The organism is Vibrio sp. CJQ_6 (assembly GCF_043106745.1).
GTDB lineage: Bacteria > Pseudomonadota > Gammaproteobacteria > Enterobacterales > Vibrionaceae > Vibrio > Vibrio furnissii.
The window spans coordinates 57,672-173,014 of sequence record NZ_JBICMV010000021.1 but is presented as its reverse complement, the minus strand read 5'-3'; the positions used below and the strand labels follow the sequence as shown (position 1 = coordinate 173,014).

Below are 115,343 nucleotides of genomic sequence, written 5' to 3'. Positions count from 1 at the left end.
TTGTGACTCGTAATCAAAGTCATGATCCGGCGCTGAGAGACTGCGTGCGCATCACCATTGGGTGCCGAACGAGCATGCAAGAAGTGGTTGATGTGCTCCGTCGTTACCCGTCGCAATCATAGCTGTCTAGAAAAGGAATTTGATCATGAAAAAACTTGCTGTTGGCCTGGCGTGTGTCGCCACCTTGTTCTGCACCGCGGTTTCTGCAAAAGAAGTTCGTCTGGCGTCCGACTTTACCTACCCCCCATTCAACTACAAAAACAGCGCCGGTGAACCGGTGGGGTTTGACATCGAAATCGCCGATGCGTTATGTAAAGAAGCCAAACTGGATTGTACTTGGGTTGCACAAAGCTGGGATGCCTTGATCCCCAGCCTGCTGGCGCGAAAATCCGACGTGATCATGGCGTCGATGCGCATCACCGATGATCGCAAAAAGAAAGTGCTGTTCACCCACAAGTACTACCAAACGCCAGCGCGTTTCGTCACACGCAAGAGCGCCGATTTCACGTTGGATAAAGCGGGCCTGACCGGCAAAGTGATTGGCGTGCAACAAGGCACTATTCATGACCGCTACGTGACCGACAAATTTGGCGCTGTGGCCGACATTAAACGCTACACCGGCCAAGATGAAGTGTACATCGACCTGCAAAACGGCCGCTTGGACGCCACGTTTGGCAACGCCGATCAACTCTCACTCGCTTTCCTCGATAAAGCCGATGGCCAAGACTTCGAATTCAAAGGCGACGCCGTGACCGACAAAGCCTACATTGGTGAAGGCACCGCACTGGCGCTGCGTAAGCAAGATCAAGCGCTGGCGGAGAAACTCAACCAAGCGATTGAAACCATTCGTGCCAACGGCACTTACGACAAAATCGCCGCCAAATACTTCAGCTTTGATATTTACGGCGAGAACCTGTAAATCACACACTTGTTGCGGCCACGGCCGATGGTAGCGAGCTTCGCGCCAACGAAAACCACACTCCAAGCCTTAGCCACGCGCTCCTGCGTGGCTTTTTTTTGTGCGCTTATCAGCGGCTTTCTCATCAAATTAGAAATTTTACTGTGATTTGTATCACATTGCATTTACTTAGCGTGCTAACTAATCTATATTACTTAGCACGCTAAGTATTTAGGACGCATTATGATTCAAGACATCAACAGCCTTTACGAGTTAACGCTGGCCGAAAAACTCGCCCGTGTATCGCGTTTGTGGAAGATGGTGGCTGATCGCGAGCTGGCGCCTTTGGGCCTCACGCACCCTCGCTGGACAGCCCTATGGAAGCTACAACGCCTCGGCGACAATATCAGTCAGAAGCACCTTGCTGAAGCGCTGGAGATCGAATTGGCCTCATTAATGCGCACGCTCAACCAACTCGAAGAGCAATCCCTGATCACACGACACTGCTGCAGCAGCGATAAACGCGCACGCATTGTCAGTTTGACCGAGCAAGGCCGTTCCATGATCAAGCTCATGGAGACGCGTATTCTTCAGGTTCGTCGCCAATTGCTGAGCCACATCAACGATGAAGAGCTGCTCAAGCTGGGTCAAGTCCTTGAACAGATTGCCAACAACGCCCTCGAATCACTTAGTGATAAGTCAGATAACCTTTAATCGAAGAGAAATAATCCCCCATGACACCCGATCAGAAATTCGCACGCTGGATCAAATATTCCAGCTTCGTGTTTGTCTTCGTCTTTGCTTATTTTCTCGTGGCCGACCTTGCGATGCCGCTCACGCCGCAAGCCATGGCGACCCGCGTGGTCACCAAAGTCTCACCACGCGTTAGCGGACAGATTTCAGAAATTTACGTCAACAACAACCAAGCGGTTCATAAAGGTGACGTGCTGTTTCAAATCGATCCTGCGCCTTACCAGCTCGCGGTCGAACAAGCACAACTCAATTTAGAACGCACCATGCAGAGCAACGATCAACTCGATGCATCGATTGTGGCTGCGCAAGCAGACGTGACCGCTGCGGTGATTGTGTCGGACCAGAAAACACGCGAATACAACCGTTTAAATACCCTATTTCATCGCAACGGCACCTCGCAACAGCTGCGCGATGATGCGCAAAGTGCGGCAACGGCAGCGAAAGCCAATTTGGCGGCGGCGCGCGCCCGTTTGAAAGAGCTGCAAGTCAGCCGCGGCAATACCGACAGTTCAAACGTCAGCATTCGCGTAGCACAAAACCAGTTGGACCAAGCCACGCTCAACCTCTCTTACACCAAAGTGATGGCTGAAAATGATGGCGTGGTGACCAACCTGCAACTAGAAGCAGGCACCTATGCGGCGGCAGGCAGCCCGCTAATCGCGTTGGTGGATAACCAAGTCGACGTGATTGCCGATTTCCGTGAGAAAAGTTTGCGCCACCTCAACACCGAAAGTGACGCGCTGATTGCGTTTGACAGCAAACCGGGCCAAGTGTTTGAAGCTCGCGTGAGCAGCGTGGATGCAGGGGTCAGTTCGGGTCAGTTCGATGCCAACGGCTTGCTGGCCTCACCCACCTCTTCTACACGTTGGGTGCGCGACGCACAGCGCATGCGTCTGCATTTGGCGTTGAGCGATGAGCAGCTGCAAAAACTGCCTGCGGGCGCACGTGCTACCGTGCAACTGCTGCCAGAAAACAGCGTGTTTAAACTGCTGGCGAAACTTCAGATTCGCTTTCTGAGTGCGCTGCACTACATCTACTAAGCAGGGGGTGGCATGAAATTATGGGACCATCCTATGTCGGACAACGATCTCCGACAATGTCTGCGGATTGCCACCGGCGCCACACTGGGGTTCACCTTCAATAAATTGATGGGGTGGAACTACGGTGTGTTTTATACCGTGACACCGATGCTGCTGTTGGGCATGGTGCCCGTCATGAGCGCCCACGCCGCGCGTCAACTGCTGGCTGCGGCGGTCGTGTGTGGCTTGGAAGTGGGGATTCTAGGTGGGCTTTTTGGCTCGCATCCCGGCATGATGACGCTCATCGCCTTCTTTCTGTTTCTGTATAAATTTGCCTGCATGTCAAAGGGCAGCCTGTTTCTGTTTGGCGCCAACAGCGTCATCAGTCTCAGTATCATGCTGCACTTTGCCAGTTATCCGACCACGGATCTCAACGAGCTGATTTTTGGTAATTTTTACGCCAACATTCTTTCGGTGATGATCGCGTATCTGATGACGTTTTTGATTCCTGATACTGAACCGCGCCAACCGCCGCCACGTCCGGCGACGCCAAAACAGTCGCATCGCATGCGCCATGAAGCCCTGATGGGCGCGAGCATCACCACGCTGTCGTTTGTGGTGTTTCAGGTGTTCGATTTGAGCGATTCGCTGTCGGCGCAAGCCACCACTATTTTGCTGTTGTTCCCGATGCATTGGAACGGCGCGATGGGGTACGCACGCAAGCGCGGCATGGGCACCATTCTTGGTGTGACCTTTGGATTGGCAGGGCAATTGCTGCTCTACGATTGGTCGGACTTACTGCTGTTTGTGGTGCCGTTGTTGTGGTTGGGATCGATGTTGTTCAGCTACATGCACGTCAAAGAATCGAGCGGTTCAGGTGCCGGTTTTGGTGGCTTAACCACGTTGGGAATATTGTTTGGTCAGTACCTCAGCCCCGGCGGCGACTTGGTATACAGCGCTTTGTATCGCGTCAGTAGCATCTTCTTTGCCATCGTGGTCACGCTGATGATCACCTATTTGATCCACCGCATTCTCAACAGCTTTGAATCAACTCGTTTCGGGCCGATTGAAGGCTAAGCAACACCCCCATGATGCTCTGCGGCAATAATTGCAGAGCGTCATATCTCCCTCCTTCGCCTTGTGCTATCGTCTGCCTCACTCACACAATGACTCACAAGGAAATCAGTCAGTCATGATGCATTCCCAGCAAAGCTTCGTTGAAGCGGGCGTTCGTTACACGCCGTACACCTTCTCTGTGCCGTTGAATTATCAGCAACCGAATGGCGACACTCTCACCGTCTTTGCCCGCGCCATCACGGCCGCTGATGGCCACGATGAGCACAAGCCTTGGTTGGTTTATTTTCAAGGCGGACCCGGCTTTCCGGCGCCACGAGCCAGCGCCAGTAGCGGCTGGATGAAACGCGCGCTGCAACAGTTTCGCGTTCTGCTGCTAGACCAACGCGGCACCGGCCAAAGCAGTGTGATCACCCACCACACACTGGCGGATAAAACACCGCAACAACAAGCCGAGTACCTGAGTCATTTTCGCGCCGATAACATCGTGCGTGATGCCGAATTCATTCGTCAGCAATGGGGGATTGATCGCTGGGCAATCCTCGGGCAAAGCTTTGGCGGCTTCTGTTCACTCACCTATTTATCTCTGTTTCCAAACAGCTTGCTGCGTAGTTACATCACCGGCGGCGTGCCATCGCTGTCGCGTCATCCCGACGATGTCTACCGCGCCACCTTCCAGCGCACGCTGGACAAAAACGCTGCGTTCTTTCGCCAATTTCCCCACGCGCAAGCGATGTGTCAGCGCATTGCCGATCACTTACTGGCAAACGATGTTCGCCTACCAAACGGTCAGCGTTTTACCGTCGAGCAGTTCCAGCAAATCGGTATTCATTTCGGCATGAGCGATGCGTTTTTGCCAACCTACTTTACGCTGGAAAACGCCTTGATTGAGGTCGAGGGCAAAGAAACGCTGCGCTACGAATTTTTGCAACACATGATGATGGACCAAGGGTTTCAAACCAATCCGATTTACGCCATTTTGCACGAAGCGATCTACTGTCAGGGCTTTGCGTCGCAATGGTCGGCCCATCGCATGCGGGATGCGTTTCCGGAGTTTCACTACCAACCGGGGCAAACGTTCCTGTTTACAGGCGAGATGGTGTTCCCGTGGATGTTCGATCAATATACGCAGTTGCGGCCGTTAAACGATGCGGCGCATTTACTGGCCGAAAAAGACGATTGGCACGCGCTGTACGATGCCAAGGTACTGGCACAAAACAGCGTGCCGGTGAGCTGCGCGGTCTATGCCGACGACATGTTTGTTGAGATGGACATCAGCCGTGAAACCCTCCGACACATCCCCAACAGCCAAGCATGGATCACCAACCAATATGAACACAACGGCCTACGCGTCGACGGGGAACACATTCTGGATACGTTGATCGCCATGGGCGAACAGACAGCGGCGAACTTAGGCCAGCCGTTGCTATAACGCGTTCTGTTCGTCTTTGCCTCTCACCGCAGGCTTCGGCCTGCGGTGAGAGGCAACATCGGCTCAAACTAGCCATTTCCGGCACTGTTATCTTTTTAGCCATTGACCTACATTGGCCCCTGCTTCACAGTAGCGTTTCCAGACACAACAAGGATTCGTCATGCCTGTCGCCAGCTTTTTACAACTGCTTGGATTGGCCGCCATTTGGGGTGGCTCATTTCTCTTTTTACGCCTCGCTGCGCACAGCTTTGGCCCAGCATATTTAATTGAAGCGCGCGTCGGATTTGCCGCGCTGAGTCTGCTGCTGATTGGCATCTATTTAAAAAAATCGCTGCCGTTTCGTCAGCACTGGCGCCACTTTATGATACTTGGCCTGTTTAACAGCGCGCTCCCCTTTCTGCTCTTTGCTTATGCAGCGCAGGTGCTCAACGTTTCAACCTTATCGATTTTGAACTCCACCGCGCCGATTTGGGGCGCAGTGATTGGCTATGTGTGGCACAAAACGCCGCTCAGCCCAAAGGCCATCATCGGCTTGTTGGTTGGCGTACTTGGCGTGTCGGTGATTGTCGGGCTGGATCGTTCGCTCATGGGCGCAGAAACCGCCTTACCAATGGTCGCTGCCACGCTGGCTGCCTTTAGCTATGGCATTGCGACCAACTACACCAAAAACGCGCCGTCGATCTCATCATTTGACAACGCACACGGCAGCATGTGGGCGGCGGCGTTGTGGGTGCTTCCCCTACTTCCCTTGATGCCCATGCGCGCGGTGCCGAGCGGGGTCGAAATGCTCTCCGTGGTGGCACTCGGCATCTTGTGTACGGGGTTGGCTTATCTGCTCTATTTCCGTTTGGTCAAAGACATCGGCCCATCGCCCACGCTATCCGTCACTTTTTTAATTCCGGGATTTGGCATTTTGTGGGGGTACTTAGTGTTGGGTGAAACCATCGGACTCAATACGCTGTTGGGCACCGCACTAGTCTTGCTTGGCACCATGATGGTCACAGGCTTTTCCCCGTTGGCCCTGCTGCGCGCACGCCAGCCCGCCGCGTCATAACCAACGACGCCAGTCCTATCCATAAAACCGTCAGTCCTTTCCATAAAGCAGTCCGCTCTATCCGAAAAGCAGTCCGCTCTATCCAAAAAAATAATGCGAGACAAAAAAGACAACGGGGCCTAACGGTCCCGTTTGATGAGGTTGAGCTGTTTGAACCGCTGACGAAACTGACGCGGCGTCATCTGCTTATATTTGAGAAACAAGCGGTTAAAGTTGGCCTGATTGGTAAACCCCGCCTGCTCAGCCACCAGCGACACCGGAAAGTCGGTACGAATCAATAACGAGCACGCTTTACCAATGCGTACTTGCGTGATGTAGCGGTTGACACTTTGCCCCATCAACCGCTTAAAAAAGCGAATCAAGGTGCTTTCGCTCATCGCCACATCTTGCGCCAATTCAGGCAGAAATAGTGGCTCGGTGTAGTGGGCGTGAATGCGCTCCAACAGCTGAGACAACACACGCTGATCGCGTCCGTGCGTTTCCGCCAAGCGCATCCCGCCTTCCACACCCAACGTTTGTGGCGTGTCACATTCTGTAAGCGAAGCCAGCACACTGAGTAAAAGCGTGGAGCGTCGTGTGGGCGACGCGTTGTCCAATTGCTCAAACATCGGCAGCAGCGACAAAGCGAACGACGTGGGAAAGGCAACGCCATGGCGCGCCTGCTGAAACAAAGCATCGAGCGGGGCAAATTCAGGGAACGACCGCAGCAGGTTATCCACCCACGCTTGGTCGAACCACAACACGTAGACCTTTTGCGGCAGCGTGGGATCCAAGTGCCATTGCGATTGCCAAGTATGGGGAATGTTGGGGCCGACTAAGGTTAAATCGCCATGCTCATATTTGCTGATATTGTCGCCAATGTAGCGTTCACCGGCACTGTTGAGGGTCAGCGTCAGTTCATACTCAGGATGGAAGTGCCACCCAAACGGAATGGTATCGAGTTCGCGAATCAGCAATCGCCACGAACTGTCATCCCGATATTCCACTTTTTCAAACTGGGCACGCATCATTTTTCCACCAACGCCAATCGACCACGACCGTCGTGCTCTGCAATACAATCGTTTCCTGTCATACAATCGTGTCCTGCAATACAATCGTGTCCTGCAATAGAGCAGTCGTGTTCGACAATATCACCGTTTTCTACAATTCTGACGTCATCAAGACTTCATATTGACGGAATAGTATTATTTTTTGCCAAAATTGCATCACCCATTTGGCGGCAAATTGCCAAACTGTGATCAGGCGAAATCGTGTATGCTCCTGATATTTCACCCCCACCCCCGAAATTCCATGCACGATTTCGCTTTCATCGTATCCCTTTCCTCGCATGCCTCTCATCCACGTCGCGATCGGTCGTTCTGATGTACGTGAAGGCATATCCAAACCATTCACCCCATCAATACCAGAAAATACGCAAGTGCAATCTTATGCACAAAAAGGCAGAAACTCGACTAAATATGCGCCTAATTTTTGGGAAGTAAAGGGGAAAAAACCTCGAATTATCAATGCATGAGAATCGTGAACATTGTTGCATCGCTAACGCTATATGTTACAAATTCACGAACAACTGAATTAAATCACTATTAATTTGTTATTTTTTGGTTAAAAACACCCAACAAATAGTGAGCAAGATCACACCAATGAATAGGTATTGTGAATTTACTTTTTTATTTTGGATGACGCCTGCTAACCTGCCGCTCGCTTTGAAATGATGTCGAAGTGCATAAATATAAGGAGTGTTCAAGATGAATACCAAGAAACCGATGTCGCTCACCAGCCGCGTAATTTTAGGCATGGTAGCCGGTATCTTGACAGGGTTTGCACTGCGCACCCTGTTTGCGGACAACGGATTTGTGGACGCATATATCGTTAATGGATTATTCGAAGTCGGCGGCAAGATCTTCATTGCCAGCCTGAAAATGCTTGTTGTCCCACTGGTGTTTGTATCTCTGGTGTGCGGTACAAGTTCACTGAAAGACCTTTCTACACTGGGCCGCATGGGCGGTAAAACACTTGCGTTTTACATCACCACCACCGCGATTGCGATCACGCTGGCACTGACCATGGGCACCATTTTCCAACCGGGTGCCGGAGCCGATCTCACAGCAGCCACCGGGTTTACATCTGCAGAAGCCCCTTCGCTGGGTAAAGTGCTGATCGACATGTTCCCGACCAACCCAATCAATGCCATGGCAGAAGGTAAAACCCTGCAGGTGATTGTATTTGCGGTACTGTTTGGGATTGCAATCAGCGCAGCCGGGAAACCGGGCGAGCGCATCGCGGCCGTGTTCAATGATCTCAACGACGTGATCATGAAGCTGGTTGCCATGCTGATGCATGTGGCGCCATACGGCGTATTCTTCCTGATGGCGAAACTGTTCACCGGCCTGGGTCTGAGCGCAATTTTGAATCTGGCAGAGTACTTTGTGGTGCTGGCGGCAACGCTGCTGATCCACGGATTGGTTACGTACAGCGTGATGCTGAAGAGCTTTGCGGGCCTGAGCCCAATCACCTTCTTCCGTAAAATGGAAGATGCGATCATGTTTGCGTTCTCAACCGCCTCATCCAACGCCACCATTCCGGTGACCATGGAAACGGCGAAAAACCGTTTTGGTGTCGACAACAAAGTGGCGTCATTCACCATCCCGCTGGGCGCGACCGTCAACATGGACGGCACCGCAATCATGCAAGGTGTGGCGACCGCGTTTATCGCCCAAGCATTTAACATCGACCTGTCGATGGGGGACTACCTGACCGTGATCCTGACCGCGACACTGGCGTCAATTGGGACGGCAGGTGTTCCGGGTGTTGGCTTGGTGATGCTGGCGATGGTACTGAACCAAGTGGGTCTGCCACTGGAAGGGATCGCGCTCATCATGGGGGTTGACCGTCTGCTGGATATGATTCGTACTGCGGTCAACATCACGGGTGACAGTTGTGTGACGTGTATTGTGGCCAAGTCGGAAAATGCGCTGGATGAAGCCCGTTTTAACGACCCAATGGCTGGCGCGAAAGAAGAAGAAGTACATCTGAAACGTGCCTAACACGACCGTGTTGACAAACCCCGGCTTGCCGGGGTTTTTTATTATCTGGCATTCCGTCAGATTCGATACACCTCACACCTAACGGGCGAAATTGGTTCTAAAATTTGTGTAATTTCCGTCAGTTGGAGCGCAGATTATGAAGCGAGTTTGGCTAGGCCTGATCCTTTGTTTGTCCCTGTTTTCCTCGTTCTGTTTTGCCTCGACTGCGCCGCAATCGCCCTTACCCCTCACGCAATCGGTCATCGGCTACCTCGCGTTGCTGCTGTTTGGCCTCGCCTACACCTTGGTGATGCTCGAAGAGTACCTCCAACTGAGAAAATCCAAACCCGTGCTACTGGCGGCGGGGCTGATCTGGGCCATGATTGGCTACGTGTACCAACAACACGGTATGGCCGACATCGCCCGCGAGGCGCTGGAATACAACCTGTTGGAATATGCCGAACTGCTGCTATTTTTGCTGGTCGCGATGACCTACATCAGCGCGCTGGAAGAACGGCGCTTGTTTGATGCCCTGCAAGCGTGGATGATTGGCAAAGGCTTCAATTTTCGCTCGCTGTTTTGGATCACTGGCCTGCTGGCGTTTTTCATCTCCCCCATCGCCGATAACTTGACCACCGCGCTGTTGATGTGTGCGGTGGTGATGAAAGTCGGCGGCAAACACAGCCGCTTTGTGAATTTAGCGTGTATCAACATCGTGATTGCCGCCAACGCCGGGGGCGCATTCAGCCCGTTTGGCGACATCACCACGTTGATGGTCTGGCAGGCCGGTCACGTCTCGTTTATGCAGTTTATGGACTTGTTCCTCCCCGCCGTCGCCAATTACCTCGTACCGGCGCTGGTGATGTCGCTGTTTCTGCCCACCGAACAACCGGATGTCATGCATGAACATGTCGAGCTCAAACGCGGCGCGCGGCGCATTGTGTTGCTGTTTGTACTCACTATTCTCACGGCGGTCAGTTTCCACGCCTTGTTCCACTTTCCCCCGGTCATGGGCATGATGATGGGCCTCGCTTACCTGCAATTTTTTGGCTATTTCCTGCGTAAAACATTGGCCCGTTCTTTGGCGAAGAAAACCGCACTGGCCATCGCCAACCATGATGAAGCGGCGTTGCGGCGCATCGGCTCCGTCGTGCCTTTCGACGTCTTTCGCCGCATATCCCATGCAGAATGGGACACGTTGCTCTTCTTTTACGGGGTGGTGATGTGTGTGGGCGGCTTGAGTTTACTCGGTTATTTGGGGCTGATTTCGCAGGTGATGTACGCGCAGTGGGATCCGATGTGGGCCAACATCATGGTCGGCATTCTCTCTTCCATTGTCGATAATATTCCGGTGATGTTTGCTGTCTTAACCATGGAACCATCGATGTCGATTGGGAACTGGTTATTGGTGACACTCACCGCGGGGGTTGGTGGCAGCTTGTTGTCGATTGGTTCGGCGGCAGGTGTGGCGTTGATGGGCGCCTCTCATGGCAAATACACCTTCTTTGGTCATTTGAAATGGACGCCCGTGATCCTACTGGGGTATGTGGTGAGTATCGCCATTCATCTGTCCCTGAATCAGGCATTGTTTGCCTCGTAAACCGGGGATTAAGGCGACGCCATGGCCGCATTTTGTGGCGTGGCATTTTGGCGCACCCACACATTGCTGAGATGAAGACGGGCGCAGGCGCTGCACGTGAGCACCTCGCCCCCGCCATGAATGCGCATCACCAAATCATCACGTTTCTCGCGTGAGCTTTGACGCACACGAATATTTAATAAGCTCTCTTCGACCTGAAAGGTGTGCTGCCACTGCGGCTCATCCCCCTGTTGATGAATCGAGACGCGTCCTTCCTTAAATACCAACAGCTGTTGGTCGTACTGATTATCGTACGTTCCTTCAAAGGCTAAGGTTTCTCTGTTAGCCAAACGCTCCAAATCTTCCTGACTGCAACCGGACACCGTCGCGGCGACCGCCAGACAAAGGAGGGGAGCGTGCAAACATTGGATCGACATATTCTGAATTATCTTTCTCGTTCAAGTGCCAGTAAGCGGGCTTTGCGTTCAACGCCCCCCGCATACCCGGTGAGTTTGCCGTTTTTACCGATCACGCGATGACACGGCACGATGATCGACAGCGGATTTTTGCCATTGGCCAACCCCACCGCCCGTACCGCTTTAGGATTGCCAATCGCTTCGGCAAGTTGCAGGTAGCTCCAGGTTTCACCGTAAGGAATGGTGCGCAGCGCTTGCCATACTGAGCACTGAAACGCCGTTCCCGTCGCGGCCAGCGGCAGATCAAATGTGTGGCGCTGCCCGGCGAAATATTCGGCTAACTGATTGATCGCCATGACAAGTATAGGACAATTTTCATTGTATTGACCCAACTCATTTGGCAAGGTGGTTTCCGTTTCAAACCACGCGCCCAACAGGCCCTTCGCATTGGCTTGTAACGTCATTTGGCCCAGCGGGCTGTCGAAGTAGGTAAACTGATTCATGTTATTGGTCCCAACAATGGAATGTGGCGTAACTGCCCCAAGGCGATACGCGTTCAGGCGTGAGCTGTGGAAAGGTCGCCAGCGCCTTCTTCACCACCAAATCGGTGTGTAAAAAACAGTTGCTGTCGGACACCCCGCGCAAGCGGGCATAGTTGACCGTCCAAGGCCCGACGCCTTTGAGCGCCAGCCACTCCTCCAGCGGCGCATCGGGGTGTTGCGTCAAAAACACCGCAAAGCGATGCAGGGTTTCTTTGCGGCTTTGCGGCATGCGCAGAAAGCTTAAATCGGCCGCTGCCACCTGTTGCGGTGTCGGAAAATACCACGGCTGCGCAACGCCTTCGTTGAGGGTGGCCACCAGCAAGTTCAATTGACCGATGGCAGCTTTGATCGACACTTGTTGGCCTAAAATTGCGCGCACGCCCGCTTCCCATGCATTCCACACGCCGGGAATCCGAATGCCAGAATGCGTGACCAGCCCCGGCGCCGCTTGTTCTAACTGCGCTTCAATGCCCACGATGTCGGCATCCAGATCAAACACACGGCGCAGTTGGCTCACCAAATGGCGCAGCGCTGTGAGTTCGGCCAATTCAAATTCAACTTCCAGCTGTGAGTCCGACGCCAGCGTAGCTTTAAACCAGCCGGCACAGCCATTCATCATCACATGGCGTTGATAACTGGTGTCGTCCACCTGTTCAATGCCAGCCACCGCCCGCAGGCGATAAAATGCCAACATGTGCGCCCAATCAAACGGGCCACGATAGGCCAGCAATAAGCGGTTTTGCGCCGTCACCGATGCCGCTTGGCGACGCACTTGGCTTGGCGTGAGCTGCAGCACTTTTTGAAATGCATCATTGAAACGTCGCGTACTGTTAAAGCCACACGCAAACCCAATGTCGGTGATCGTCATATGACTGGTGTGTAGCAATTGTTTGGCAAACATTAATTGATGGTATTGCGCGTACTGCTTTGGCGACATGCCCAAATGCGTTTGAAATAGCTGGCGCAAATACCGATCGCTGATGCCCAATCGTTCTGCCAGCTCACTCAAACGTTGGCCTTGCAGCTCACCGTTATCAATCAACTTCACGGCGCGCAAAAAAGTGGTTTCCACGCCTTTCCAAGCCCACGAGCTTGGCGCGCTATCGGGGCGGCAACGCAAGCACGGGCGATAGCCCGCTTGCAACGCCTGCGCTTGATTAATGAAGTATTCGACATTCTCTTCTTTCGGAAGATTGGCCGGGCAAATCGGGCGACAGAAAATCCCCGTGGTTTTGACCGCCACGTAAAAACGACCATCAAATCGGGGGTCGCGGCTCATTCTTGCGCGCTGGCATTCCTGCGAAGTGAGTGCAAATTCAGTGTCCATCACGGTCTTCCTTTCAACGGTTACGCACAGTGTACGACGTCACCAACAGAACACTAGCCATTTTCGGAACTCAATGATGGAACGCCGATGGACACCCTGCGCAATCGCGAACCGAAAGACGCAATAAAGTTCACAGAAACTCATTCAAAATTTTTGAACAAGAATGTCGAGCAGCAGGCGTTATCTAATTTATCAAACTCACCTACACTTTCTCCATCGGCACAAAACAATGCACGACACTTATTTCAGAATATCGAACGTTGAGGAACCCTATATGAACGCACTATTGAAAAAACTCATGAGCACTGACGCAGGCTACGCACCACTGGCACTCCGTATTCCAATCGGCATCACTTTCATGGCGCATGGCGCACAAAAACTTTTTGGTTGGTTTGGCGGCTACGGTCTGGAAAGTACAGGTCAATGGATGGCTTCCATCGGTATTGAACCGGGCGTCCTGATGGCATTCCTTGCCGGTAGCGGTGAGTTCTTCGGCGGTCTGTTCCTTCTGATCGGCCTACTGACTCGCCCAGCAGCGGTGGTGACTGCGTTTACCATGATTGTTGCCATTCTGAGCGTCCACATCGGTAACGGTCTGTTCATGGCAAACAACGGCTACGAATTTGGCCTTGCGCTACTGGCAGCCAGCGTTTCCCTAGCAATTTCAGGCGCAGGCAAAGCGAGCATCGACTCAGCAATCAGCGGCAAATAACTGTCGAAGACAGGAAAAAGGGCGAGATCATCTCGCCCTTTTTTTGTGCTTACGCCATATCGTACGCGGCCTGTTTTCGTATCATCATCCCATCATTGAGCATTCTCGCCATCGCGCGGGAGTGATCATCCTTTCGATTTTCGGTTCGTGTTGATGTATCAGCACGACCTATTCAGCGATTTAAACGTCATCTTCCCGACCGACCAAACTGTTGTTCATTTAAAAAACGATTCACTATGTGAATATGATTCCCACCATCAAATATCACTGACGACATCGAAAGCAACCGACATAATCATTAATGAGAGCAATCGTTTGCCATCGTTTATTTACTTGAATTAATGAACCGTATTTAAATCGTGAATCATGTTGACGAATCATTTGACTCATCGGGGATTGTGTACCTATGATGCGCCGTTTTGCCTAAATTTGGTGAAATAGAATTCAACCCATGAATAAGGAGGATATTCAAACTATGGCGACAGATCATGATTTCGGATTGGGGCCTGTCCCCCAAACGGCCAGAAAAGGCGTGATATCGTTAACGATGGTGATGCTGGGGTTAACCTTTTTTTCCGCCAGCATGTGGACCGGCGGGGCGCTTGGCACCGGACTGACATTCAATGACTTTTTTCTTGCAGTACTCATCGGCAATCTTATCCTCGGTATTTACACCTCCTTTCTTGGTTACATCGGCGCTTCCACTGGCCTCTCCACCCACCTCCTCGCGCGATTCTCTTTTGGCTTAAAAGGTTCTTGGTTTCCTTCCGCATTATTGGGAGGCACGCAAGTCGGCTGGTTTGGTGTCGGCGTCGCGATGTTTACGCTACCGGTGCAAAAAGCCACCGGCATTGACACCAACGTATTGATCATTGCCTCCGGCCTACTGATGACGATTACCGTTTACTTTGGTATTTCAGCGCTGATGATCCTGTCAGCACTGGCCGTACCAGCCATCGCCATTTTAGGGGGCTATTCGGTCTTTGATGCCGTGAGTAGTGTGGGTGGCATTGCCCAACTACAAGCGCAACAACCGGCTCAACCGATGGATTTCCACATCGCACTGACCATGGTTGTGGGCTCGTTCATTAGCGCAGGGACGCTCACCGCTGACTTTGTTCGCTTTGGCAAAAAGCCATCCGCCGCCGTATTGGTCACCATGATCGCCTTTTTCGTCGGCAACTCTTTGATGTTTATCTTTGGTGCCGCAGGTTCATCGGTGACCGGTCAGTCGGACATTTCAGAGGTCATGATGGCGCAAGGATTGTTGATTCCAGCAATTATCGTGTTGGGTCTAAACATCTGGACAACCAACGATAACGCGTTGTACGCCTCCGGTTTAGGGTTTTCCAACATCACCGGGTTGCCTAGCAAATACATCTCGATGGTGAATGGGGTCATCGGTACTTTATGTGCGCTGTGGCTGTATAATAATTTCGTCGGTTGGTTAACCTTTCTTTCGTTGGCGATTCCACCGATTGGTGGTGTGCTGATTACCGATTTTCTGGTCAACCGGAAACGCTATCGCGATTTTCACCATGCAGAGTTTCAAACCATCAACTGGGCGGCCATTATTGCAGTCGCAATCGGGATTGCAGCTGGTCACTTTATGCCAGGGATTGTGTCCGTTAATGCCGTTCTCGGCGGCGCGCTCAGTTACTTCATTATCAATCCCCTTGTGAACAAGAACATACGACAAACTCAAGCGGTGTAAGGACATCACATGACAACTCTACTCGTTAAAAACGCCCGTCTTGAGGGCGAATCACAGCTTAAACAGATTTTGATTGAATCCGGTCGTTTTGCCCGTATCGATGATGCAAGCGCCTCGATTGAACATCACGGCACAACGATAGACGCCCAAGGTGGTTTGGTCGTGCCCCCCTTTTGTGAACCGCACATTCACCTCGACACCACGCAAACGGCGGGTGAACCAGCGTGGAACTTGTCAGGCACTCTGTTTGAAGGCATCGAACGCTGGGCTGAACGTAAAGCCCTACTGTCGGTAGAAGATGTCAAAGCACGCGCGATTCAAACCCTGAAATGGCAGATTGCCAATGGCGTGCAGCATGTGCGCACTCATGTAGACGTCTCCGACCCAACCCTGACCGCACTTAAAGCGATGCTGGAGGTGCGCGACACCATGAAGCCTTGGGTCGACATTCAAATCGTCGCATTTCCGCAAGAAGGTATTCTCTCGTACCCCAATGGCAAAGCGCTGCTTGAAGAAGCGGTCAAATTGGGCGCGGATGTGATTGGTGCCATTCCGCACTTTGAATTCACCCGCGAGTATGGCGTGGAATCGCTGCACTATATTTTTGAACTGGCTCAAAAATACGACCGCCTGATTGACGTGCACTGCGACGAAATCGACGATGAGCAGTCCCGCTTTGTCGAAACTGTAGCGGCACTGGCGCTGAAATATGACATGGGCGAAAAAGTAACCGCCAGCCACACCACAGCGATGGGTTCTTACAACGGCGCGTATGCATCACGCCTATTTCGTTTGCTGCGCATGTCGGGGATTAACTTTGTCGCCAACCCGCTGGTCAACATTCATCTTCAAGGTCGGTTTGATGATTACCCGAAACGCCGTGGCGTGACCCGCGTGAAAGAGATGCTGAATGCGGGCATTAACGTCTGTTTTGGCCACGATGACGTGTTTGATCCGTGGTACCCACTCGGCACAGCCAACATGTTGCAAGTGCTGCACATGGGGCTGCACGTGTGTCAGGTGATGGGCTATGAGCAAATCAATGACTCATTAAAGCTGATTGGCCGCCATTCCGCGCGCACGCTGCATCGTCAAGACCAATATGGCATTGAGGTCGGCAAACCGGGCAACTTGTTGGTACTGCCCGCTGAGAACGGATTTGACGCCGTGCGTCGCCAAGTCGCTGTGCGCTATTCTGTACGTGGCGGCAAGGTGATTGCCGAAACACAACCGGCAACCACCGAGATCCATCTCGACCGCAGCGAACTGGTCGATTTTCGACGCTGATTGGCGTCACCGTTGAATGGTCGATGACGCAATGCGTCCGACGGTTAAGCACAAAAAAGGCGAGCTTCAGCTCGCCTTTTTCTGCAATTGAGCCCTTAAGAGCCCAGTTCTCCGGCGCGTTGCAAACTGTAAGCCGTCAGTGGATCAATGCTTTTCACCAACTTCTCCACCTGCATGATCGCGTCGATCGACGAGCTGTTCTTACGGTAGCTAAGGTAGATCGGGCGATACCAATCTTCGATGTCGTCCACGCGATGCAACTGACCAGAATTGAGGAACGGTTCCACCACCGATGCCGGCAAGTACGCACTGCCGCCTTTTTCCAGAATGAAATCCAGCGCAATACGCGCGGTAGACGTACGTAGGAATGGCGCCGGTGCTTTCGGGTGACGGTCGGCATGCTCTGACGCAAAACGCGCGCCCCAGTCAACGTAGACATATTGGTGTTCAAAGGCCGTCTCAGCGGTATCAGGACGGGTCGATACCAGCACCAAAACCAAGTCTGCGACTTTCTTACACTGCAACTCTTCTGCTTTGATTTGGTCTAGCGCAAACGCCATATCCAGCGTGCGCTCCAGCAGGCAACGGCTGAGCTGCTCGCGCCCCATCACTTCGGCCATAAACCCATAACCGCTGAACGCGTCGGTCACGACACTCAAACAGTTCTGCAAATAGGCATCCCAAATGTTCGGTGTGCCACCTAAAGTCAATTGCAGTGCTTTACCACTTTCCAGCGACAATTCAAATTTGGCCTGTTGCAACGTCGCCACCATGACTTCGGCATAGCTCACCAAACGCTCGCCAGCGGAGGTCAATTTGATGTTATTTCGATCACGCGTGAACAACTGAGCATCGAAATAGCTTTCGAGCTGTTTAATGCGTGCGCTGACGGCGGCCTGAGTGAGGTACAGATTCTCTGCTGCCCGCCCAAAATGGCGAACTTTTGCCAGTTCAAGAAAAGTGCGAAAGACTTTGACGTCCATATTGAATCCTCTGATATTCCTCGTGAAGATTAACAAGGAAGTACAATAATGACGATAAAAAATTTTTGTTTTTCTTTTCGAGATTTTACGCCTAACTTTCGCCGTGAACCACGGCTGCGTAGTGGTAGCATATATTCACACGAGGTAGACATGTCTGAGACAGTATTTCGTCAAGGAAAAAAACGATTTTTCGACACTAAAAAATTCCCACGAGGCTTTGCGAAGTCTGGTGATTTCACACTTGCAGAAGAAGATACTCTATCGCTGTACGGTGAGACTCTGGTTGGCCTTGAGACCGGAGCGTTACAGCCTGAGAACGCGGAAGAACAACACTTTATGGACGTGTTGGTCAACCCAGATCTCGCTCAAAGCAAGATCGAGCGCGTTTGGATGAAGTATGTTCGTCTGTCGCGCGGTCGCAAGCGCTTCCATACATTGAACGGTCGTAACAAGCCCGACGCGGCAGACGACTATACCGATGACGAGCCAAGCCTGACCGAAGAAGACTAATTGTACCCGGCGTTGCCCGTTCAGCGCCGCCTACTTCAACGACGAGAATAGCCGTCTTCTTATAGGGTCCCGCATGCCCAACCCAGTATCCAAAGTTTATTCTCTAGAAGAGATGCTCTCGCTGATTCAGCGAGGGCAACCTTTCTCTGGTGAACTCGAGTCCGCGGGCTGCTTCATCAAAATTGAACAATACCTTCCTGTGGTCTGCACCGCCATTCAAGCGGGAAGCCGCCTGCGCGACGACTTGCAGAAACAGTGTCAGCTGTCCAAAGCCGAGCGCCGCCTCGAAGAAGCCCCGTTCACCGATCAACTGATTGCCTCCCAGCCCATTACGTTATGGGGACTGGATTCACGCTTTGAGTACGATCTCAATCGTGCCCGCACGTTGAGTACCCGCTATAAATCCGCGTGGAAAAAACCGCTCAATGACAAGCAGCGCGCCGCCAGCCACCTCAAACATGGCCTGTTTTATCAGCTGTATGAAGCACTGATCCGCAAACTTGAATCCAAGTTTGGCATGGTGATTGTGTTTGACCTCTACGCTTACAACTACCAGTCATTGCCCCAGCCGACGCCCGTGTTTAACGTGGGTACGGCGCAAATCGACATGCAACGTTGGGGCACGGTGGTGAAGCGTTTTTGCACCGAGTTGGGCAAAATTCAACTGCCCCATCTGGAAAACCACACCGCCATGAACGCGGTGTTTGAAGGGCGAGGTTATTTGATTGCGCACACCAACGCGCATTTTGACCGCACGCTCGTGCTGCCCACCGAAGTGAAAAAAGTCTTCATGGAGGAGAGCGATGGCACGGTGTATCCGTTGGTGATGGACGCACTCAAAAGCGGCTTGAAAGAGGCCTTTAGCCAAACCAGCGCCTATTTTCAGCGACGCCACAACCGCCGCCGCACCACCAAAGCCAACATGCTCAGTTCATCCATTGAGCCGAACGTGCTGGCCATTGATAAAGCGCTGGCCAAGCTGACGCAAAAAGTGGAAACGCTCAAGTACGTCAACCCCACCAATATCAACGCTGAGCGAAAGCGGTTTGATGCAGCGCCGAGCCGCTACAAGCCAGATTTTCGTTACAAACAATTACCGATTCACGCCAACGAGTTCAAACACAAGCTGTTTCAGTTGCCGATCGAGTCGATTTCCGATCCCGACCTCAAGCAGCTTTACAGCGCGATGGTCAACAAGCTGAGCGAGAAAATTGACTTGCTCACCAGCGTTGGCCACGAGGCGTTTCTGTATAACTCGTTGCGGTTTTACGGCCGTCCGAATGCCACCGCCATTGAGAATGCGCGCTTTCTGCTGTATGCCAAAACGCTGCCCGAAGAAAAAGGCCCGCTCTACAGCGCAGATGAAGCAGCCGTGCTCATGGCCAACAAAGCCAAAGCTTGGGGCATGGCCTGCAACGTGACACCAACATCGTCATTGGCCGCGCGAGCCATGGTGAGCGGGAAAAAACCGCCCACACTGTATCTCAACAGCAAAGCGACCTACTCGCACGCGGAAGTGCAGCGCTTGATTCAACATGAGTTGGGCGTGCACATGGCGACCACCTTTAATGCGCGCCTGCAGCCGCTCAAGGTGTTTTCGATTGGCCTGCCGGGCTCAACTGAATCGCAGGAAGGTTTGGCGATTTTGGCCGAATATAAAGCGGGCTACATGTCACATGATCGATTGCAGACACTTGCAACCCGCGTGCTTGCTGTGGATTCTATGCTCAAAGAGCAGAATTTTTATCAAACGTTCGATTTTCTGGTTGATGAGTTTGGTTTGGATCGAGACAGTGCCTTTGTCACCACCACACGCGTGTATCGCGGCGGCGGTTTCACCAAAGATCATCTCTATCTGGAAGGCTTCCTGCACACGCTGCAACAAGCGCAGAAACGCAGCATCGACAACCTGTTGGTGGGCAAGTGCAGTCACACCTATTTGGATTTGATTGACGAATTGGTGGAACGAGGCTGGTTGGTCAAACCGCAACATCGATTTGACGATAAAAACATCGAGCCAGAACCCGTGTTGAAATACCTCATCGATTCGCTACGTTACTGAATCGGCTCTGACAGAATCTTTCTCCCAAAGCCCTAGAGCGCCTCTCGCCTAGGGCTTTGTTTTTCTTGCGTGGCCCACACGCGCCCTATTTCGACAACATCGCCACTTTTTTCAAAAAGCTGTCACGCAAGTGTTCTTGGTCGTACTCCAGGTGATACGTGTTATGGAAGCCGACTTTGAGCTCAACGCCATTCCCACGCATATAGACGTTGTAGCCGTCATAGTCGGCAAACGCTTCAATACCTTCATAAATTTTGCCATGTTCGGTCGGTGTACCATGTTCCATCACCACTTCGTACGCGTGCAAAATTTTGGCAGGATCCAGTTCATTTTTCATCGGCACCGCTCCTTGTTAGTCGTCGTTTCAAGTATGGATAACGAACCGCACCTTCGCCAATGCACAACACGAAGCACATCAAAAAAATACTTAATTTTATAAATAAATTTTTTCACACTTTTTGACTACGCTTTGGGGAGAGAACGTGTTAATGATCGGTGAATTATGTGGCAGAACGCCATTTTTTGCGACGATTGCAACGAAAAAGAAAACTATTTTAAAAAATGCGATCCAAAGCAATAGCCGTTATCACCAACTTATTTTATAATGCGAATTAATGATTATCCGAATCACGAATTACCACATTAGAGGCTATCCATGAGACTGATTCCACTGAACAACGCGGCACAAGTAGGTAAATGGGCTGCAGCATTTATTGCAAAACGCATTAACGACTTCAAGCCAACTGCGGAGCGTCCTTTTGTATTAGGCCTTCCAACAGGTGGTACACCTCTGGCAACTTACAACGCACTGATCGAGCTTTACAACGAAGGTAAAGTGAGCTTCAAACACGTTGTGACCTTTAATATGGATGAATACGTTGGCCTGCCTGCCGACCACCCAGAATCTTACCGTTCATTCATGTTCAACAACTTCTTCAACCACGTTGATATTCAAGAAGAGAACATCAACTTGCTGAACGGCAACACCGACGATCACGATGAAGAGTGCCGTCTGTACGAAGAGAAAATCAAATCGTACGGCAAAATCAACCTGTTCATGGGCGGCGTGGGCAACGATGGTCACATCGCATTCAACGAGCCAGCGTCTTCTTTGTCATCACGCACGCGTATCAAAACCCTGACTCACGACACCCGCATCGCAAACTCTCGCTTCTTTGATGGCGACATCAACCAAGTACCCAAATACGCACTGACCATCGGTGTGGGTACCCTGTTAGATGCGCAAGAAGTGATGATCCTCGTGACCGGTCACAACAAAGCACAAGCACTGGAAGCTGCGGTCGAAGGTTGCGTGAACCACCTGTGGACTGTATCGGCGCTGCAACTGCATCCAAAAGCAGTCATCGTGTGTGACGAGCCAGCCACACAAGAATTGAAAGTGAAGACTGTAAAATACTTCACTGAACTTGAAGCGGAAAACATCAAAGGCTTCTAAGCCCCGCTCTGCATCGGTTCGAGCCCCGCTGATCGCGGGGCTTTTTTGTGCCCGCCTTTCCCGCCATCGCCCACCTTATCATTATTAATATTTCTATAATTAACAATGCGTTACTGATTCTGTGTATTTAGTGACAACCACTCATTGATGCAATGAATTCACCTCATGTTGCATTCACAGAGTTTGATATTCAGCCATAATAAGCATCACGATGCTTAAATTAACATTTCATTAACCAAATCGCTGGCGAACAATGGCTTGGATCACTCAACAAGGAGTTACCGATGCAAGCACACATGACCACTCGAAGAACCCTGATCGCGGCGGCCGTCAGCGCCACGCTGCTCAGCGGTTGTTATTTTGATGACCCACGTTGGGTCGCAGAGCACGTCAGTCAGGCCATTGAACAGGATGAGGTCGTCGATCATTTGCAAACGCTGGAAGGCCTTGCCTCGCCAACCAGCGACAACAGCGGCATCACGCGTGCGGCGGGCAGCCAAGGCTATCAAGAGTCGGTGGATTACATCATCGCCACCATGAAAGCGCACGGCTACAAAGTCACCACGCAAGAGTTTGATTTCCGCGCGTGGGAAGAGCTCGCCAACACCCATTTGACCGTGAATGGCAGTGAACTGGTCGGTACGCGCAATGCGCCCGACGGCACAGAACCTGACTTCGCGGCAATGTCTTATTCCGGCGGCTCGAATGGCGAGCTGAGCGGCGAACTGGTGTTTGTGACGCCCGATTTCGATTTTGAGTCCGACAGCTACGACAGCAGCGATGGCTGTGAAGCTTCCGATTTCGAAGGCAAAGCCATTGCTGGCAAAATCGCGGTCATTCAACGCGGCGCGTGTAGCTTTAGCGACAAAGTGATGAACGCCCAGAACGCGGGCGCCATCGCAGCCATCGTGTTTAACCAAGGCAATGATGAGGGCCGAAAAGGTGTGGTGAATGGCACGCTCGGCAGTGACACCACCGTCACCATTCCAGCCTTTGGCGTGCGTTATGAACTGGGCGAAAGCTGGTATCAAGCGGCTCAATCAGCCTCGGTTCCAGCCACACTGAACATTGATGTCAAAGATGACATGGTGGTGACGCAAAACGTCATCGCCGAAACGCGCGGCGGTAACCCGAACAATATCGTCATGCTGGGCGCGCACTTGGATTCGGTGCCCGAAGGGCCGGGGATCAACGACAACGGCTCCGGCACCGCTGGCTTACTCGAATATGCAGTGACACTGGCAAACCTCAAAGTGCCGGTGAAAAACCGCGTTCGCTTTGCGTGGTGGGCGGCAGAAGAAGCGGGCTTAGTGGGCTCGGAATACTACACCAATGCACTGTTTGCCCCGCTATACGATAAAGCGCAGCAGCAGATCATGGACGAACTGGGCATCAGCGATCCCGCGCAATTGACACAAGCGCAGCTGGAATTGGTCGATGCGCGATACAACAAGCTCAACAAAGTGAAGCTGTATCTCAACTTCGACATGATTGGTTCTCCCAACTACATCTACGGCGTCATGGATGGCGACTTGTCCGATACCAAAGACAGCCCAGACAACGCCTACACGGGTGATTTTGAACCGCCTTACGGCACTTCAGACATCGAATCCATCTTCAACGAATTCTTCACCTCGAAAGACAGCGCGACCGTTCCTCAGGCCCTATCGAAACGCTCGGATTACGCAGGCTTTGCCGATTGGGGCGTGGCGTTTGGTGGCCTGTTCACCGGCGCAGAACAAACCAAAACCGCACAAGAAGTGGAACAATTTGGCGGTGAGATTGATGTGGCCTACGACGTTTGTTACCACCAGGCGTGTGATGATCTCAACAACATCAGCCAACAAGCCCTGTGGGTGAACACGCAGGCGCTGGCCTATGTCACCACCTATTATGCGATGAGCCGTCCGCTGTTCCCAGCAGAGGCCGAGAGCGAGCAACCCATGCTGCGCAGTATGAGTGCGACACAAAGCACACAAAAATTGCGCATTGGCGAAAAACTCAAAGCGGCGAAGAGTCACTCGGATCACGCCCACTTCCACGGCGACTTTGATCAAGACAAACAGTAATCCGCAGACTGGCTCATCCATCGCATCGGCCTAGCCGGTGCTTGGGGAGAGAAAACGACAAAGCCCCGCATTGCGGGGCTTTTTGTGTTCACGTGAGCGTTAAATTAACCTTCAGCGGCCATTTTCACTTCACTGATTTCCACCAGCTCAGCCACTTTCGACTGCTCTGCTGGGTAGGTCACACCGTTAAAACGGCCACCTTGTTCAATACTCAGGTCATCGCTGTAGATACTGCCATTGACGCGGCCTTTGCTTAAGATCTCAATCTTGTCGGCGTGGCAGATGCCTTCAAATTCACCGTTCACAATGACATGTTCCGCGTAAATTTCGCCGCTAACACAGCCGCTTTCGCTGATCACCAACGATTTTTCCACATGGATCTGGCCATCAATCTGGCCATCAACCTGCATATTGCTCTCTAACCGGAGTTGTCCGCTGATAGAACACCCCTTTGCGATGAGAGTTGTAGCTGAGCGCTGACTCTTAGCTCGACTTTGTTTACTAAAGATTCCCATCGAATACCTCTTACCTTGCTGAATATCGAATCGAAGTCATTCACACCCCAGTCAACAAATGGTCTGGGATCTAACGGTCGTCCGACAAATCGAATTTCATAGTGCAAATGCGGGCCCGATGACAGGCCGCTATTGCCCGAGTAACCTATCAGGTCACCTTTTTGAATAAAGTCTCCGCTTTTCACCGCAAATTTTTGCAAATGTGAATAAGAGCTTGAGAACCCGTATGCGTGTTGCAACCGCAAAAAGTTACCCGAACCTTTGTTGCTTGCGCGTGTCACTTCCACCACCCCATCGGCGGGGGCATACACCGGCGTACCGATGTTGACGGCAAAATCTTGGCCGCGATGGAATTTCACTTCCCCGGTCACAGGATGAACACGTTTACCGTATCCTGACGAAATTCTCGCCTTTTGGACAGGTGCACCACTTGGGATTTGGGTTAACATCACCATCCTGACCGACGAGGTGATCGCCGCGGTATCTAAACGGGATTCCAATTCCGCGCCGGAATCTTCCACGCCCAACACTTTTTCTAAATCGCCGAGGCGATCCGACACGATCTGCATCTTTTCTTCACGTTCAAGCAGATCGTTTTCCAGGTTCTCTTTTAGCTCTTTCAGCGAGGCAACTTCTTCATGCAGCGACGTTGACTGGCTTTCCAGCTCTTGCTGTTTCAATTTGGCAAAGTCCACTTCACCGACGAGGTAGTAAATAACACCACCAGCCGCAACTGCGCCTGCAAGCAGGACATAGCCGAAGCCTTTAAGACAGTGACGATACCATTTGCCAATATGAAAATGCCGTGTTCCGTGAATAGACGAAACCGAAACAATGACGTTTTCTTTCATGTACAAATTCTAATTGTCATTATTGAAAGTGGCAGAATTCTAGCAGGGAACGTTTATTGACTAAACTGTTTGCTGCTCATCTCTTCCGCAACTTGCGTCCTTATTGTCTAGTTTGTGAATCAAAGCATAAACATGCAATGCGATGACTCAATCCATTTAATTTAAAATCAATAAGTTATTAACAGCGCCCAAAAACAGGGGCTGCGCGTGCATGCGCAAATTTCAGAAAAGTCCTACCGCGTCGCCATGGCGGACGCTTTACATCACCGATTGCCCGCTCTCACAGCCCGCACCACCGAACCTGTTCAGCCCTTCTCTGGTGCTTCTCTCTAAATAGGCGACCCATTGGCGCTGTATCTTTAATCGCGATTCGTGCCAAAAGTCACGTAAGCGCCGCCCGTCAGATCGCGCGTTGTTGGCAGCATGATTCACAGCATCGATTCATGCACGAAAAACGCGTCGAGGACGCCGATAAATTTCGTATATAAGTTACAAAACACTCATTACAGGTTTGGATTATTTATTTCGACTTTTGAAATAAATAACAATGAGTGACATAGATCACTTCGCTATTTTTTCCAGTCCAAAAATCAACTCAATACGTGACTTAAATCACCTTTTATTTAATTTTGAATTTTCTATTTTTGTGAGATTAAACATTACAAAGTGATTGCAAAATAAAAACATTGGCTTTTGTAGCAAAATTACATGGTCAAGAGAGGAGGTAGATCACAGAAAAATAGTTTGATGAGCGAGGATTACGTTGCGCGGATCACAAAAAACCCGTTGTCAGTTCCAATGAGAAAATGTGTGGTAAATTGATTGGGTACTAAGCAATCAAATCACGGTTTTGACGAACCGTTTACGACAACAATATTCATCAGAACATCGAACGGGGAATTGTTATGATATCACCAGATGCCAAGATCAAGATACAAAATTTTGGTCGCTTTCTGTCAAACATGGTAATGCCAAACATTGGCGCGTTTATCGCGTGGGGCTTTATCACAGCACTGTTTATTCCAACTGGATGGCTACCGAATGAAACGCTAGCGTCAATGGTTGGTCCTATGATCACTTACTTGTTGCCACTACTCATCGGTTACACCGGGGGTAAATTAGTCGGCGGCGACCGCGGCGCGGTCGTGGGTGCAATTACCACCATGGGCGTGATTGTCGGTACCGACATTCCAATGTTCATGGGCGCCATGATGGTCGGCCCGTTGGGTGGTTGGGCGATCAAGAAATTCGATCACTACATCGATGGCAAAGTCAAAAGCGGGTTTGAGATGTTGGTCAACAACTTCTCGGCGGGCATCATTGGTATGCTGCTGGCGATTCTGTCGTTCTACCTCATCGGCCCGTTTGTGAAAGTCCTGTCTGGCACCTTAGCGGCTGGCGTTAACTTCCTTGTGTCAGCACACCTTCTGCCACTCACTTCTATCTTTGTTGAACCTGCGAAAATCCTGTTCCTGAATAATGCGATCAACCACGGCATTTTCTCGCCACTGGGCATTCAACAAGCCTCAGAAACCGGTCAGTCTATTTTCTTCTTGATTGAAGCGAACCCAGGTCCGGGTTTGGGTATTCTGCTGGCCTATATGGTCTTTGGCAAAGGCACAGCGCGCCAAACCGCGGGGGGTGCATCCATCATCCACTTCTTCGGCGGTATCCATGAGATTTACTTCCCATACATCCTGATGAACCCACGTCTGATTCTGGCAGCGATTGCCGGCGGGATGACAGGCGTCTTCGTACTCACCATGTTCAATGCAGGCATTGTGTCACCCGCGTCTCCGGGTTCAATCTTCGCCGTGTTGCTGATGACACAAAAAGCATCCATTGTCGGCGTACTGGCGTCCATCGCCTCTGCGGCAGGCGTGTCGTTTGCTGTGGCATCACTGCTGATGAAAACGCAAACGTCGACCGAAGAAGAAGGCGATGAAGCCGCGCTCGACAAAGCCACTTCACAAATGAAAGAGATGAAATCTGCCTCGAAACAATCGACCTCGAACCATGGCGCAGCCGTGAACAGCGAGAACAAAGGTGACATCGACCTTGCGACTGTACAAAGCATCATTGTTGCCTGTGATGCAGGCATGGGCTCGAGCGCCATGGGTGCCAGCATGCTGCGCAAGAAAGTACAGGACGCCGGTCTCAAGATTCATGTGACCAACCTCGCCATCAACAGCTTAACCGAGAGTGCAGATATCGTGATTACTCATAAAGATTTGACGGATCGTGCACGTAAGCACGCACCAAACGCACACCACATCTCACTGACTAACTTCCTTGACAGCCAGATGTACAACCAACTGGTCACCCAACTGCTGGCCGCGCAAAAACCGGCGGCAGCCAACGACGAGCAGATGGTTAAAGTGTCTGTCCTCGCCGCGAACGACGACAGTTTTGAACCACAGCAACCTTCGGTTTTCCAAATCCAACGAGAAAACATTCACTTGGGCTTGAAAGCCGCCAACAAAGAAGAAGCAATTCGCTTTGCTGGGAACAAGTTGGTTGAACTGGGTTACGCCGAACCTGAATACGTCGACGCCATGTTTGAACGTGAAGCGCTGGTGTCCACCTACCTTGGCGAGTCCATCGCTGTGCCCCACGGCACCGTGGAAGCGAAAGACCGCGTGAAGAAAACCGGCATTGTGATCTGCCAATACCCATCTGGCATCCAATTTACCGATGACCACGATGACGTCGCCAAACTGGTGATCGGCATTGCCGCCAAGAACGATGAGCATATTCAAGTCATCACTACCATCACGAACGCGCTCGATGAGCCGGACGCGATTGAAACGCTAACCAGCACCACGGATATCGAGGAAATCCTCACTATCCTGGGTCGCGAGCAAGCCGCTTAATCACGCCCAAGTCATTTGCTCCTGAGCAAACATGAGGTCAGCTGTCACCCCCTATGCGGTTGGCCTCACCCTCAATTCGTTCGTCACATTTTAGACATTGGTAGGTAAGTATTATGAAAAACGCAGTACATTTTGGCGCAGGCAACATCGGTCGTGGCTTCATTGGTAAACTTCTTGCAGACGCCGACGTGGCCGTCACGTTCGCCGACGTGAACGCCCCGCTCGTCGACCAGCTCAGCCACAAACAAGAGTACAAAGTGAAAGTGGTCGGCACTGAATGCCAAATCGACACCGTCACGCACGTAACCGCCGTGAACTCCGCCAGCGAAGACGTCATCGACCGCATCGTCAACACCGATTTGGTCACCACCGCCGTGGGTCCGAACGTGCTCGACATCATCGCCAAAACCATCGCCCAAGGCATCGCCAAACGCTTTGAGGTCGGCAATGAAGCGCCCCTCAATATCATCGCGTGCGAGAACATGGTTCGCGGCACCACACACCTGAAAGGTGAAGTCTACAAACACCTCGATGCAGCCTTGCACGCCAAAGCTGACGCGCTGATTGGTTTTGTCGACTCAGCCGTCGACCGCATTGTGCCACCGGCAGAAGCGGCCAACGACGACCCACTGGAAGTGACCGTGGAAAGCTTTAGCGAATGGATTGTCGATGAGCAGCAGTTCAAAGGCGAGATTCCAACCATCGCCGGCATGGAAAAAACCGATAACCTGATGGCGTTTGTCGAGCGTAAACTGTTCACCCTCAACACCGGTCACTGCATCACCGCATATTTGGGTTGTTTGAGTGGCCATCGCACCATTCGCGAAGCGATTGAAGATCCAGCCATTCGCACGCAAGTGAAACAGGCCATGCAGGAGAGTGGTGAGGTGCTGATCCGCCGTTACGGGTTCGATCGCGACATGCACAACGCGTACATCGACAAGATTCTCGGCCGCTTTGCCAACCCGTACTTGGTGGATGAAGTGGATCGCGTCGGCCGTCAGCCAATTCGTAAATTGGGTCCAAATGATAGATTAGTGAAGCCATTACTGGGTACAATCGAGTATGGCACTGAAAATAAAACACTTTTGAAAGGCATCGCCGCCGCATTGAAATACACCAATGACAGCGATCCACAAGCTGTCGAACTGCAAACGTCGCTCAGCCAGCACGGCGTCACTCAAACAGTGGCCCACTACACCGGTCTGGATGAACACAGCGCAGAAGTGCAGACCATTGCGTCGCTTTACAACCAACTCTAACGGTGCCGAACGATTGGAGGGCAACTCGCCCTCCATCCCAAGAAAACACTTAGATCAGTATATGGCAGAAAAAATTAACGAAACCGATATTCTAGAACGACTGAACGATGCACCATCGGTCCGTGGTTTCTTCATTGCAACCGTCGAAGTCTTCAATGACGCCATTGATGCGCTGATGCAACGCATTTTCCGTAAAGACAACTTTGCGGTTCAATCGGTGGTCGGTCCGTTGCTGCAAGACACCGGTCCGCTGGGCAATTTGTCCGTGCGTCTCAAACTGTTGTACGGTTTAGGGGTGCTGCCCGATGCCGTCTACCACGACATCGAAAGCATCATCAAACTGCGCAATCAACTCAACAGCGATGGGGCGGAATATTCGTTCACGGATCCCAAAATCATCGCCCCGATTCAAACCCTCAACCTCGTCCAAAAAATGGGCATGGTTCAATTCAGCCCGCTGGATGAACCCGATGACGATATCGATCTTGAGTTCTACCATTTGCAACTGCAACGCCAGCAGCAAATCATCAAATCGGGTCTTTCTCTTGCCATCATTGAAATCTGCAATGAACTCAACCGAGAAAGCCCCTTCTAACGCATTGGATCACAGGGCAAGGATCGCCTTCCCATTTTCTCGTATTTCTTCGACCAAATTCTTCGCCGCGTGTTAGCCTTTGGGCATGTTCCTCCATTGAGATTGTTTCATGAAAATCGGCATCATCGGCCTAGGCGACATCGCGCAAAAGGCTTACCTTCCGGTCATCACACAGCGCCCCGGCGTCGAGCTTATCTTCTGTACCCGCAGCGCCAGTGCATTGGCTTCACTGGCCAGCCAATATCGGATTGACGCCACCTGCAGCGACTATCGCGACCTACTCGGTTTTCAACCCGATGCGGTGATGATTCACGCCGCAACAGCCGTGCATCCTGAGATCGCACGCTTCTTTCTCAGCCGCGGGATTCCGACCTTTGTGGACAAGCCACTCGCCGACAGCGCTGCCGCCTGCGAACAGCTGTATGAGCTGGCTGAACAGCATCAGCAACCGCTGTATGTCGGCTTTAACCGCCGCCACATTCCCCTATTCAACACGCACCTTCAGGGCATGCAACGCGGGGAACGTGCGGATCTGCGCGGCCTGCGTTGGGAAAAGCACCGTTACGATTTAACCGGCGAGATTCGCACCTTTCTGTTTGACGACTTCATTCACCCGCTCGATAGCGTCAACCTGTTTGCCAAAGCCGATTTGAATGACGTGTATGTCACGCACCAGATGGCAGGCAACCAACTGGCGCGCATCGACGTGCAATGGCAGCACGGCGACACGGTGCTGCACGCGTCGATGAATCGCCAATTTGGCAAAACCGGTGAGCGCATCAGCGCGCAGTTCATCAATGACGCCTATGAGTTTGACTCATTTGTCGAAGGCAAACGCTGGCACGCCAATCAAACCACCACGCTGGCCCTCAAAGACTGGACACCGATGCTGACCAGCAAAGGCTTTGCCGACATGATCGACGATTGGTTGAGCGTGGTGCAACGCGGCCAACTGAGCCAAGAGGTCATCGCCCGCAACCTCGCCAGCCACCAACTGGCAGAAGCGGTGTGCGCCAAAGTAAGCGCGCAAGTGAGCGCCAATCTGCGCTAATCTTCATCAGGCGATGCAGCACGCATCGCCTGTGGGACATTCCCCCAAAGATCGCGTGAACACGGTCACAGTCTCCCCGCTCAAAGCCCTTTAGTATGAACCCCATTTCCTGTTGGCCACGCGTTTGCAGCTTGCCAATCGCCGTATGCCATACCTTGCACCGATTGCCGTGGTATTCAATGCTTTCTATCGAAGACAACAAAACCAAATGGGATTTCTTTCAGAAACATCATTGGGTTTCGCCGGAATTTGCCCGCTCACACGTTCTCGAATCTTGGGAGCGCTGCATCAAGCAGTGCAGCCCCTACACTTGGTCTAAACCGCACTTGGCCTCGGGCTACACTTTTGCTTCTCTGATGCGGCGCAACGAACGCCTGATCCAATGCGCCACCACGGTGTTGGAAGATACCTACGACATGCTCGACGACGACACCCTGTTGTTGATGGTCACCGATGACAACGGCTGCATTCTCTCGTTGGTGGGCCATTCGCAGCTCAAAGAAGAGATGGACGCCCTCGGCATCAAGCAAGGCTGCTTTTTGTCGGAAGGGAAAATCGGCACCAACGCCACCAATTTGTGCGTCCACACCCACGTTGCGTGCGATGTGTTTGCCGCCGAGCACTTCAACCGCCATCTGCACGCTTACGCGTCCGCCGCCGCGCCGATTTTCGATCAATTCGGCAAGCTGCGCGGCACCGCGTGTCTGTTCAAAAAAGCCGATGCCTATCGCAAAGAAAACTTGGTTATCATCGCCTCGTGCGCCAAAGAAGTGAGTTTGCAAATCCACATTCAATCGGAACAAGAGAACACCAACCGGTTGACCTGCGCGCACAACGCGACGCTCGAGAGCATGGACGATGGCCTCATCGCTTGGGATGAAGAACAACACATCACCATGGCCAACAATCAGGCCGAGCGGCTGCTCAATCTCGACATGGCCAAAGTGCTGGATAAAGAGCTGTTTTCCGTGCTGCGTTTTGCGCCCAATATCGTCAGCAGCATTGAAGCAGGCGCGCAGATCAACCGCAAACTCACCACGCTGGAAGTGCACGGCGAGTTTGTCGAAGCAATCATCACCCTGCGCCCACTCAACGACGGATCCAGCCTGCTGTTTTTGCACCCAATCGACAAAATCCGCGAACTGGCGCAGCAACAAATTGGCGGTCAGGCGCGCTACACATTCAGCTCTTTGCCGGTGGTGTCGCGTAAAATGAAGCACCTGATCACCGTGGCCAAACGCGCCACCAAATCCAAATCGCCCATCCTCATCACCGGCGAAGAGGGCGTAGGTAAAGCCACACTGGCGATGGCGATTCACAACGAGAGCGACTACAAAGAGGGGCCGTTCATCACCCTCAACTGCCGCTCGCTCACCAGTGAGCAGCAAATTCGAGAAACCTTGGGCTACGACGAAGGCCAAGGCATGCCGTCCAAATTCGAGTTGGCCCACGGTGGCACGCTGTTTTTGGAGAAGGTGGAATACTTGTCGCCGGATCTGCAATCGGTGCTGCTGAAACTGCTGAAAACCGGCTTAGTCAGCCGCAGCGATAGCCTGCGCTTGATTCCAGTCGACTTTCAGCTCATCACCAGCACCGCCTCGGAGATCAGCGAATACGTCACACAGCGCTCATTTGGCCGCCAACTGTATTACGAAATTTCAGCCAATGAACTGCGCATTCCGCCCCTAAGAACGCGCAAAGAAGACATCGAATTTCTGGTGCAGCAAATCGTCAACCATTACGAACGTCGCCACAACGTGACGATTTCGGTGGAAAAATTGGCGATGGATGCATTGATGAGTTTCCGCTGGCCGGGTAATAACTCCGAACTGCGCAACCGCACCGAACGCATGCTGCTCAACCGCAGTGCCAACCTGATTCGCCTGAGCGACATTCCCGAAGACATCAAATTCAACCTCAACCAGTCCACCGACAATCAGCCGGTGCTGTCGTTGGAAGAGGTGGAGAAAAAAGCGATCATTCAGGCGTGGACCTTGTGCGACGGCAAGTTGAATGAGATGGCCAAGGCGCTCAAAATCGGCCGCACGACCTTGTGGCGCAAAATCAATAAGTTCGAATTGACCGAGCAACTCAAGCTCAGCAGTTAGCCGCCGTCATCAAAACATCACACGCACAAAAAACAAAACCCCGGTGACCAGCCGGGGTTGTTGTGATCGCGTTCAGGTCGCGTTATTTCATCACCGCCGTTTGGCGAATCTGCGCTTTCAGGGCGGGCAACAGGCTCGCACTGGCGCTGAATTTACGCAGCCCAATGTTGAGCAGTTGCTGCGTCGCTTTCGGATCGCCCGCCATTTCCCCGCACATACTCACCGGTATGCCCGCTTTTCCGCCAGCGGCGCAGGTCATTTCAATCGCACGCAAGACCGCAGGGTCAAAGTAGTTGATGAGGTCGGTCAGCTCGGTATTACCGCGATCTGCCGCCATCACATACTGGGTTAAATCGTTAGTGCCGATGGAGAAGAAATCCACTTCCGCCGCCAACGCATCCGCATTCAACACCGCCGCCGGCACTTCAATCATGATGCCGACGGGTAGCGTGCTGGCATCCAAACCCAGTGCATCGGCTTCGCGTTGGAGCAACGCTTTCACTTGGCGCACTTCGTCAACCCGCGCAACCATCGGAATCATCAATTGAATGTTACGATGCTGCTGGTGAGCGCGCAGGATGGCACGCAACTGCGTCACAAGCAGCTCGGGGTGTTTCAGGCATAAACGCACGCCGCGCACGCCCAAAAACGGGTTGTCTTCGCTTGGCATAGGAAATGCGGCTAACGGTTTGTCGCCGCCGACATCTAAGCTACGAATCGTCAGCGGTTGGTCGCCCAATGCGGCTGCGATGTCGCAGTACACATCAAACTGCTCCTGCTCGGTTGGCAAACTATCGCTGCGTTGGAACAGAAATTCGGTGCGAAACAGCCCCACGCCTTCGGCGCCGCTGTCGAGCGCTTTACGCACATCGTCCGGGCCGCCGATATTGGCCAGCACACTGACGGAAATGCCATCGGTGGTGGACGCATGTTGCAGCGCGCGCTGTTTGGCCTGATGTTGCTCGGTTTGCCACGCATCACGCTGCGCCGCTAATTGCGCGCTCACCGCCGCAGAGGGTGCAAACCACAGCAAGCCAGCAAACCCATCCAATGTCACCATTTGACCTGGGGTGACCTGCTCTAAGCAGCCATGCGCTTTGACCAGCGCCGGAATACCCATCGCGCGCGCCAAAATGGCACTGTGTGAGGTTTTACCGCCTTCACTCAAACAAATCCCCAGCACTTTGGCCGTATCCAGCCCCGCCACATCTGATGGCATTAAATCACGCGCCAGCAGAATGCTCGGCTGTTCAATCGCCACTGCAGCCGCAGGCTCGCCGGTCATTTCCATCATCACCTGACGCGCAATGTCCTGCACGTCGGCTTCACGTTCACGCATGTATTGGCTATCGGCCGCGCGAAAATCGTCTGCCAATGATTGCAGCGCGTCAGCCCATGCGCGTTCGGCAATCGCGCCCGCTTGAATGCGCGCTTGAACCGCTTGCCACAATTCGGGGTCACGCAGCATCATGCTGTGGGCCGCAAAAATATCGCCATGTGGGCGTTTGGCCTGCTGATCCAAATGCGCTGCAACCGTGTCGATGGCGCGCTTCACGTGCGCAATTTCAGACGCCGCATCACGGGCGTCACGTTCAGGCACCGCGGGCATCGAGTGCGTAAACAGCACCGCGGGGGCCGAAACAATACCTTCATTGACGCTCAATCCGCTCACCGCGCCCGCCACCGCGGGGGCATCTAGCGTGGTTGACGTCTCGGGTTGAGCGTCTGCCGTTACGCCACGCGCCACGGCATCGGCTTCACCAAAGTGGGTTTGCGCCAGTTGGCGAAAACGCTCAACCGCGTTAGCCGCTTGCGCGCCCGTGGCCACAAAGGTGATGTCGTCATCGCAACGCACACCTAATTTGGCAATGCTATTGAGGCTGCGAGCGCTCACGCGCTGATCGCCTTTTTGCAACCACACATCGCCGTCTACGTCAGCCAATGCGCCGACGATTGCCGCCGCCGGACGGGCATGTAAACCATGGGGATTTTTCACGTGCCATTCAAACGTCTGCGCGTCGTTCGCCAGCACTACGTTCGGCGTGGCAGCTTCGGCTTCTGCCGCCATCGCCACGCTTTCGCCCAAGTGCGCTTGTTTGACGCTCAAGGCCTGACGCGCTTCTTCAACCACCGTCGCCATGGGCAACCCTGCCGCCGCCGCGACGGAGGCGGCCATGGTGCCTTCCACAATCGGCGCGGCAACCAAGGTGACTTTGTCGCGAATCGACTCATCAAGCAGTTCCAGTGCCATCTCAGTGCTGAGCAGCGCGCTGCCGAGATCCATCAAGACCACCACGCCCTGCGCATCGCACACCTGTTCAATGGCGCCCATCACGGCAATCGCGTCCGTGCCGATTGGGTTTTCCGGATCATCGATGCCCGCCGCAATCGCCAAATTGACTTTGCCTTGTGTCATCTGGGTGGCCAGTTCGGCCACCCCTTCTGCAAGACGTCGACTATGAGATACAACTACAATTCCCACCATATCAATACCCTGCTTAGTTCCCCGCAATTGCCTGTTGCAATGCTTTGATCATCAGAAGTGAAGATGTTGCACCGGGATCTTGGTGACCCACACTGCGTTCACCCAAATAGCTGGCGCGGCCTTTTTTGGCCTGCATTTCAATCGTGGCAACGGCGTTGTGTTCTGCCAATTCCACCATCTCACTCAGCAGGTGATCTGGGCTTTGGCCCTGCGCCAATGACGCTTTGATGCTTTGCAGCACCGGCAGCCAAACGTCGCACATGGTTTTATCACCCAGTTCCGCTTTGCCGCGCGACACCACACCATCAACGCCGCTTTTGAGCGCATCAATCAGCTCTTCAAACGTCAGTTGTTCGCGGGTGCCCACGGCCGCCGCCATGCGAATAAACAGCGTGCCGTAGAGCGGGCCACTGGCACCGCCTACACTCGACAGCAAAGTCATGCCGGTGTTTTTCAAAATGGTCGCAATGTTTTGCTCTGCCACTTTCGGCAAGGTTTCCGCCACTTTCTTAAAGCCACGGTTCATGTTGAGGCCGTGGTCCGCATCACCGATATCGCGGTCGAGATCGGTCAAAAATTCTTGGTTTTCCTGATAGGTTTTCGCGCACAGCTCCAGCCAGCTCAGAATGTGTTTTTTCTCAATGTGCATGATGTGTCTCCCTTACCATTTCATCGCAGCGGTATCGACCGGCGCATCAAACAGCGCCAGCATTTCAGCATCGGCTTTGAGCAAGGTGATTGAAACGCCCTGCATGTCGAGCGAGGTACAGAAGTTGCCCACCAGGTTACGCACAATACGGAAGCCTGCTTGATCGCAGTTGTGCGCCAAACGGCGATACACGCCATACAGCTCTGAAATCGGCGTGCCGCCCATGCCGTTCACCAGCGCGATGTAATCGTGATCGGCGGCAAAGGATTCGATGGTGGATTCCACTTCATCCCAATCGCTCTCCGCGCGGTTCCAGATCCGCAGCGTGCGGCTATATGGGGTGTTCTCCACCAATTCGGCAAACATCTCATCCACCAGCGCATCTGCCGTGGTGTATTGAATGCGTTTAATGCCCGGTTCGCCGTGAATGCCCACGCCAAATTCCACTTCGCCATCGGCCAAAACAAACGACGGTTTACCCGCAGCAGGCACCACACACGCGTTCAATGCCACACCAAACGAGCGACAATGGTTGTTCACGCGGCGCGCCAACGTTTCACACTGCTCCAGCGAGTACCCTTTGGCCGCAGCCGCACCCACCAGTTTTTCCACCAGCACAGTGCCCGCCACACCACGGCGACCTGCGGTGTACAAACTGTCTTTTACGGCCACGTCGTCATCCACCAACACGGAACCCACTTTGATGCCATCGGTGTGCAGCAGCTCCACCGCTGTTTCAAAGTTCAGCACATCACCTGTGTAGTTTTTGATGATAAATAGCACGCCTTCACCGGTGTTGACTTGATTGCCACATTCGTACATTTGATCCGGCGTGGGCGAGGTAAATACTTCACCCGGACAAGCCCCGGTCAACATGCCTTTACCGATGAAGCCCGCGTGCAGCGGTTCGTGACCACAGCCACCACCGGACACCAATGCCACGTGTCCTGGCGTTTCTTCATGCCACATGTAGCGGGGTTCATAATTGACTTTCAGTTGAGGACGAGACAGAGCCAGCCCTTCCATTTGCTGAAGGACGACGTCTTCTACGTTATTGATTAGCTTTTTCATCATTCTGCTCTCATTCAAGTTTCAAGTTTTATGTAGGGGTAGATTCATCTTAAGAGCAGAAATCCAAGCCTCAACAAAAGTATTTACGTTTCGATTTGGAACAAAATTTTTGGTTTTTACGTTTCATAATGGAACTAAAAAACCAAAATCTACGGGAAAGGTGATCGCGGGCATAAAGCGCCGGAAACCGCCTCCGTTCCAACCGTCAGTTTGTCACCCCGATCATAAAAGCCACCGACAAACAGCGCGATCGCTTTTCTCGGATCCGCACTCGACTCTAAGATGAACCCATGGTTTCAACGCACCGCGCTGAAGCAAAAAAACAACCACAAATAAAAATAAAGGTTTGAAATCATGGATAAAATTATTATTAGCCCAAGTAAATACGTGCAAGGTGAACAAGTCCTTAGCGCTATCGCGAGTTATGTCAAAACCCTCGGCGAACACCCCTTGGTCATTGCTGATGAGTTCGTGATGAACTTGGTGGGTGATACCGTGAAAGAGAGCTTTGCGAGCGAAAAACTACCGCTGAGCATGAACATTTTTCACGGCGAATGCTGCCGCGTTGAAATTGAACGCATTACCGATTTGTGTGCGACACAAAAACACGATGTGATTGTGGGTGTTGGCGGCGGTAAAACTCTCGACACCGCCAAATCAGTCGCGTTCTACACCAAAATTCCAGTGGTTGTGGTACCGACCATCGCATCAACCGACGCCCCTACCTCAGCCTTGGCCGTGATTTACACGCCAGAAGGTGAATTCGCGGAATACCTGATGTTCCCGAAAAACCCAGACATGGTGATCATGGACACCTCCGTGATTGCCAAAGCGCCTGTGCGCTTGTTGGTGTCCGGCATGGGCGATGCGCTGTCCACTTACTTTGAAGCACGCGCCAATATGACCTCAGGCAAAGCCACCATGGCTGGCGGTTTGGCCACTCGCTCAGCGCAAGCGCTGGCAAAACTGTGTTACGAAACCTTGCTTGAAGATGGCTTGAAAGCGAAAGCGGCGGTTGAAAATGGTGTCAGCACCAAAGCACTGGAAAACATCATTGAAGCCAACACCTACTTAAGCGGCATCGGCTTTGAAAGTAGCGGCCTAGCGGGCGCGCACGCCATTCACAACGGCCTGACTAAACTTGAAGAGTGTCACCACCTGTACCACGGCGAAAAAGTGGCGTTCGGTACCTTGGTGCAATTGGTGCTGGAAAATGCCGACATGGCCGAAATCAACACCGTTTTGGCGTTCTGCCGCTCGGTCGGTCTACCCACCAACCTGTTTGACATGGGCGTGAAAGAGATCAATCACGCCAAACTGCGTGACGTGGCGGAAGCCTCTACTGCAGAGGGCGAAACCATTCACAACATGCCATTCCCGGTCACTGCCGACAACGTGTATGCCGCGATTCTAGCTGCGCACACGCTGGGCCAATAGACGCCCGACTCGCACGCTTGTGCGAGAACAACCCCCCTCAAGGGCAAGCGCATGCTTGCCCTTTTTTGTTGCGCCATAACCCGCCCCACTTTGCCTATACTTACCCTGTTGTTGGACATCCCAACGCTCAGACCCAGCCAAAGGAGGCATCATGGAACTGCGCAATCAATCTGGTCAGGTGACCCACATTGCCGACAACCTCACCTTAAAAGAGGTGCGCGACATGGGCTTTACCATCGATTTATGTGACGAAGCGTACGATCAGCAAGAACATTGGAAAGCCAAAGCCGAGCAACGTCGCCGTCCACACGATAACCGGGACGAATCCTGACACCACCACAACCGGGCCTTCAGCCCGGTTGTCTCTTTCAGCGCGTTCAGCACGCCCTTCCGTAATTCACACCTGCATCACTTCCAATCTATATCGCGTCCAATCGCTATCACTTCACCGCCTCATGCATCAACTATTAGCATGGCTAATAGTTTGAGTAGTAATCGGGTTTGTTTGAAATGTTTCAATCGTGTTAAATCTAACCCAAACAAAGGGGAGCAGTATGAACACGATTGATGTTTTAACACCTTGGATTCCAGATGCCATTCGCATTCGTCACGCCATTCACCAACACCCAGAGCTGGGTTTCGAAGAGAACCACACGCAGGCGTTGGTAGCCGCAGAGCTACACCGCTACGGCGTGGATGAGGTGTGCACGGATTTCGGAAAAACCGGCGTGGTCGGTGTGATTCACGGCGCGCTGGGCGATGGCCCGTCGATTGGCCTACGAGCCGACATGGATGCCCTGCCGATTCACGAAGAGAACACCTTCGCGCATCGGTCATGCCACGACGGCAAAATGCACGCCTGCGGCCACGACGGTCACACCACGATGCTGTTGCTAGCAGCACGTTATCTGGCGGATTCGCGCCAGTTCAGCGGCCGAGTGGTGCTGATTTTCCAACCGGCGGAAGAGGGGCGCGGCGGCGCTGAAACCATGATTGGCGATGGCCTGCTCCAGCGCTACCCAATTGATGCCTGTTACGCGCTGCACAACATGCCGGGCATACCCGCGGGGCATTTTGCGTTTAAAACCGGCCCCATCATGGCCAGCTCGGATCGCCTGTTTGTCACCATCAACGGCCAAAGCGGCCATGCAGGATTGCCGCACCTCACGCAAGATCCGCTGCTGGTCGCCACCCATATTTATCAGGGCATTCAAGGTATGGTGAGCCGCAGCTACGACCCGTTTGATCCGCTGGTGGTGTCCGTCACGCAACTGCACTGCGGCGAAACCACCAACGCGATTGCGGATCAGGCGCACATGAACGGCACCTTCCGTACGCTCAATCAAACGACGCGCGACAGTTTGGTGGCACGCCTCGCCCAACTGGTGGAACACAGCGCCAAAGCGCATGGTATGCGTGCTGAATTCAAACTCGGCCCCATCTCACATCCACCAACCGTCAACACCGCCGAAGAAACAGCGCAAGCCATTGTGGCGGCGCAGAAAACTGTCGGCGCCGCGCACGTGAATCCGAGCTGCGAGGCCAAGCTAACCAGCGAAGATTTCGCCTTCTTCCTCAACCAAGTACCCGGCTGCTACGGCTTTCTGGGTAACGGGGCGGGCGAAAACGGCACCTGCGGCGTGGGCCTGCATAATAAAGCCTATGATTTTAATGACAATTTACTTCCCATTGGGGCTGCCTATTTCATCCATTTAATTGAAAAACACTAACACCGCATGAGGGGAAGTGACTCCCCTCGTTACACAAGGAGTGTCCTAGCAATGTCGACCGTACTTTCACAAAAAGCGGCGCCACGCGCGTCGATGATCGATCGCATTGAGCGATTCGGGGATAAAGTGCCCCACCCGTTTTACCTGTTTATTTTCCTGTGCTTGGGCGTGATGGCGCTCTCTTGGCTGCTGTCGATAGGCGGCGGTGGCGTCACCCATCCCGCCACCGGCGAGCTGGTGCACGTCAAAAACCTGCTCAGTGGCGAAGGGCTGGTATACATCCTCAAATCCACCGTCAACAACTTCGTCTCGTTTAAACCACTGGGACTGGTGCTGTGCATGATGCTCGCTGTCGGGTTACTGCAAGAAGTGGGCTTGGCCGACAGCGCGATCAAACAATCGCTGCTCAACGCCCCACGCCAGTACGTGACCGCCTCGATTTTCATCACCGGCATCATCGGCAACCTCGCCTCTGACGCGGCGTTTATTCTGGTGCCGCCGTTGGCTGGCCTGATTTTCGCCGCCACCAACCGCAACCCAATTGTCGGTATTGCGGCCGGTTTCGTGGCCGTCGCGGCTGGCTTTACCGCCAACGTGTTTATTGCCGGTACGGACGTGCTGCTATCAGGCATTACCACCGAAGCCTCCAACATTGTGGCCTACGTGGAAGTGAGCCCAGCGGCAAACTGGTATTTCATGCTGATCTCGGTGCCAATTCTGGTCGTGACGGGCACGCTGTTGACCGACAAATACATCGAGCCGCGTTTTGCCCACAAAATGGTGGCGCACGAAGCCACCACCCAACAATCTTTCACCATCACGGCGCAGCAAAAAACCGCATTGAAATGGTCGGGGTTGGCATCGCTGCTATTCATCGCCGCGTTGTTTGCCCTCCTGTGGCCCAGTGATTCTCCGCTGCGTAATGCTGAGGGCGGCTTGGTGCCTTCACCATTTTTGAGCGGCATCATTCCAATCATCATGGCGTTTTTCATCATGAACGCAGTGGTATATGGCGTGAAAGCGGGCACCATCAAACAAGCGAGTGACGTGCCGGAGTTGATGGCCAAAGCGCTGAAAGGGGTCGGTGGTTACATTGTGCTGGTGTTTGTGATTGCGCAGTTTATCGCGTGGTTTAAATGGTCGAATTTGGCCATCTTCATTGCGGTCAATGGCGCAGAATGGTTATCGTCGGTTGAAATGCCCAAACTCGCGATGATGGCCGTGTTTATGGTGCTGGCTGGCCTGATGAATATGATTGTCTTCAGCGGCTCGGCGCAGTGGGCGATTATGGCGCCGGTGTTCATTCCGCTGTTTATGTTGCTTGGCGTCGACCCGCAAGTGACACAAATGGGCTATCGCATCGCCGATTCCACCACCAACATCATCTCGCCGACCAATCCATACATTCCGATGGTGTTGGCGCTCATCGCCAAGTACAACCCTGAGGTCAAATTCGGTACGTTTCTGGCAATGATGGTGCCGTATGCACTGGTGCTGTTTGGCGTATGGGGCGCGTGTTTCTTGCTCTACATGCTCACGGGCCTGCCGGTTGGTCCCATGTAATCGAGTCCCCCTATAACCGAGTCACGCTATAATCTTGTCCCCAGAGATTTGACCGTATCACGTGAGCCTCTTAACGAGGCTCACTTATGGCCATCCCCGCCTCCCACAACGTCGAGTCGCTGACATGCTTTTTCAGGATCAGCGCAAACTCATCCACCAACGCGCGCTGCGTGTCTTTACGCGTGATAAGCCCCACCAAACGAAATTGCACCGGCTGCACAATCGGAATAAAACGGATCGTGTCACTTGCATTGAGCCCAGCGATGGTCGACGACAAAATGGTAGACCCCAGCCCGCTGGCGATCATGCCCAGCAGCGTCGAGGTGTGCGAAGCACTGAACTCTGGGTCGTAGGTCAGCCCCACGCGTGAAAATGCCTCATCTGCCAAGGTACGTAAACTGTTGCCCGGACTCACGCCAATCGTGGCGTATTGGTGCGCTTGCTCCCAACTGATGTCCTGTTGTTCCGCCAACGGATGATCGGCGCGACACACAAAACACAGCGAGTCGCGAAACAGCAAATCAAAGTTTAAATCCGGATGATTGGGGTTGGTATTAATGCCGATGTCGGCTCGCCCCTCCAGCACCGAATGCGTGATGTCGTCGACGCGCTCTTCGATGAGGCGAAAGGTGAAATCTGGGTAACGTTTCTTCAAATCATTGAGCGTTTTGGGGGCCAGTGAGGCACACAAAGTGTAGAGCGAGGACACCACCAGCGACTTGTTATAACCGTGCTGACGGTCGTGATTTTCCTGCACCAGTTTTTCCAAGCGATTGACGATAAAACGCGCCTCTTGATAGAGGTGATGACCGGCCTCCGTCAGCACAATGGTGCGCCCTTTGCGCTCAAAGAGTTCACACGAGAGCTGCTGGGCGAGCTTTTTCATCATCTGACTCAGCGCCGATTGCGTGATGTGCACTTTGTCGGCGGCATAAGTGAAATTTCGCTCTTCAGCCAGCGCGATAAAGGCTTTGAGTTGGCGATAGCTGATGTCCATAGGCTGGCTCATATTGGGTGAATGACAACGGCGTCAGTATACCTTAACCCAACCCATCACAGGACGTGGTCTGTTCAGAAATCTGCTGAGACAATATGCCGAGAAAATCGGCCAAGAAAAACCGAGCCGGACGCTCGGTTTTGTGGGTTAGCTTAATGGAAGAGTTCGCTGCCAAAGCGCAAGCAGCGGCTATGGCCGATGAGTTGGTTGAACGCGTGGCGGTCGAGGCGAATCAGCGTTTCGTGATCACCAGATTCCATGTACACGTGGTCGAGTTCAGTCAACGCCTGATCGCACACCATGTTCATGTGGTAGGGCGCACCGATGGGTGGCACCGCGCCGCGGTCGCAGTCATCGAACAGTCGATAAATATCGCGCTCTTTCACCAGATGATAGGTAGCCCGATATTCGTCATTCAGCACGTGCAAACTCACCTTGGCGTTTGCAGGCAAAATGGCCATTAAGTGTTTGCCATCATGATCTTCGAGTACCACGCCTTTGGCCAAATGCATCGGCTGAATGGCGGCGCTATGCGCACTGTGCAGTGAACTATTGCTGTGGCGGTGCACCACACGTTGGTACGGAATATGATGATCGCGTAAGTAGTGGTCGAAGCGGGTTTCCATGGTCATACAATCCTCCGCATGTCCTTTCCCCTTTCTGAGTATAGAAAAAGAACCCACATTTCGCCGCGCGCCGTAAAGCGCGATCTACTGCTCAGCCAGACGCAACTGAATCACGTTGGTGAAACAGCTGGCCGCGCATTCTCCGCAGCCGACACACGCGGTGGCATCGATACGCGGTTTCGCGCCCTCTTGCCACATCAGCGCCTGATGCGTGCAGCGGTCGGTGCAGTTATCGCAGTAGCCATTGAGGTTGTCGCAACTGTCGGTGGCATACGCCACCAACCCCGTTGTCGAGGGGGGATTGGAGAGCGCGATCGTCGGGCACGCGTGCTGACAACGGCCGCAGAAATCACACGCGGCATAGCTTAAATCTAGCGCCGCCACGCCGCGGTCTAAAACAATCACACCTTGCGGGCAAGCCACTTCGCACGCGCCGCATCCATCGCACAGGCGCACAAACAGGTCGTCGTCCACCGCAAAGGGCGGACGCGCGGCCTGACGGCTCACCGCACGGGGTGGCGTCTGGGCGAAGGTCGATAAGGTCAGAAAACGTCGTTTTCCGAGATCGACCTCCGGCTCACAGGATGGCGTTGAAGTAGTTTCTTTTTTGGATCGGAACAATCGCATCGCGTTCACACACCGAATGAAGAAGTTCTTGAGTTTGTTCGGCCAACAGCGCGTACGCTGGTGATTCCACCGCGCGTTTAAACTCCGCCATGTAGTAACCAAACCAAGGCATTAAATGCTCGCCCAACAGGGCTTTGAACTGCGCGTGCTGGTCATTTTCCAGCAGTATCGCCGCGACCATCAGCATCAATCCGATTTGGTCTTCCGGCTCATTTTGCTGCGAGGACAACGCCACGCCGCACTCACGCAGAAATTGACGATACATCACTGTCGATTCACCAAACAACACCGCTTCTTTGTCGAGGTACACCGACCCCCACGGTGGCGCAGGCATGTCGCCCAACCCCGCAAACAGGCGATCGTGTTCAGCTTGTAACAGGTCCACTTCCGAGTAGCCAAAGGCATCCATCACGGTTTTTAACGCGGCAAACGGTACGTCCTGTTCCGCCAATATCACATCGAGATTCGCGTTCTGATATTGGTTGGGTGCGTAGTAAAACAACGCACCAAAGAGCTTCAACACTGTCCCTAGGTCAACGGCTTCGAGTTGGGTATATGACATAAATCACTCTAATGATGTAAGTAAAACATGGGCAAACCACGTGGTTTGCCCAGCGACTCCGTTAGTACAAACCGGAGGTAAAATGCATGCCGTAGAACACATTACGACCAAAGATTTCTGCCGCAAACAGGGCGACAAAACCGATGATCAGCACCCAGCGTTTTGCGTTCGCGGGGAGCGCGCTCAGCTCAGCCAGCAGCCAAATCACCGCGGCAATCACGGTCAAGGTTAATTGCGCGCTCAGTGACCCAGACAGCGCCGTGATGTGCGCCACGCCACTGTTGATCGCGGTGCTCAAACCGGCAAAGTACAGCACTTGCATTGCGGTGACGGCCAAGTGGCACAGAATCAGGCTGACGCCCAATGCCATCAGTGTGCGGCTCACGCAGCGGCTTTCCACACCCGCCACGTTGACGATCACGGCGGCAAACATCACACCCAGCGTCACCACGGTGAACCAGAACGTCCACACGGTCAGCGGTGTGTGCCATGCAGGTACGGTGTCAATGTGGTACACGTTCGCCATCGCAAACATAAACACCACACCCAGCACGATGGAGATCACGTTGAGCGCTTTGCGCACGCCCGCACCCGCCACATTGAGCACGGTCAGCAGCCAGTACAACCCAGCAAAGGTCAGAAAGGACGCGCCGGTCAGAATCTCATTAGAGAGTGCTGCCGAACCCACTTTGTTGAACGCGTTAAACGCTCTGAGCGGGCTGCCCATGTGAGTGGTCGAGAACAAAAAGCCCAGCCCCATCACCACCAAAATCGCAAAACGGCCCCAGTTCAAACGCGCCACCGTTTGTGCGTTGGGTTTAGCGAGCAACTGCGCCCCATTGACCGTCAAGTGCGCGCCCACAGCGGTTTGCGCCAACACGGTAAAGGCGACTAATGGAATTTCATAAAACATCATTTCACCTCTCTTGGATTTTGCAAAAATCCGCTACGGTCATTGCTTGGGCGAGCGTTTGGATTCAGTTTGACGATCAGGTTTGGACTGGTCAGGCGTGAATCAGGCAGCGGCGCCACATCAGCATTGCTGCCATATTTCGCACGCAACTCATCAATCGGGCCAAACTCCAGTGCACGCAGTGGGCAACTGTCGACACACACGGGCATCAAGCCTTGCGCCACGCGTTCGAAACAGCCATCACATTTGGTCATGTGGCCTTTCTCTTCGCTGTATTGCGGTGCGCCGTAAGGACATGCCATGTGACAGCTTTTACAACCGATGCACACGCTTTCATCCACCACCACCAAGCCATCTTCATCGCGTTTATGCATCGCGCCAGACGGACACACTTTCACGCACGCTGGGTTGGAACAGTGGTTGCACGAGATAGACAAGTAGTAAGCAAACACGTTTTGACGGAACGCGCCATTTTCAGCCGTCCAGTTACCACCGACGTATTCGTACACACGGCGGAAGTTGCGATCAATGCCGAGGTCTTTGTTGTCTTTGCAAGAGAGCTGACACGTTTTACAACCGGTGCATTTGCTGGAATCAATGTAAAAGCCATATTGCTTTGCGGTGCTCATGACTGTGCTCCCATTTTCTTAATCAGGGTGATTTCTACCAGGTTGGTGTGGCTTGGGTTCGACTTCGCCAAAGGGCTTGGACGTTGCGTGGTCAGCACGTTGATTGAGCCTGCTTGGTCGACGCCTTGACGGTTCGGCGCATACCACGCCCCTTCACCCAGCGCGGTCACTCCCGGCATGATGCGTGGTGTCACTTTGGCGCGAATGTGCACTTCACCGTGTTTGCTGCGAATGCTGACTAAGTCGCCGTTGGCGATGTCGCGCAGTTCAGCGTCCATGGGGTTGATCCACACTTCTTGGGGCGCAGCCGCTTTGAGCACATCCACGTTGCCGTAGGTCGAGTGGGCGCGCGCTTTGTAGTGGAAACCAGTCAATTGCAGTGGGTATTCCGCACGTTCTGGTGAATCCCAACCGTTGAAAGTCGACACGTATTCTGGCAGCGGAGTGATTTTTTCGTCTTCATCCAACTCCCAAGTCGCGGCAATGTTGGCCAGCGTTTCGGAGTAGATCTCAATCTTGCCGGATGGGGTTGGCAGCGGGTTCGCAATCGGATCGTGACGGAACGATTCAAACGCCACATACGGACGATCAAATTGTTTCTTGTAGATCCCTTGCTCGCGCATCGCGTCATACGATGGCAGATCGGGATCGTTGTTTTGTTGCACGGTTTGCGCATACATCCAACGCAACCACTCTTCTTGCGTGCGACCTTCGGTGAAGGCATCGTACACGCCCATCTCTTTCGCCACGCCCGACAACATCTCGTAAATCGGTTTGCATTCGAAACGCGGTTCAATCGCCTGACTGGCGAAGATGAAGTACGGCATCGACGCCGCCGCGCCATCCATACAGAAATCTGACTGTTCCGACGTGGTGCAGTCTGGCAGCACGATATCGGCATATTTGGCAGATGACGTCATGTGGTTGTCGATCACCACAATCATTTCACACGCCTGTTCATCTTGAAGGATTTGGTGTGTGCGGTTGATGTCTGAGTGCTGGTTAATCAAGCAGTTACCGGCGTAGTTCCAGATAAACTTGATGTTATTTTTCAGCTGTTTCACCCCTTTGATGCCGTCGGTCAGATCGGTCATGTCGGTGCCGCGGAAAATCGCATCCGTCCACAAGAACATCGGGATTGACGCTTCAATCGGGTTGGCCACTTTCGGGAAACGCACGAATGGGTAGGAATGGTCGCCTTCACGCGCACCGGTACCGCCGCCTTGTAGGCCCACTTGGCCGCGCAGCAGCGACAACATCATGATCGCTTTACACGCTTGCTCGCCGTTGGCTGAACGTTGCAACCCCCAACCTTGCGAGATGTAGATGCGTTTGGCTTCGCCGATTTCGCGTGCCAATTTGATGATGATGTCGGCAGGAATCCCGGTGATAGGCTGCGCCCATGCTGGGGTTTTCGCCAAGCCGTCTGGGCCGGTGCCCAGAATGTAATCTTTGTAGCTGGCGTTTTTCGGTGCAGATGCTGGCAGCGTGGCGCGGTCGTAACCCACGCAGTAGCGATCCAAGAACGCTTGGTCGACTTTGTCTTCGGTGATCAACACGTGTGCGATCGCCGCCACCAAGGCCGCATCGGTTCCGTGTTTGATAGGCACCCACTGATCTTCACGGCCTGCTGCGGTGTCGGTGTAGCGCGGATCGATACAGATGGTGCGAGTTTTGTTGATGTTTTTCGCATCAACGTAGTTATGCACTTGGCCGCCGCCCGACATGCGCGTTTCGGCTGGGTTGTTACCAAACAGCAGGCACAGGTCGGCATTTTGAATGTCATCGACTGAGTTGGTGGTGATCCAGGTGCCGTAGAAGTATTCCGACATGCACTCGATGTTTGCCGCCGAGTAGTCACCGTAGTGGTTGAGGTAACCGCCACACAGGTTCATCAAACGCGCGACCAACGTGCTGCTTGGATCCCAGCTCTTGGTCACGGTGCCGCCCAGAGTGCCGGTGCCGTAGTTGAGGTAAATGGCGTCGTTGCCGTAGTTTTGAATGATGCGTTTAAGGTTATCGCCAATGGTGCGGTACGCTTCGTCCCAGCTGATGCGCTTGAACTTGCCTTCGCCACGTTTGCCCACACGTTTTAGTGGGTATTTCAGGCGGTCTGGGTTGTAAACACGGCGGCGCATGGAGCGGCCACGCAGACACGCGCGCACTTGATGGTGATGGTTAAACACATCATCGCCCGTGTTGTCGGTTTCTACCCACTTGATTTCGCCGTCCACCACATGCATGCGCAGCGGGCAACGTGAACCACAGTTCACCGTACAGGCTGACCAGACGATTTTTTCATCCGCTGCAGCGGGCGTTTCTTTGGCCACAGCTTGGGTTGAGAACGGTAGTGAAATGGTGCCGCCGACTAACGCCAGTGCCCCGAGCGCAGAGCCGCCTTTTAAGGCGTCACGGCGGGTCATATTAAATTTACCATTTTGACTCATGGCTAACTATTCCTAATAACCGTTGAATGGGATTGTTAGCGCCAAGCCTTAATGTGTTCTGAATAAATCGACGCGAGAAAACCGGTTTATTCGTACCGATCTAATGATAAAGAAAAGAGATAACTGACCACTCTCACCGGCAAGATCAACACGGAAGATCACCGCAGAATCCGATGGTGAGACAGAGATTTCGAATCAATCCCAAAGACGAGATAAGAGAGCAACGTTAAGACCGCACTATGTGTACCAAGGCATTGTGCGGAATTTGGTGGATGGATGATTTGACGGCCATCAATTCTTATTTTCTTATTTATTGATTGGTACATTAAATAAACAGCATTAATTCATTCAATAAATATAAGTAAACAGATAAATATTTATGTGTGGAATATGCGAGATTTCAAATAATAACGATTGCTATTTAAATAACGAGAGAGACGTCGCAAAAAAATAAATTTCACAACGCGTAAAGCAGTATATTGACGCTGATTTACCTTGATCATGCTTTCGAAAATTGCGTATGCGTTTGGCGTTGAGACACGCGTTTGACATCAGCACAGGGCGCCCACCGCCCACGGTGTTTCGCGCCCAGAATGGATATCGGCAGTTTTAATCGAGCTGAGTCAGCAACCAGGTTTTCACATCTTGCAGTGGGTCGGTGTACTGCGGCATCGTGGCGATTAACTGGTCGATGCACGCTGCCACACTCTCTTTTTGATAGCCTTGGCCTTTGAGTGCCATCGCCAATTGTTCCATCGGGTACGGGTCGAGCATGTCGCTGAAAATGGTCGCTTGCACAATCGCGCCGCGTTCCACGTCCAGATACACATCCACCCCGCCCCAACCAAACCGTTCATCCATATTGTGGGTGAACGGTGGCGTTTGGCCAAAGTTCCAGTCCCAGCTGCTTTGCAGCGCAAATTTCTGCTCAAAGCCCGGTAAATCTAAAAACGACTGCGGCGAGATAAACTCCGGCGCCACCGCTTGCTGGTAGTGCTCGCAATAGGCCTGCATGATCACCTCACATACCGCTTGGTGTTCAATGTCGGCTTTCACCGTGTTGAGGTTGATCACCCGCGATTTGACCGAAGTGATGCCTTTGGCTTGCAGCTTTTTGATGTCTGGATTGAGGTAATCCGCCAGACGACTCAGATCAGCGCTCAGCAGCAACGTGCCGTGGTGAAAACCGCGATCCAGCGTTTCACGATACGCAGAGCCGGAGAACTTGCGAATGCCATGCTCATCTTCCAGCACCAAGTCATTGCGACCATTGGCCACGCCGTTGATGCCGAGCTTTCTGAGCCCCGCCAGCACAATGTTGGTCGAAACTTCTTTGTCGTATTCCGGTTTCCCCGCCATAAAGGTGAAGTTGGTATTCCCCAAATCGTGGAACACCGCACCACCACCGGTTTGACGACGAGCCAGTTTGACGTGATCTTGTTCCATGCGCTCGGTTTTACACTCGCGCCACGGGTTTTGCGCACGACCAATCACCACCGTGTCGGCATTACGCCACAAAAACAGCACACGTTGGTCCGCAGGCATGGCACGGAAAATGGTGTCTTCCACCGCAAGGTTAAACCACGGGTCGGTAGAATCGGAGATCAGAATGCGGGTCTTTGTCATTGTCGTTTTCGCACCAAACAGAAGGGAAGATGCCGCTATGTTACGAGATTCTGCTGCCAATCACGAGCGAAAGCGGCATAAAAAAGCCTTCCGAAGAAGGCTTTCAACATCAGCGAAAACAGACCTGCGCCCAGCGCGCAAGGCCGGCGGTCACCGAGCCAAAGTAGTTGCCACTCACTACCGGCACATTGGGCAGCGCCTGCTCCACCCCGGCACGTAAAATCGGTGAACGTGCGCTACCGCCAGTCATGAAGATCACATCCGGTGTCACACCACCCAGCGTCACCGCTTCTGTCACCAATTCAATCATTTTGGTTTTGGGCGCATCAATTGCTTCAATCATCGCTTCGCGTTGAATATCGACCTCCAGCAGCTCTGACAGCACCTTCACTTGCGCCGTCACCTGCGCCGATTCCGACAGCGCAATCTTCGCTTCTTCAGCTTTCTTCACCAAGCTGTAGCCAAGCGTGTCGTGGTACACCGCCAGCAAACGTGCCAGTTTCTCTGGCTCACGCGCTTCTTTGTGCAAACGCTTCAGATCCGCGAGGTTTTCACGGGCGAAGAATTTGGCTTGCGCGCTCACATCATTAATCGCTATCGGGTTCCAGAACTGCGTGATCGGCATTTCCAGCCCGCTTTGAGTCTGGCTGCCAAAACCAAACGGCGTCATCAGTTGTTTAAACGCGAGATGAATATCAAGATCGTTCCCGCCCACACGCTGACCGCTGTGCGCAATCAGGCTTTGAGTGCGATCCGCTTTGCCGCGCCACGATGGCCCCATCTGAATCAACGAGCAGTCGGTGGTCCCGCCGCCAATATCGACCACCAGCACGGTTTTGTCTTCATTTAAGGTCGCTTCATATTCCAGACCAGCCGCCACCGGCTCAAACTGAAACTCCAGATGACGAAAACCGGCACGTGTCGCCGCGCGGCGCAAAATGGCTTCCGCCTGTTGGTTGGAATCTTCCCCGCCACGGCCATGGAAGTTGACCGGACGCCCAATCACCGCATCATCAATCACTGCATTGGCACGCGTTTCGGCCTGCGTTTTGATGTTGGCCATCATCGCGCACACCAGATCTTCAAAAAAACGCAGTTGAATGTCGTGCAGCCCCATCGCGCCCAAAAACGACTTGGGCGATTTGACGTAATACACTTCGTGCGGGTCCGACAAATAGAGATCAAGCGCCGCCTGACCAAACACCACATCATCAAATTGCAGGTCGATGTCTTCATCGCGGTTGGCTGCGACCGAACGGCGCAGCAGTTGCTCACCCAACGCATCCGCAGGCGAGATGTGGCGATGGCGGAACAGATGCTCCGACACCGAATCACGAGTCGGTGCCGCCAGTGTCGACGGAATATAAAGACTGTCGCGCTCAAGCGGGATCAGCACCGGATGCTCATCCTGCATGCTGGCGACCGAACAGTTGGCCGTGCCGTAGTCAAACCCTATGTACATCTGCTTACTCCCACGCTTGTGCAAAAAAGGTCGGCGATACTACCGCAAGCCTTGCCTGATCTCTAGCGGAAATTGTTATTTTTTATGCAGTTTGATAGCGCTTTCGCGCATTTTCTGTTCAACATTGATTCTGTGTGAACAAGTTGTAAAGATAAGCAACCCGTCGGATAACGACTGCCCGACGCCGTTCCCAAATTCAGGAAGAAAATGATGAAGATGGACCTCAACACCTATTGCGAAAGCAGCGTGCTGTGCTGGTTGGCTACCGTCAGCCACACCCTCGTTCCCAATGTGTCGCCCAAAGAGATATTCACCTTGTGGGATGACGAACGCCTGTTGATCGCCAATATCGCCTCGCCAGTCAGCGAGCAAAATATTCTTGCCAACCCGAACGTGTGCGTTTCGATGATTGATGTGTTTGAGCAGCGCGGCTACAAGCTGAGCGGCAAAGCGCGCATTGTGCGCCCCGACGATCTCGAATGGCACGACTACATTGACGCGCTGCGCAAACTGGCTGACGAACGTTTCCCGATCAAAAACATTTTTGAGGTGCAGATTCAATCCAGCACCACCATCATCGCGCCGAGTTATTTCCTGTTCAGCGACACCACAGTCGAAGAGCAAGTGCAAAGCGCGCTGAGCACTTATCAGGTTGAGCGCCCTCGCGCGTTCAACGCCGCCGAATAACGCCCCCCAAGTAAGCCCATGACTCATACATCGCCCACGCATATCCGCGCTTTTGCGCGCTACTTTCAGTTTAATAACCTGCGCACGCTATCGACCGATGCGCCCAGTGAGCTGCGCGTGCTCAACGCCGGGGTATATCAAGCCTACATCGACCCGACGCGCCGCTACGACAACCAATTGTTGATTCAGGCCGAATCCAGTGCCAGCCAGTTAACCACAGCGCTCGCGCTGTATGCCAACACGCCTGCACCAGAGATCAGTGTCGCACCCGCTGCCGACAGCGCCACCCTGCGCAACTGGATGAGCGAACACGGATTCCAGCGCGAATTTAACCATCAGTTTTTGCAACTGCGCAGCCGCGATTACACAGCCAGCAACGCCCATTCTCGGGTGCGTGTGGAGCGCTGGACCTCAGCCCGTGCCGATGACTTTCTGGCGCTACTGAAAACCTCCGGCCTGCAATGCAGTGATGCCATCTGGCAAGCCAAACGCCACCTGTATTGCACCGACGCGTTTCGCTGCTTTGTCGCCTATCACGGCGACACGCCCTGCGCATGGGCAACCACCTATCTCGATGAAGACGTCGCCACACTCGCCAATGCGTTCACGCAGGAAGCGGCGCGCGGCAACGGCTGCCAAACCGCGCTGCTGCACGCACGCATTCGCGATGCGATTGAGCACGGCGCTACGCTGCTGTTCACCGATGTGATGCCAGAGAGCACCAGCGCACGCAACTGCCTGTCGGTCGGCTTTGAGCCAGTGGTGACCCGTCAGGTGTGGTGTCAAAGCGAATAACATGGCGCCGCCAAAGAACACATTTCGCGGAGCGGAGATGGCACAAATGGGCGCTTCCAGCGTGCAGCGCTCACGCTGGAACGGCTTGGATGCCATTGTTAAAACTTCGCCCAGTGCGGTTGAGCTGGCGTTTTATCAGCACACTGCGCCGCTGCTGCGCGCGGCAGGTATTCATATTCCTGAGCTATTCAGCGTTGAGGACGATCGGCTCGTTATTGAACGAATTCCGCATCCTGTGACACTGGACGACTTCCACAGCTGCGACACCGGCCTTGCGCAAATCGCCAAACTGCATTGCGCCGATATCCCTCCCTCACCCCCACTCAAACGCCATGGCTGGTCTCAGGAACAGACCGATCAAACTCTGGCGCTACTGTCATTGTCAGAGCGCTGCTCTGAACTGCTGCGCCAGTGTCAGGCATGCAGCCATACGTTGTTTCATACCGAGCAAATCATTTCCGGCGATACCAACAGTGGTAATTGGGGCAAACGCATCAATGGCGACTGGGTGCTGTTTGACTGGGAACGTTTCGGCCATGGCCACATCGCGATCGACCTCGCCCCGCTGATTCCCGGCATGGGTGAGATATCGGCCTACTCCGCGCTTGCGCAGCGCTACACCCGTTTTAATCCAAATATGGACGCCGCCGTACTGGCACACCACATTTTTCTGAGTAAAGCATGGCTGATCACCGAAGTCGTGACGCTGCTACACCAGCGCCGTAACCCCATGCTGAAAAAATACATCGCTTGGTACAACGACACGCTGCCTGCATGGTTTGATCACATCGCAGAACATCGATAACGCCAGCCGCTGCTTACCTTCTTGGCGTCAATCGGGGTATACTCGCGCTTTGCGTTTTTCAGGGCTTTGTTATGCACCACCCCGCTCACTCCGTTATTGTTCTCGACTTTGAAACCACTGGGCTTTCTCCCAACATGGGCGATCGCGCGATTGAAATCGGTGCGGTGAAACTCGTCGATGGTCAGGTCGCAGGTACGTTTCAACAGTTGATGAATCCGGGCTTTCGCGTCAGCGGGTTTATTGAAGGCTATACTGGCATCACCAACACCATGCTGCGCACTGCGCCTCGTTGTGAAGAGGTGATGGCTGAGTTCGCTCACTTCATCGGTGACACGCCGCTGGTTGCGCACAACGCGTCGTTCGATAAACGTTTTTTGGATGCTGAATTCGACCGCATCGGCGTGCGCTATCCCGGTCAGTTTGCCTGCTCGATGTTGATTGCCCGCCGCCTGATTCAAAACGCGCCGACCCACAAACTAGGCGATTTGGTGCGCTTCAAGCAGATTGAAAACGACGGCACCTTTCACCGCGCGTTAGCCGACTCACAAATGACCGCCAGCTTGTGGATGTTGATGGTCAACGACCTGCGCGAACGCGGTGTTCGCGACCCGAGTTTTGCGTTGATGCAGAAGATCAGTAAAACCAATAAAGGGGCATTGCGGGGCGTGTTGGCGGAGTATATGGGGTGAGGGTTTGGTGAGTGTGAGAGATTTGATGCGCACCAGATACTCTTTGCTGGCACAAAGAGTATCCAGAAAGTGCTTTTGATTCAGTACTCGCTAACCAAGACCGCGTTTGGATGATCGTTGCAGCGAATCCACAGATTGGCTCTCTCGGCATCCAAAAACCGGAATCGTCTAGCTAACGCGAACGACCACGTTATGGATTGAGGTTCCCCGCATCGTAGGCGGCCAACGCCACTTTGAGCGCGTCCATATCAGCACTGCATAAGTGACGTTTGAGCGCGTCGAACTTTTCCGAGGGCCACTCGTAGATATTGAGTGACAACAGCTCAGCAATCACCGTTGGCTCAAACCGATATTTCACGTGTTTCGCCGGCGATCCCGCCACGATGCTGTAAGGTTCAACGTTTTTAGTCACCACGCTGTTGGCCGCGATCACCGCGCCTTCGCCGATGGTGACGCCCGGCATGATCATCGCGCGCATGCCAATCCATGCGCCATCACCAATCTGAGTATCGCCTTTGCCCACGTAGGCTTCTTCGATGAAATCCATAAATGGATACAGGCAGAACCAATCCGCCCGATGGGTATGGTTTCCGCCCATCAGAATGACGGCTTCTGCGCCGATGCAGACGTAATCCCCGATGAATAAGCGGTCGATGTCCCACTTCGGTTCCCACGCGCGGCTCACTTCGTCGCCGTGCAGGTAGCGCACCACCGACGCTTCAAAGCCTTTATCCCAGCAATCGCTGTAATAGCTGTGCTGCCCTTTCACCACAATATTCGGGTTGGTGACCACCTCGTGCAATAACTGCACTTTCGACCAATGTTTATTTTCCATTGTTCACCTCTAAATTCGCGTTTAAATCATTGAAAATTTTGATTGTTTGGCGAGTTTAGTCAGTGGATGCGAGGCTGTTTAAGGCGGGGGATCAGTTTCATGGTGGTTTCTCTATCTTGTATATTTCATAACGAGATAACAACGTGCTAAACGCTTAAGGTGACGGCTTGCTCTGTCGTCACCGCATTCAATGCGCCAATGTCGCTCTTCTCTCGTACAGCCGTGCTTTTAACTTTAGTAAGACTCACCACCTTTCTAAAAATTGCTCACAAGCGTCGAGTAGCTGTTCCCGAGACATCCCATCTCTCGACTGGATGGAAAGGCCATTAATAAAAGTATCAATCATCAATATAAAACTATCTGCATCCAGATCCTGTTGCCACTCCCCTTGCTCAATGCCACGGTACACACACTTTTTCAGGGCGCTACGAATATCATTCCGTACGGAAAGTGCCATCTGCTCAATTTCTTTATTATCATCGCAACAATTCAGACCAGAAAGCACCGCCATACAGCCTGTCGGTGTCATCGGTGACGTTTGCATGTTAATGGTTTTTACCAACATATTCTTAATTGCTGTTTTCGCCGGAACGTCTTCATGATTGAGTTCAGAAAGTGTCTCACCACAAGTCTGCGTGTAGAGTTCCAAGCACTCTTGGTACAGTGCTCTTTTAGAACCGAAGGCAGCATAAAAACTAGCAGCAGAAAGATGACCCAACGCAGTGCGAAGTTCCGATAGTGACGTTCCTTCAAACCCTTTTTTCCAGAACAAATCCATTGCTTTTTTAACCGCTTCATCGCGGTTAAATTCTCTGGGACGCCCTGTTCGAGCCATATCAATACCTCACAAAATAAAGGGAATACATTCATTGCCAGTGAATGAACTGGATATTTTAACTGATTGAAAAGCAGCAAGCCCGAAACATATACCATGTTTTCGGGCCTGATTCTTACTAAATGTAAGCTTTATCACATCACTTAGAAGCCATTAGGTCCAATGAATCACCTAAGCTTGCTAAGTATTGTTCTGCATCAAGTGCTGCCATACAACCGCTGCCCGCTGACGTGATCGCCTGACGATAGTGGCTATCACTCACATCACCCGCCGCAAACACGCCAGGAATGCAGGTCATCGTCGCGTTACCATTCGTACCCGAGTTTACTTTCAGGTAACCGTTATTCATCTCTAACTGATCCTGAAATATGCCTGTATTCGGTTTGTGTCCTATGGCAATAAATACGCCATCCAGATCAAGATGTTCAATTTCTTGGGTTGTGGTTGATTTGATTCGCAAACCTGTCACGCCCATGTCATCCCCCAACACTTCATCGAGTGTAGAATGCCATTTGATGGTGACTTTTCCTTGTTTTACTTTCTCAAACAATCGGTCTTGCAGTACCTTTTCCGACGTTAACTGATCACGTCGATGAATCAGGGTCACGTGTGAAGCGATATTGGCGAGATACAAAGCTTCCTCAACCGCAGTATTACCACCACCGACAACAGCAACCGGTTTATTTCTGTAGAAAAAACCATCGCAAGTTGCACAGGCTGATACGCCACGACCTTTAAAGGCTTCTTCACTTTCCAGCCCCAAATACTTAGCGGTTGCGCCGGTCGCAATAATCAGCGCGTCTGCCGTATACGTATTTTCACCTTTCAACACAAAAGGCTGCTGGTTCAGGTCAACCTGAGTAATGTAGTCATACTCGATCTCAGTGTTAAACCTTTCAGCGTGTTCTTTTAGTTGCACCATTAACTCTGGCCCCTGAATGCCATCAGGATAACCTGGCCAGTTTTCAACATCCGTTGTCGTCGTCAGTTGTCCCCCAACTTCAATACCTGTGATTAAGAGTGGCTCAAGGTTAGCTCGGGCAGCATAAATTGCAGCGGTATAACCGGCAGGGCCAGAGCCTAAGATGATTAATTTGCGATGTGTACTCATACTCTGATACCTCTGCTTATTTTGCGCTCAGTACAAGTTGTTCCAGTTGTGGCGCTGGCATCATGCCCGTCGATCGCGAGACTTCTTTACCCTCTTTAAAGACAACCACGGTTGGAATGCTTCTTACACCAAGTTGAACCGCGACTGATGGAAATTCATCAATATTCACTTCTCCCATCATCAATGAATCATCAGCGATACGACCAGCGACATCCTCATAAATTGGAGACATCATGCGGCATGGCATACACCATTCCGCCCATAAGCGAACCGCAAATGTAGAACCATTTTGTAGATTTTCTTGGAATGTCGCATCATTCAATGTCGTTACTTTTGAAGTCATGTAAATGTTCTCCTTATAATTATGGAATAAGTAATCCATAATTTGGGCGTGCAAAGTCATCATTGAATCGTGACTTTGCTGCATGAATAAAAGTGGTGTGTTACTTGAGATATTTTTCAACCTGACGCTGAAGGTCATCAGCCAGAATCACACCGTCGATTCTTTTTACTTCTTTACCATGCTTGTAGATGACAATCGTTGGGATACTTCTGATACGACACCGTTCAGAGAGTTCCTGATGTCTGTCAACGTTCACATCGTAAAATTCAGCTTTCTCACTAAGTTTCTTTTCTGTTTGTTGATAGACCCGCGTCATCATCCGACAAGGCGGACACCAACTTGCCCAGAACCGAAACAGGGAAACTCCCTGTTTCTGCTTAACGACCTGATTAAATCGCTTAGTATTCGCGTCTAAAACCGGCATGCGTACTTCGCTTATTCAGCGAAAGTGACGTTCGCTTGTGCGGTCACTTCTACACCCGCTTTGCGTGCAAGGTTTCCGATCAGACAAATTTTGTCAGCCTTTGCGGTGTACTCAGTTGCCTTAGCAACGTCGTCTTGTGTTGCCGCTTTTGACAATACAATATTCGCGAGGTGATGAATGGCGAAATGATCGCCGTCTTCCTGAGCAGTGGTCTCCACTTTCATCGCGTCCAGAGGAAGCTTTTTGTTGTCAGAAATTGCAATTAAGGTCGAAAGAAAGCACGCAGCGGTTGACGACACATACAGCTCTTTTGGATTGCTGTATTCACCCAAACCACCGTAGACAGCAGGAATACTGATTTTAGTCGACAGGCCTTCACTCTCGATCAAACCTGAACCTTTCATACCACCTTGCCAAGATAGGTCTAATTTAATATCCATGATTTCTCCTCACGATATGTGTCTAAAAATTTGAATTGACTCAGTCTTGTATTGCTAACTTTTTGCTGTCTTTGGATTCCAGTACACTGCTGTAAACAATCAACAGTACACTGATAGCGACCACAACCGCAGCAGCGGGTGCCGTTGCCAATAAGCCATATTTCGTAACAACCAAGCCACCAACCGAAGCGCCAACAGCAATACCAAGGTTAAACGCAGCAATATTCATACTCGATGAAGCATCAATCGCTTGTGGAAAGTGCTTTTCGGCTTGCTGAACAACATACAGCTGAAGAACCGGTACACTACCAAATGCCGCAGCGCCCCAAATCATCACTAACGGGATAACGTAGTATTTGTTAGTTGCAACGAAGCCAAACAGAAGCAGTGTCAAAGCTAACGAAATGAAAATGCCTGCGGATGCTTTCAACGGACCTTGTTTATCCGCCCATTTCGCCGCATAAGTATTGCCAAATACAACTGCGATACCGTAGAAAATTAGAATGGTGCCGATTGCTGACGTTGAGAATCCGGTAATTTTCCCAAGGATTTCTGACAGGTAGGTATACGCGATAAATGAACCGCCATAGCCTATCCCCGTGATCAGGAACACCAATAGCATTCTTGGAACACCGATAACAGAAAGTTGTTTGAATACACTTGCCGGTTTAGGGCGCTTAAGGTTTGCGGGTAACAAGAACCAAAGTGAAACCATACTCACAAAACCCAGCACACTGATGAGCGCAAATGCCGCACGCCAGTTGAGCCATTCAGTAATAAATGCCCCTGCTGGAACACCAGAAACAATCGCGACAGTCATACCAGAAAAGACAATACCAATAGCGCGACCAGACTTATCTTTAGACACTAAATCCGCAGCAATCACTGTTGCAATGGAATAAAAAACGCCTTGAACCACACCGGCTAAAACACGACCGAAAAGAAGCAACGAATAGCTTGGCGCAAGAGTCGTTAACAGGTTTGCCAGTGCAAACAGAAGCATCAACCCAACAGTTAATTTTCTTCGGTCATATTTGCTCGAAAGTGCAGTTAAAATCGGCGCGGCAACCGCAACACCTAACGCGTAGTAAGAAACAAGTTGTCCAGCCGTCGGAATATCGACATTCATGTCACCTGCAATCACGGGCAAAATACCCACGACTACAAATTCTGCCATACCAATCCCGAACGCAGCTGCTGCGAGTGCATATAAAGCAACAGGCATAAATAAAACCCTAATTACAGAACGATTGATCTATAAGTTATGATCAACAAAGTTTTCTGTCAACGGATTTAAAGAATGACCGTTCCATAATTAAGAGAAAAATGAATGCTCAGCAAAAGTCATTCCAAGATAATTCATTGATTTTAAATAAATTACAGATGAATAGATGACGAAAAAGTATTCTAAAACTTTTTAGATTACAGGATTGGAGAATAGAAAATGTATTGAAATAGGAAATGTATCGTGCTTTTTTATTGATTGGATCGTTTGCTGATTCAATCGATGAACAACGCCCCCTACGCGAGGCTCCAGCGTCTTTACAAAAACACGAGCGTTGATCACGACAAGTCTCAGAGCAGCAATCATTGGCCCAACACAGAGACAAAAGGGCTACCCAAATGGATAGCCCTATCAACAAATCAATTATGGATAGACTTTATAAATCGCATGACCAAATACATCTTCCGCCGCCTCATGAACCCCTTCAGCAATGGTTGGATGGCCATGAATCGTTGAGATAATATCTTCAATCGTCGCACCCATCTTAATAGCCAGTGCGCCTTCGTGAATCATATCGCTCGCACGTGGACCAAGGATGTGCATGCCTAATACTTTTTCAGTTTTTGCATCAACAACAAACTTAACAGTACCGTGCTGTTGAACGATCATCGTTTTTGCATTCCCTGCTAAATCAGATTTGCCCAGTTTAATGTCGCCAACGGCTTCTTTAGCCGCTCTTTCAGACAAACCAACACTCGCAAATTCAGGGCTTGTATAAACACAAGCAGGCGTTGTAGAACCGTCAAAGGCAACTTTGCTACCTGTCACCATATTCTTCGCAGCAACGACGCCTTGCTCCATAGCAACGTGAGCGAGCATGTAACCACCAGTACAGTCACCTAATGCGTAGATATGAGGCACATTTGTTTGCATGTACTCATTCACAGCGATAGCACCTTTCTCCACGACAACACCCGTATTTTCAAGACCAAAACCAGTTAAAAGTGGTTTACGGCCAACAGACATTAATACGGTAGAAGCTGATAACGATTCCCGTCCATTTTGAGTTTCGAAGAATACTTTCACGCCTTTGTCTTGTTTCTCAATTGCAGAGACTTTAGCGTTCACACGGATATCAACACCTTCTGCAATCAAAGCTTGAGCAAGCTGTTCAGATAATTCGTCATCCATATGAGACAGAATTTTGTAGTGTGCTTCGATGATGGATACTTTAGAACCAAGACGAGTCATCAACTGAGCAAACTCAACACCAATTACCCCACCACCGATGATGACGAATTCTTCTGGCACTTCAGTTAAAGATAACGCTTCGTTACTAGTAATCACTTCAGGTAAATCAGAACCAGGGAGATTAATCATGGTAGGAACAGAGCCAGTCGCCAATACAAGCTTGTCGAATTCGATCTCTTGTTCAGTACCATCAACTGCAATCACTTTTGCTTTATGGTCAGAGATGATTTCAGCATTGCCGTATAACACTTCTACATTCTTGCTTTCAACTAACCCATTAACGCCATTCGTGATCGTATCAAGAATGTGACGTTTGCGCTTTTGTAGTTGCTCCATATCGACTGAAGCGGCACCAACGTTGATACCAAGTTCTGCAGCATGCTTAATCTCATGAAGCACATCTGTCGTATGCAATAGTGTTTTCGTTGGGATACAACCTTGGTGTAAACAAGTACCACCGAGTTTGTATTTCTCAACAACGATAGCTTTCGCGCCAAATTCAACTGCTTTAATTGCTGCGACATGACCACCAGGACCACCACCGATCACTAAAATGTCAGTTTTCATAACAAGCCTCTACATCTAATATTCTAAAGATTTTAAGAATTAACTAACCGTGAGACTAGCATAAGGAAGGAAACGAAAGTTGCTTCTGATCAATGTTATTCTAGTAATCTAATGATTTTTAGAATTATGCGAATTTGCTGATAATGGATAAGGCAAAAGAGACATTCTCGCAATTGCCTTTGTCTTCTTGTAGATCGGGAAAAGTAGATAAGATAAGGATATAATCTATTGATTATAAATGAATTTATTAGAATTACTTCTCAACATCAAACCCTGACGCAGCCCATTCATCTAGGCCATTGCGATACATTTTTACGTTCAGCCCTTTTTCCTTCAGGAAATTTGTCGCATCAATGGCTTGGATACAATAGTAGCCTTCACAATAAACGATGATCATCTCATCTGAATTTTCATAGTTTTCGGCCCATTGTGTCAGTTCATCAACAGGGATAGAAATTGCACTAGGTATATGACCTTCTTCGTACATATCGGATTCACGGACATCCAATAACACCGTTTTCTTCGACTCTAATGCAGCAAGTAAGTCTTTGAGTGTCAGGCAAAAATCACTATTTTTGTCTAAAGGAGTGATATCTTTATTGGATAATGCCACTTCCCATAAAGACTGAAATAATTTCAATATATTGTCGTTACGTAGTCGATAATAAACTCGAAGACCTTCTTTCCGTGTCGTTAGGATTCCCTGAGTTCTCATGACCTTAAGGTGGGCAGAAACTGATTTCACGCCAATTCCCATCGCGGTGGCTAAGTCTTCAACACAACGTTCATGGCTACTCAGTAGCTCAATGATGAGTAACCGCTTTTCATGCCCTAAAGCTTTGGCAAACTCACCAACATTTTCATACGCATAAGAATCAACCAAACTTCTGTCTCCAAACCCAATACTCGTAACTAGACAGGCGAGTATACATTGGCAGAGTTTACAAATCATCATGAACACATTTGATGGAACTACATGAATCATTGCATGAGAAATATAGGTCTAACGACCTGCCCACAAAGCGTATCCAGAAAGTGCCTTTGGCTTCACACTCGCTGGCCGGAACGGTTTTGAGTGACCGCTTATCTGAAGTGAATCTCCGTTCTGTGGATTCTATTCGCTAATCTGACGTTGAATCTCTTCACATGCCTTAAGCCATGCCTCAAATCCCCCTTCAGCCTTAATCATCTCCTGAGCTGTCAGAGTAAATGTGCCAGGTGTCGCAATCGAATGATTAATATCGCTGAGGCTTTGAACAAGCTTATAATCGGCTAACCCTGTCGCCCCTCGTAATGTATGGGTCACAAGAGCTCTCGACTGCTCATCCGTCATGCCTTTGCTCTGAAACCACTCACTTAACTCCGCCATAAAACCAAACACAACCCCGTTCATAACAGCTGCAACGCCAGCAAGGTCATAGTCTACTTCAGAATCAAACACCATTAACTTTCCTATCGGATTGAGTATCGACTGCGCGGTAGCATTTTGAGGAAATAAAGGCACTACGCCTTCACCTACCTCTACTGATGCTAAAGGTTGTGTCCTGACAATGGTTGGTTGAGGTAGTAGCGCTTGTAATCGTTTCAGTGAAATTCCCGCGATACATGAAATCAGTAAATGATCCGATGTCGGGACGATTTCAGCAGCTAAAATTTCCAATTGATCAGGACGTACCGCAAGTAAAACAACGTTGCATTCATCGACGACAGCCTGATTACTCACGGCGATATCACAACCATAGGATGATTGGAGATACTTTGCTCGCTCTTGATTGCGAGGTGATAACACGATTCTTCGCGTGTCCCCAGCACGACGAAGTGCTGCGACGACATAACATGCTAGATGCCCTACCCCTAAGATCCCTATTGTTTCAGCCATACCCCCACCCCATCCGACTACATCTACTAAAACCTAAGTAGCTACTAAAACCTAAGTAACCACTCAAGACGTAGCTTCATCTAATCACTACGCCATGAAACACACCTTGACCCATTACCAAAATGAGGGCAAGTGACAAGCTAAACAGATGTAATAAAAAGTGACGTTGAATCGTGTTGGGGCAGAAACAATTTACGCCCTCTTTAAAACCACACAATCAGGCTAGGCGCGCTCTGCGCCGCCTCAATAACCTTGACGCTATCCATCGAGTGGCGTCGTTGTATGGGTCATTTTTGCAATGAGTCCGCCCACTCGTTTGCGCATCTCACGCCTATCCACAATCATGTCTATCGCGCCATGCTCTAAGAGGAACTCACTTCGCTGAAAATCCTCGGGCAATTTCTCTCGAACGGTTTGTTCTATCACACGACGTCCAGCAAAGCCGATAATGGCCTTCGGCTCGCCAATGTTAATATCTCCTAGCATGGCTAGACTTGCAGAGACACCACCCAATGTTTGATCGGTTAAAACAGAAATATAAGGCAAACCTTGGCTAGACAAACGATGTAACGCAGCGCTGGTTTTTGACATTTGCATCAACGACATCAACGATTCTTGCATGCGAGCGCCGCCGCTGGCCGAAAAGCACACAAACCCACAATGTGCATCAATCGCCTCTTCCACTGCCCGAACAAAACGAGCACCGACCACGGAACCCATCGAGCCTGCCATAAAAGAGAACTCGAATGCGCAAGCAACAATCGGTAAGCCCATCAGTGTTCCTCTCATCGCAACCAAGGCATCTTTTTCTCCCGTACTTTTTTGGGCGAGAGCCAGACGCTCCTTGTAGCGTTTCAGATCCTTAAAATTCAGCACATCTTTCGGCTCATGTTCACTGGCAATTTCGACTCGGTCTCCTTTGTCTAAAAAGCGGTCTAGGCGGTGGCGTGCTGCCATCCTCATATGGTGATCGCATTTTGGACACACAGACAGATTCTCCTCAAGTGCGATGCGGTACAGCGGTTGAGCACAGGCGGGGCATTTCACCCATATCCCCTCAGGAATCGTCGCTTTACGTGTACTGATAATATTCTGCTTATCAAATAGTCTTTCTAACCAACTCATCGGTCATTTCTCCAAAGAACGTTCATGAGGAGTATTGTATAAGCCTATTTCTGGTAATAAAGTGCGTTATACGGGTTTGATAAACCAAGATAATGGGATTAAAGGTAATGCTTGATAAGATTGACCAACAGTGGCTCAAGAGTTTTCACTGTGTGTATGAGAACAACAGCTTTAAACGAGCGGCGGAATTTCTCAGCTTGCCGACATCCAATGTGAGCCGCCATATCGCGTTGCTGGAAGAACGGTTGGATACGCGATTATTTGACAGAACCACACGCCGAATCGCTCCGACGGATGCAGGAGAGTACCTTTATTTACGCACGCAGCCATTGCTCGACAAACTAAATGATGCACTTGAGGAAGTGACGCAGCAGTCGCATGAAGTCATGGGGCAACTGAGAGTGCTCATGCCGGATTCACCGGCCTTAGCCCAAGCTGTGGTTTCTTTTTGTACCCAGCATCCCTCAATTTCATTATGTTGCGATACCAGCATTAGCCCGAAAGCGGATTTACTAGATGGGTTTGACATCATCTTAAGTTTTCATCGAGGAAAGCTTGAAGACCATCGTTGGATAGCGAAAGAGATCAAGCGCTGGCCAAGTGCTGTTGTGGCATCCCCCAAACTCCTCCAGACGTCTCCCATACCTTTGCAGATTACCGATTTGCAACACGTGCCGTGTATCAATAGCTTTACCGCGTTAAATGGCACACCTTGGGTCTTCAAAGACGCCAAAGGTGAACTGATCACTCAAAAGGTACAGTCTGCATTTAAAGTTAATAGTGGCTATCTCGCTAAATCAGGCGCATTGGCGGGTTTGGGGTTCGCGATACTCCCAACTGAATCCTGCCGTCATGAGTTAAATGCTGGCGCTCTGGAGATTGTAAACATGGAGTATGAGCCTGAAGATTTGATTTTGTATGCCTTTTACGCGTCCAGAAAACACTTGGCCAAAAAGATCCCGATGTTTATTGAACACTTACAGCACCAAGCGAATTTAGATAACAGCAACTAGGCAGAAGCACCCGTTGTTTGAGACCGGCGTGCCAATCAAACGCCCCAAAAAAGTCAATGGTACGCAGCCCCTCAAAGGCAAAGCCACAATGCCGAATTAGTCCGGAACCACAATCACACCCAGCTTCTCTAGCAGTTGTTCTTGCTGCCAATCGCAAATTTTTACCCCCGTTAAATCCACTCTGCGGGGATCCAGCCCGGTCAGTTCAATATGGGTTAAATCGCACCCTTGGAAACGCGCTTGTTCCCAGCAGTCCTCTGAAAATGAACCCCGGCTTAAATCAGACTCTTTAAAAGAAACCCCGTGCAAGTTGGCGCCAATCCAGCGGTTTTCAAACAGATCACATTTTTCGAGGCACTGCCGCTCCAAGTTGGCATAGGATAAATTACATCCCGTGATGTACGCGGAACAAAAAAACATTTTATTCGAGACCTGATTAACAAAGCGGGCACGAGAAAAATTGGCACCTTTTAAATCACAATCTCTCAGTTCAATTCCAAAACAGTCCGCCCCGCTGAAATAAGCCATCGCCAATCGGCAGTGTTGAAAAGATGCATCTCTGAGATCGGCATACGCAAAATTACATCCCTCCACATCGCTTTTCTCAATAAAGCTGCAATTGATGAATTTGGAATCACGCATGTCGGCGCGGCTAAAGTTGCATTGATAGAAGCAACAATCGTTGAAAACTAAGTTCGACAAATCCCGATTTGAGAAATCGGTGTGTTGGTAAGTGTGATGGTTTAATTTCATGTTTCGCCCCTAAGCCTGTGGAGTGCGCAGACTACCATGTGGGCTTCAGTTCTCAAGAAAAACAACTCTTTGAAAAACAGTCATTTAAGACACCCAAAAATCGCCATTTTAAGGCACCAAACTGGCGATTAGAGGCATGAATAAATGAAAACGGAAATATGGTTATCTGAAAAAAAGTTTCGTTCAATACAGGCGGATACAGACGAAATTCGAATTTGATGTTTGGGGAGGGTTAGATTGGTTTAGTTGGGTGTGGGTTTAGCTGGGTGGGGTTTGTTGCGCTTTGGGTTTAACGAACCACGTGGCTTTGGTTAAAGCGCGCCAGATACTCTTTGCTGGCACAAAGAGTACCCAGAAAGTGCCTTTTGCTTTGCGGTCGCTGTCCGGGACGGTTTTAGGGTATATAGCTAACTCGTAACTGGACAGAAATGTGCAATACTCAACCGACCTTAGAACTGAGCACATGACATACAATGGTTAAAAACTTAGCTAATTATTTCACGATTCGATCACCAATAGGCGCGCTTTCAAAGCTGGTTACGAGGTAATCAATTAAAGCCCTGATTGTGGGGCTTTGCAGTCGATTAGAAGGATAAATAACGTTTAAAGGCAATGGTTCGCTAGCAAAATCACTGAGTACCTCGATTAAACGACCTGAAGCCAAGTCTTCTCGAACATAGATTTCTGGAAGCACCGCCAACCCCAAACCAGCTCTCACAAAAGACAGAATGCACGCTGACTCATTGGATTCAATATCACCCGATACTTTTATAGCTTTGATCTTATGATTAACTTTATACGACCAACGCTTTGAGTTGGAAAGTGCGGCATTGATGATACAGTTATGCTCGCAAAGATCTCTAGGCTCGTTGAGTGGAGGGCTATTTTTGAGATAAGCGCGACTAGCAACGGTTTTAAATGCAATGTCACCAATTTTACGCGCGAAGAAACTGGAGTCAGATAAATTCCCTGCCCTTATTGCTACATCGAAACCTTCCTCAATTAGGTCGGCCTTACGATTCATCAACGTTAAAGAAAGGCTGATATCAGGATGTCGAGCTTTAAACTCAGACAAGAGATCTGGAACAATGATCTGACCCACCATCATAGGTGCAGTAATTTTCACTTTTCCTGAAAGGTGGGACTTATCTTCGTTTAGTGCTTTTAACGCTTCGATTTGGCTAGATATTTCTGCCATTTTTTCTAGATATCTTCGTCCATCATCAGTTAGATGTAGTGAACGAGTGGTACGGTTAACTAACCGTACACCAAGCCACTTTTCCAATTCGCCAACCTGACGACTCACAGCCGATGGTACGAGGTTTAAGTTTTCTGCAGCTCTCGTAAAGCTTTGGTCTTCCACTACCTGTTGAAAAACCTGAATAGATTTGACGATATCCACTGTGCTTCCTTAAGCATATTCAGATTATTCAGTATTTATCACAAGTGAAATCAAATTACCTCTATTTTTGCATGCAATCGGTAAGCGTAGAATCAATTTGAACTTAACGAGACATAAAAAATAGGTGACACATATGAAAATAGTATTGGTTGGAGCTACGGGTACAATTGGCAAAGCAGTTGTTGAAGAGTTAGCAGAGCACAATGTTATCCGCGTAGGATTTAATGGCGGTGAATACCAAGTCAACATCGAAGACCGTGATTCTATCGAGGCACTTTTTGAGGAAATCGGGACTGTTGATGCCATCATATCGACAACTGGTTTGATAGCATTCGCCCCAGTAAAAGAACTATCGTATCAAGATATTAAGAAAACAGTTGATAACAAAATTCTAGGACATATCAACCTATTTCAAGTTGGTAGTGAGTATGTCCGAGAAGGTGGTAGCATCACGTTCACATCTGGGCATCTTGCTCAAAATCCGATGTTAGGTGGTTCTGCCGTCAGTATGGTTAACGCTGCACTGGATTCATTTGCTAAAGCCTCTGCGTTTGAACTGGGCACAAGTCTTCGTGTCAATACAGTGAGTCCTCGGTTTGTTAAAGAGACAATGGAGTCAATGGGAATGGATAGTTCCGATGGGGTATCAGCAGCAGATACAGCAAAAGCGTACAGACATGCGCTAGAGAGCAAGGAAACTGGGCAGGCATTTGATGTTGTAGACTATTTGTAACTCAGAGTCTTACTCATCTTACGCGTAAACAAGCTTCATTTTAACTATTGTACAGGCCCCAGAATGCATGCTTATGTGTTCTGGGGCATTTCAGATTAAGTTTGTTTTGCACTTTCTGATGACTCTTTGTGCCAGCAAAGAGTCACTGGCACGCCTCACACAATGCGGAGAAAAAACACTGAACCAACCCGCGTGACAATCCAACCACCTAAAATCACAAAAGAAAAAAGCCAGCACTATGCTGGCTTTCTCATTAGAAAATAACTGGATTACGGTTGCTGCTTAGTCGGCGCTAATGCAATCTCACGAATGCACACATTCTGCGGTTGTTGATACGCAAACACCACGGCTCTTGCGACATCATCAGCATCGAGCACGCCGCCCATCTCTTGTTTCCACGCATCGTAGCCAGTTTTGATCGCATCAGAGGTGATGTGAGACACCAGCTCGGTTTCAACCGCGCCTGGGGCGATGGTGGTTACGCGAACATTCGAGGCCGCCACTTCTTCGCGCACGTTTTCAGAAATCGCATGTACCGCGAATTTAGTGCCACAGTAAGCCGCGTGATCCGGGAAAGTTTTCTTACCCGCGATAGAGCTGATGTTGATAATGGTGCCGGTGTTGCGCGCTTTCATCGGCGCGAGTACCGCTTGCATGCCGTTGAGCAGGCCAAGCACGTTCACATCAAACATGCGTTTCCATTCGCTGGCATCTTGCGTGTCGATCTGCCCCAGCAGCATTACACCCGCGTTGTTGATCAGCGCATCGGCTGGGCCGAACTCCGCTTCCGCGTTGGCAATCGCCGCTTCAAACGACGCTTGCTCGGTCACGTCCACGCGAGCACACAATGTGTTTGGCAGGTTCAATGCTTCCAAACGTTCCACGCGGCGTGCCAGCAGTAACAACGGATGACCTTCTGCGCTCAGGCGACGTGCAATCGCTTCTCCAATACCAGAACTTGCCCCAGTAATGACGACTAATTTTTTCATGTTTGAATCCTCAATAAGACCTTGTGTCGTGTTGGGAGCTAGTCTATGAAAAAGTTTTTTGTTGATATATATCACCCTAGTTGAAACTCTGTTGTTATATAGCAACAATAAAGCGTGAACTGAGAAAAGAGAGCACCGATGCAAAAGCAGATTAATTTGGCGGATATCCGCTCGTTCGTCCTGATCGCCCAACTGGGCAATTTCACCAAAGCGGCCGAAGCGCTGGACGTTTCACGCTCTCACGTGTCGCGCCAGATCAGCCAGTTAGAGCAACAAATGGGGGTGACACTGCTGATTCGAACCACACGCTCGCTCAAACTCACCGAAGCAGGCAAAACGTTTTTCGCGCAATGTGAATCGGCGCTGCACAGCATCGACCAAGCGGTGTTGGCGGCGGTCGACGACACCGAAGCCGTGCGCGGCCAAATTCGCATCAACAGTGTCGGCGGCTATTTAGGTGAAGAGATCGTCGCCGATTTGATCACGCAGTTTATGGCGCGCTACCCACACGTGCGGGTCGACTTGGATTTAAGCAGCCACCGCGTCGACTTAATTGAAGATGAGTTTGATGTCGCGTTTCGCATGGGCAAACTGGAAGACTCCGGCTTTGTGTCACGCAAGCTGATGGACGTCGAGATGGGCACCTACGCCAGCCCAAGTTACCTTGATCGGCACGGCCACCCCACACACCCGAAAGAGCTGGAACATCACCAATGTTTAACCGGCTCGGTCACGCGCTGGGCGTTTCAACACAAACAGAGCCACGAGTCGCTGGAATGCCATATTCAAGGGCAACTGCGCTGTAAAAGCGGGCGCATCATGATCAAAGGCGCGCTGGCGGGCAACGGCATCATTCGCGTGCCGGCGCTGTATTGTTTGCAGGAAGTCACCCGCGGCGCGCTGCAACCCGTATTCGATGATTGGAACATTCAAAGTGTCGAGTTCTCCGCGCTCTACCACCGCGACCGCTACCAACCCAAACGCATTCGTACCTTTATTGAATTCACCAACCAGTACTTCCGCGACCTACAAAAAACACTGCGCGATGGGTAAGGTGAAAAAGGCTTGGCCGCTACCCAATAAAAGGTTTATCTGCCACTGAATCAGGGGGAAAATTCACGACGAATATTTAGGTTTTCGGCGTCAGGAACGCCGAAAGCCATCTCCATCTCCATCTCCTAGGAGACCAAACCTATCGCCTAGGGAACCAAATCATCGCCTCGGAAACCAAACTGCCGCCGCCAAGCCCATCACCGCATACAGCCCCCACACCGGCAGCATCAATAGCCACTTCGCGAGTAACGCAATGGCATCGCCTTTGTAGGCAATTTTCGCTCCGCGCGCAGCCAATTTGGTGAATTTCAACGCGCCCAAATGATCCAGCAAGCGTAGCCCGCCTTGGCCAAACGTGGCCGCCAGTTTGATGCTCTCTTTGCCCAATTGCGCGGCGCGTGGCGTCATCGCCACCACGGCATCGCCGCCGAGGTGATACAGCGTGGCACTTTGTGACCCGAACGCTTTGGCAAACGCTGCCATGCGGCTCAGTTCGGCGCTGTTCTTGGTTCGGCTCAGCAAACGAAATCCACCGCGGGTGTTAGCAAGCGTAGTGACATCGCTCAGCATCGCCGTCATCGCGCTGAGGCTTTTCGATTGCTGCGCGATTTTGGCTTCTCGCACCAAGGTTTTCCCCAGCCAAGGCGGCAGTTTACCCAGCCGTTTGGCGGTTTTCAGCGCGACGAGTCCGCTTTTAGTCGCCGTGGTCGCGACCAAGGTCGGTGCGGCGACACCCGCGGTTTCGACGGTGCCGATGCCGCTGACAATTTGCGCCGTTGTCGCCACTAAACCCAGCGCCGACAGCGCCACCAATGTTTCATCCACTGCTTCCCCTTGCAGATGATTCATGCCCTGCAACGTGAGATCGCGAATATCGCCAATCACCAGAAAATCAGTGGTCACCGCCGCGACTTGGCCAATGCTTTCGTCGCTGGTGCCCGTCAGCAACCCTTCGCTGAGTTTGTCGAACTGATAACGCCAGTCGCTGCGAATGCGGGTGATATCAGCATACAGCGCCTGCGCTTTCGGGTTGTCACGCACATAGTCGTAATCCATGAAGAAGTCAAGGTAGCTGGCCGCGTCGGCATAACGCTGCTCCGCCAGCATGTGACGTGTTTCCGGCAACGGGTCGATGCGCCCCAGCGCCAGCACCGATAACTGCGCTTGCTGCCACAGCACGCCTGCCGAAACCAGCGCCAGCACCAAAAGCGTGAATTTGAAAAGCCGTCTGAACATCGCGCACCGCCTGTGAAACCTCGTTCCCCTATCCTAGCAACGAATTCAGTGTTGAGAAAAGCGCGCCAACGTCAAGATTTCTCCGACCTGTTTACAATGTAAATCGCACGGCGCGCTCACAGATTTTACGTGTGGTGCGCAGTCAAAGATTGAGCGCTGCGCAGCAACCTGTTTGAATAACACCATCACTTCGCTAAGGAATGCTCACATGTCTGACAAACTCTCGACCTCAGCACTGGCCAAACTGCGCGGTCTTGATGCCAAGCAACTGTTCGCGGATTTAAAAAAGGCAGGCTACATCAATCGTCACGACGAGCAGTGGATTTTGACGGAACTCGGCGCAAAATTCGGCGGCGAATATGTTCAGCATGCCAAGTTCGGCACCTTTATCGTCTGGCCGGAGAATTTACTCATCGACATGGCGGCCACCAGCGGCAGCACACTCAGCGCAACGCAAGTCGGCGAGTACTTCAAACTCAATCCGAAGAAAATGAACCAGCTATTCAGCGAACTGGGCTGGATCACCAAAAGTGATCAGGGTTGGCGTGCGACCGCCTCCGGCTTGCGGGCTGGCGCGCAGCAGCGTGAAGACAAAGCTTCAGCGCAAAAATTTGTGGTGTGGCACGATTCGATTCGCCACAACCCGCACCTGCGTCAATCGGTGGTGGAGTTTCTTGGTCACGATGCCGACGAGCAGGCAACCGACAAATCCTATGCCAGCTTTCGCCAGAAGTTTGCAGCCAAACACCGCACGCTGGATGGCCATTACGTGCGCTCGGTGGGTGAACTGCTGATCGACAACTGGCTGTATCTCGCTGGCGTCGCACACGCCTACCAGCGCCCATTGCCAATCGAACAGCCGCTGATGAGTGATTTTTATCTGCCGTCTGGCAATGTCTACATTCAGTTCTGGGGCACCGACGGTGCACCGATTGACGACACGCAGCGCGAGGCCACCCGCGCGGTGTATGCTGACCATCAATTTAACCTCATCGAAATCACTCCCGAAGAGGTGCATCAGCTCGACGACATTCTGCCCGCTCGCCTACGGGAGCACGGCATCAAAGCATACTGACAAATTCAACATTAAAAACGAAAAAATCTTTGAATCAGGTCGAGATAGGTAATACATCTATCAATACCAAGAAGAAAAAATGACCATTATCAAATCTCATTTTTACCGTCACCTGTAGGATAAACAAAATCCCATTGGTGTGTTATATGACTAATTCTTATACCTTTTCTTCACATAATTATCTTCTGACCAAGATTTTCCTTGTGTTGGGAATCGTGATTGTAATGTTCTCGTTATTCATGGTTGCTTTGAACTATAAAAACCATGTCAACACGCGCATGCAAGGGTACGATCAATTGCTGTCGACCCTGAAAACGACCTATCTCTATGAATTGGTGAAAGAGAACGAACGTCAGCTGTATATTCTGGTGAATTCGCTCGACAAAGAGAAAATTCGCCACGAAGAGTCGGCGTTCAACCCGGTGTGGCGCGCCGCGCACAAAGTCAAAATGGACGCCGATCACTACCTCTATTTCTACAACGTCTCCACCGGACGAATCGATGGGTATCCGCATTGGGAAGCGCCCGAAGGGTATCAAGCATCCACGCGTCCGTGGTTCCAACTCCTCCATCATCCCGATACCGAGCCCCATTGGCTTGGCCCGTACTTAGAATTCGGCAGCAAGAAACGAGTGCTGACGCTGGGGCAGAAAGTTATCTCCGCCGATGGGCAATTGTTGGGCCTCATGATGGTCGACATGAGTGTGGAGACCATCGACCGCGTGTTGGAACGGATGGCGCCTGAGTTGAATATCTCGCTGTTTTTGCGCGATAAGGAAAGCAAAGTGCGTTTCTCGACGGTCAATGAAGCGCAGCTCAAGCTGGATCGCGTGATTGAAAACCGCGAATCGGAGTGGTTGCACGGCCTGTTTGACGGCATCGTGAAGACCAAAGCGCTCACCTATGCCGATTGGGAACTGGGCATTTATGCGCCACCGCAGCGCTTTCATCACGCGTTGGTTGACCAAATGCTGAAACTGATGGCCCCGATTTGCGCCATCACGATCGTGACCGTACTGGGCATCCGTACGCTGCTCAATATCTTTCAACAAGAACTCAAGCTGGTTGAAACGAACTTGCAGCAATGGCATCACGGCCCGCTCGCCCCTGCCGCGCCGCGCGGCATGCCACCGCATTCGTGGTTTGTCGACCGCAGCCTGACGACCATCGAACAACAATACAACGCCCACCATCAACAGTTGCGGTTGGACACGCTCACCGGCATTCAGAACCGACGGGCGTTTGATCTCGATCTTGCGGCGATGGCCGAGAATCAGCAGTCGCCCTACGCGCTGCTGCTGATCGACGTCGATAAATTCAAACACGTCAACGACACTTGGGGACATCAGTTTGGCGATAACGTGCTCGCGCGCGTGGCGCAGGTCTTAACCAAAAATCTCGACACCCACAGCATTTACCGCATTGGTGGCGACGAATTTGCAGCGCTGGTGCCGGTGAATGATGACGCCCCTTTGGGGGAACAGCTCAACCGTTTGGTGCTGGACATGCGTCATCAGAAATGGCGCGAGCAGGGCTGCCACGTGACCCTGAGCATTGGCGTCAGCATCGGGCCAAATACACCGTGTGAACTGGTGAATCAAGCCGACAAAGCGCTGTATCGCAGTAAAGAAAATGGCCGTGATTGTTGGTCGATGGCTTAACGCACGGCCCCGTCCAGATGCGCTTTGATACGTTGCAACCCGTGTTTTAAATCTTCCCGCGATAGCGGCCCGGTGAGCGAAATACGAATCGCGTTCGGCAAGGGGTAAGAGCCAACGCGAAAGAACGTTGCATCACGCACAAACACGCCCTCTTCGGCGAGCTGCTGTTTTAGCTCACTCGCTGGGCAATGCTCTGGCAGCGCGATCCAACAGTTGAAGCCGGGAATTGCCGACGTTTGGCGCTCAGGGAACACCGATTGCAAAATGCGGTGACGGGCGCTGAGTTCCAGCGCAATGTCTTCATCGACTTGCTGCATCGCGCCATTGCTCAGCCAGCGACAGACCAAATCCACGAGGATCGGGCTGACATGCATGCACGATGCGCGCAGCGCTTTTTGCAGCGGCAGTTTGAGGTTGGTCGGCAGCACCATGTAACCGACGCGAATGCCACCAGCAAAATACTTCGAGAAACTGCCGATGTAGAGGGTGATGTCCGGCGCGATGCTCACCAGCGGCGAACGGCGATGTTCCGGTGGGCAATAGAGCACATCGTCTTCGATGATCAAGACATCAAACCGGCGGCAGATTTCGATGATTTTCAGTCGCCGTGAATCGCTCAGCGTCACGCCCGTTGGGTTTTGAATCGCGGGTGTCATATAGAGCAAGCGCGGACGATGGCGCTGACAGTGCAGCAGCAAATCGTCCGGCACGATGCCTTGGTCATCAATCGCCACCGGGATCACTTTGCGCTCCTGCTGCGTGCAAGCATTGATGAATTCACCGTAGCACAGCCCTTCGAGCAAAATGGTGTCGCCACTGCGGGTGAGCGCTTGCAGCACCGTGCTCAGCGCATGCTGACCGCCGTATGTCCATTGCAGTCGCGAACGGTCAATGTCGCACTGCCAACGCTGATTGACCCAACGTTGCAACGTGGCGCTGTGGCCTTGTAAGCCATCGGCGGAGAAATAATCCAGCACCGCTTTTTGCGCCGTCGGCTGGCTGGCGAGTTCGCCCAACGCCGCCATCAAATGGCGCTGCTGGCTGAGAATTAGCGGGCGACACAGCGACAAATCGACCCCGCCGCGCGACACCAACGGATGATAATAATCCTGCTGCTCGTGGCGGCGATCTTTAATGTAAGTGCCACTGCCCACCACGGGCACGGTGACGCCGCGCAGTTCGAGTTCCTGATAAGCGCGCGTGATGGTACCAACGGTCACGCCAAGTTTGTAGGAGAGCATGCGCTGCGACGGCAATTTGCTGTGCGCTTTCAGCTCGCCGCGCTCGACCGCTTCTTCAAACGCATCGGCCAGCACTTTGTATTTCGGCCCTGCGCGGCCGGTGAGATCTGGAATAAACATTGTCACCATTGTCATCGATACACTTGGTTGGAAAGTTAAGCATATTCAAGGGTTGGCGGAATGTGAAATACAAAAGTGTCATGGTGACGCATAAACACTAGGGGTTCACTTGGCAGGCAGATTAGAGTGGCCCTATCGCCAATTCAAGGAGCTTAATTCATGTGGACCCTATTGCCTTCGTTGTGTCTGTTCGCGTTCATCACCGCCTTCACGCCGGGGCCGAACAACTTTCTGCTCGCCAGCTCCGGCTCTCAGTTTGGTCTGCGCCAAACGTGGCGCCATATCATCGGCATTCGTGTGGGGGTCAGCGGGTTGATTCTGCTCAGCGCGGCAGGTGTTGGGGTGCTGTTGCAAGCCTATCCGCTCGCCTATACAGCGCTTAAATATGTTGGGTTTGCATACATGAGCTGGCTGGCCATCAAACTAATTTTGGCAGGCGGCAATCTGCACAAAAGCCACGCGGCCAAACCACTCACGTGCCTGCAAGCAGCGCTGTTTCAACTCGGCAATGTCAAAGCGTGGGCGGCCAGCTTGACGGTGGTTGCCACCTACACCCTGCCGTCGCTGTATTGGGTATCGGTGCTATGGATTCTGGCCGCGTTTACCGTGACCGGTGTGCTGTGTAATCTGTGCTGGGCGGGGATGGGAAAAGCGGCGGGCCGGTATCTCGACACGCCGCGTAAGATTCGAACCTTTAATTACAGCTTGAGCGGATTGACCTTTGCAACCATTCTGCCGGTGCTGTTTCAGGCTTAACGACGCTGGCCGTACCGGGCGCGGGCGGCCGCTTCTTTGGAGACAATCGTCTGGCCAATCGGGGCCAGCGAAATGACCGCCAGCTTGAGGTGTTGCAGGGCAAACGGAATGCCGATGATGGTGATAAAGCACGCCACCGCTGACAACAGATGGCCAATCGCCAGCCACACACCTGCCAGCAAGAACCAAATCACGTTGCCGATCACCCCAAAACCGCCAGTGCCGATGTCTTCTTTACCGGTCAGTTCATCGCGGCCAATCGCCTCCTGACCAAACGGAAAGAAGGAAAAATTACCAATGACAAAACAGGCGCGCCCCCAAGGAATGCCGACAATGCTGATAAAGGCCAGCAAGCCGAAAAACCACCAGGCGAGGCCCATCATCACGCCACCCAATAGAAACCAAATAATGTTACCGATCGTTCTCATGTCTTCCTCTTAAAACACACGTTGATAATGCTCCACCGTGGGAAACGGGTCATAAAAATGATGAAGCAACGCGCGCCACTGCTGATATTCCGCCGATTGACGAAACCCTTCGGTATGCGCCTCCAGTGTCTGCCAGTTGACCAGCAAAATGTAGCGACTTGGGTTTTCCATACAGCGTTGCAGTTGGTGCGACACATAGCCCGCCATGCTGGCGATAATTTGCTGCGCTTGAGCAAAGCTCTGTTCAAACTGCGCTTCCTGCTCGGGTTTTACATCCAGAATCGCGACTTCCAGTATCATGATTTTTCCTTAACTGAAGATGAATGGGTGTTTCAGCGTTTAACCTAAATGGTTCAATGGGTTACATCAAGCCTTTGATCAGCGCGGTCAGGCCACTGATCAAACACAGTGACAACGCGCCCACGCGAATTTTCTCTTTCGGCAGGGTTTGAGTGGTTTTACGCGCCAATGCGTACCCCAGCCATGCCGAGGGGATCAGCGGAATGGTGATGAGCAGATGATGCAGGGTCAAAAAGCCAGCCGGAATCTGAATGATGAGCGAAATGATCGAGCTGAAGACAAAAAATGCCGACAAATTACCGCGCAGTTGGTTGGCTTCTTGATGTTGCAACAATAGCGCCATCGGCGGCCCGCCAATCGCGCTACTGGTGCCGAAAAAGCCGGAGAAGAAACCGGCAATGCCCATGCGCGCAGGCGTCGGTTCAATGCGAAACGGCAGAAAACTCACCCCGACGGCAAACAGCACCAACACGCCCAGCCACAGCGCCAACACATCGGTCGAGACCCACACCAGCAGCAAACCACCAGCAATTGAGCCGGGCACGCGGCCAATCAACGCCATTTTCAAGCCACCGATGGAGATGCTGCTGCGATGCTTCATCGCACTGAGCAAGGAGATGAATAGCGCCACCAAACAGATCGGCGCGGGAACATAATCCGGCGAGACCATAAACAGCAACGGTGCGGCCACCACCGCCAAACCAAACCCAATTGCGGTCTGCACAAACGAACCGACAAAAATAAGTAACATCGCGATGAGCGCCGTACTGCTGAAATAATCCATGAGGGTGCCTGATCTCCTTATGATGGCAGTGGCAGCAGGGCGAGCGGTCACTGACGGTGTCTGCAATTGAATCGGTGGGCGAAAGCCGCAAGAGAACGAGAAAAGTCATGCGATTGCATGACTTTTGAACGGTAACAGTTTACTCAATTTTCGCAATAAAAACGTTTCACTTTGCCCCACTTAGGCGGAAATGAGCGCAAACCCTTCATCCAACCACCCGGTCACGCCGCCAATCATTTTTTTCACTGGCCGCCCCAGTTTTGCCAAACGAATCGCCGCTTTTTCTGTGCCATTGCAATGTGGCCCCGCGCAGTAGACCACAAACAGGGTTTCGGGCGGGTACGCCGCCAAGGTGCGCTCATTGAGGCGTGGATGCGGCAGGTTGATCGCGCCGTCAATGTGCCCTTCAGCGAACAGCGCTTCGCCACGCACATCGAGCAAAATAAAGTCCTGCGTGTGGTTGGTCAGTGCATGGTGCACATCCCAACAGTCGGTTTCAAATTGCAATAAGGTGGAAAAATGAGCAAGTGCTTGCTCACTGCTGGCCGCAGGAATTCTCGATACCGCGCTCGACATAATGACTCTCCTTTTCATGATTGATGCGTCAGTAGTGGTCATCATGGTGTGTCACCGTGATGTGTCACTGGAATGCGTAGTGTGCCGCACACTTTGCTCACGCGACACTGGCGCAAACGCCAATTATCGACAATATTACGCCAATACCTCGATCTCCGTTTCACGCTCAAGGAAGCTTATGCGCCGTATCGCCATTCTCACTCATGCCCACTGCTCGCTGTTTGAACTCGGCTGCGCCGTCGAACTGTTTGCCCTGCCCCGCCCGGAGATCGCACATTGGTATGCTTGCGACGTGGTCAACTTGGAAGGCGCGCCATTTGAGTCCACCGCAGGCGTCACCATTGCAGCCAAATGCGTTGCCAGCCTGAGCGATTACGATACCTTGGTGATTCCCAGCTGGCCGACGCAAGGCGACCCCGTGCCCGAGGTGCTTGCCCGCGAAGTGCGCGCCTTTGCCCAGGCAGGCAAACGCCTGCTGAGCTTTTGTTCGGGCGCATTTTTACTTGCCGAACTGGGCTTGCTTGATGGCCGTCAGGCCACCACCCACTGGCGTTATGCTGAACGGTTCAAGGCGCGCTTTGCCCAAGTCGATTACGTCGATGACGTGTTGTACGTGTGGCAGGATCCAATCGGCTGCTCGGCAGGTAGTGCGGCGGCGCTGGATTTGGGTTTGGCGGTGATTCGCCACGATTTTGGCTACAAGGTCGCCAACCAAGTGGCGCGGCGATTGGTGATGTCGGCACATCGCGCCGGCGGTCAATCGCAATTTGTGGAAGCACCGATGCTGGCGGTGCCCAACCAGTTTGCGGGCGCGCTGGATTGGGCGCAGCAACATCTGACATCGCCCATCAATGTCGACCAATTGGCCGCGCGCGCCAACATGTCGCGCCGTACCTTTGAGCGTAAATTTCGCGCTAGTTTTAACCTCTCGCCGAACGAGTGGCTGATTCAGCAAAAAATCGAGCGCGCGAAAGGATTATTGGAAGAAACCACGCTGCCGCTGGAACGCCTCGCGGAGCAATCTGGCTTTGACAGTGTGGTGACACTGCGCCACCATTTTCGCCGTTTACTCGGCGTCTCCCCCAAGCAGTATCAGCAGCAGTTTCTTCCTTAAGGGCTCGGCCAACGCTTACCTATGCGTCAGTCACGTGACAGTAAGTGCTTACAATTCATCCAATGTGATCAGCGGCACGCGGTCGCTTAAGGCGCGCAACGCAATGCCATGCACCATGGCATCCGGCGCGCTGCACGCGTCACTGAGTACACGAACCGAGTAATCACCGGCCGCAGGCGACAGCGCGGTGTGGGTGACGCAGTTTTGTGTCATCATGCCGCACACCACCAACTCACGGATATTTTGCGCGCGCAGAACATCACTTAAAGTGGTGTTGAGAAAGCTGTCGGCATGCTGTTTTTCCACCACCACGCTCGCGGACGCTTGGGCAAGCAACGCCGAATGCAATTTCACTCCGTCGCTACCCGTTTTGAAAAAGGGGGCCTCTGCGCCGCCGACATGCTGCACCAACACCACGGGCCAGCCGCGTTGCTGCGCGATATCGATGGCGGACAGGGTGTGAGCAAGCACCTGCTCTGCCTGATACTGCGGGTAAGCGCCCGCCGGAAAATAATCGTTTTGCAGATCGATCACAATAAGCGCCGAGTGACTCATGGTTGTCTCCTTTTGTTGTTAAGATGAATCCAGAGTATCCACCGATTGCATTGTGTTGTTCAGCGTCTAAAATGACTTTAATCGAGTCAAAAACGACAGCAAGGACGTTTCGTGAACCACATTCCGATTGCGATACTCGCCTACCCCGGTTGCCTGCTTTCTGCGGTGCATGGGCTGGAAGAGATGTTATGGATGGCAAACCGCGCCTGCGCCGAATTGGATCAGCCGTTTCAGTTTGATTGCCATGTGTTGCGCTGGCCATTGGATGCCACCACACATAACGATGTGCCATACGCGGTAGTGGTGCTGCCCCCCAGTCGTGAACGCGGTTTTGATGTCAAAGCGCCGGTTGAACTCACCGACTGGCTGCACACGCATCATCAACAAGGCGCGATTCTCGCGTCCGCCTGCGTAGGCGTGTTTTTGCTCGCCGACACCGGTTTGCTGGCGCACAAAGTCATCACCACCCATTGGGGCTTGGCCGAACTGTTTCAGCAGCGCCATCCCGAGTTACAACTCAACACCAACGACATTTTGATCAACCAAGGCGACATCATCACCGCTGGCGGCATGATGTCATGGATTGATTTAGGGCTTGAACTCATCGCGCAGTTTGCTTCGCCAGCCGTAATGCGTCAGGTGGGGAAATTGTTGGTGGTCGATACGGGCTTGCGCGAACAGCGTTATTACCAGCAATTCACCCCCAGCTTTTTGCACGGCGATGAGAGCATTGTCGCGCTGCAACATTTGATTCACCGCCAATTTGCAGCGCCCTTGACCCTGTGGCAACTCGCCGAGCACGCCAACGTCACCGAACGCACGGTGCAGCGCCGCTTCCTCAAAGCCACCGGACTCAACCCAATTCAATACCTACAACGCGTGCGGATTCAAAAGGCGTGCGACTGGTTGGAATCCACCGCGCAGTCGTTTGAGTGGATCGCCCATCACATCGGCTACGAAGACGTGAGCGCGTGCCGCAAAGTGTTCATCAAAATCATGGGATTAACCCCCAGCGAGTTTCGCCGCCGCTTCGCCCCGTCGCATTACACCGTCGATACCGTGGTGCAGGGTGACTGATCCCCACGCCAAACTCAGTGTTTTAAAAATGCACAAAATTCATTTTTAAAACACCTTTTCATTTTGAGTAATTCCTCTACAATAGCGCCACTTTTCGGCGCAGTCGCGCCCTCATTTTTGCAGGCTCGTTTCATGTCGAACCCCATTTCGCGCGCGATCACCTTGTTGGTGCTGGCCAACCTGTTGGCCTCGTTTTCTGATGTGTCGCTTAAAGTCCTCAACGGCGAAGTGCCCACCTTTCAATATGTGTTTATTCGCCAACTGATCAGCACGCTGATCATGCTGCCGCTGTGGTGGCGTTTGCCCAAGGCCGAACGCATGCAAGGCGGTAAATGCTGGGTGACTTTTTCGCGCGCGCAGCTGATCCTCATGGGCAGTGCGTGCGCCATGATTGCCATCACTTACTTGCCGCTCGCCACCGCCAACGCAATGTTCTACGTCGGCCCACTGCTGATGTTGCCCCTGTCGATTACCCTGCTCGGTGAGCGCCCGGCACTGAAACAAATTGTCGCTACCTTGATTGGTTTTGCGGGTGTACTGGTGGTACTGCGTCCGGAGCATTTTCACTGGGCGGCGATTGCCGGATTAGGTTGCGCGCTCTCAATGGGACTGGGGAATATTTTGATTCGCAAACTGCCGTCCGAGCAGCCCATGGCCGCCACGCTGTTTTGGACCGGCGTCATGACGCTGCCGCTGGCACTGATCCTCGCATTGCCACAATGGGCCCCGATTTCCTGGCGTCATCTGGGCTGGATTGTGGTGATCAATCTGCTGGTGCTGGGCTATCACGTGTTGGTGTTACTGGCGTACAAAGGGGTGGAAGCCAATCGCATCGCATTGGCGGAATATTCCGGCTTGGTGTTCGTGACTTGGTTTGGCGTGATGTGGTTTGATGAAGTGCCGGACATGCTCACCGTGGTGGGCATCTTGCTCATCGTGGTGCCGATGATGCCAGTCAAATGGCGTCGCTTGTGGCGCAAAATGTGGCGCACGAAACGCAACAAAGCGCTCGCGCAGCAAGAGCTGTCCTAAGCGTATTGCAGATGAAAAAGCCAGCCGTTTCGGGCTGGCTTTTGGTTTTCATTTAGCCGTGAATGGCGTGAGATTAGTAAGCAAAACCGATGCGTTGACGTGGGTGCGCGCCGCTTTCTAGCTCGTCAACCAACGCCGCGGCGTAGTCCGCAACAGAGATGCGGCTGTTGCCTTGTGCATCGCTCAGCAGTTGGTCACCGCCGACGCGGTAAGCGCCCTGTTTTTCACCCGGGAATATTTCCGCCGCTGGGCTCATGAAAGTCCAGTTCACGCTGCTGTCAGTAGCATTGAATACATCCAGCGCTTCACCTTGCGCCAATGATTCGGCTTTGTACGCTTCTGGGAAATCAGGCACGGTCACCAATTTCACGCCCGGCGCCACTTCCAGTGAACCTGCGCCACCCACCCAAAGCAAGCGTTCAACGCCAGCGTTTGGTAGTTGAGCAAGAAGCGTTGCTGCGCTTTGCGCCACAATCGCATGTGCACCTGTGGCACGGCCACCAATCGAAGCGATCACTGCATCAGCACCCGCCACAGCTGCCGCCAAGTCGCCACCGGCTTGCAGGTCATATTGACGAACTTCAACGCCTTCGGCGCTGACTTTGGCTGGGTCGCGCACCACTGCAATCACTTCATGACCACGTGCTTTGGCTTCTTCAACAATGTGACTACCAATCCAACCGGTTGCACCAAATACTGCTACTTTCATCTGAACTCTCCTCATCTGGAATCTGAATTTTTCAATGGATGTTTCCAATCAACGGAACTCAGTTTAGTTGCTAACCAAACCGTGAAAAATACACATAAACGATGTAGATTGTTTCAATATACGTTACTAATCGGAGATCGTGATGGACCGACTGACCGCGATGCGCAGCTTTGTTGAAGTCGCCAACACTGGCAGTTTTACCAAAGCCGCCGACAACCTGACCCTGAGTCGCTTGCAGGTCACGCGCCATGTGCAGGAAATTGAAGACTGGCTCAAGCAGCGCTTGCTGCACCGCACCACACGCAAAGTGAGCCTGACCGCCGCCGGCGAAGAGGCGCTGACGCGCTGCGAGCAAATTCTCGACCAAACGGCCGAACTGGAGATTCGCGCGCTGGAGCAATCACAATCGCTCACCGGCAGCATTCGCATTTCCGCCCCCATTGGGTTGGCGCAGCACCTGCTGCTCGATACCGTCGAAGCCTTTACCGAGCTACACCCGCAAGTGACGATTGATATTCTCGCTTCGGATCGCCTGTCGCAACTGGTCGACGATCGGGTCGATGTGGCGCTGCGATTTACCCAACAGCCGGATGAGAGCTTGATCGCCCGCCGCCTGATTCAAGTCGACACCGTGGTGTGCGCCTCGCCGCAGTACTTGCAAACGCACGACCCCATCATCGAACCCGCCGATCTCAGCCGCCACAACTGCTTTGTTCACCTCACCAACCACACTTGGGATTTGGTGCGCGACAATCAACACTTCAGCGTCAGGGTGAGCGGCACCGTTCGCGCCAATGACATGGAAATTTTGCGCAGTGCGGCGCTGCATCACAAAGGCGTGGTGTGGCTGCCGTGCGATCTCGCCAATCCGTGCCTACGCCGTGGTGAACTGGTCAAAGTGTTAGCCGATTATCACAGCCCCAGCAGCCATCTTTGGGCGGTGTATCTGTCGCGCAGCTATCAAACGCCCTTGGTACGCCAGTTCATCGACTTTGTCGCCGAACGCTGGCAAGACGACATTCGCGTGCCGATTTAAGCGCCATCCCGCAGAAACGCAGATGATAAAAAAGGAAGCCAAATGGCTTCCTTTCGCTGTGCATGCGCGTGGTTATGCCTGAAAACGGCTGAGCGAGAACAGCGAGATATCGTGCTCTGTTTCGCCGCGCACAGCCAAATCACTGAGAATTTCGCCGATCACGCTGGCGAACTTAAACCCATGGCCAGAAAAGCCAGCCGCGATAATGATGTTGTCGTGTTTCGGGAGGGTATCGATGATGAAGTGCTCATCGGCGGTCATGCTGTACAGGCAGGTTTTGCCATACATCAGGCCCGATGTTTGGGGCATAACCGTCGCCAGAAAACGCTCCAAATCAACACTGTCGACCACCGTGTCAAACGGGGCAATCGGCGTGTCGGGATCTTGCGCCTCGCCGCCATCGTGGCGACCCACTTTCAGCCCCGCGCCATCAATGCTCGGGAAACCGTAGTACATGCCTTGCGGGGAATCAAACGAGAATGCCGGGAACAAACCTTCGCCGTAGAGCGCTTCATCGGCTTCAAACCAAGCAAAGGTTTTGCGATTGGGCTGCATCGGCAGTGTGAAATCCAGTGCGCTCATTAGTTTGGTCGCCCACGCACCGGCTGAAACAATCACTTTATCCGCCACAATCACGGTCTCACCGCTGCGCAGCGTCACGCCATGGTCCTGAACGTCAATCTCATCCAGCGGATGATAGGTCAGTAGCTCCGCGCCATGCGCCAGCGCCAACTGACGATAAGCGCTGATACAGTCTTCACAGCGCAGCACGCCCGAAGTCGATTCAAAGCAGCCGATGTAGTTGTCAGGCAGCGTGATCCCGGGGAAACGTTGGTGAATCTCCGCAGCAGTCAACACCTCGATTGGCAGTTGGTACTGCTTCGCACTCGCGATAATCATCTGAATAAATGGCGAGCTGGCTTCGCCCATGTTGAGCACGCCCGTTTTGAGAAATAGCGTTTGGCCACTTTCGGCTTGCAGCGCTTCCCACAACGCTTGCGCGCGCAATGCCAGCGGCACGTACTTTTCGCCTTCGCCGTATGCGTGGCGAATAATGCGGGTTTCACCGTGGTGACTGGCGTGATGATGCGGCGGATCAAACGCATCCATCATCAACACTTTTTTGCCCTGTTTGGCCAGAAAATAGCCCGCGGCCATGCCCATCGAACCGGCCCCAACGACCACAACATCGTATTTCAAATCCACCTCTCCTTTGGCTGCTCGAACAAATACAGAGGGCGGTTCGGTGACCCGCCCTCTGCTTTACTCTAACTGCCTCGCTGGGCGATAGATACTGAAAAATCGTCAGCGGTGCGAACTGTTGACCAAATCGCCCACCACGTGCGACACGTAATCCGCCCCTTTGAGAATCTCGTGAATGATCTCAGACGCTTCGGCAATCAAGTCGGCATTGCGTGTCGCTTGTTCGGTCACTTCGACCATGCTGCTGCGTACATTGCCCACCAACTGGTTGTTGCGATCGACCATGGTGTTGATCTCTTCCGTTGAACGCGTGGTGCGTGAGGCCAGTGTACGCACTTCATCCGCCACCACCGCAAACCCACGGCCATGATCCCCAGCCCGCGCGGCTTCGATCGCCGCGTTCAGCGCCAGTAAGTTGGTTTGATCGGCAATCGATTTGATCGTGGTGACAATCTTGGCGATCTCTTCCGATTGGGTGTTGAGATCATCCACCAGCCCCGACGAACGGCGAATATCTGAGGAGATTTTTTCTGAATTATTGAGGTTCTGCTGCAAAATACTGGCGCCGCGTTCCGAGACTTGAGCCGTTTCCACCGACGTACTGTACGCCACTTCCGCCGCTTTCTGGATCGCCAATTGGCGCTCCATGCGTTCCGTAATATCGCACGCGATCTTGGTGACTTTGATCACCTTCCCGCGGTGATCAAATACCGGATTGTAGGTCGCTTCGATCCACACGCTATCGCCATTGCGACTCACACGGCGAAACAAGCCATTTTTCACCTGACCACTCGCGAGGTCGCGCCAAAAGCTCGGGTTCTGTTGATAAAATTCCGGCGGACAGAAGATCTCGTGATGCTGGCCTTTAATCTCTCTCAACTCGTTGTAGCCCAGCGTGTGGACAAAGTTATCATTGGCATCAATCACCCGGCCATCGACGGTAAATTCAATCACCGCATTGGAGCGATGAATCGCCTGCAACAATGCTTTGTCGTCCACCGACTCTTCAAAGTTTTGGGTGATGTCATTGGCGATTTTCATCACCCGCACCACGCGGCCATCCTGCTCAATCGGAATGTAGGTCGCTTCCAACCACACATCCTTGCCTTGTTTGTCCCGGCGCAAAAAAGTGCCTCGCTGCGGTTTGCCCTTGGCTAAATCAGTCCAGAACTGGCGATATTGCGGTTTGTCGACCAATTCAGGCGGACAAAACAGACGGTGATGCTGACCTTTGATCTCATCAAGGGTGTAACCCATCGTGCTCAAAAAGAGCGGGCTGGCATCAACCACTTCCCCTTCGGGAGTGAAATAGATCGTCGCACAGGAGTTGGCAATGCTCGACAGCTCCGCCTGCAGTGCATGAATGATTTGATGATTGTTATCTTTGGTTTGAGAATTGGTTTTACGAAATAACATGCTCACTCCCTTGCGTGGCCGCAGCGCGTGTTGAAACAGGTGGCACAACGCTGCATAAAAAATCAGCAAAACTCTTACTAAAGTTAACCTTATTTCGTGACATATCAATAAAATCACTTCAATTCTGACGTTCTATCCATGGCAACAATGGGTCATGCCGCGCGTCTAGCGCGGTACAGAAACAACAACGCCAGCAACAAGCGCTGGCGTTGGATGGGAATCGATGTCAACGGTGCCTTGCCTCAGCCAAGTACCTCGTCCAACGTCGCCTCGCTGACTGCCGCGCCGTTCATCAGCACTTGAATGCCTTTCTCTTCCAGCTCCTGACGCACACTGGTCGGGAAAGACGCATCGGTGATCACTGCGTCAAAGCTCTGAATATCGAGGGCGTGAAAAGTCGCCACTTTGCCGTATTTGGACAAAGAGAAGACCACCGCAAAACTTGAAGAAGGCATTTCAACCTCCGGGATCATTCTGCTGGTGACTGGTGCGGGCGGTGCGCTTGGCAACGTGCTACGTGAATCCGGCGCAGGCGCGGAGATCGCTAACCAAATTGCATCGCTGTCGATCTCACCGATCATGATTCCATTCATCATCGCAACATTGGTGCGCGTCATTCAAGGCAGCGGCACGGTGTCTATGATTACCGCGGCCTCGATTTCCGCGCCCGTGTTGGCGGAAATTCAAGAAGTGAACATGCTGTTTGCTGCATCTGCAGCGACCATGGGTAGCCTGTTCGCCGGTTACTTCAACGACAGCCTGTTCCACATTGTGAACCGCTTGATGGGTGTCACCGAAGTGCGTAAACAATTGGTGATTTGGACCATTCCGACCACCATCGCATGGGCGATCGGCGGCACGCTGATCATGACACTCAACCTGATTTTTGGCACCGCAGGCTCGATTTATGATCCGCTGCTACCGCTCGTCGTACTGGCCGGTTGCCTCTACTTTGTGAAGTCGCAAAGTCGCGCCGCCAACCACGTGGTCGCGCAAGCCAATCAATAACGTGCTCTCCCCCTTGTTCGCAAGGGGGTTCTTTTTTCAGTACCTGAGCACGCTTCTTCATTCTCTCTGTCGTCTTACGCCCTATTGCGCTCACTGCGCCGACGGCAGTGCTGGCGTGTTCTTAAAGCAATCGAGCAGCATGTACGAGTGCATACCGGAAATGCAGCGCGTCTGAAAGGTCTCGTTAATCAGTTGATTGAATGCCGTCATGCTGGCGCAACGCACTTTGAGCGCAAAATCGTGCTCGCCAGTGATCGAATAACATTCGTGGATGATCGGCGTTTGCTCAATCAGTGCCAGCAGCTTCTGGCGCGCATCCGGCTCCGACTTGCTGTATTGCACCATCACCAGCGCGTTGACATCAAACCCCGCTTTGGCTGGGTTGAGCACCACCGAATAACGCTCAATAACTCCCGACTGTTCCAGCCGTTTCAGGCGCCGAAAACATTGTGATGAGGAGAGATTCACGGCGTCAGCCAGTTCCAAACGCGGAATACGGCTGTCTTGGAGCAGCATTTCGAGAATGCGCACATCGAGGCGGTCTAGAGCAATGGAATGCACGATATCGTCCTTAATATCACTGTTTATGCTTGGTTTATCGCATTAACCTGCCCTTTTCAAGTGCAGATTGCCAAGAAGAACGCATGACATTGTTCGTATGATAGACATCATCATGTTCGCCAAGGAATGGAGCCACCATGCGCACACTCGACCTCGATTTTATTCGCCAACAATTTCCTGCGTTTGAACAACCTTCCCTTCAAGCTCAGGCTTTTTTTGAAAATGCTGGCGGCTCGTACCTGTGCCGCCAGGTGTTGGATCGCTTCGATACCTACTTTCATCAACTGAAAGTACAGCCCTATTACCCCAATGCGGTGTCGGGCAAAGCGGGTCAATGGATGGATGAAAGTTATCAGGCGCTTGCGCCTTGGCTGGGCGTTTCCGCCAACGAGATTTATTTTGGCCCATCGACTTCACAAAACACTTATGTGCTGGCCAATGCCGTGATGGGGTGGCTGCAACCGGGCGATGAAATCATCGTCACCAATCAGGATCACGAAGCCAACAGCGGTGCGTGGCGACGCTTAGCCGAGCGCGGCATTGTGGTGCGTGAATGGGCCGTCAACCGTGCCACCGGCATGCTGGAGTTAGATGCTCTGATGCCGCTGTTGAACGCCAACACCAAACTGCTGACCTTTCCGCACTGCTCAAACCTATTAGGTTACGTGAATCCGGTGGCCGAGATTTGCGCGCTGGCGCATCAGCACGGCGTGCGCACGGTGGTTGACGGTGTCTCGTTCGCCGGTCATGGCCTGCCGGATGTGCCCGCACTGGGTACCGATATCTATCTGTTTTCGTTGTATAAAGTTTACGGCCCGCATTTGGGCGTGATGGTGATTCAACCCGAGATGGCGGAAAAGCTCAGCAATCAAGGCCACTTTTTTAACGCCAGTGTGCGCGAAAAAGTGCTTTATCCAGCCGGTCCAGATCACGCGCAAGTGGCCGCCACAAAAGGGGTGGGCGATTATTTTTCGGCGCTGTATCAGCATCATTTCCCCAATGCCGACCACGCCAGTGACGCCGACAAAGCGCAAGCGGTGCGCACGCTGCTGCATGATGCCGAACTGGCCCTGCTAGCGCCGTTGATGACCTATTTGCAAGCGCATCCGGCCATTCGCATCGTCGGCCCGGACACGCTGGACAACCGCGCGCCCACGGTATCGATCACGGTCGACGGCCATGTGCCACTGGAACTGGCAGAAACACTCGGCAAGGCGGGCATTTTGTGCGGCGCGGGCCACTTTTACTCCTATCGCCTGCTGCAAGGCATGGACATCGACCCGGCATTAGGCGTGCTGCGTTTTTCGATGGTGCACAACACCAGCCCAGACGAGGTGCAGCATCTTATCGACACATTAGATGCAGTGCTGGGCGCGTAAACGACGCATGCTGATTCACTGAACAATTGACCAAGCAAGCGAAACAATCGCTTGGTCATCGCCAGATTTACTGCGACAATAGCGGCGTTTCTTTAGATTAAGGTTCATTATGAAACTTTTAGTTCGCAACCTCGCTCGTTCAACCACTGAACAGGACATCCGCAAGCTGTTTTCTGATTTCGGCACCGTCAAAGAGTGCACGCTGGTTCTTGACCAGGAAACTGGCCAGTCCAAAGGTTTTGCCTTTGTTGAAATGCCAGACGACGCAGAAGCCAAAACAGCCCTCAATGCGCTGAACATGACAAGCGTTGCAAAAAGCAAAATCCGCGTGAAAGCGGCGCAGCAGTAATTTCGCATTCTGCCGAGAGAGAAGCCAACCATTCGGGTTGGCTTTTTTGTACCGCAACGAAACGCGCTTAAGCGTTCTCCTCCCCCTGTTTCAAACGCGACAGCACACGCTGCGCATTGGTCGCGCAATCCACGTCATCCGGTCGCGATTCAATATCTTCGACAATCCGCAGCAGATGCGCTTTGGTTTCAGCCAGTTTGGCCTGCAGTTGCTCAATATCGGCTATTTTGCTGCGCAGCCGTGCTACCAGCACCTCCCCCTGCCACTGGGTGAGATCCGACGGCAACAGCGCGCCGATTTCCTCCAGACTGAACCCCGCCTGTTGACCGAGCATGATCAGCTCCAGCGCCAGCACTGCCTCTTCGGGATAGCTGCGATACCCATTGGCACGACGCTGGACCATTTTTAACAATCCAGCACTTTCATAAAATCGAATGGCCGACGGGGCCAAGCCCGTGCGTTTAGCCAGCTCTCCAATCTTCATGGTCTTCATCCTGTGGTGACGATGAGTCATTATAAAGTTTAAGTGAACTTGAAGGTCAATGCTGCTGAAAGCCAACATAGTCGGTTTACTCGAGTAAATTGTTGACACTATCAACAAAGTTTCGTTACGCTGCCCAAAATCATCTCGTTGATACAATCAACATAAAAAGGGCACGGCCTATGGCATCGGTGGAACAGATTCGCAGCGAACTGCGTTATCTGGTGCGTGAATTGGGATTATTGGACAAAAACTGCTGGAATTCGGGGCTATCGCTCAGTCAGGCACACCTGCTGACCTACCTCAGCAACAACGGCGCAACGCCGTTTTCCGAACTGTGTATTCAGCTCAACGCCGACAAAGCGTCACTCAGTCGCACCATCAACAAACTGGTCGAAAATGGCGATGTGCAGCCGATACCGCACCCACACGACAAACGCCAGAAATACTACCAACTCACACCAGCGGGCAGCGAAACCCTGCAGCGCGCCAATCACGCCGCCAATCACGCATTGGGTGATGTGATAAATTCGCTGGCTGAAGATGCACAAGCGGCGGTGCTCCATGGCCTGCGCACACTGCGCCTGAGCGCCTTTCACCACAATACCCGCCATCAGCAAGCCCGCGTACAAGTGGAGGCGTTGAATCCTGTTTATCGTGCCGAAGTCGAGCAGCTGGTGATGGATGTGTTTGCGCAGGAGCAGAAAATTCCGCCAGCATTGATTCCATTTGCAAAGGACAGCGATGTGAAATGGTGGGTCGCTCGCTCGGGCGAGTACATTTTGGGCGCCGTCGCCGCCTGGCGTGAAGGTGACGCTTGGCACTGGGGCCGCTTTGCCGTGAACCATCAGTTTCGCGGTTTAGGGATTGGGAAATCGCTGGCATTAGCCTCGCTGACGGAGCTGCTCGCAACGGCGCCGGAAATCTTGATTGAAGCGCGCGATACCACCGTCAACATCGTGCGCCAACTCGGCGGTGAGGTGCTGGGTGACGCATTTGATTTCTACGGCATGCCCGTCACGCCGATGCGTCTCACCGCCACGCGTTTTCGTGCCACGCAATAGCCGATGTGAGGCAGATGCAAGCTCTGCCTCTACAATATGAAGTCAGTACAGCGGCTGTCCCAAGGCACACCGCTTGGCGGTGTGCCTTTTTAGTTACGCTTTGCGCGCCGACACCAGCACCAGCATCGGACGTTCCGCCTCTTCCGCCAGTGCAGGCATCGCGGCAATTTGTTCGGCGCTTGGTCCCCACTCATCGATGTGTTCGAGCACAAAGCCTGCTGCGATCAGCGCATTGAGAATCGAGCCGAGTGTGCGGTGATATTTGATGACGCCCTCAGCCAGCCAATTTGACACGCGCTGGCCTTCATCCTGATAGCGATTCACAGCCCACGAACGTTGACCATCGGCATCGGTGAGCCAGCCTTGGCGCGGCGCGCAGGTGAAAATCGGGTGCTCCATGGAAAACACCAACTGACCGCCGGGTTTCAGCGCCTGAAATACAGTGGCGAAGATGGGGTTGAGATCGGGTAGATAGTGCAGCGCCAGCGAGCTGTAAACGAGATCGAACTGCGCATCACCCAACGTGAGGTGTTCCAGATCGCCGCGCTGATAAGTAATGCGCGCATCCGAAGTCATGGCGTGCGCTTTATCCAGCATCTTTTGCGACAAGTCGATTCCCAGCACTTTGGCTGCGCCTTTGTCGGTCGCCGCACGGCAAAACCAGCCGTAGCCACACCCCAAATCCACCACGCTTTTACCGGTGAGATCCGGCAGCATCGCTTCAATCGATGCCCATTCTGGCGCGCCGTCGAGTCCAAACTGCGAGCGCGGCAACTGCGCATAACCATCAAAAAACGCAGCGTTATCATAAATATTCTGAGACATGGTCTTCATTCCTCAATCTATAAAAATCAGTGACCTCAAATGCGAGGCATAAAAAAAGCGAACCGGGCTGGCTGGCCCCGTTCGCTCGTGCTGCCGACAAACGGCAGAAACAACAAGGGCCACGGTGAAACCTCATCCGTAGCCCTTGTTTCGCTCGCTATCGACATGACGTGATCTCTCCGTAAAGAGATCAGTCAAAACCATAGCGATGAATTTGTCGAAATGTTTATTTCGTTGGCTCTGTCCAATGTTTCATCGCAAACAATTGTCAGAGCTGACTCGGGTCACTCGCTGATCCGAGGCGTAAAGCGGTTGCATGGTCGTTTTCTTCAACTTGCTGTTTATAAATCGACGCTAATTTTATGCCGTTCGGGCATAGAGTCAAGTGCGGTGACTTGGTCAAGGTGCGCGACACGTGCTGATGGCATGGCATCGCCCTCAATTTCTTGCTTCAACCACTGAATAAAACAGCGCACTTTGGGTCGCTGTAAATTCTTTTCTGGTAAACAAATAAAATAGGCGGCTTGAGGCTGAGATTGCTGCACATCAATTCGCACCAGCGTGCCGTTTTGAATATATCGCTGCGCCAAACTGTGCTTAATTAAGCCGACCCCTTGCATCGCCAAAGCACTTTCCACCACAAACTGAGAACCATCGAATAAGAGCGTCGGCTGCTTCACCGGTTGGTGATGCTCATTCAGCCACGTTTCCCACCGCATGTCGGTATGAATATCTTCAATCAGCGCGGCTTTCTGCAAATCCGCCAGCGTTTCAATGCCGAATTCCTGCTGATAATGAGGATGACAGACGGGATAAATCGCATCATCCATCAACCATTCACTATACATACCAGCATACTGCCCTGAACCGAATCTCACGCACACATCCACGCGGGTGTCGTCGGGCGAGGTGAGGCGATTGGTGGGCTCGACCAGTATGCTGATGTCGGGAAACTGAGCGCGAAACACCTGCAATCGAGGGATCAACCAGTGATGAGCGAACGAACTGGGTGCGGAGATGGAGAGCTGGTTGGGGCGCTCATCCGCCGTCAATGCATCTACACCGGCCTGCAAATGGTGAAAGCCGAGTTTGACCTCTTGATAGAGGTTTTCTCCACTGGGCGTCAGACCGATGGTGCGATGATTGCGTGTAAACAGCGACGTGTCGAGCGTGGCTTCCAGTTGGCGGATTTGCTGGCTCACCGCCGCAGGAGAAACACATAAATCCTGAGCCGCCAATTTAAAACTGCCCAGTTCGGCAGACTTATAGAAATAAAGCAATCCTTGCAGGGGCAGGTGTCGACGTTTCAATTAACTCAGCCTTAATCAGAGGTAAGGAATGATCGTTTGCCAGATTAACACCGATTCATAAAGATATGAAACCAAGATAAGCCGCGCAGCTGATTGTCACGGGGGAACGACAAATTCACCTCTCCATCATGAGTCATCTCATCATAAGGATTCGTTTTGTATCGCAAACCATTTAGACATCACGTCGCCCCGATCTTAGGGACTATTTCCAATCGCGTTGGTTGTTATTTTCCTATCGCATCAAACAGGAATCGCACTTTAACGCCATCGGAGGTGAAACAATGAAAACCCTTAGCACTCGCTTGCTGCTGCTCTCATGCTCACTGGTATTGATGGCGCAAATGTCCACCACGTTGTACTTGCCCGCGCTGCCTTTGGTAGCGAACGAGCTCAACATCAGCCGCTACGGCGCTGAACTCTCGATTTCATTGTTTGTGTTCGGCGCGGCGCTTCCTGTCATTTACTGGGGCCATGCCGCCGAAAAGTACGGCCGCAGGCCCGCGCTCTCGTTGGCGTTGCTGCTGTTTATTGGTGCTTGCTTGAGTCTCTACATGGCTCAATCGCTGACCCAGTTATTGCTGGCACGCGTGATACAAGGTGCAGCCGCTGGCGGGGCCGCAATCATTGCTCGAATCGTGATTCGGGATTACTGGAGCGGTGACGTGTTGGCGCAAAAACTCTCGTTGTTGTCGATGGCCTTTATCGCCGCCTTGGGCCTGGGGCAGTTTGTGGGGGCGATGCTCACGCGCTACAGTGACTGGCGCGTCAGCTTTCTGCTGCTGGCGTTGATTGCTCTGCTGGCGCTGCTGACCACCTCTCGTTTCCCACTCAAAGGGCCAGCGCAACCCCAGCACACACCTAGCGCCAGCACCCACTACCTGACCATTCTTCAAGACAAGGGATTTCTTGTGCCTTGTGTTCAAGGCGGCTTGGGCTTTGCTACGATCGTCACGTTGCAGCAAGCCAGCCCGTTTGTCTTTGCCGAAACGCTGCACCTTTCGAGCCAGTGGTTTGGTGTATTTGGTTTGGCGATAGGCTTGGTTTACCTGCTGGGGTCACTGCACGTGAAGCGCCACGTGACTCAAATCGGCAGCCAGCCAATGCTGCGTCGCGGCGCCTATTGCGTGGCGATGGGTGCCCTGTTGATGTTGGGCCTGTGGCTACTGAGCGGTACGCTGCCACCGCACGTCCTGACTGGCGGTTATCTCGCGCTGTACTTGGTGATCATTTGGGGTCAAGCGGTGATTTTTCCCAACAGCATGTCACTGGCCGCGAGCCATTCTGCGCACAGTGGCGCACGTAGCATTGCCCTGTGTGGTTTCTTGCAACAATCGATGGCGGGCGTGGCGGCTATGCTGGCCGGGGGCGCAACTCAGAGCCACAGTTGGGTGTTTGGGGTGGCCATCATGAGTGTGGTGATCGTCGGACTGACTTGGCGCAAGCCGAAGGTGCACGCTTGTCAGTCATAACATTGTGAAGTGAAGAAGAAAGAGGAAGCCGTTCGCGCGATCGTCAATAGTCAATCGCGCCAAACGTCCAGCATTGCACCGATAGCGGCGCAATGCTGGCTGAGATTAGTCTTGCGGTGTCCGTTTGCTTTTCGGAACGTAGTTCAGAATCGAGATTGGCACTGGTTTTTTCGGTTCAAATCCTTCCACCACACGACGCTCAATCAAATGCCCCAGACGGCTTTCAATCATGCACAGGTTTTTGAAGTTGTCTTTAGAGACAAACGAAATCGCCTCGCCTTTGGCGTTTGCACGGCCCGTACGACCAATGCGGTGTACGTACTCATCCGCCGGGAATGGTAAATCGTAGTTCACCACGCGAGAGAGTTCGTGAATGTCGATACCACGTGCGCCCACGCCAGTCGCGATCATGTACTTGATTTTGCCCGCTTTGAAATCTTCCAGCAGTTGCACACGCACCGCCTGACTGCGGCCACTGTGGAACGCTTCCGCTGTAATGCCACGTTTTTCCAACTGGCTCGCCAGTTTTGCCGCGCCGTGTTTGGTTTCGATGAAAATCAGCGCCTGATCCCAGTTGTTTTCGGTGATCAGATGGCTCAGCAACGCAGATTTCTTGTCTTTATCGACCGTGATCAGCCACTGCTCGATGTTCGATTTTGATGCCTGATTCGCTGCGATACTGATTTCAAACGGGTCGTTCACCGCGGTTTTCGCCAGATCGCGCACCTTGTGCGACAACGTGGCAGAAAACAACAGGTACTGCGCATCTCGTGGCAGGCGATCGATGATTTTGTTGATCGAGTCGATAAAGCCCATGTCGAGCATGCGGTCGGCTTCATCCAACACCACCATTTCTACTTCTTCGAAGTAGACGGCGCGCTGACCGTACATGTCCAGCAAACGCCCCGGCGTCGCCACCAACACGTCCACCCCCTCAATCAGACGCTGTTTCTGAGCCTGCTCTTCCACGCCACCATACATCGCCAGCGTCGTCAGTCCGGTGTGTTGACCGTACTGTGCCACTTTGTCTGCCACCTGAATCGCCAGCTCGCGAGTCGGCACCAAAATCAGGGCACGAATGCGTTTTTTACGCTGCGTTTCACGTCCTTGTAGTTTGTGCAGAATAGGCAGCACGAAACTGGCGGTTTTACCCGTCCCGGTTTGCGCCGCAGCGATCAAATCCTGACCCTGCAAAATCACCGGGATGGCTTTGGTTTGAATGGTGGTTGGCTTTTGATAACCGAGTTCTGCCACTGCTTGTGTCAGGGCTTCACTCAGTCCAAGTTTGGAAAATGACATGAACAGACTCTGAATTGATAACCGTTAAAGTAGAGCATGCTCTACCACAGCGCGGAATTCTAGCATGATTGCACCGCGAGACAATGAATAACGACCCCATGAATCACGCACCAATGATAGCAGCAGAATGCGTTCTTAAGCACAGACGCTCATATCACGTAAAAGAAGGACGAACTGAGACAAAGGGATAGAGACGGAAAGCGTGCGGAAACTACTTCGCCTGAGGCAAGGTTTGCAGAAGCATTTTGACCTCATTCATCACCAGATCAGCAGAAATGGTTTGAATGTGTCCGTGAGTTTTCGCCACCAGCATCGAGGCAAATTCAGAGATTGGGTCACAATTTGCACGCCACTCTTCATTGGCTCTCATGATAAGCGTGCGCACGTCCAACGCTGATGCGATGTGCCCCATTGACGTATCCGTCGTAAGCACCAATGACATATCGCGCAGCCAATCGCCGGCATCACTGATCGACGCAGAACGAATGTAATTCACGCGCTCATCGTGCCCGTACGCCGCCAACTTGGCTCTATTTTCAGGAAGATCAAAGACACACACTTGAATACCCAGCGAAAGCAAACCGTCTAAAATGGAAACGGCTTGCTCATCGCTCAACGTATTGCCGGTTTGCGAACCACATGGGTTGAACAGCAATCGAATGCCTTGAGGCAGCGAATGCGCTTTGTCCGCAACGTGAGGGAGATTCAGGTTAAACGCCAGTTTCTCAGGTTGTTGCACACCGAAGTCCGGTAAAATACTCATCATGCGGCGCGTAAAGTGCGGCACCTGATGCTTGTTTTTCCCCACCACACCATTAAAGATATTCAGCGCAAACGGATCCAGCTTCTTCTTCTGTTTTTGTCGCGCTTCATCGGAATACGGCAAACTAACTTTCTGATTCGCCTTCATGCGATGGATGCGCCACAGCTCAATCCAGTTCCGACGTTCCCCTAAATACACCACTTTATCAAACTGTTGTTCATACAGTTCTTGACGTAAACGATGTTGGGAAAATGCGCGCTGCGGTTTTAAGTCGATATCGAGCAACCAACAACGGCTCAAGGCAGGATGATAACGAATGATCTCGTGGTTTCGCGAGCTGCATAAAACTTCTAACTGCCACTCAGGATGCGCCTGCTTTAATGCACTAAACAGGGGCGCAGTCATCACCATATCCCCAATCGCGTTGTAAGGGATAATCAAAATTCTTGGCTTGTCAGAATCCTTCACCTTTGACTGTTTAGGCTGACCAACGAAGTTAATACTCCATTTAAACAAAAGCTTGAGTAACATAAAAAGCGGGGATTCCAAAGCCAAAAAGTTGACGACAATAAACACTAAATGAGGAGAAAATGCTAAGTATTATACGGAATATTTTACAAACAGAAACAATATCCAGAATAAAAATAACGTAGTGATGCTAAGCGAATGATACTGCTGATGATACGTCAAAATTCCATCCATCACCGTAATGAAAAACAGTGTTCATTTTCCGTCTAAATCAGAATTCAGACCTCAAAATGACAACAATGTTCAACATCATTTCTGCACAGAATTTGAAATTGAACTAGCGACCAGCCAAACCCGGCGCCAAGACATCACCCAAACAAAAAAAGGCGCGACAGAGCGCGCCTTTACACTGTAAAGCGGGAGATTAAGCCAGCTTCAGGTCGAACTGCATGCGGTATTGCACCATGTCTTCAATGGTCAAAACAGGCATGTTGTGCAGTTTACCAAATGCCACGATTTCAGGCGTTTTAGCCATGGTGCCATCGGGATTAGTCACTTCGCACAGGACACCAGATGGCAGCAGACCCGCCATTTGCATCAGATCCACAGTGCCTTCGGTGTGGCCACGACGCGCCATCACGCCACCTTTGCGCGCGCGCAGTGGGAACACGTGTCCTGGGTGTGCTAGGTCGTCCGGTTTAGCGTTCGGGTTGATCGCGGTTTTGATGGTGGTCACGCGGTCTTTTGCAGAGACGCCGGTGGTCACGCCATGGCGCGCTTCAATCGTCACGGTGAATGCGGTTTGGTTTTTGCTGTCGTTCACTTGCACCATAGGTGGCAGTTCCAGCTTGTTGGCTTGCTCATCGGTCAGACACAGACACACGATGCCGCTGCATTCGCGGATCATCAGCGCCATTTGTTCGGATGTGAGGGTCTCTGCTGAGTAGATGATGTCACCTTCGTTTTCACGATCTTCATCGTCGAGCAGCAATACACCGCGACCTTCGCGCAGCGCTTGTAGTGCATTTTCAACACGGGTAATTGAGTCGCCGAATTCGGCAAGTAGCGATAACTGATTCATGGTTACTCCTAATAATGACCAGAATCAGGGCTGTTATGAGGGATCAAAAGCCAAAACCAAGTGCACCAAATCCAAGGAACGAGGGAACCTCAATCCATGCGGTTGGTGTGTTTGTCATTCTCTCTCATCCGGACTGTAACCGTCGGCCCTGGCGTCTCACCAGATCTGCTGACCTCGACGAATCGAGCGCTCGTGGGCTCGCCCCATAGGGCATACCACCGGTGGGGAGTTTCGCCCCGCCCTGAGAATACTTAAAAGATAGAACGTCGCGGCGTTCAGCACCGCGACTGCGAGTATGGTAGTGCTTTCATAGACGATTGAAAAGCGTTGCTGACACAAATCGTGCAAAAAGCGCCGCAGCACCTCTGCCATGGCCTGAGTTAACGCAGCACAAAACGGCTGAGTAGCTTCAGCCACAGTTTGCGGTGATTCAGCAACCAACGACTGCGCGGCAGCTTGCTGAGGGAATGCAGGACGGTTTTGGCGTGGGAGAAGGTTTGGAAGCCTTCGATGCCATGATAATGCCCCATTCCCGATTCCCCCACACCGCCAAATGGCGCATCATCAGCCGCGACGTGCAACAAGGTGTCGTTGATCGCCACACCGCCACTGTGGGTGCGTTTGAGGACGTAATCGATAATATCTTGATCATCACTCATCACATACAACGCCAGCGGACGTGGCTGCGCATTGACCCGTTCAATCGCCTCTTCAATGGTGCGATAACCGATTAAGGGCAGAATCGGACCAAAGATCTCTTCTTGCATCACGCGCATCGCATCGGTCACTTGCGTGATCACATGCGGTGCCATTTGTCCTTCGGCCAGTTCAACGGGATGGCTGAACGTACTCACCTCGGCACCCTGCTGACGCGCATCGTCCAGCAGCATGTGTAGTCTTTGATACTGAGTAGCGTTGATGATGTGCGTGCAATCGAGCTTGCCTTGCTTGTTGACGAAACGTTTGGCAAAGCGGCGCAAATAGCACTCGGTGAACGACGCCAACTGCGCCTCGGGTAACATCACGTAATCCGGCGCGACGCAGATCTGGCCACTGTTGGTCGCTTTACCCAACATGATCTGGTCAACCGCACGAGTTAAATCGGCATCAGGGGCGATAATCACCGGGGATTTACCGCCGAGTTCCAACGTGACGGGCGTGAGATGATGCGCAGCAGCCAAGGCCACTTTGCGTCCTACCGCCGTCGAGCCCGTGAATAACAGGTGCTGAAACGGCAACGCGCTAAATGCTGAAGCCACGTGCGCTTCGCCTTCAACACACAGTGCAATGTCCCCCAGCGCGGCCACGATGCGGCGCAACACCTGATTGGTGTGCGGCGTGTGCTCGCTGAGTTTGAGCATCACTTGGTTGCCCGCCGCAACGGCCGTCACCAGTGGCGCGAGGCTCAACACCACCGGAAAATTCCACGGCACAATAATGCCCACAACGCCCAACGGTTGATAGCGCACTCGAACGCGCGAAGGAGAAAGTATCAGCCCCGCTTTGCGTCGCTGCGGTTTCATCCATCGTTTGAGGGATTTAAGCGTGTAGTCGAGCTGACTGACCGCCGGAACGATGTCGCACAGCACGCTGTCAAAACGGCTACGGAAACCAAAATCTTGGCTGAGCGCCTCTGCCAGCGCATTCTGTTCGCTGAGCAAAGCCTGTCTCAGCGCCACCAAACGCTGCTGGCGCTTTTCCAGTGAAGGATACGGGTCGTTAGCAAACTGAATGCTTAAACGGCCAAATTGAGCGTCTAACAGCGCCACATCACCTACCGGCTCCGTGGTCACATCGGCTAACTGCGCCATAATCTCTCCAACTTATATCGCACAAATGAGTTCCGGGTTGATGCCGAAACTGGTTTTGTGTTCTTCAATGACAAATTCACTGCGGGTCTGAATGACTCCCGGTAACGTGCCTAGTTTACCCGACATAAAGGCTTGATAGGCTTTCATGTCCCGAACCCGCACCTTGATCATGGTGTCAAAATCTCCGGACAGTGAATAACAGGCCTCAATTTCCGGGACATCACGCACCGCTTCGGCAAAACGCTCAAAAATAGAAAAACTGGTTTGATCGAGGCGAATGTGAATAAACACCTGCACATCCAACCCCAGTTTTTCCGCATTCAGTTCAGCGTGATAGCCCTTAATGTAGCCCTCTTTTTCCAACCGTTTGACCCGGTCTGAACACGGGGAAGTGGTGAGATTGACCATCTTGGCCAACTCCACCACGGGCAAGCGTCCTTTGTCGTGCAGAATACGCAGAATTTGTTGGTCCACTCGGTCTAAATGCATAATGTTCGAATTCCCTGTGACACATCATTGGTGCATACCATACTGGCGAATCGACGCCGCACGAAGCGTTTCAATACGGGTTGTGATTGTCTTCACAGTGAAAAAATAAAGGGCATCATCAGATGCCCTTGGTAGTTTACGGTCAATCAAAGCCTAAAGCGGGATATTTCCTGCTCCAACTCTTTCGCAAGGCTGTGCAGCTCTTTGGCTTGCAGCACCGCATCTTGCGCTTCACTTGCCAACGCATCACTGACTTCACGCACCGATTCAGTATTGCCGTTGATATCAGCCGTCACCAACGATTGCTCCTCTGCCGCCGAAGCGATTTGCGTGGCCATGTCGCTAATCAACTGAATCGCTTCACTGATCGCTTGCAAGCTTTCGCCAGTTTGATTGACGTCCGTGACGCTGGTTTCCACCAGTTTGTGGCTTTCCGTCATCACGGTCACCGCATTCGCCGTCACTTTCTGCAGGCCAGCAATCTTGGTTTGAATCTCTTCTGTCGACGCATGCGTGCGCTGCGACAACACGCGCACTTCATCGGCCACCACCGCAAAACCGCGGCCTTGGTCGCCAGCCCGCGCCGCTTCGATCGCCGCATTCAACGCCAGCAAATTGGTTTGCTCGGCAATCGCGCGAATGGTCGACAGAATGGTCGAGATTTCGTTGGCGTGATCTTCCAGTTCGCCGATGATGGTCACCGCGCCCGTCAACTCTTGCGCCAACTGATCAATCGAATGCTTGCTTTGCTGCATTTGTTGGTACCCTTGCGCCCCCAGTTCGACCGATTGGTTGGCGTTTTTCGCGGTGTTGTCGGCATTGCCAGCAATTTCTGCGGTGGCCGATGCCATTTCCGTCACGGCGGTCGCAACCATGGTGATTTCGTCCTGCTGCGTTCGAATGCGCTCGCTACGCTGCCCCGCAGAGCGTGCCGCGTGGTTCGCACCGTCGTTCAACGCAACAGATACGTCACGCACATTTTTCACCATCACGTGTAGGCGATCGACAAACATGTTGAATTTATCAGCCAGCATGCCGACTTCATCATCACTTTTCACGGCCAGACGACGCGTGAGGTCGCCGTCGCCTTCAGCGATGTCACCCAGCGCCGCCGCAATGTTGCTCAGCTCATTGAGCTGACGCGCCACAAACCACGACGTGGCTAAAGCCATCACCAGCAGAATCACCAAACCGATCAAGGTTTGGGTCAACAACATTTGATTTAACGGCTGTTCCAGCACGGCTTTGTCCATCACCATCACCAACATCCAATCGGTGTTGTCGATGCTTTGTGCCATCAGCACTTTGTCTTTGCCGTTGATCGCCAGTGGTAGCAGTTGGTGATTATGCGCCACCCCTTGCAGCGCCGACACGGTTAAGCCCGGTGCGATGTCTTGCGTGGGTTTAAGAATCAAGTCTTTGTCTGGGTGCGCGACGATTTTGCCTTTTTGGTTCACCAGAATGGCGTAACCTTTGCCTGGCACTTCAATCGCCAACACGTCTTGAATCAGCTTGTTCAGTGCCAAGTTGGACGCAGCCACGCCGATCAATTGGCCGTTGAGGCGCACCGGTTCCGTTAACGTCACCACCAGCGTTTGCATGGTGACACTCACATACGGTTCTGTGGTGGTGGGTTTGCCCGCCGCTTTGGCTTCTTTGTACCAGCCGCGCTCACGAGGATCGTAACCTGCTTTATTGAGAGAGGGATCTTGGCGGAACATTTCGCCCTGTTCGTTACCGTAGTAACTGAGACCAAATGAACCGGATTCAAGGGTTTGGCGCAGGTGCGGCACCAAGTCGAGATTGGGGTTACGTTCGATTTCTTCGCGCAAGCCTTTTAACGCATGTTGCTTGGTCGCGAACCAGTCGCCAATCCCCTTCGCGTGAGCTTGCAGCGTATTGCGGCTTTCGCTTTCGATGGCACGCCAACTGTCCTGCTGGAAGGTTTTGTAGCCCGCGAGAACCAATGCGATGGCGGTCAGTGCGATCGCTATCACCACAGAGAAAACCATCTTTCTCTTTAAACTTAACTGCATGAATGGGCTCCTTCGTCATGTCATCAGATAAATTACCTACAGATTAGCTGAACGAAAAGAGATTACTTTGCGAAAGTTCCCAATAAGGGAAGAACAGAGAAGGCGTCAGGTGAAATCAGTGATCTACTGCCCATTGTGAGCACAGAAACAACCATGGCTTCCCTGTGTCACACGGAAGCCATCTTGTTGTCATCAAACTAAATCACTCTGGCACGAGAGAAATCGGCGGGCGAGAGATCCGATTGTTGGTTACACACGCGGCAAAACCCCTGTTTCTCCATTTTGTAATAGTGTTCACCGTGCATCAATGCTGCCATAAACTGCTGAAAACCCTGCCAGCCTGACACATCCTCCGCCTGGCTACGCCTCATTACAACTTTGTGCGGTGTGGTTTTTCGACAACAGTTGCAATACGCTTCTGGCATGGTGGGTCCTCCTATCAGTGTGCTCAGTTATTGACAATTGACGCATTTTGAATCGATTGGTTCCATTGTCCCAAACTTTAGTTTTAAGTTTGTGATTTAGATTCAAAAAACAACACCCACTTTCGATTGAGTTTCTGCTATTGCAGTGGGCTGACACAAGCACAAAAAAGCCCCACATCGGTGGGGCTTTGCGCAGTTGTGTCAATCGATGGTCAATTAATCGAGTTCAACCAAGTGCTTTTTGAAGGTCTTGTGTTGTTGTTTCACGGTTTCTTCTGGCTCACCCGTCAGCAGGCTCACTGCCACAATCGCGATAGTCGAGAAGATGATTCCCGGTACGATTTCGTACACGTCGTACCAACCACCGGACAGCTGTTTCCACACCACGATGGTGATCCCACCAACGAGGATACCGGCCAATGCGCCATTGCGGTTCATGCGAGCCCAGTACAGGCTCAGAACCAGTGCTGGACCAAAGGCGGCACCAAAACCAGCCCATGCGTAAGACACAAGGCCAAGAACCGAACTGTCTGGCGTCATTGCAAGAATCAGCGCAATGATGGAGATGATGATCACCGCCGCACGGCCAACTCGCACGATTTCTTCCGACGTCGCGTCTTTCTTAAACACTTGTTTGTAGAAGTCTTCAGCCATCGCTGACGACGACACCAACAGCTGAGAATCGGCGGTACTCATGATGGCCGCCAGAATTGCTGCCAACAAAATACCCGCCATCACTGGGTGGAAAATCGCGTTCACCAGCAGCATGAAAATTTTCTCGCCGTCATCCAACTGAATGTTGCCGTTGTTGGTCACGTAGATCAGGCCAACCAAGCCGACCAGCATCGCGCCAATCATCGACAAACCCGTCCAAATCACTGCGATACGGCGTGCTGTAGTCAGATCTTTGTTGGAACGTGTGGCTTTGAAACGAGCCAAAATGTGTGGCTGACCAAAGTAGCCCAAGCCCCACGCAACCAGCGAGACGATCGCCACCGCCGACAGCGGCTGGCCTTTCACGTCATTCCACATGGTCAGCAGCTCTGGGTTAATCGCCACCAGGTCGTGATCCAGTTTAGTCAGACCGCCGTTCATTGCCGCCAGTGGCACAATCAGCAACGCTGCTGCCATCAATAGGCCTTGCACCAAGTCCGTCCATGATACCGCAAGGAAACCACCAAACAGCGTGTACGACACCACACACACCGTACCGATAATCACGGCTGTGCTGTAATCCATGCCGAAGACCGTTTCAAACAGTTTACCGCCTGCCACCAAGCCTGAGCTGGTGTAGAAAAGGAAAAACAGAAGAATGAAGAATGCTGAAATGGTTTGAATCAGTTTCGAATTGTCGTTGAAACGACGAGACAGGAATTCAGGCAGGGTCAGCGCATCCGTCGTAATGCTGTAAGTACGCAGACGTTTCGCGGTGATCAGCCAGTTGGCCCATGTACCGATCAGCAGGCCACCCGCCAACCAGAATGCTTCAATACCTGCCGCGTACGCATAACCCGGCAAACCCAGCAGCAACCAGCCACTCATGTCAGAGGCACCGGCAGAAAGTGCTGCAGGCCACGGGCCTAACGAACGGCCACCCAAAAAGTAATCAGACGAGTTTTTCGTTCGCTGATATGCAATGACCCCAATCGCCAACATCAAGATGAGGTAGACGATAAACGTGGTCGTAATAGCAAAGCTATTTTCCATTGAAATGTCCTCTTATATACGATCGCCTTCCATGTCCCCTCACAAAGGGTGAGGGGAGAACTACAGAAAGGATTAGTGGGCCTCGTTCCCAAGCTCAAGCAAGGTCGCGTTGCCGCCCACTGCTGTTATATTTATTGTGCGCGTGCGTTCGGTAATAAAACGCAGCGATAAGTGTGGATCGTTCGCCACAGGCAATGCGGCGAAATCCGTTTCAGACACCAGGCTCACAATTGCGCCTGAACGTTTGGCTAACTGACGGTTGAGGCTACGCTCGACCGCCGTTTTACCGACATAACCCATGCAGCGAATGTCCGATTCCATCAACTGATGGTACGCATCGAACGTGGCAAACTGCAGCACGTTAGCCGGTAAGGTGGACTGCTCGTAAGCAGACGAAAGAGCGGACGTCAGCTCAGCATCATCGCTACACAAAACGACACTGTTGCCTGCGACCAGCGCAGCACACAGTTGAGCCGCGACCGCCAGTTTTGCTTCATTACTGCTGTCATCTTGAATGATGAGGGCAACACCGCGCCCTGCAGTATAAAGCTCGTTGGTTTCTCCAGTTGGCCCCACAAATTGGTGCGGATGCGCCAGTAGTGTGGAAGCCTGTTGAAGTTGGTAAGAAATCACTTTTGCCAAAGCTGGCATCGTGCTTTCTAAATTCTTTTTCACCGACAGCAGTGACTCACATTTCGAGTCAAAGCCAGTCAGATTCCAATTTTCCCAAGCCGAAAAAGCGTCAGAAAAACGAGTTACTTGATGCACCATGGTTAGTCTCCTTCGCTGAACGGATTAGCTGTACTGTACTTGTGTGAAACGATACAGGTAGTGTGGACCACCTGCTTTCGGTCCAGTGCCGGACAGGCCCTGACCGCCGAATGGCTGAACGCCCACCACCGCACCCACTTGGTCACGGTTGATGTAACAGTTCCCCACACGCGCATGTTTCTCGATCCAACGATAGGTGGTCTCGTTGCGGCTGTGGATCCCCATCGTCAGACCAAAACCGGTCTCGTTAATTTGCTGTACCACATTGGCTAATTCGCTCGCTTTGAAACGAACAATGTGCAGGATTGGGCCAAATTGCTCTTCGGTCAGGCAATCAATGCCCGAGATTTCAAACGCCGTTGGCGCCACGAAATCACCGTGTTCACATGCTTCACCCAGTTCCAGTTGTGCCACTTTCTTCTGCGTTTGCGTCATACGTTCAATGTGCGCCAGCAAGCCTTGCTTCGCTTTGGTGTCAATCACCGGGCCAACATCCGTGCTGTGCAGGTACGGAGTGCCCACAGACAGCTCCTGCATTGCGCCTTGAATCAGCGTAATGATGCGATCGGCGATGTCTTGTTGAACATACAGCACGCGCAGCGCTGAACAGCGTTGACCTGCAGAAGCAAATGCAGAGCGCAGAACGTCACGAACCACTTGTTCTGGCAGCGCGGTACTGTCCACGATCATCGCGTTCTGACCGCCAGTTTCTGCGATAAACGGCACCGGATCCGCATCACGCTCAGCCAAGGTTTGGTTGATGCGCTGCGCGGTTGCGGTTGACCCTGTAAACGCCACACCGGCAATCGCAGGGTGAGACGTCAACGCCGTACCGATTTGCGAGCCGCGACCCGGCAGCAGTTGAATGACGCCACCAGGGAAACCGGCTTCCAGCATCAGTTCCACAGCGCGCGCTGCGATGAGGCTGGTTTGTTCAGCGGGCTTGGCAACCACCGTGTTTCCGGCCACCAAGGCCGCGGTAATTTGGCCAAGGAAAATCGCCAATGGGAAGTTCCATGGGCTGATACACACGAACACACCACGACCTTGACGAGCCACTTGGCGACTCTGACCATCAAAACCGTCAATGGAGAACTGACCCAATGTATCGATGCGTTTGGCGTAGTAGCGACAGAAATCGACGGCTTCACGCACTTCATCAATGCTGTCGTGAATGGTTTTTCCGGCTTCCTGATGACAAATCGCCACCAATTCGGCCAAGTTGGCTTCCAACAGATCGGCCAGCTTATCGAGCTTTTCACCGCGAGCTTGCGCTGGCGCTTGGTTCCAAGCAGCAAACGCAGCGTGGGCAGTTTCGATCGCAGCGGAAACATGATCATGGTTCGCGTGGAAAATCTGACCCACCTCGATACGACGATCGTACGGCGCTTTCACCAACTCAGGTTGGGCAGCTGCCTTGATCATGCTTTCGAATTGGATCTCTCCGTTGATGATCGGTGACGCTTGCCATTGCTTGCTCAGGAACGCGTTCACTTGCTCTTCAAACGGTTTCGCTTCGCTTTCGATGTCGATGTTGACACCGTACGAGTTGCTGCGCTCAGGGAAGATATGCGTCGGGAGCGGAATTTTGGTGTTGTTGAGCGTATCGAACGCCAGCAACATGTCCACAGGGTGCTGTGTCAGCGTGTTGATCGGGCAACGCGCATCCACCAAACGATGGACAAACGAGCTGTTGGCACCATTTTCCAACAAACGACGAACCAGATAAGGCAGCAAATCTTTGTGGCTTCCCACCGGAGCGTAGATACGCACCGATTGCTTGTATGCGGCCATCACTTGGTTGTACAGCGCATCACCCATGCCGTGCAGACGTTGGAATTCAAAATCTTTGTGTTGCGCCATCACCGCAATGGCGGTCACGGTTTGCGCGTTGTGGCTTGCAAATTGTGGGAACAAATTGCCACGCACGCTCTCGCTCAATAGGAAACGCGCACACGCCAAGTACGACACATCCGTCGCTTCTTTGCGGGTGTAAACCGGGTAACCGGTGTAGCCACTTTGTTGTGACCACTTGATTTCGCTGTCCCAGTACGCGCCTTTCACCAAACGTACCGGAATCAGGTCGCCTTGATCTTTTGCCAGCGCAGTCAGCCATGCCAGAACTGGCAAAGCACGTTTGGAATACGCCTGAATCACCAGACCAAACTTGCCCCAGCCTGCGACTTTTTCGTGGCGGTAAACTTTTTCAAACAGCTCCAGAGACAGTTCGAGGCGATCCGCTTCTTCGGCATCGATCGTGATCGCGACATCCAGCTCCATCGCACGTTCCAGCAATTGGATCAGTGTGTCATGTAGCTCGGTCATCACACGGTCGCGGTTGGCGACTTCATAACGAGGGTGCAGCGCAGAAAGTTTGATCGATACTGAGGGTGCAGGGCTGGTATCTAGACCATATTTGTCGCGGCCAACCGCTTCAATCGCCATCAAGTAATCTTTGAAATATTTGTTTGCGTCTGCTGTGGTCAACGCCGCTTCACCCAACATGTCAAATGAGTAGGTGTAGCCTTTGTCGCGCATGGTGCGGCCGTTTTTCTGGGCTTCCGCGATGGTGCGGCCCAGCACAAACTGGTGACCCATGATCTTCATCGCCTGATGCATCGCTTTACGAATCACAGGTTCACTGAGCTTGTTCACCAAACGGTTGACCGCTTGAACCGGGCTGGTGCCTTCTGCATCGGCCAGACCCACAACTTTGCCCGTCAGCATCAATCCCCACGTGGACGCATTCACGAACACGGAATCGGAGTTTTTGAGGTGCGATTTCCAGTCGGCCACACCCAAACGGTCACGAATGAACGCGTCGGCGGTTTCCGTATCTGGAATACGCATCAGCGCTTCTGCCAGACACATCAAAAGAATGCCTTCTTGCGTATCCAAACTGTATTCAAGCAGCAGCGCATCGATCATCTGAATCGACTTTTTGTCTCTGCGAATGGCTTCGATCAGTTCAGTGGTTTTGACGGCCATCGATGATTTTTCTGCATCGCTTGGGGTCGCCAACGGTAAGAGTTGTTTTAGCCATTGGGATTCGTCCACCATGTAAAGTGGCGAGATCTGTGACCACAATTTGCTGAGCGGCTGCTCAACAAATTCTGCTTTCAACACATCAGTTGCTGTAAACATGCGTTTTCCTTAATCTCACACCCGAGAATGATAGGGTCGGGTTTCCTACAATGGCTGGCAGTGTATTTTGAGCGCGTGAAGAATACTTGTCAAAAACTCCGAGCTTTTTGCCAAAAACTCGGTTTTTTAACAAAACAAAAACAGAATCACATCAATTTAGACAAAATAAAATGCTGTTCATTTACCAAATTTCGCAAATAAATAACCCGAAACCGCGTGAACAGTTTCGGGTTATAGAATAATTCTCATTAAAATTCGCAATATTCAGCGTTTAATTACGACACATTTTTTTGTACTGGGACGGGGAAACCCCTTGAAGGCGAGAAAATGTATGAGCAAAGGTGCTTTGGTTCGAAAAACCGCTCAGTTCTGCCACTTGACCAAACGTCAATCGGCCCTGCTCGATGAGGTGTTTCGCCATATCCACGCGCTTACCGAGCACGTATTGGTGCGGCGTGATGCCCATTTGTTCTTTGAACAGCATATGGAATTGGCTTTCACCCAGAAACACGCTGCCCGCAAGCTGCGCCACTGAAATGCGGCTACTGATGTGCTGTTCGATGTAACGGTCAATGGCGTCTAAATCAAAGCGCGATTCTTTCCGATGGGTTTCAAACGCTGAAATATGCCGCTGCAACAGCGCCAAAACGGTGTCACCACAGGCGCGGCTAAGCAGCATATCTTCTGGGCTGTTTTGCATTTCCTGCACCAACATTTGCACCAGTTTCTGAATCTGGCCATCCAATTGGAAGTAGACATCAGCGCGCGATAAATCGTTGATTTTTTGCAACATCAACGGATCGTCTGCCGAAGCCTGTGGCATGTTCAGCACCAGAATATCCGACTGCCCGACAATGCCACCAAAGGCATGGTCAGAGCCTGACGTCACCACGCACCCCTGCCCCGGGCCGACAATATTGCCCATGCCGCTGACTTCAAATTCAGCCTGACCTTTTAAGCCGATAACGATTTGCGTGTAACTGTGATCGTGGCAGTGCATGTGCGAAGGCAAAGTCACCAGCTCCGCCGGTTTGGGCGACAAAAGTTTGGCTCTTTGCTCCAAAATGGGCGGATTGTGTGAAGATAAATTACTCATGATCGTTTCACCTCACGATGACAGGTCTGCATTTTATAACAAATTTGTCAGAAGCGAAAATCTCGCCTCTGTCGCCGCTCAGAAAGTAAACATACGCCAATTGGATGGGTCGACCGGGTGAAATTGACCGCGTGGAACATCTCGGAACAATGATCAAGTGCACATAAATTACGGTCAATGAGTGTTCAATTGAAAAACGTCAAACCAGATCGGGAATCGGAGCTTGCATATTTCGATAATCTGCTCAAAATGGAGTTTGCAGAGTTATAAGATTCACAAAATCAGTGGCCTATTGCCCGGTTTTGGTGATTTTTTTGCTATAAAAAAGAGCATTTGCATTACAAGAGCCAGCGTATTGATAACGCTGTCAAAAGTTTGTCTATTGCCACTGCTCCCAGTGGAACCATATCAATTTGTTGCAGGGACCTATGATTAAACATCGCCTCCCAGCGCTACTGCTTGCGCTAAGCCCAGTTTGGGTATCTGCATCGGTATACGCGGATGAAATAACACAGGTAGATCCTGTCGCCGCTATCGATGAGAAAATCAGTACAAAACAGAGCGAGATCGATTCTATCGTCTCTGAGTACGACACAGAAGGCTCAAAACTTCAGCAGCTGAAGAACGAACAAGCTCGTCTGCAGCGCGAAAGCGAAGAGCTGGATGCTAAACGTAACCGTGCCAAGTCGGCGCTGGACAAACAATATAGCCGTCTTCTCGAAGATCCGGACACCGACTTAGTCACGTTCCAGAAGAAGTATCAGGAAAGCTGGACAGCCGTCAAAGACAACCAGTCTGAAAAGCTGACCAACGATCAAGCGATCACCGAAAGCGAAATGCGTCTGTCGCAGATTAAACAGAAGCAAGCGCGTTTGAAAACCGAGTTTTCGAATCTGGAAGAGAGCAAAATCGAAGCGCGCGTCAAACGTCTGGATGCTGAATTGCGTGAAAGCGATGTGATGGAAACCAGTTATAAGACGGCGTGTTCCACCACCATGACGCTGGGCGAATGTTCGAGCCAAGGCCAACACCTGACCAAGCAGAAAGCGGTGAAAACCTTTCGTGCGAAGTTGTTGGATAACCTAACCGAATCTGTGATTGCGAAGCAAAACCTCAATGGCGTAGAACTCAACATTCACGTACAAGAGAGTCAAATCATTCGCAGTGGTTTCGAAGGCAACAACGAATACTTTACCCAGATGCAAGCGCAGCTTCAGGCCAAGCCAGAAGCGGTGGCGGCCTGTAAACTGCTGAACGTGTCGAGCCGCTACTGCTTAAAAGGCGCTTCTGATGAGAAGAACGTTAAAAAAGACAAGCAGTGGGCCAACGTGACCGTGCGTTCGGATCAGTACAATGATTCAGTGACCATCAATGGCATCAGCTACGGCAGTACGCCGGTTGAAATCGTTCTTCCTGCCGGTCGCCATCAGGTTACCGTGTCGAAAGACGGTTATGAGAGCTACAACCGCGTGATTACCGTGAACGGCAATGACACCGTTTGGGTGAAGCTTCGCCCAAATAAAGACAGCTAATCATCGGATTGGTCGTCGCGTATCACAACGCTGTCGTTTCAACGCCATTTTGTCACTAAGTTATTGAAAGATGACTTCTGACAAAATGGCGTTTTCGTTTAGAATACCGACAGTTTTTTCAACATTTAACTGAAGTAGACAACCATGCGACAAGGTTTACCCGCTCTGTTATTCGCACTCTCGCCTTGCTTGATTGCTGCGCCCACCATGGCTGAAACCGTAGCACCCGCTACCGTTGTGGCCATTGACGACGCGCTGTTCAGTAAGCACTCAGAGTTGCAGGATGCAAAAAAGGCAACCCAGACTCAGCAAACTGCTGTCGATAATCAGCAGAGCGAACTGGATCGCCTCAATCAACAAACGCAAAGCTTGGACGCAGCGCTGAGTACCGCCAAAGCGAATCTCGAACGCGATTATCGCAAGATGATTGATGAACCTGATCTGGATCTCTCGGTCTCTCAGAACGCCTATCAGGCCGCTTGGGCCAACGTCAAACAGAATCAGAAAGCGCGCTTAGCAGCCGAGCAGAAACTGCAAGAGCAACAAGCCGCACTGGTGCAAGCGCAAGCCACGCAACAGGTCATTGAGCAAAACATCGCACAGTTGGATGACGATAAAGTTCGAGCGCGGGTGGCACGTCTGCGCACAGAGCTCAATCGCAGCGGCGATCAAAAAGTTAGTTTCACGAACGCCTGTAAAGCCGACATGACGCTGGCACAATGTGCGAAACAAACCACCGATCTGGCGCTGCAGAAAGCGGTGAAACAGTTCCAAAGTTGGCTGATTGATGAAACCAGCGAAGCGGCTATCGTGAAACAGCATCTGTCGGACGTGTCGCTCAATATCCACGTGCTCAAACACACCACCACCGATTCTGGCTTCTTTGACGGTAGTAAATTCAAAACAGTTATTGCTGCACAGCTCGATGCGCGCCCTGCAGAGAACACACCGTGCAAGCTGCTCAATGTGGCCTCGCAATACTGTTTCGCCCCTGGGGACAACACGCAGACCAGCAAACAGCAAGAGATTGCGTGGGTCAGTTTGGCCGTGCGTTCGAATCAGTACAACGACAAAGTCTCGGTTGATGGCGTCAGCTACGGCAGCACCCCGGTTGAAATCATGCTTCCGGTTGGCAAGCACATGATTACGGTCGAAAAAGAGGGCTATCGTTCATTCCATCAAGAGCTGAGCATTCGCTCTGACCACACGCTGCGTGCCGTGCTGCGTGAACATGCAAACGTTTTAAAACAAGGCTTTAAGTTTGCTGACTCCCTCAAAGGCAACGTCAAAGCCCCTGAAATGATCACTTTGGTGCGCGGGGAATACCTGCTAGGCGAAAACGCATCTCGTCAAGTTCGCCTTGATCATGCTTTCGCGATTAGCGCCACCCCCGTCACCGTGGCCCAGTTTGAAACCTTTGTGAATCAAACCAGTTACCAAACCGATGCCGAGCTGCAAAACTTGTGTATCGCGGTCAACAACTCCGAAGTCATGCCGGTTCCAGACAGCTACTGGCGCAACCCCGGCTTCAAACAGTCGGCGCAATCACCAGCCGTGTGTGTCAGCCGCAACGACGCCAAAGCCTACACCGAATGGCTCTCGAAACAGACCGGCTTTACCTATCGTCTACCCAGCGAAGATGAGTGGGAAGTTGCGGCGCGTTCAGGGAGCAAAACCAGTTACTGGTGGGGCGATACATTTGGCAGCGGCCAAGCCAACACCGGTTGGGGCGGCACGCCATGGTCAAATAAGAGCACATCACCCGTGCGCGCATTTGAACCGAACCGATTGGGTTTCTACGACGTGGTTGGGAACGTCTGGCAATGGACCAACGATGACCGCGGCTTAGCCAAAGGCGGCGCGTGGAGTTTCTCGCCAGAAATGGCAAAAGCAGAAAGTGAGCTGTTCATTTCCCCGTCGGCGGCGGCCAATTACGTCGGTTTCCGCATACTTCGCGAACTTTAAGCGTCACTTTTTCACTAAAGGGGGGGATTTCCCCCCTTTAGTGTTTCAGGGAGCTTCAATATAGTTAGCTCCAAGCGTTAGGTCAGACCTACCGCCCGATATCTTATTGATATCTCTGTGTTTTCAGCAGACCCTCGCTGAAATCATGGAACCTCTTCTACACGTCGACAAGATATGTTTCTTGTATTTGTTGCCAGCCCGTCTTCAGGCTGGCTTTTTTTTCCTCCAGCTCATATCAATTCACTGCATTTCATTGCTTACAACCGGATTCACGCTTGCTATCATTAGCCCGTTGTATATGAGGAACTGTGTGTGTCTACTCCGCTGACTGCCGAACAAATTCTACTGTTTAAACAATTGCCCGGTTATTGGGGCTGTAAAGATCTCAATTCTGTCTTTGTGTATGCCAACGACGCATACGGTGAATTAATCGGGGTAGCGTCCGCCGAGCAGTGTGTGGGACGCACAGATTTCGACATGCCCAGCCCGACCGTCGCCTGCGCAGGCGATTTTCAAGAGCAAGATCGCTACGTCATGCAAACCGGCCGCTCACTGAAAGTGCTCGACATTCACCCCTACCCCGATGGCCGTTGGCACGCGCATATTTTTACCAAAAGCCCATGGCGAGACGCCGACGGCAACATTCAGGGCACGATTTTCTACGGCCAAGACTTAACGGACACCGCAATATTGGAAGTGGGTCACTGGGTGTGCCGCGCCACTGGCTTAACGGCACCATTCAAATCGTCGAACAGTCACAGCGAAACGCCCCTGCCGAAACTCACCACCCGCGAATCAGAAACGCTGTTTTTGATGCTGTACGGCAAGAAACCGCAGCACATTGCGCGCGTGATGGGCATTTCAATCAAAACGGTAGAAGGTTACGAAGCGCGATTGCGCAATAAGTTTGGCGCGCATAGCAAAGAGAATCTGCTCGATGTGGCGCTGGATCTAGGATTTGGTTCGGTGATTCCGAAAACGCTGCTCAAAACGCAGCTCTCTGTGGTACTAAAAAACGAACACGCCGCATAAGGCGGCGTGTGTTTGT

The 115,343-nt window shown here is 52.1% G+C and carries 106 protein-coding genes, 2 pseudogenes and 1 riboswitch (1 of these 109 only partly in view); of the genes and pseudogenes, 48 read left to right on the top strand and 60 right to left on the bottom strand.

Annotated elements, in window-relative coordinates; all coding sequences use genetic code 11:
• The 7 genes from hisC to ACF8PK_RS11575 all read left to right on the top strand — a co-directional run.
• Positions 1-122 carry the 3' end of a histidinol-phosphate transaminase gene (hisC, locus tag ACF8PK_RS11605; protein WP_392441413.1) on the top strand. Its footprint begins 952 nt before the window's first position, so the window shows 122 of its 1,074 coding nt (coding positions 953-1,074); its start codon lies off the left edge, out of view; the stop codon is at positions 120-122.
• Between the two features lie 23 nt (positions 123-145).
• Positions 146-919: an ABC transporter substrate-binding protein gene (locus ACF8PK_RS11600; protein ID WP_238810008.1), complete on the top strand. Its 774-nt coding sequence runs from the start codon at positions 146-148 to the stop codon at positions 917-919.
• 222 nt (positions 920-1,141) lie between these two features.
• Positions 1,142-1,612 carry a transcriptional regulator SlyA gene (slyA, locus tag ACF8PK_RS11595; protein WP_004727511.1) on the top strand — a complete coding sequence of 157 codons (471 nt, stop codon included), beginning with the start codon at positions 1,142-1,144 and terminating at the stop codon, positions 1,610-1,612.
• A gap of 20 nt (positions 1,613-1,632) precedes the next feature.
• Positions 1,633-2,691, top strand: a complete 1,059-nt coding sequence (locus tag ACF8PK_RS11590) for an HlyD family secretion protein (RefSeq protein WP_004727510.1) — start codon at positions 1,633-1,635, stop codon at positions 2,689-2,691.
• 12 nt (positions 2,692-2,703) lie between these two features.
• On the top strand, positions 2,704-3,747 hold the full coding sequence (locus ACF8PK_RS11585; RefSeq protein ID WP_038151833.1) for a DUF2955 domain-containing protein: 1,044 nt from the start codon (positions 2,704-2,706) through the stop codon (positions 3,745-3,747).
• 115 nt (positions 3,748-3,862) lie between these two features.
• A complete protein-coding gene (locus tag ACF8PK_RS11580; protein WP_392441407.1) occupies positions 3,863-5,176 on the top strand; it encodes an alpha/beta fold hydrolase in 1,314 nt (437 codons plus the stop codon).
• A gap of 160 nt (positions 5,177-5,336) precedes the next feature.
• Entirely contained in the window at positions 5,337-6,230 is an 894-nt protein-coding gene (locus tag ACF8PK_RS11575) for a DMT family transporter (protein ID WP_238810006.1), read from the top strand.
• Between the two features lie 119 nt (positions 6,231-6,349).
• Here the strand turns inward: ACF8PK_RS11575 and ACF8PK_RS11570 are convergent, their stop codons facing one another.
• The gene (locus ACF8PK_RS11570) at positions 6,350-7,240 is read right to left on the bottom strand and encodes a helix-turn-helix domain-containing protein (RefSeq protein WP_392441403.1); all 891 of its coding nucleotides are present in this window, start codon (positions 7,238-7,240) and stop codon (positions 6,350-6,352) included.
• Positions 7,241-7,975: 735 nt separating this feature from the next.
• Between ACF8PK_RS11570 and ACF8PK_RS11565 the strand changes: the two genes are divergently transcribed.
• Both ACF8PK_RS11565 and nhaD read left to right on the top strand, forming a co-directional pair.
• Entirely contained in the window at positions 7,976-9,274 is a 1,299-nt protein-coding gene (locus ACF8PK_RS11565; RefSeq protein ID WP_004727504.1) for a dicarboxylate/amino acid:cation symporter, read from the top strand.
• A gap of 136 nt (positions 9,275-9,410) precedes the next feature.
• On the top strand, positions 9,411-10,853 hold the full coding sequence (nhaD, locus tag ACF8PK_RS11560; RefSeq protein WP_392441399.1) for a sodium:proton antiporter NhaD: 1,443 nt from the start codon (positions 9,411-9,413) through the stop codon (positions 10,851-10,853).
• Positions 10,854-10,861: 8 nt separating this feature from the next.
• On the opposite strand, the gene ACF8PK_RS11555 is transcribed toward nhaD, so the two are convergent.
• Genes ACF8PK_RS11555 through ACF8PK_RS11545 form a run of 3 tightly spaced genes read right to left on the bottom strand, consistent with a single transcriptional unit; the run spans position 10,862 to position 13,117 of the window.
• Positions 10,862-11,254, bottom strand: a complete 393-nt coding sequence (locus ACF8PK_RS11555; protein WP_392441396.1) for a hypothetical protein — start codon at positions 11,252-11,254, stop codon at positions 10,862-10,864.
• Between the two features lie 23 nt (positions 11,255-11,277).
• The gene (locus ACF8PK_RS11550) at positions 11,278-11,751 is read right to left on the bottom strand and encodes a methylated-DNA--[protein]-cysteine S-methyltransferase (RefSeq protein ID WP_004727501.1); all 474 of its coding nucleotides are present in this window, start codon (positions 11,749-11,751) and stop codon (positions 11,278-11,280) included.
• Position 11,752: 1 nt separating this feature from the next.
• Positions 11,753-13,117 carry a DNA-3-methyladenine glycosylase 2 family protein gene (locus ACF8PK_RS11545; protein WP_143679703.1) on the bottom strand — a complete coding sequence of 455 codons (1,365 nt, stop codon included), beginning with the start codon at positions 13,115-13,117 and terminating at the stop codon, positions 11,753-11,755.
• Positions 13,118-13,391: 274 nt separating this feature from the next.
• Between ACF8PK_RS11545 and ACF8PK_RS11540 the strand changes: the two genes are divergently transcribed.
• The 3 genes from ACF8PK_RS11540 to ACF8PK_RS11530 all read left to right on the top strand — a co-directional run bounded on the left by ACF8PK_RS11540 (position 13,392) and on the right by ACF8PK_RS11530 (position 16,830).
• Entirely contained in the window at positions 13,392-13,829 is a 438-nt protein-coding gene (locus ACF8PK_RS11540) for a DoxX family protein (protein WP_392441392.1), read from the top strand.
• A gap of 475 nt (positions 13,830-14,304) precedes the next feature.
• Positions 14,305-15,543 carry a cytosine permease gene (gene codB, locus ACF8PK_RS11535; RefSeq protein WP_392441389.1) on the top strand — a complete coding sequence of 413 codons (1,239 nt, stop codon included), beginning with the start codon at positions 14,305-14,307 and terminating at the stop codon, positions 15,541-15,543.
• A gap of 9 nt (positions 15,544-15,552) precedes the next feature.
• Positions 15,553-16,830, top strand: coding sequence for a cytosine deaminase (locus ACF8PK_RS11530; RefSeq protein ID WP_392441387.1), 1,278 nt, complete (start codon positions 15,553-15,555; stop codon positions 16,828-16,830).
• A 95-nt stretch (positions 16,831-16,925) separates the two neighbouring features.
• Here the strand turns inward: ACF8PK_RS11530 and ACF8PK_RS11525 are convergent, their stop codons facing one another.
• Positions 16,926-17,813, bottom strand: coding sequence for a LysR family transcriptional regulator (locus ACF8PK_RS11525; protein ID WP_004727496.1), 888 nt, complete (start codon positions 17,811-17,813; stop codon positions 16,926-16,928).
• A 150-nt stretch (positions 17,814-17,963) separates the two neighbouring features.
• Between ACF8PK_RS11525 and ACF8PK_RS11520 the strand changes: the two genes are divergently transcribed.
• Together ACF8PK_RS11520 and ACF8PK_RS11515 are read left to right on the top strand one after the other, a co-directional pair.
• Positions 17,964-18,323: a DUF413 domain-containing protein gene (locus ACF8PK_RS11520; protein WP_038151827.1), complete on the top strand. Its 360-nt coding sequence runs from the start codon at positions 17,964-17,966 to the stop codon at positions 18,321-18,323.
• 73 nt (positions 18,324-18,396) lie between these two features.
• Positions 18,397-20,385, top strand: coding sequence for a flavohemoglobin expression-modulating QEGLA motif protein (locus tag ACF8PK_RS11515; RefSeq protein WP_392441384.1), 1,989 nt, complete (start codon positions 18,397-18,399; stop codon positions 20,383-20,385).
• An 85-nt stretch (positions 20,386-20,470) separates the two neighbouring features.
• Here the strand turns inward: ACF8PK_RS11515 and ACF8PK_RS11510 are convergent, their stop codons facing one another.
• A complete protein-coding gene (locus ACF8PK_RS11510) occupies positions 20,471-20,722 on the bottom strand; it encodes a DUF3081 domain-containing protein (RefSeq protein ID WP_004727493.1) in 252 nt (83 codons plus the stop codon).
• A gap of 318 nt (positions 20,723-21,040) precedes the next feature.
• Here ACF8PK_RS11510 and nagB point away from each other — a divergent pair, with 318 nt between their 5' ends.
• Complete coding sequence (nagB, locus tag ACF8PK_RS11505) at positions 21,041-21,841, top strand: glucosamine-6-phosphate deaminase (protein ID WP_004727491.1); 801 nt, start codon at positions 21,041-21,043, stop codon at positions 21,839-21,841.
• Between the two features lie 284 nt (positions 21,842-22,125).
• Positions 22,126-23,910, top strand: coding sequence for a M28 family peptidase (locus tag ACF8PK_RS11500; RefSeq protein ID WP_392441380.1), 1,785 nt, complete (start codon positions 22,126-22,128; stop codon positions 23,908-23,910).
• A gap of 104 nt (positions 23,911-24,014) precedes the next feature.
• Here the strand turns inward: ACF8PK_RS11500 and ACF8PK_RS11495 are convergent, their stop codons facing one another.
• The gene (locus tag ACF8PK_RS11495; RefSeq protein ID WP_004727489.1) at positions 24,015-24,320 is read right to left on the bottom strand and encodes a polymer-forming cytoskeletal protein; all 306 of its coding nucleotides are present in this window, start codon (positions 24,318-24,320) and stop codon (positions 24,015-24,017) included.
• Between the two features lie 8 nt (positions 24,321-24,328).
• Complete coding sequence (locus tag ACF8PK_RS11490) at positions 24,329-25,276, bottom strand: M23 family metallopeptidase (RefSeq protein ID WP_004727488.1); 948 nt, start codon at positions 25,274-25,276, stop codon at positions 24,329-24,331.
• Positions 25,277-26,181: 905 nt separating this feature from the next.
• Between ACF8PK_RS11490 and ACF8PK_RS11485 the strand changes: the two genes are divergently transcribed.
• The 5 genes from ACF8PK_RS11485 (at position 26,182) to dhaR (ending at position 33,165) form a co-directional block, all read left to right on the top strand.
• On the top strand, positions 26,182-28,149 hold the full coding sequence (locus ACF8PK_RS11485; protein ID WP_014257791.1) for a PTS mannitol transporter subunit IICBA: 1,968 nt from the start codon (positions 26,182-26,184) through the stop codon (positions 28,147-28,149).
• A 113-nt stretch (positions 28,150-28,262) separates the two neighbouring features.
• Positions 28,263-29,411 (top strand): mannitol-1-phosphate 5-dehydrogenase, encoded by a 1,149-nt coding sequence (locus ACF8PK_RS11480; RefSeq protein ID WP_014257792.1) that lies wholly within the window; start codon positions 28,263-28,265, stop codon positions 29,409-29,411.
• A gap of 61 nt (positions 29,412-29,472) precedes the next feature.
• Positions 29,473-30,006, top strand: coding sequence for an MltR family transcriptional regulator (locus ACF8PK_RS11475; protein WP_392441375.1), 534 nt, complete (start codon positions 29,473-29,475; stop codon positions 30,004-30,006).
• Between the two features lie 109 nt (positions 30,007-30,115).
• On the top strand, positions 30,116-31,057 hold the full coding sequence (locus tag ACF8PK_RS11470; RefSeq protein WP_392441373.1) for a Gfo/Idh/MocA family protein: 942 nt from the start codon (positions 30,116-30,118) through the stop codon (positions 31,055-31,057).
• Positions 31,058-31,236: 179 nt separating this feature from the next.
• Positions 31,237-33,165: a dihydroxyacetone kinase operon transcriptional regulator DhaR gene (dhaR, locus tag ACF8PK_RS11465; RefSeq protein ID WP_154179496.1), complete on the top strand. Its 1,929-nt coding sequence runs from the start codon at positions 31,237-31,239 to the stop codon at positions 33,163-33,165.
• 82 nt (positions 33,166-33,247) lie between these two features.
• Here dhaR and ptsP read toward each other — a convergent pair whose 3' ends face one another.
• Genes ptsP through dhaK form a run of 3 tightly spaced genes read right to left on the bottom strand, consistent with a single transcriptional unit; the run spans position 33,248 to position 37,370 of the window.
• The gene (gene ptsP / locus ACF8PK_RS11460; RefSeq protein ID WP_392441370.1) at positions 33,248-35,650 is read right to left on the bottom strand and encodes a phosphoenolpyruvate--protein phosphotransferase; all 2,403 of its coding nucleotides are present in this window, start codon (positions 35,648-35,650) and stop codon (positions 33,248-33,250) included.
• A gap of 13 nt (positions 35,651-35,663) precedes the next feature.
• Entirely contained in the window at positions 35,664-36,299 is a 636-nt protein-coding gene (gene dhaL, locus ACF8PK_RS11455) for a dihydroxyacetone kinase subunit DhaL (protein ID WP_283513485.1), read from the bottom strand.
• 12 nt (positions 36,300-36,311) lie between these two features.
• Complete coding sequence (gene dhaK / locus ACF8PK_RS11450) at positions 36,312-37,370, bottom strand: dihydroxyacetone kinase subunit DhaK (protein WP_038152285.1); 1,059 nt, start codon at positions 37,368-37,370, stop codon at positions 36,312-36,314.
• Positions 37,371-37,724: 354 nt separating this feature from the next.
• On the opposite strand from dhaK, the gene ACF8PK_RS11445 reads away from it, so the two are divergent.
• The 4 genes from ACF8PK_RS11445 to ACF8PK_RS11430 all read left to right on the top strand — a co-directional run bounded on the left by ACF8PK_RS11445 (position 37,725) and on the right by ACF8PK_RS11430 (position 42,100).
• Entirely contained in the window at positions 37,725-38,807 is a 1,083-nt protein-coding gene (locus ACF8PK_RS11445; RefSeq protein WP_004727479.1) for a glycerol dehydrogenase, read from the top strand.
• Between the two features lie 151 nt (positions 38,808-38,958).
• Positions 38,959-39,138 carry a hypothetical protein gene (locus tag ACF8PK_RS11440; protein ID WP_004727478.1) on the top strand — a complete coding sequence of 60 codons (180 nt, stop codon included), beginning with the start codon at positions 38,959-38,961 and terminating at the stop codon, positions 39,136-39,138.
• A gap of 223 nt (positions 39,139-39,361) precedes the next feature.
• Entirely contained in the window at positions 39,362-40,537 is a 1,176-nt protein-coding gene (locus tag ACF8PK_RS11435; protein WP_392441367.1) for a M20 aminoacylase family protein, read from the top strand.
• 51 nt (positions 40,538-40,588) lie between these two features.
• The gene (locus tag ACF8PK_RS11430; RefSeq protein WP_143679718.1) at positions 40,589-42,100 is read left to right on the top strand and encodes an AbgT family transporter; all 1,512 of its coding nucleotides are present in this window, start codon (positions 40,589-40,591) and stop codon (positions 42,098-42,100) included.
• Positions 42,101-42,170: 70 nt separating this feature from the next.
• Here ACF8PK_RS11430 and ACF8PK_RS11425 read toward each other — a convergent pair whose 3' ends face one another.
• From ACF8PK_RS11425 to yegD, 9 genes are all read right to left on the bottom strand, one after another.
• Complete coding sequence (locus tag ACF8PK_RS11425; protein ID WP_014257800.1) at positions 42,171-43,097, bottom strand: LysR family transcriptional regulator; 927 nt, start codon at positions 43,095-43,097, stop codon at positions 42,171-42,173.
• A gap of 152 nt (positions 43,098-43,249) precedes the next feature.
• The gene (locus ACF8PK_RS11420; protein ID WP_172562667.1) at positions 43,250-43,729 is read right to left on the bottom strand and encodes an aminoacyl-tRNA deacylase; all 480 of its coding nucleotides are present in this window, start codon (positions 43,727-43,729) and stop codon (positions 43,250-43,252) included.
• A gap of 78 nt (positions 43,730-43,807) precedes the next feature.
• On the bottom strand, positions 43,808-44,344 hold the full coding sequence (locus ACF8PK_RS11415; protein WP_392441364.1) for a 4Fe-4S dicluster domain-containing protein: 537 nt from the start codon (positions 44,342-44,344) through the stop codon (positions 43,808-43,810).
• Positions 44,301-44,912: a molecular chaperone TorD family protein gene (locus ACF8PK_RS11410; protein WP_392441363.1), complete on the bottom strand. Its 612-nt coding sequence runs from the start codon at positions 44,910-44,912 to the stop codon at positions 44,301-44,303. Before ACF8PK_RS11410 ends, ACF8PK_RS11415 begins: the two co-directional genes overlap by 44 nt.
• A gap of 61 nt (positions 44,913-44,973) precedes the next feature.
• Positions 44,974-45,825 (bottom strand): DmsC/YnfH family molybdoenzyme membrane anchor subunit, encoded by an 852-nt coding sequence (locus ACF8PK_RS11405; protein WP_004727471.1) that lies wholly within the window; start codon positions 45,823-45,825, stop codon positions 44,974-44,976.
• On the bottom strand, positions 45,825-46,454 hold the full coding sequence (locus ACF8PK_RS11400) for a DMSO/selenate family reductase complex B subunit (protein WP_004727470.1): 630 nt from the start codon (positions 46,452-46,454) through the stop codon (positions 45,825-45,827). The genes ACF8PK_RS11405 and ACF8PK_RS11400 overlap by 1 nt, the downstream gene beginning before the upstream one ends.
• Positions 46,451-48,901, bottom strand: coding sequence for a DmsA/YnfE/YnfF family dimethyl sulfoxide reductase (locus tag ACF8PK_RS11395; RefSeq protein WP_014257805.1), 2,451 nt, complete (start codon positions 48,899-48,901; stop codon positions 46,451-46,453). Before ACF8PK_RS11395 ends, ACF8PK_RS11400 begins: the two co-directional genes overlap by 4 nt.
• A gap of 609 nt (positions 48,902-49,510) precedes the next feature.
• Positions 49,511-50,527 carry a lipoate--protein ligase gene (locus ACF8PK_RS11390; protein WP_158141641.1) on the bottom strand — a complete coding sequence of 339 codons (1,017 nt, stop codon included), beginning with the start codon at positions 50,525-50,527 and terminating at the stop codon, positions 49,511-49,513.
• Positions 50,528-50,636: 109 nt separating this feature from the next.
• Positions 50,637-51,989 (bottom strand): molecular chaperone, encoded by a 1,353-nt coding sequence (yegD, locus tag ACF8PK_RS11385; protein WP_014257807.1) that lies wholly within the window; start codon positions 51,987-51,989, stop codon positions 50,637-50,639.
• Between the two features lie 207 nt (positions 51,990-52,196).
• Here yegD and ACF8PK_RS11380 point away from each other — a divergent pair, with 207 nt between their 5' ends.
• The 4 genes from ACF8PK_RS11380 to ACF8PK_RS11365 all read left to right on the top strand — a co-directional run bounded on the left by ACF8PK_RS11380 (position 52,197) and on the right by ACF8PK_RS11365 (position 54,965).
• On the top strand, positions 52,197-52,676 hold the full coding sequence (locus ACF8PK_RS11380) for a pyridoxamine 5'-phosphate oxidase family protein (protein WP_158108236.1): 480 nt from the start codon (positions 52,197-52,199) through the stop codon (positions 52,674-52,676).
• Between the two features lie 18 nt (positions 52,677-52,694).
• Complete coding sequence (locus ACF8PK_RS11375) at positions 52,695-53,471, top strand: GNAT family N-acetyltransferase (RefSeq protein WP_158108237.1); 777 nt, start codon at positions 52,695-52,697, stop codon at positions 53,469-53,471.
• 1 nt (position 53,472) lies between these two features.
• Positions 53,473-54,276: a phosphotransferase gene (locus ACF8PK_RS11370; protein WP_154179490.1), complete on the top strand. Its 804-nt coding sequence runs from the start codon at positions 53,473-53,475 to the stop codon at positions 54,274-54,276.
• Between the two features lie 71 nt (positions 54,277-54,347).
• Complete coding sequence (locus ACF8PK_RS11365; RefSeq protein WP_041943260.1) at positions 54,348-54,965, top strand: PolC-type DNA polymerase III; 618 nt, start codon at positions 54,348-54,350, stop codon at positions 54,963-54,965.
• Between the two features lie 190 nt (positions 54,966-55,155).
• Here the strand turns inward: ACF8PK_RS11365 and ACF8PK_RS11360 are convergent, their stop codons facing one another.
• A complete protein-coding gene (locus tag ACF8PK_RS11360; RefSeq protein ID WP_154179489.1) occupies positions 55,156-55,800 on the bottom strand; it encodes a CatB-related O-acetyltransferase in 645 nt (214 codons plus the stop codon).
• A gap of 82 nt (positions 55,801-55,882) precedes the next feature.
• Between ACF8PK_RS11360 and ACF8PK_RS11355 the strand changes: the two are divergent.
• Positions 55,883-55,939, top strand: a pseudogene (locus ACF8PK_RS11355) (GlyGly-CTERM sorting domain-containing protein); the annotation flags it as partial.
• Between the two features lie 105 nt (positions 55,940-56,044).
• On the opposite strand, the gene ACF8PK_RS11350 reads toward ACF8PK_RS11355, so the two are convergent.
• The 10 genes from ACF8PK_RS11350 to accD all read right to left on the bottom strand — a co-directional run bounded on the left by ACF8PK_RS11350 (position 56,045) and on the right by accD (position 65,000).
• A complete protein-coding gene (locus tag ACF8PK_RS11350) occupies positions 56,045-56,635 on the bottom strand; it encodes a TetR/AcrR family transcriptional regulator (protein WP_014257812.1) in 591 nt (196 codons plus the stop codon).
• Between the two features lie 139 nt (positions 56,636-56,774).
• Entirely contained in the window at positions 56,775-57,746 is a 972-nt protein-coding gene (gene trxB / locus ACF8PK_RS11345) for a thioredoxin-disulfide reductase (RefSeq protein ID WP_172562674.1), read from the bottom strand.
• 16 nt (positions 57,747-57,762) lie between these two features.
• Positions 57,763-58,089 (bottom strand): co-chaperone YbbN, encoded by a 327-nt coding sequence (locus ACF8PK_RS11340; protein WP_158141636.1) that lies wholly within the window; start codon positions 58,087-58,089, stop codon positions 57,763-57,765.
• A gap of 100 nt (positions 58,090-58,189) precedes the next feature.
• Positions 58,190-58,513 (bottom strand): co-chaperone YbbN, encoded by a 324-nt coding sequence (locus ACF8PK_RS11335; protein ID WP_081454240.1) that lies wholly within the window; start codon positions 58,511-58,513, stop codon positions 58,190-58,192.
• Positions 58,514-58,524: 11 nt separating this feature from the next.
• On the bottom strand, positions 58,525-58,953 hold the full coding sequence (locus tag ACF8PK_RS11330; RefSeq protein ID WP_004727458.1) for an OsmC family protein: 429 nt from the start codon (positions 58,951-58,953) through the stop codon (positions 58,525-58,527).
• A 40-nt stretch (positions 58,954-58,993) separates the two neighbouring features.
• Positions 58,994-60,178: an MFS transporter gene (locus ACF8PK_RS11325; RefSeq protein WP_041943262.1), complete on the bottom strand. Its 1,185-nt coding sequence runs from the start codon at positions 60,176-60,178 to the stop codon at positions 58,994-58,996.
• 423 nt (positions 60,179-60,601) lie between these two features.
• Positions 60,602-61,996 (bottom strand): dihydrolipoyl dehydrogenase, encoded by a 1,395-nt coding sequence (lpdA, locus tag ACF8PK_RS11320; RefSeq protein WP_004727456.1) that lies wholly within the window; start codon positions 61,994-61,996, stop codon positions 60,602-60,604.
• A gap of 253 nt (positions 61,997-62,249) precedes the next feature.
• Positions 62,250-62,879: a metalloregulator ArsR/SmtB family transcription factor gene (locus tag ACF8PK_RS11315; RefSeq protein WP_238773404.1), complete on the bottom strand. Its 630-nt coding sequence runs from the start codon at positions 62,877-62,879 to the stop codon at positions 62,250-62,252.
• A gap of 231 nt (positions 62,880-63,110) precedes the next feature.
• A complete protein-coding gene (locus ACF8PK_RS11310; protein ID WP_392441353.1) occupies positions 63,111-63,875 on the bottom strand; it encodes an NAD(P)-binding domain-containing protein in 765 nt (254 codons plus the stop codon).
• Between the two features lie 258 nt (positions 63,876-64,133).
• The gene (gene accD, locus ACF8PK_RS11305) at positions 64,134-65,000 is read right to left on the bottom strand and encodes an acetyl-CoA carboxylase, carboxyltransferase subunit beta (protein WP_158141634.1); all 867 of its coding nucleotides are present in this window, start codon (positions 64,998-65,000) and stop codon (positions 64,134-64,136) included.
• Positions 65,001-65,107: 107 nt separating this feature from the next.
• Between accD and ACF8PK_RS11300 the strand changes: the two genes are divergently transcribed.
• Complete coding sequence (locus ACF8PK_RS11300; RefSeq protein ID WP_392441350.1) at positions 65,108-66,013, top strand: LysR family transcriptional regulator; 906 nt, start codon at positions 65,108-65,110, stop codon at positions 66,011-66,013.
• A 96-nt stretch (positions 66,014-66,109) separates the two neighbouring features.
• On the opposite strand, the gene ACF8PK_RS11295 is transcribed toward ACF8PK_RS11300, so the two are convergent.
• Together ACF8PK_RS11295 and ACF8PK_RS11290 are read right to left on the bottom strand one after the other, a co-directional pair.
• Positions 66,110-66,766: a Qnr family pentapeptide repeat protein gene (locus tag ACF8PK_RS11295; RefSeq protein ID WP_222798900.1), complete on the bottom strand. Its 657-nt coding sequence runs from the start codon at positions 66,764-66,766 to the stop codon at positions 66,110-66,112.
• 493 nt (positions 66,767-67,259) lie between these two features.
• Positions 67,260-68,168 carry a LysR family transcriptional regulator gene (locus tag ACF8PK_RS11290; protein WP_392441347.1) on the bottom strand — a complete coding sequence of 303 codons (909 nt, stop codon included), beginning with the start codon at positions 68,166-68,168 and terminating at the stop codon, positions 67,260-67,262.
• Between the two features lie 133 nt (positions 68,169-68,301).
• Here ACF8PK_RS11290 and ACF8PK_RS11285 point away from each other — a divergent pair, with 133 nt between their 5' ends.
• Entirely contained in the window at positions 68,302-68,901 is a 600-nt protein-coding gene (locus ACF8PK_RS11285) for a short chain dehydrogenase (RefSeq protein WP_392441345.1), read from the top strand.
• A gap of 269 nt (positions 68,902-69,170) precedes the next feature.
• Here the strand turns inward: ACF8PK_RS11285 and ACF8PK_RS11280 are convergent, their stop codons facing one another.
• Positions 69,171-69,890 (bottom strand): SDR family oxidoreductase, encoded by a 720-nt coding sequence (locus ACF8PK_RS11280; protein WP_004727449.1) that lies wholly within the window; start codon positions 69,888-69,890, stop codon positions 69,171-69,173.
• A gap of 138 nt (positions 69,891-70,028) precedes the next feature.
• On the opposite strand from ACF8PK_RS11280, the gene ACF8PK_RS11275 reads away from it, so the two are divergent.
• Entirely contained in the window at positions 70,029-70,943 is a 915-nt protein-coding gene (locus ACF8PK_RS11275; protein WP_392441344.1) for a LysR substrate-binding domain-containing protein, read from the top strand.
• Between the two features lie 159 nt (positions 70,944-71,102).
• Here the strand turns inward: ACF8PK_RS11275 and ACF8PK_RS11270 are convergent, their stop codons facing one another.
• Complete coding sequence (locus ACF8PK_RS11270; protein ID WP_392441343.1) at positions 71,103-72,179, bottom strand: hypothetical protein; 1,077 nt, start codon at positions 72,177-72,179, stop codon at positions 71,103-71,105.
• 208 nt (positions 72,180-72,387) lie between these two features.
• Here ACF8PK_RS11270 and ACF8PK_RS11265 point away from each other — a divergent pair, with 208 nt between their 5' ends.
• The gene (locus tag ACF8PK_RS11265; RefSeq protein ID WP_238771470.1) at positions 72,388-73,254 is read left to right on the top strand and encodes a glycerol kinase; all 867 of its coding nucleotides are present in this window, start codon (positions 72,388-72,390) and stop codon (positions 73,252-73,254) included.
• 224 nt (positions 73,255-73,478) lie between these two features.
• On the top strand, positions 73,479-74,915 hold the full coding sequence (locus tag ACF8PK_RS11260) for a diguanylate cyclase domain-containing protein (RefSeq protein ID WP_172562683.1): 1,437 nt from the start codon (positions 73,479-73,481) through the stop codon (positions 74,913-74,915).
• Here the strand turns inward: ACF8PK_RS11260 and ACF8PK_RS11255 are convergent.
• Complete coding sequence (locus ACF8PK_RS11255; RefSeq protein ID WP_392441339.1) at positions 74,912-76,276, bottom strand: PLP-dependent aminotransferase family protein; 1,365 nt, start codon at positions 76,274-76,276, stop codon at positions 74,912-74,914. The two genes, ACF8PK_RS11260 and ACF8PK_RS11255, sit on opposite strands and share 4 nt — an antisense overlap.
• 159 nt (positions 76,277-76,435) lie before the next feature.
• On the opposite strand from ACF8PK_RS11255, the gene ACF8PK_RS11250 reads away from it, so the two are divergent.
• The gene (locus tag ACF8PK_RS11250) at positions 76,436-77,032 is read left to right on the top strand and encodes a LysE family translocator (protein WP_055465458.1); all 597 of its coding nucleotides are present in this window, start codon (positions 76,436-76,438) and stop codon (positions 77,030-77,032) included.
• Here ACF8PK_RS11250 and ACF8PK_RS11245 read toward each other — a convergent pair.
• The 4 genes from ACF8PK_RS11245 to ACF8PK_RS11230 form a co-directional block, all read right to left on the bottom strand.
• The gene (locus ACF8PK_RS11245) at positions 77,029-77,460 is read right to left on the bottom strand and encodes a YccF domain-containing protein (protein ID WP_004727441.1); all 432 of its coding nucleotides are present in this window, start codon (positions 77,458-77,460) and stop codon (positions 77,029-77,031) included. The genes ACF8PK_RS11250 and ACF8PK_RS11245 overlap by 4 nt on opposite strands.
• Before the next feature lie 9 nt (positions 77,461-77,469).
• The gene (locus ACF8PK_RS11240; RefSeq protein ID WP_055465456.1) at positions 77,470-77,760 is read right to left on the bottom strand and encodes an antibiotic biosynthesis monooxygenase; all 291 of its coding nucleotides are present in this window, start codon (positions 77,758-77,760) and stop codon (positions 77,470-77,472) included.
• Positions 77,761-77,821: 61 nt separating this feature from the next.
• The gene (locus ACF8PK_RS11235) at positions 77,822-78,544 is read right to left on the bottom strand and encodes a sulfite exporter TauE/SafE family protein (RefSeq protein ID WP_004727439.1); all 723 of its coding nucleotides are present in this window, start codon (positions 78,542-78,544) and stop codon (positions 77,822-77,824) included.
• A gap of 180 nt (positions 78,545-78,724) precedes the next feature.
• On the bottom strand, positions 78,725-79,120 hold the full coding sequence (locus tag ACF8PK_RS11230) for a rhodanese-like domain-containing protein (RefSeq protein WP_004727438.1): 396 nt from the start codon (positions 79,118-79,120) through the stop codon (positions 78,725-78,727).
• 178 nt (positions 79,121-79,298) lie between these two features.
• Here ACF8PK_RS11230 and ACF8PK_RS11225 point away from each other — a divergent pair, with 178 nt between their 5' ends.
• Positions 79,299-80,234 (top strand): helix-turn-helix domain-containing protein, encoded by a 936-nt coding sequence (locus ACF8PK_RS11225; RefSeq protein ID WP_392441335.1) that lies wholly within the window; start codon positions 79,299-79,301, stop codon positions 80,232-80,234.
• A 48-nt stretch (positions 80,235-80,282) separates the two neighbouring features.
• Here ACF8PK_RS11225 and ACF8PK_RS11220 read toward each other — a convergent pair whose 3' ends face one another.
• Positions 80,283-80,789 carry a cysteine hydrolase family protein gene (locus ACF8PK_RS11220; protein ID WP_392441332.1) on the bottom strand — a complete coding sequence of 169 codons (507 nt, stop codon included), beginning with the start codon at positions 80,787-80,789 and terminating at the stop codon, positions 80,283-80,285.
• A gap of 111 nt (positions 80,790-80,900) precedes the next feature.
• Here ACF8PK_RS11220 and ACF8PK_RS11215 point away from each other — a divergent pair, with 111 nt between their 5' ends.
• Both ACF8PK_RS11215 and ACF8PK_RS11210 read left to right on the top strand, forming a co-directional pair.
• Positions 80,901-81,866 (top strand): GlxA family transcriptional regulator, encoded by a 966-nt coding sequence (locus ACF8PK_RS11215; RefSeq protein ID WP_392441329.1) that lies wholly within the window; start codon positions 80,901-80,903, stop codon positions 81,864-81,866.
• 132 nt (positions 81,867-81,998) lie between these two features.
• On the top strand, positions 81,999-82,898 hold the full coding sequence (locus ACF8PK_RS11210; protein ID WP_143679735.1) for a DMT family transporter: 900 nt from the start codon (positions 81,999-82,001) through the stop codon (positions 82,896-82,898).
• Positions 82,899-82,971: 73 nt separating this feature from the next.
• Here the strand turns inward: ACF8PK_RS11210 and ACF8PK_RS11205 are convergent, their stop codons facing one another.
• Positions 82,972-83,607, bottom strand: a complete 636-nt coding sequence (locus ACF8PK_RS11205; protein WP_014257834.1) for an NAD(P)-dependent oxidoreductase — start codon at positions 83,605-83,607, stop codon at positions 82,972-82,974.
• Between the two features lie 142 nt (positions 83,608-83,749).
• Here ACF8PK_RS11205 and ACF8PK_RS11200 point away from each other — a divergent pair, with 142 nt between their 5' ends.
• Positions 83,750-84,643: a LysR family transcriptional regulator gene (locus ACF8PK_RS11200; RefSeq protein ID WP_014257835.1), complete on the top strand. Its 894-nt coding sequence runs from the start codon at positions 83,750-83,752 to the stop codon at positions 84,641-84,643.
• Positions 84,644-84,715: 72 nt separating this feature from the next.
• Here the strand turns inward: ACF8PK_RS11200 and solA are convergent, their stop codons facing one another.
• The 3 genes from solA to ACF8PK_RS11185 form a co-directional block, all read right to left on the bottom strand.
• Positions 84,716-85,849 (bottom strand): N-methyl-L-tryptophan oxidase, encoded by a 1,134-nt coding sequence (solA, locus tag ACF8PK_RS11195; protein ID WP_392441324.1) that lies wholly within the window; start codon positions 85,847-85,849, stop codon positions 84,716-84,718.
• Between the two features lie 99 nt (positions 85,850-85,948).
• A complete protein-coding gene (locus tag ACF8PK_RS11190; RefSeq protein ID WP_392441322.1) occupies positions 85,949-87,262 on the bottom strand; it encodes a methyl-accepting chemotaxis protein in 1,314 nt (437 codons plus the stop codon).
• Between the two features lie 242 nt (positions 87,263-87,504).
• Complete coding sequence (locus ACF8PK_RS11185; protein WP_392441319.1) at positions 87,505-87,666, bottom strand: hypothetical protein; 162 nt, start codon at positions 87,664-87,666, stop codon at positions 87,505-87,507.
• Between the two features lie 4 nt (positions 87,667-87,670).
• Here ACF8PK_RS11185 and ACF8PK_RS11180 point away from each other — a divergent pair.
• Positions 87,671-88,270 (top strand): annotated as a pseudogene (locus tag ACF8PK_RS11180) (GntP family permease); the annotation flags it as partial.
• Positions 88,271-88,360: 90 nt separating this feature from the next.
• Here the strand turns inward: ACF8PK_RS11180 and ACF8PK_RS11175 are convergent.
• Positions 88,361-88,831 carry an Lrp/AsnC family transcriptional regulator gene (locus ACF8PK_RS11175; protein WP_392441316.1) on the bottom strand — a complete coding sequence of 157 codons (471 nt, stop codon included), beginning with the start codon at positions 88,829-88,831 and terminating at the stop codon, positions 88,361-88,363.
• A 137-nt stretch (positions 88,832-88,968) separates the two neighbouring features.
• On the opposite strand from ACF8PK_RS11175, the gene ACF8PK_RS11170 reads away from it, so the two are divergent.
• Complete coding sequence (locus ACF8PK_RS11170; protein ID WP_392441313.1) at positions 88,969-90,210, top strand: aminotransferase class V-fold PLP-dependent enzyme; 1,242 nt, start codon at positions 88,969-88,971, stop codon at positions 90,208-90,210.
• Positions 90,211-90,319: 109 nt separating this feature from the next.
• Positions 90,320-90,559: an RNA-binding protein gene (locus ACF8PK_RS11165; RefSeq protein ID WP_004727419.1), complete on the top strand. Its 240-nt coding sequence runs from the start codon at positions 90,320-90,322 to the stop codon at positions 90,557-90,559.
• Positions 90,560-90,626: 67 nt separating this feature from the next.
• On the opposite strand, the gene ACF8PK_RS11160 is transcribed toward ACF8PK_RS11165, so the two are convergent.
• Entirely contained in the window at positions 90,627-91,043 is a 417-nt protein-coding gene (locus tag ACF8PK_RS11160) for a MerR family transcriptional regulator (protein WP_014257846.1), read from the bottom strand.
• 179 nt (positions 91,044-91,222) lie between these two features.
• On the opposite strand from ACF8PK_RS11160, the gene ACF8PK_RS11155 reads away from it, so the two are divergent.
• Positions 91,223-92,104: a GNAT family N-acetyltransferase gene (locus ACF8PK_RS11155; protein WP_392441309.1), complete on the top strand. Its 882-nt coding sequence runs from the start codon at positions 91,223-91,225 to the stop codon at positions 92,102-92,104.
• A gap of 93 nt (positions 92,105-92,197) precedes the next feature.
• Here the strand turns inward: ACF8PK_RS11155 and ACF8PK_RS11150 are convergent, their stop codons facing one another.
• Positions 92,198-92,929: a bifunctional 2-polyprenyl-6-hydroxyphenol methylase/3-demethylubiquinol 3-O-methyltransferase UbiG gene (locus tag ACF8PK_RS11150; RefSeq protein ID WP_158141615.1), complete on the bottom strand. Its 732-nt coding sequence runs from the start codon at positions 92,927-92,929 to the stop codon at positions 92,198-92,200.
• A gap of 341 nt (positions 92,930-93,270) precedes the next feature.
• On the bottom strand, positions 93,271-94,239 hold the full coding sequence (locus tag ACF8PK_RS11145; RefSeq protein ID WP_392441306.1) for a LysR substrate-binding domain-containing protein: 969 nt from the start codon (positions 94,237-94,239) through the stop codon (positions 93,271-93,273).
• A 281-nt stretch (positions 94,240-94,520) separates the two neighbouring features.
• Between ACF8PK_RS11145 and ACF8PK_RS11140 the strand changes: the two genes are divergently transcribed.
• Positions 94,521-95,708 (top strand): MFS transporter, encoded by a 1,188-nt coding sequence (locus tag ACF8PK_RS11140; protein ID WP_392441303.1) that lies wholly within the window; start codon positions 94,521-94,523, stop codon positions 95,706-95,708.
• Positions 95,709-95,813: 105 nt separating this feature from the next.
• On the opposite strand, the gene ACF8PK_RS11135 is transcribed toward ACF8PK_RS11140, so the two are convergent.
• The 11 genes from ACF8PK_RS11135 to ACF8PK_RS11085 all read right to left on the bottom strand — a co-directional run bounded on the left by ACF8PK_RS11135 (position 95,814) and on the right by ACF8PK_RS11085 (position 110,798).
• Entirely contained in the window at positions 95,814-97,007 is a 1,194-nt protein-coding gene (locus tag ACF8PK_RS11135; protein ID WP_032081627.1) for a DEAD/DEAH box helicase, read from the bottom strand.
• A 211-nt stretch (positions 97,008-97,218) separates the two neighbouring features.
• Positions 97,219-98,238, bottom strand: a complete 1,020-nt coding sequence (locus tag ACF8PK_RS11130) for a glycosyltransferase family 9 protein (protein ID WP_392441300.1) — start codon at positions 98,236-98,238, stop codon at positions 97,219-97,221.
• A 424-nt stretch (positions 98,239-98,662) separates the two neighbouring features.
• A complete protein-coding gene (ribB, locus tag ACF8PK_RS11125) occupies positions 98,663-99,319 on the bottom strand; it encodes a 3,4-dihydroxy-2-butanone-4-phosphate synthase (protein ID WP_004727411.1) in 657 nt (218 codons plus the stop codon).
• A 112-nt stretch (positions 99,320-99,431) separates the two neighbouring features.
• Positions 99,432-99,572, bottom strand: a riboswitch (FMN riboswitch).
• 127 nt (positions 99,573-99,699) lie between these two features.
• Positions 99,700-101,130, bottom strand: coding sequence for a coniferyl aldehyde dehydrogenase (locus tag ACF8PK_RS11120; protein ID WP_392441297.1), 1,431 nt, complete (start codon positions 101,128-101,130; stop codon positions 99,700-99,702).
• A 12-nt stretch (positions 101,131-101,142) separates the two neighbouring features.
• Complete coding sequence (locus ACF8PK_RS11115; protein ID WP_004727409.1) at positions 101,143-101,619, bottom strand: Lrp/AsnC family transcriptional regulator; 477 nt, start codon at positions 101,617-101,619, stop codon at positions 101,143-101,145.
• A gap of 146 nt (positions 101,620-101,765) precedes the next feature.
• Positions 101,766-103,655 carry a methyl-accepting chemotaxis protein gene (locus ACF8PK_RS11110; protein ID WP_014257853.1) on the bottom strand — a complete coding sequence of 630 codons (1,890 nt, stop codon included), beginning with the start codon at positions 103,653-103,655 and terminating at the stop codon, positions 101,766-101,768.
• Positions 103,656-103,852: 197 nt separating this feature from the next.
• Positions 103,853-104,080, bottom strand: coding sequence for a hypothetical protein (locus ACF8PK_RS11105; RefSeq protein ID WP_014257854.1), 228 nt, complete (start codon positions 104,078-104,080; stop codon positions 103,853-103,855).
• A 216-nt stretch (positions 104,081-104,296) separates the two neighbouring features.
• Entirely contained in the window at positions 104,297-105,787 is a 1,491-nt protein-coding gene (gene putP, locus ACF8PK_RS11100) for a sodium/proline symporter PutP (protein WP_004727406.1), read from the bottom strand.
• A 72-nt stretch (positions 105,788-105,859) separates the two neighbouring features.
• On the bottom strand, positions 105,860-106,558 hold the full coding sequence (locus ACF8PK_RS11095; protein ID WP_014257855.1) for an aldehyde dehydrogenase family protein: 699 nt from the start codon (positions 106,556-106,558) through the stop codon (positions 105,860-105,862).
• A gap of 24 nt (positions 106,559-106,582) precedes the next feature.
• Positions 106,583-109,702, bottom strand: coding sequence for a bifunctional proline dehydrogenase/L-glutamate gamma-semialdehyde dehydrogenase PutA (gene putA / locus ACF8PK_RS11090; RefSeq protein ID WP_004727404.1), 3,120 nt, complete (start codon positions 109,700-109,702; stop codon positions 106,583-106,585).
• A gap of 271 nt (positions 109,703-109,973) precedes the next feature.
• Entirely contained in the window at positions 109,974-110,798 is an 825-nt protein-coding gene (locus ACF8PK_RS11085) for an AraC family transcriptional regulator (RefSeq protein WP_014257857.1), read from the bottom strand.
• A 428-nt stretch (positions 110,799-111,226) separates the two neighbouring features.
• Here ACF8PK_RS11085 and ACF8PK_RS11080 point away from each other — a divergent pair, with 428 nt between their 5' ends.
• The 3 genes from ACF8PK_RS11080 (at position 111,227) to ACF8PK_RS11070 (ending at position 115,327) form a co-directional block, all read left to right on the top strand.
• Complete coding sequence (locus tag ACF8PK_RS11080; RefSeq protein WP_014257858.1) at positions 111,227-112,330, top strand: PEGA domain-containing protein; 1,104 nt, start codon at positions 111,227-111,229, stop codon at positions 112,328-112,330.
• 144 nt (positions 112,331-112,474) lie between these two features.
• Positions 112,475-114,295, top strand: coding sequence for an SUMF1/EgtB/PvdO family nonheme iron enzyme (locus ACF8PK_RS11075; RefSeq protein ID WP_392441290.1), 1,821 nt, complete (start codon positions 112,475-112,477; stop codon positions 114,293-114,295).
• Between the two features lie 312 nt (positions 114,296-114,607).
• Positions 114,608-115,327 carry a PAS domain-containing protein gene (locus ACF8PK_RS11070; protein ID WP_004727401.1) on the top strand — a complete coding sequence of 240 codons (720 nt, stop codon included), beginning with the start codon at positions 114,608-114,610 and terminating at the stop codon, positions 115,325-115,327.
• Positions 115,328-115,343: the final 16 nt, after the last annotated feature.

Coding starts and splice junctions, on each gene's coding strand:
- ACF8PK_RS11600 (WP_238810008.1), top strand. CDS start 146: ATGAAAAAACTTGCTGTTGGCCTGGCGTGTGTCGCCACCTTGTTCTGC.
- slyA (WP_004727511.1), top strand. CDS start 1,142: ATGATTCAAGACATCAACAGCCTTTACGAGTTAACGCTGGCCGAAAAA.
- ACF8PK_RS11590 (WP_004727510.1), top strand. CDS start 1,633: ATGACACCCGATCAGAAATTCGCACGCTGGATCAAATATTCCAGCTTC.
- ACF8PK_RS11585 (WP_038151833.1), top strand. CDS start 2,704: ATGAAATTATGGGACCATCCTATGTCGGACAACGATCTCCGACAATGT.
- ACF8PK_RS11580 (WP_392441407.1), top strand. CDS start 3,863: ATGATGCATTCCCAGCAAAGCTTCGTTGAAGCGGGCGTTCGTTACACG.
- ACF8PK_RS11575 (WP_238810006.1), top strand. CDS start 5,337: ATGCCTGTCGCCAGCTTTTTACAACTGCTTGGATTGGCCGCCATTTGG.
- ACF8PK_RS11570 (WP_392441403.1), bottom strand. CDS start 7,240: ATGATGCGTGCCCAGTTTGAAAAAGTGGAATATCGGGATGACAGTTCG.
- ACF8PK_RS11565 (WP_004727504.1), top strand. CDS start 7,976: ATGAATACCAAGAAACCGATGTCGCTCACCAGCCGCGTAATTTTAGGC.
- nhaD (WP_392441399.1), top strand. CDS start 9,411: ATGAAGCGAGTTTGGCTAGGCCTGATCCTTTGTTTGTCCCTGTTTTCC.
- ACF8PK_RS11550 (WP_004727501.1), bottom strand. CDS start 11,751: ATGAATCAGTTTACCTACTTCGACAGCCCGCTGGGCCAAATGACGTTA.
- ACF8PK_RS11545 (WP_143679703.1), bottom strand. CDS start 13,117: ATGGACACTGAATTTGCACTCACTTCGCAGGAATGCCAGCGCGCAAGA.
- ACF8PK_RS11540 (WP_392441392.1), top strand. CDS start 13,392: ATGAACGCACTATTGAAAAAACTCATGAGCACTGACGCAGGCTACGCA.
- codB (WP_392441389.1), top strand. CDS start 14,305: ATGGCGACAGATCATGATTTCGGATTGGGGCCTGTCCCCCAAACGGCC.
- ACF8PK_RS11530 (WP_392441387.1), top strand. CDS start 15,553: ATGACAACTCTACTCGTTAAAAACGCCCGTCTTGAGGGCGAATCACAG.
- ACF8PK_RS11525 (WP_004727496.1), bottom strand. CDS start 17,813: ATGGACGTCAAAGTCTTTCGCACTTTTCTTGAACTGGCAAAAGTTCGC.
- ACF8PK_RS11520 (WP_038151827.1), top strand. CDS start 17,964: ATGTCTGAGACAGTATTTCGTCAAGGAAAAAAACGATTTTTCGACACT.
- ACF8PK_RS11515 (WP_392441384.1), top strand. CDS start 18,397: ATGCCCAACCCAGTATCCAAAGTTTATTCTCTAGAAGAGATGCTCTCG.
- ACF8PK_RS11510 (WP_004727493.1), bottom strand. CDS start 20,722: ATGAAAAATGAACTGGATCCTGCCAAAATTTTGCACGCGTACGAAGTG.
- nagB (WP_004727491.1), top strand. CDS start 21,041: ATGAGACTGATTCCACTGAACAACGCGGCACAAGTAGGTAAATGGGCT.
- ACF8PK_RS11500 (WP_392441380.1), top strand. CDS start 22,126: ATGCAAGCACACATGACCACTCGAAGAACCCTGATCGCGGCGGCCGTC.
- ACF8PK_RS11495 (WP_004727489.1), bottom strand. CDS start 24,320: ATGCAGGTTGATGGCCAGATTGATGGCCAGATCCATGTGGAAAAATCG.
- ACF8PK_RS11490 (WP_004727488.1), bottom strand. CDS start 25,276: ATGAAAGAAAACGTCATTGTTTCGGTTTCGTCTATTCACGGAACACGG.
- ACF8PK_RS11485 (WP_014257791.1), top strand. CDS start 26,182: ATGATATCACCAGATGCCAAGATCAAGATACAAAATTTTGGTCGCTTT.
- ACF8PK_RS11480 (WP_014257792.1), top strand. CDS start 28,263: ATGAAAAACGCAGTACATTTTGGCGCAGGCAACATCGGTCGTGGCTTC.
- ACF8PK_RS11475 (WP_392441375.1), top strand. CDS start 29,473: ATGGCAGAAAAAATTAACGAAACCGATATTCTAGAACGACTGAACGAT.
- ACF8PK_RS11470 (WP_392441373.1), top strand. CDS start 30,116: ATGAAAATCGGCATCATCGGCCTAGGCGACATCGCGCAAAAGGCTTAC.
- dhaR (WP_154179496.1), top strand. CDS start 31,237: ATGCTTTCTATCGAAGACAACAAAACCAAATGGGATTTCTTTCAGAAA.
- ptsP (WP_392441370.1), bottom strand. CDS start 35,650: ATGGTGGGAATTGTAGTTGTATCTCATAGTCGACGTCTTGCAGAAGGG.
- dhaL (WP_283513485.1), bottom strand. CDS start 36,299: ATGCACATTGAGAAAAAACACATTCTGAGCTGGCTGGAGCTGTGCGCG.
- dhaK (WP_038152285.1), bottom strand. CDS start 37,370: ATGAAAAAGCTAATCAATAACGTAGAAGACGTCGTCCTTCAGCAAATG.
- ACF8PK_RS11445 (WP_004727479.1), top strand. CDS start 37,725: ATGGATAAAATTATTATTAGCCCAAGTAAATACGTGCAAGGTGAACAA.
- ACF8PK_RS11440 (WP_004727478.1), top strand. CDS start 38,959: ATGGAACTGCGCAATCAATCTGGTCAGGTGACCCACATTGCCGACAAC.
- ACF8PK_RS11435 (WP_392441367.1), top strand. CDS start 39,362: ATGAACACGATTGATGTTTTAACACCTTGGATTCCAGATGCCATTCGC.
- ACF8PK_RS11430 (WP_143679718.1), top strand. CDS start 40,589: ATGTCGACCGTACTTTCACAAAAAGCGGCGCCACGCGCGTCGATGATC.
- ACF8PK_RS11425 (WP_014257800.1), bottom strand. CDS start 43,097: ATGGACATCAGCTATCGCCAACTCAAAGCCTTTATCGCGCTGGCTGAA.
- ACF8PK_RS11420 (WP_172562667.1), bottom strand. CDS start 43,729: ATGACCATGGAAACCCGCTTCGACCACTACTTACGCGATCATCATATT.
- ACF8PK_RS11410 (WP_392441363.1), bottom strand. CDS start 44,912: ATGTCATATACCCAACTCGAAGCCGTTGACCTAGGGACAGTGTTGAAG.
- ACF8PK_RS11405 (WP_004727471.1), bottom strand. CDS start 45,825: ATGTTTTATGAAATTCCATTAGTCGCCTTTACCGTGTTGGCGCAAACC.
- ACF8PK_RS11400 (WP_004727470.1), bottom strand. CDS start 46,454: ATGAGCACCGCAAAGCAATATGGCTTTTACATTGATTCCAGCAAATGC.
- ACF8PK_RS11395 (WP_014257805.1), bottom strand. CDS start 48,901: ATGAGTCAAAATGGTAAATTTAATATGACCCGCCGTGACGCCTTAAAA.
- ACF8PK_RS11390 (WP_158141641.1), bottom strand. CDS start 50,527: ATGACAAAGACCCGCATTCTGATCTCCGATTCTACCGACCCGTGGTTT.
- yegD (WP_014257807.1), bottom strand. CDS start 51,989: ATGTACATAGGGTTTGACTACGGCACGGCCAACTGTTCGGTCGCCAGC.
- ACF8PK_RS11380 (WP_158108236.1), top strand. CDS start 52,197: ATGATGAAGATGGACCTCAACACCTATTGCGAAAGCAGCGTGCTGTGC.
- ACF8PK_RS11375 (WP_158108237.1), top strand. CDS start 52,695: ATGACTCATACATCGCCCACGCATATCCGCGCTTTTGCGCGCTACTTT.
- ACF8PK_RS11370 (WP_154179490.1), top strand. CDS start 53,473: ATGGCGCCGCCAAAGAACACATTTCGCGGAGCGGAGATGGCACAAATG.
- ACF8PK_RS11365 (WP_041943260.1), top strand. CDS start 54,348: ATGCACCACCCCGCTCACTCCGTTATTGTTCTCGACTTTGAAACCACT.
- ACF8PK_RS11360 (WP_154179489.1), bottom strand. CDS start 55,800: ATGGAAAATAAACATTGGTCGAAAGTGCAGTTATTGCACGAGGTGGTC.
- ACF8PK_RS11350 (WP_014257812.1), bottom strand. CDS start 56,635: ATGGCTCGAACAGGGCGTCCCAGAGAATTTAACCGCGATGAAGCGGTT.
- trxB (WP_172562674.1), bottom strand. CDS start 57,746: ATGAGTACACATCGCAAATTAATCATCTTAGGCTCTGGCCCTGCCGGT.
- ACF8PK_RS11340 (WP_158141636.1), bottom strand. CDS start 58,089: ATGACTTCAAAAGTAACGACATTGAATGATGCGACATTCCAAGAAAAT.
- ACF8PK_RS11335 (WP_081454240.1), bottom strand. CDS start 58,513: ATGCCGGTTTTAGACGCGAATACTAAGCGATTTAATCAGGTCGTTAAG.
- ACF8PK_RS11330 (WP_004727458.1), bottom strand. CDS start 58,953: ATGGATATTAAATTAGACCTATCTTGGCAAGGTGGTATGAAAGGTTCA.
- ACF8PK_RS11325 (WP_041943262.1), bottom strand. CDS start 60,178: ATGCCTGTTGCTTTATATGCACTCGCAGCAGCTGCGTTCGGGATTGGT.
- lpdA (WP_004727456.1), bottom strand. CDS start 61,996: ATGAAAACTGACATTTTAGTGATCGGTGGTGGTCCTGGTGGTCATGTC.
- ACF8PK_RS11310 (WP_392441353.1), bottom strand. CDS start 63,875: ATGGCTGAAACAATAGGGATCTTAGGGGTAGGGCATCTAGCATGTTAT.
- accD (WP_158141634.1), bottom strand. CDS start 65,000: ATGAGTTGGTTAGAAAGACTATTTGATAAGCAGAATATTATCAGTACA.
- ACF8PK_RS11300 (WP_392441350.1), top strand. CDS start 65,108: ATGCTTGATAAGATTGACCAACAGTGGCTCAAGAGTTTTCACTGTGTG.
- ACF8PK_RS11295 (WP_222798900.1), bottom strand. CDS start 66,766: ATGAAATTAAACCATCACACTTACCAACACACCGATTTCTCAAATCGG.
- ACF8PK_RS11285 (WP_392441345.1), top strand. CDS start 68,302: ATGAAAATAGTATTGGTTGGAGCTACGGGTACAATTGGCAAAGCAGTT.
- ACF8PK_RS11280 (WP_004727449.1), bottom strand. CDS start 69,890: ATGAAAAAATTAGTCGTCATTACTGGGGCAAGTTCTGGTATTGGAGAA.
- ACF8PK_RS11275 (WP_392441344.1), top strand. CDS start 70,029: ATGCAAAAGCAGATTAATTTGGCGGATATCCGCTCGTTCGTCCTGATC.
- ACF8PK_RS11270 (WP_392441343.1), bottom strand. CDS start 72,179: ATGTTCAGACGGCTTTTCAAATTCACGCTTTTGGTGCTGGCGCTGGTT.
- ACF8PK_RS11265 (WP_238771470.1), top strand. CDS start 72,388: ATGTCTGACAAACTCTCGACCTCAGCACTGGCCAAACTGCGCGGTCTT.
- ACF8PK_RS11260 (WP_172562683.1), top strand. CDS start 73,479: ATGTTCTCGTTATTCATGGTTGCTTTGAACTATAAAAACCATGTCAAC.
- ACF8PK_RS11255 (WP_392441339.1), bottom strand. CDS start 76,276: ATGTTTATTCCAGATCTCACCGGCCGCGCAGGGCCGAAATACAAAGTG.
- ACF8PK_RS11250 (WP_055465458.1), top strand. CDS start 76,436: ATGTGGACCCTATTGCCTTCGTTGTGTCTGTTCGCGTTCATCACCGCC.
- ACF8PK_RS11245 (WP_004727441.1), bottom strand. CDS start 77,460: ATGAGAACGATCGGTAACATTATTTGGTTTCTATTGGGTGGCGTGATG.
- ACF8PK_RS11240 (WP_055465456.1), bottom strand. CDS start 77,760: ATGATACTGGAAGTCGCGATTCTGGATGTAAAACCCGAGCAGGAAGCG.
- ACF8PK_RS11235 (WP_004727439.1), bottom strand. CDS start 78,544: ATGGATTATTTCAGCAGTACGGCGCTCATCGCGATGTTACTTATTTTT.
- ACF8PK_RS11230 (WP_004727438.1), bottom strand. CDS start 79,120: ATGTCGAGCGCGGTATCGAGAATTCCTGCGGCCAGCAGTGAGCAAGCA.
- ACF8PK_RS11225 (WP_392441335.1), top strand. CDS start 79,299: ATGCGCCGTATCGCCATTCTCACTCATGCCCACTGCTCGCTGTTTGAA.
- ACF8PK_RS11220 (WP_392441332.1), bottom strand. CDS start 80,789: ATGAGTCACTCGGCGCTTATTGTGATCGATCTGCAAAACGATTATTTT.
- ACF8PK_RS11210 (WP_143679735.1), top strand. CDS start 81,999: ATGTCGAACCCCATTTCGCGCGCGATCACCTTGTTGGTGCTGGCCAAC.
- ACF8PK_RS11205 (WP_014257834.1), bottom strand. CDS start 83,607: ATGAAAGTAGCAGTATTTGGTGCAACCGGTTGGATTGGTAGTCACATT.
- ACF8PK_RS11200 (WP_014257835.1), top strand. CDS start 83,750: ATGGACCGACTGACCGCGATGCGCAGCTTTGTTGAAGTCGCCAACACT.
- ACF8PK_RS11190 (WP_392441322.1), bottom strand. CDS start 87,262: ATGTTATTTCGTAAAACCAATTCTCAAACCAAAGATAACAATCATCAA.
- ACF8PK_RS11170 (WP_392441313.1), top strand. CDS start 88,969: ATGCGCACACTCGACCTCGATTTTATTCGCCAACAATTTCCTGCGTTT.
- ACF8PK_RS11165 (WP_004727419.1), top strand. CDS start 90,320: ATGAAACTTTTAGTTCGCAACCTCGCTCGTTCAACCACTGAACAGGAC.
- ACF8PK_RS11160 (WP_014257846.1), bottom strand. CDS start 91,043: ATGAAGATTGGAGAGCTGGCTAAACGCACGGGCTTGGCCCCGTCGGCC.
- ACF8PK_RS11155 (WP_392441309.1), top strand. CDS start 91,223: ATGGCATCGGTGGAACAGATTCGCAGCGAACTGCGTTATCTGGTGCGT.
- ACF8PK_RS11150 (WP_158141615.1), bottom strand. CDS start 92,929: ATGTCTCAGAATATTTATGATAACGCTGCGTTTTTTGATGGTTATGCG.
- ACF8PK_RS11140 (WP_392441303.1), top strand. CDS start 94,521: ATGAAAACCCTTAGCACTCGCTTGCTGCTGCTCTCATGCTCACTGGTA.
- ACF8PK_RS11135 (WP_032081627.1), bottom strand. CDS start 97,007: ATGTCATTTTCCAAACTTGGACTGAGTGAAGCCCTGACACAAGCAGTG.
- ribB (WP_004727411.1), bottom strand. CDS start 99,319: ATGAATCAGTTATCGCTACTTGCCGAATTCGGCGACTCAATTACCCGT.
- ACF8PK_RS11120 (WP_392441297.1), bottom strand. CDS start 101,130: ATGGCGCAGTTAGCCGATGTGACCACGGAGCCGGTAGGTGATGTGGCG.
- ACF8PK_RS11115 (WP_004727409.1), bottom strand. CDS start 101,619: ATGCATTTAGACCGAGTGGACCAACAAATTCTGCGTATTCTGCACGAC.
- ACF8PK_RS11110 (WP_014257853.1), bottom strand. CDS start 103,655: ATGCAGTTAAGTTTAAAGAGAAAGATGGTTTTCTCTGTGGTGATAGCG.
- ACF8PK_RS11105 (WP_014257854.1), bottom strand. CDS start 104,080: ATGCCAGAAGCGTATTGCAACTGTTGTCGAAAAACCACACCGCACAAA.
- putP (WP_004727406.1), bottom strand. CDS start 105,787: ATGGAAAATAGCTTTGCTATTACGACCACGTTTATCGTCTACCTCATC.
- ACF8PK_RS11095 (WP_014257855.1), bottom strand. CDS start 106,558: ATGGTGCATCAAGTAACTCGTTTTTCTGACGCTTTTTCGGCTTGGGAA.
- putA (WP_004727404.1), bottom strand. CDS start 109,702: ATGTTTACAGCAACTGATGTGTTGAAAGCAGAATTTGTTGAGCAGCCG.
- ACF8PK_RS11085 (WP_014257857.1), bottom strand. CDS start 110,798: ATGAGTAATTTATCTTCACACAATCCGCCCATTTTGGAGCAAAGAGCC.
- ACF8PK_RS11080 (WP_014257858.1), top strand. CDS start 111,227: ATGATTAAACATCGCCTCCCAGCGCTACTGCTTGCGCTAAGCCCAGTT.
- ACF8PK_RS11075 (WP_392441290.1), top strand. CDS start 112,475: ATGCGACAAGGTTTACCCGCTCTGTTATTCGCACTCTCGCCTTGCTTG.